This window comes from Marinobacter sp. KMM 10035 (genome assembly GCF_046537445.1).
GTDB lineage: Bacteria > Pseudomonadota > Gammaproteobacteria > Pseudomonadales > Oleiphilaceae > Marinobacter > Marinobacter sediminicola.
In genome coordinates, this window is record NZ_JBBVMG010000001.1 from 2,190,528 (window position 1) to 2,305,870 (window position 115,343).

Annotated in this window: 108 protein-coding genes and 3 tRNA genes (2 of these 111 cut by a window edge); 73 read left to right on the top strand and 38 right to left on the bottom strand. The window is 53.6% G+C overall.

Annotated features, from left to right (window positions below; all coding sequences use genetic code 11):
- Positions 1 to 26 carry the 5' end (the start) of a pyridoxal phosphate-dependent aminotransferase gene (locus AADB16_RS09790; protein WP_309043248.1) on the bottom strand. 1,189 nt of this gene lie to the left of the window's left edge, so only the first 26 of its 1,215 coding nucleotides appear in the window; the start codon lies at positions 24 to 26; its stop codon lies beyond the left edge, outside the window.
- A gap of 225 nt (positions 27 to 251) precedes the next feature.
- Between AADB16_RS09790 and AADB16_RS09795 the strand changes: the two genes are divergently transcribed.
- Positions 252 to 782 carry a glutathione peroxidase gene (locus AADB16_RS09795; protein ID WP_353962116.1) on the top strand — a complete coding sequence of 177 codons (531 nt, stop codon included), beginning with the start codon at positions 252 to 254 and terminating at the stop codon, positions 780 to 782.
- 8 nt (positions 783 to 790) lie between these two features.
- On the top strand, positions 791 to 1,258 hold the full coding sequence (locus AADB16_RS09800; protein WP_309043250.1) for a MarR family winged helix-turn-helix transcriptional regulator: 468 nt from the start codon (positions 791 to 793) through the stop codon (positions 1,256 to 1,258).
- Here AADB16_RS09800 and AADB16_RS09805 read toward each other — a convergent pair.
- Together AADB16_RS09805 and AADB16_RS09810 are read right to left on the bottom strand one after the other, a co-directional pair.
- On the bottom strand, positions 1,218 to 3,224 hold the full coding sequence (locus tag AADB16_RS09805; protein ID WP_410802954.1) for an ATP-binding protein: 2,007 nt from the start codon (positions 3,222 to 3,224) through the stop codon (positions 1,218 to 1,220). The two genes, AADB16_RS09800 and AADB16_RS09805, sit on opposite strands and share 41 nt — an antisense overlap.
- A complete protein-coding gene (locus AADB16_RS09810) occupies positions 3,217 to 3,990 on the bottom strand; it encodes a hypothetical protein (protein ID WP_410802956.1) in 774 nt (257 codons plus the stop codon). The genes AADB16_RS09805 and AADB16_RS09810 overlap by 8 nt, the downstream gene beginning before the upstream one ends.
- A 246-nt stretch (positions 3,991 to 4,236) precedes the next feature.
- On the opposite strand from AADB16_RS09810, the gene AADB16_RS09815 reads away from it, so the two are divergent.
- Positions 4,237 to 5,247: a LysR family transcriptional regulator gene (locus tag AADB16_RS09815; RefSeq protein ID WP_410802958.1), complete on the top strand. Its 1,011-nt coding sequence runs from the start codon at positions 4,237 to 4,239 to the stop codon at positions 5,245 to 5,247.
- Here AADB16_RS09815 and AADB16_RS09820 read toward each other — a convergent pair.
- The 8 genes from AADB16_RS09820 to AADB16_RS09855 form a co-directional block, all read right to left on the bottom strand.
- Complete coding sequence (locus tag AADB16_RS09820; protein WP_309043254.1) at positions 5,236 to 6,204, bottom strand: GNAT family N-acetyltransferase; 969 nt, start codon at positions 6,202 to 6,204, stop codon at positions 5,236 to 5,238. The two genes, AADB16_RS09815 and AADB16_RS09820, sit on opposite strands and share 12 nt — an antisense overlap.
- Positions 6,205 to 6,208: 4 nt before the next feature.
- Positions 6,209 to 7,360, bottom strand: a complete 1,152-nt coding sequence (locus tag AADB16_RS09825) for a JmjC domain-containing protein (RefSeq protein ID WP_410802960.1) — start codon at positions 7,358 to 7,360, stop codon at positions 6,209 to 6,211.
- A gap of 16 nt (positions 7,361 to 7,376) precedes the next feature.
- Positions 7,377 to 8,744: an adenylosuccinate lyase gene (purB, locus tag AADB16_RS09830; RefSeq protein WP_410802962.1), complete on the bottom strand. Its 1,368-nt coding sequence runs from the start codon at positions 8,742 to 8,744 to the stop codon at positions 7,377 to 7,379.
- Between the two features lie 89 nt (positions 8,745 to 8,833).
- Positions 8,834 to 9,478 carry a high frequency lysogenization protein HflD gene (hflD, locus tag AADB16_RS09835; protein ID WP_410802964.1) on the bottom strand — a complete coding sequence of 215 codons (645 nt, stop codon included), beginning with the start codon at positions 9,476 to 9,478 and terminating at the stop codon, positions 8,834 to 8,836.
- Complete coding sequence (gene mnmA / locus AADB16_RS09840; RefSeq protein ID WP_410802966.1) at positions 9,475 to 10,659, bottom strand: tRNA 2-thiouridine(34) synthase MnmA; 1,185 nt, start codon at positions 10,657 to 10,659, stop codon at positions 9,475 to 9,477. Before mnmA ends, hflD begins: the two co-directional genes overlap by 4 nt.
- Positions 10,660 to 10,710: 51 nt before the next feature.
- Positions 10,711 to 11,160, bottom strand: coding sequence for an NUDIX hydrolase (locus tag AADB16_RS09845; protein ID WP_309043258.1), 450 nt, complete (start codon positions 11,158 to 11,160; stop codon positions 10,711 to 10,713).
- Positions 11,157 to 11,795 (bottom strand): pseudouridine synthase, encoded by a 639-nt coding sequence (locus tag AADB16_RS09850; protein ID WP_410802967.1) that lies wholly within the window; start codon positions 11,793 to 11,795, stop codon positions 11,157 to 11,159. The genes AADB16_RS09845 and AADB16_RS09850 overlap by 4 nt, the downstream gene beginning before the upstream one ends.
- Positions 11,796 to 11,966: 171 nt before the next feature.
- Entirely contained in the window at positions 11,967 to 12,248 is a 282-nt protein-coding gene (locus AADB16_RS09855) for a cold shock domain-containing protein (protein WP_410802968.1), read from the bottom strand.
- Between the two features lie 322 nt (positions 12,249 to 12,570).
- Here AADB16_RS09855 and clpS point away from each other — a divergent pair, with 322 nt between their 5' ends.
- Together clpS and clpA are read left to right on the top strand one after the other, a co-directional pair.
- A complete protein-coding gene (gene clpS, locus AADB16_RS09860; RefSeq protein WP_298449510.1) occupies positions 12,571 to 12,930 on the top strand; it encodes an ATP-dependent Clp protease adapter ClpS in 360 nt (119 codons plus the stop codon).
- Positions 12,931 to 12,948: 18 nt separating this feature from the next.
- A complete protein-coding gene (gene clpA, locus AADB16_RS09865; RefSeq protein ID WP_309043261.1) occupies positions 12,949 to 15,219 on the top strand; it encodes an ATP-dependent Clp protease ATP-binding subunit ClpA in 2,271 nt (756 codons plus the stop codon).
- Between the two features lie 95 nt (positions 15,220 to 15,314).
- Here clpA and infA read toward each other — a convergent pair whose 3' ends face one another.
- The 9 genes from infA to AADB16_RS09910 all read right to left on the bottom strand — a co-directional run bounded on the left by infA (position 15,315) and on the right by AADB16_RS09910 (position 22,238).
- Positions 15,315 to 15,533 carry a translation initiation factor IF-1 gene (infA, locus tag AADB16_RS09870; protein ID WP_071263575.1) on the bottom strand — a complete coding sequence of 73 codons (219 nt, stop codon included), beginning with the start codon at positions 15,531 to 15,533 and terminating at the stop codon, positions 15,315 to 15,317.
- 151 nt (positions 15,534 to 15,684) lie between these two features.
- Positions 15,685 to 16,398, bottom strand: coding sequence for an arginyltransferase (locus AADB16_RS09875; protein ID WP_309043262.1), 714 nt, complete (start codon positions 16,396 to 16,398; stop codon positions 15,685 to 15,687).
- The gene (gene aat / locus AADB16_RS09880; protein WP_298447614.1) at positions 16,399 to 17,112 is read right to left on the bottom strand and encodes a leucyl/phenylalanyl-tRNA--protein transferase; all 714 of its coding nucleotides are present in this window, start codon (positions 17,110 to 17,112) and stop codon (positions 16,399 to 16,401) included.
- A 21-nt stretch (positions 17,113 to 17,133) separates the two neighbouring features.
- Complete coding sequence (gene trxB / locus AADB16_RS09885) at positions 17,134 to 18,087, bottom strand: thioredoxin-disulfide reductase (RefSeq protein ID WP_309043263.1); 954 nt, start codon at positions 18,085 to 18,087, stop codon at positions 17,134 to 17,136.
- Between the two features lie 139 nt (positions 18,088 to 18,226).
- Entirely contained in the window at positions 18,227 to 19,138 is a 912-nt protein-coding gene (locus AADB16_RS09890) for an AAA family ATPase (protein WP_410802971.1), read from the bottom strand.
- Positions 19,139 to 19,145: 7 nt separating this feature from the next.
- Positions 19,146 to 20,081 carry a carbon-nitrogen hydrolase gene (locus tag AADB16_RS09895; RefSeq protein ID WP_410802972.1) on the bottom strand — a complete coding sequence of 312 codons (936 nt, stop codon included), beginning with the start codon at positions 20,079 to 20,081 and terminating at the stop codon, positions 19,146 to 19,148.
- Positions 20,078 to 21,130, bottom strand: coding sequence for an agmatine/peptidylarginine deiminase (locus AADB16_RS09900; RefSeq protein WP_410802973.1), 1,053 nt, complete (start codon positions 21,128 to 21,130; stop codon positions 20,078 to 20,080). Before AADB16_RS09900 ends, AADB16_RS09895 begins: the two co-directional genes overlap by 4 nt.
- 110 nt (positions 21,131 to 21,240) lie before the next feature.
- Positions 21,241 to 21,564, bottom strand: coding sequence for a hypothetical protein (locus AADB16_RS09905; RefSeq protein WP_410802975.1), 324 nt, complete (start codon positions 21,562 to 21,564; stop codon positions 21,241 to 21,243).
- Between the two features lie 86 nt (positions 21,565 to 21,650).
- Complete coding sequence (locus AADB16_RS09910; protein WP_410802977.1) at positions 21,651 to 22,238, bottom strand: PilZ domain-containing protein; 588 nt, start codon at positions 22,236 to 22,238, stop codon at positions 21,651 to 21,653.
- A gap of 124 nt (positions 22,239 to 22,362) precedes the next feature.
- On the opposite strand from AADB16_RS09910, the gene AADB16_RS09915 reads away from it, so the two are divergent.
- Both AADB16_RS09915 and lolD read left to right on the top strand, forming a co-directional pair.
- Positions 22,363 to 23,604, top strand: a complete 1,242-nt coding sequence (locus AADB16_RS09915) for a lipoprotein-releasing ABC transporter permease subunit (RefSeq protein ID WP_298447601.1) — start codon at positions 22,363 to 22,365, stop codon at positions 23,602 to 23,604.
- Between the two features lie 13 nt (positions 23,605 to 23,617).
- On the top strand, positions 23,618 to 24,307 hold the full coding sequence (gene lolD, locus AADB16_RS09920; protein WP_309043483.1) for a lipoprotein-releasing ABC transporter ATP-binding protein LolD: 690 nt from the start codon (positions 23,618 to 23,620) through the stop codon (positions 24,305 to 24,307).
- On the opposite strand, the gene AADB16_RS09925 is transcribed toward lolD, so the two are convergent.
- Positions 24,295 to 24,840: a DUF2062 domain-containing protein gene (locus AADB16_RS09925; protein ID WP_410802978.1), complete on the bottom strand. Its 546-nt coding sequence runs from the start codon at positions 24,838 to 24,840 to the stop codon at positions 24,295 to 24,297. The genes lolD and AADB16_RS09925 overlap by 13 nt on opposite strands.
- A gap of 170 nt (positions 24,841 to 25,010) precedes the next feature.
- Here AADB16_RS09925 and AADB16_RS09930 point away from each other — a divergent pair, with 170 nt between their 5' ends.
- The 9 genes from AADB16_RS09930 (at position 25,011) to murB (ending at position 33,820) form a co-directional block, all read left to right on the top strand.
- Complete coding sequence (locus AADB16_RS09930) at positions 25,011 to 27,329, top strand: DNA internalization-related competence protein ComEC/Rec2 (protein ID WP_410802980.1); 2,319 nt, start codon at positions 25,011 to 25,013, stop codon at positions 27,327 to 27,329.
- Positions 27,330 to 27,401: 72 nt separating this feature from the next.
- Positions 27,402 to 28,028: a MotA/TolQ/ExbB proton channel family protein gene (locus tag AADB16_RS09935; protein ID WP_309043269.1), complete on the top strand. Its 627-nt coding sequence runs from the start codon at positions 27,402 to 27,404 to the stop codon at positions 28,026 to 28,028.
- Between the two features lie 5 nt (positions 28,029 to 28,033).
- Complete coding sequence (locus AADB16_RS09940; protein WP_309043270.1) at positions 28,034 to 28,459, top strand: ExbD/TolR family protein; 426 nt, start codon at positions 28,034 to 28,036, stop codon at positions 28,457 to 28,459.
- Positions 28,456 to 30,234 carry a lipid A export permease/ATP-binding protein MsbA gene (gene msbA / locus AADB16_RS09945; RefSeq protein WP_309043271.1) on the top strand — a complete coding sequence of 593 codons (1,779 nt, stop codon included), beginning with the start codon at positions 28,456 to 28,458 and terminating at the stop codon, positions 30,232 to 30,234. Before AADB16_RS09940 ends, msbA begins: the two co-directional genes overlap by 4 nt.
- Positions 30,231 to 31,268, top strand: coding sequence for a tetraacyldisaccharide 4'-kinase (gene lpxK, locus AADB16_RS09950; RefSeq protein ID WP_309043272.1), 1,038 nt, complete (start codon positions 30,231 to 30,233; stop codon positions 31,266 to 31,268). The genes msbA and lpxK overlap by 4 nt, the downstream gene beginning before the upstream one ends.
- 19 nt (positions 31,269 to 31,287) lie before the next feature.
- Positions 31,288 to 31,476, top strand: coding sequence for a Trm112 family protein (locus AADB16_RS09955; protein ID WP_309043273.1), 189 nt, complete (start codon positions 31,288 to 31,290; stop codon positions 31,474 to 31,476).
- A 27-nt stretch (positions 31,477 to 31,503) separates the two neighbouring features.
- Complete coding sequence (kdsB, locus tag AADB16_RS09960) at positions 31,504 to 32,319, top strand: 3-deoxy-manno-octulosonate cytidylyltransferase (protein WP_410802982.1); 816 nt, start codon at positions 31,504 to 31,506, stop codon at positions 32,317 to 32,319.
- Positions 32,316 to 32,795, top strand: coding sequence for a low molecular weight protein-tyrosine-phosphatase (locus AADB16_RS09965; RefSeq protein WP_410802984.1), 480 nt, complete (start codon positions 32,316 to 32,318; stop codon positions 32,793 to 32,795). The genes kdsB and AADB16_RS09965 overlap by 4 nt, the downstream gene beginning before the upstream one ends.
- Entirely contained in the window at positions 32,792 to 33,820 is a 1,029-nt protein-coding gene (murB, locus tag AADB16_RS09970; RefSeq protein WP_309043276.1) for a UDP-N-acetylmuramate dehydrogenase, read from the top strand. The genes AADB16_RS09965 and murB overlap by 4 nt, the downstream gene beginning before the upstream one ends.
- 92 nt (positions 33,821 to 33,912) lie before the next feature.
- Here the strand turns inward: murB and AADB16_RS09975 are convergent, their stop codons facing one another.
- Both AADB16_RS09975 and AADB16_RS09980 read right to left on the bottom strand, forming a co-directional pair.
- Complete coding sequence (locus tag AADB16_RS09975; protein ID WP_298447584.1) at positions 33,913 to 35,643, bottom strand: proline--tRNA ligase; 1,731 nt, start codon at positions 35,641 to 35,643, stop codon at positions 33,913 to 33,915.
- Positions 35,644 to 35,742: 99 nt separating this feature from the next.
- Positions 35,743 to 36,240, bottom strand: coding sequence for an Lrp/AsnC family transcriptional regulator (locus AADB16_RS09980; RefSeq protein ID WP_309043278.1), 498 nt, complete (start codon positions 36,238 to 36,240; stop codon positions 35,743 to 35,745).
- Positions 36,241 to 36,386: 146 nt separating this feature from the next.
- Between AADB16_RS09980 and leuA the strand changes: the two genes are divergently transcribed.
- Positions 36,387 to 38,093: a 2-isopropylmalate synthase gene (gene leuA, locus AADB16_RS09985; protein ID WP_410802987.1), complete on the top strand. Its 1,707-nt coding sequence runs from the start codon at positions 36,387 to 36,389 to the stop codon at positions 38,091 to 38,093.
- 82 nt (positions 38,094 to 38,175) lie between these two features.
- Here leuA and AADB16_RS09990 read toward each other — a convergent pair whose 3' ends face one another.
- The 3 genes from AADB16_RS09990 to xseA all read right to left on the bottom strand — a co-directional run bounded on the left by AADB16_RS09990 (position 38,176) and on the right by xseA (position 41,836).
- Positions 38,176 to 38,385 carry a cold-shock protein gene (locus AADB16_RS09990; protein ID WP_200200918.1) on the bottom strand — a complete coding sequence of 70 codons (210 nt, stop codon included), beginning with the start codon at positions 38,383 to 38,385 and terminating at the stop codon, positions 38,176 to 38,178.
- A 101-nt stretch (positions 38,386 to 38,486) separates the two neighbouring features.
- A complete protein-coding gene (locus tag AADB16_RS09995; RefSeq protein ID WP_410802988.1) occupies positions 38,487 to 40,361 on the bottom strand; it encodes a propionyl-CoA synthetase in 1,875 nt (624 codons plus the stop codon).
- A 119-nt stretch (positions 40,362 to 40,480) separates the two neighbouring features.
- On the bottom strand, positions 40,481 to 41,836 hold the full coding sequence (xseA, locus tag AADB16_RS10000) for an exodeoxyribonuclease VII large subunit (protein ID WP_410802990.1): 1,356 nt from the start codon (positions 41,834 to 41,836) through the stop codon (positions 40,481 to 40,483).
- 223 nt (positions 41,837 to 42,059) lie between these two features.
- On the opposite strand from xseA, the gene guaB reads away from it, so the two are divergent.
- The 8 genes from guaB (at position 42,060) to AADB16_RS10040 (ending at position 51,334) form a co-directional block, all read left to right on the top strand.
- Complete coding sequence (gene guaB / locus AADB16_RS10005; protein ID WP_309043281.1) at positions 42,060 to 43,523, top strand: IMP dehydrogenase; 1,464 nt, start codon at positions 42,060 to 42,062, stop codon at positions 43,521 to 43,523.
- A gap of 62 nt (positions 43,524 to 43,585) precedes the next feature.
- Positions 43,586 to 45,163 carry a glutamine-hydrolyzing GMP synthase gene (gene guaA, locus AADB16_RS10010; RefSeq protein WP_410802992.1) on the top strand — a complete coding sequence of 526 codons (1,578 nt, stop codon included), beginning with the start codon at positions 43,586 to 43,588 and terminating at the stop codon, positions 45,161 to 45,163.
- Positions 45,164 to 45,207: 44 nt separating this feature from the next.
- Entirely contained in the window at positions 45,208 to 46,788 is a 1,581-nt protein-coding gene (locus AADB16_RS10015; RefSeq protein WP_410802994.1) for a phospholipase D family protein, read from the top strand.
- A 141-nt stretch (positions 46,789 to 46,929) separates the two neighbouring features.
- On the top strand, positions 46,930 to 47,862 hold the full coding sequence (locus AADB16_RS10020) for a formate/nitrite transporter family protein (RefSeq protein WP_410802996.1): 933 nt from the start codon (positions 46,930 to 46,932) through the stop codon (positions 47,860 to 47,862).
- Positions 47,863 to 47,995: 133 nt separating this feature from the next.
- A complete protein-coding gene (tadA, locus tag AADB16_RS10025; protein WP_298447566.1) occupies positions 47,996 to 48,499 on the top strand; it encodes a tRNA adenosine(34) deaminase TadA in 504 nt (167 codons plus the stop codon).
- Positions 48,500 to 48,505: 6 nt separating this feature from the next.
- Complete coding sequence (galE, locus tag AADB16_RS10030; protein WP_309043285.1) at positions 48,506 to 49,501, top strand: UDP-glucose 4-epimerase GalE; 996 nt, start codon at positions 48,506 to 48,508, stop codon at positions 49,499 to 49,501.
- Positions 49,502 to 49,539: 38 nt separating this feature from the next.
- A complete protein-coding gene (locus AADB16_RS10035; RefSeq protein ID WP_410802998.1) occupies positions 49,540 to 50,883 on the top strand; it encodes a UDP-glucose dehydrogenase family protein in 1,344 nt (447 codons plus the stop codon).
- Between the two features lie 22 nt (positions 50,884 to 50,905).
- Positions 50,906 to 51,334 (top strand): HIT domain-containing protein, encoded by a 429-nt coding sequence (locus AADB16_RS10040; protein ID WP_410803000.1) that lies wholly within the window; start codon positions 50,906 to 50,908, stop codon positions 51,332 to 51,334.
- A 24-nt stretch (positions 51,335 to 51,358) separates the two neighbouring features.
- Here AADB16_RS10040 and fabR read toward each other — a convergent pair whose 3' ends face one another.
- On the bottom strand, positions 51,359 to 51,982 hold the full coding sequence (fabR, locus tag AADB16_RS10045) for an HTH-type transcriptional repressor FabR (RefSeq protein ID WP_410803002.1): 624 nt from the start codon (positions 51,980 to 51,982) through the stop codon (positions 51,359 to 51,361).
- Positions 51,983 to 52,193: 211 nt separating this feature from the next.
- Here fabR and aspS point away from each other — a divergent pair, with 211 nt between their 5' ends.
- From aspS to nadA, 14 genes are all read left to right on the top strand, one after another.
- On the top strand, positions 52,194 to 53,996 hold the full coding sequence (aspS, locus tag AADB16_RS10050; protein WP_309043290.1) for an aspartate--tRNA ligase: 1,803 nt from the start codon (positions 52,194 to 52,196) through the stop codon (positions 53,994 to 53,996).
- 24 nt (positions 53,997 to 54,020) lie between these two features.
- Positions 54,021 to 54,548, top strand: coding sequence for a crossover junction endodeoxyribonuclease RuvC (gene ruvC, locus AADB16_RS10055; RefSeq protein WP_309043291.1), 528 nt, complete (start codon positions 54,021 to 54,023; stop codon positions 54,546 to 54,548).
- Positions 54,549 to 54,578: 30 nt separating this feature from the next.
- Positions 54,579 to 55,208, top strand: coding sequence for a Holliday junction branch migration protein RuvA (gene ruvA, locus AADB16_RS10060; RefSeq protein WP_410803003.1), 630 nt, complete (start codon positions 54,579 to 54,581; stop codon positions 55,206 to 55,208).
- A 139-nt stretch (positions 55,209 to 55,347) separates the two neighbouring features.
- The gene (gene ruvB, locus AADB16_RS10065) at positions 55,348 to 56,385 is read left to right on the top strand and encodes a Holliday junction branch migration DNA helicase RuvB (RefSeq protein ID WP_410803005.1); all 1,038 of its coding nucleotides are present in this window, start codon (positions 55,348 to 55,350) and stop codon (positions 56,383 to 56,385) included.
- Positions 56,382 to 56,816, top strand: a complete 435-nt coding sequence (ybgC, locus tag AADB16_RS10070; RefSeq protein ID WP_298447551.1) for a tol-pal system-associated acyl-CoA thioesterase — start codon at positions 56,382 to 56,384, stop codon at positions 56,814 to 56,816. Before ruvB ends, ybgC begins: the two co-directional genes overlap by 4 nt.
- 37 nt (positions 56,817 to 56,853) lie before the next feature.
- The gene (gene tolQ / locus AADB16_RS10075; protein ID WP_200360961.1) at positions 56,854 to 57,543 is read left to right on the top strand and encodes a protein TolQ; all 690 of its coding nucleotides are present in this window, start codon (positions 56,854 to 56,856) and stop codon (positions 57,541 to 57,543) included.
- Between the two features lie 34 nt (positions 57,544 to 57,577).
- Positions 57,578 to 58,024, top strand: a complete 447-nt coding sequence (gene tolR / locus AADB16_RS10080) for a protein TolR (protein ID WP_200200898.1) — start codon at positions 57,578 to 57,580, stop codon at positions 58,022 to 58,024.
- A gap of 22 nt (positions 58,025 to 58,046) precedes the next feature.
- Complete coding sequence (tolA, locus tag AADB16_RS10085; protein WP_410803007.1) at positions 58,047 to 59,084, top strand: cell envelope integrity protein TolA; 1,038 nt, start codon at positions 58,047 to 58,049, stop codon at positions 59,082 to 59,084.
- Positions 59,085 to 59,100: 16 nt separating this feature from the next.
- Positions 59,101 to 60,414, top strand: coding sequence for a Tol-Pal system beta propeller repeat protein TolB (gene tolB / locus AADB16_RS10090; RefSeq protein ID WP_410803008.1), 1,314 nt, complete (start codon positions 59,101 to 59,103; stop codon positions 60,412 to 60,414).
- A 67-nt stretch (positions 60,415 to 60,481) separates the two neighbouring features.
- Entirely contained in the window at positions 60,482 to 61,051 is a 570-nt protein-coding gene (pal, locus tag AADB16_RS10095; RefSeq protein ID WP_410803009.1) for a peptidoglycan-associated lipoprotein Pal, read from the top strand.
- Positions 61,052 to 61,078: 27 nt separating this feature from the next.
- Entirely contained in the window at positions 61,079 to 61,840 is a 762-nt protein-coding gene (gene ybgF, locus AADB16_RS10100) for a tol-pal system protein YbgF (protein WP_410803010.1), read from the top strand.
- An 86-nt stretch (positions 61,841 to 61,926) separates the two neighbouring features.
- Positions 61,927 to 62,002 (top strand) — tRNA-Lys (locus AADB16_RS10105).
- 73 nt (positions 62,003 to 62,075) lie between these two features.
- Positions 62,076 to 62,151 (top strand) — tRNA-Lys (locus tag AADB16_RS10110).
- 286 nt (positions 62,152 to 62,437) lie between these two features.
- Positions 62,438 to 63,499, top strand: a complete 1,062-nt coding sequence (nadA, locus tag AADB16_RS10115) for a quinolinate synthase NadA (RefSeq protein WP_410803011.1) — start codon at positions 62,438 to 62,440, stop codon at positions 63,497 to 63,499.
- Between the two features lie 2 nt (positions 63,500 to 63,501).
- On the opposite strand, the gene AADB16_RS10120 is transcribed toward nadA, so the two are convergent.
- On the bottom strand, positions 63,502 to 64,977 hold the full coding sequence (locus AADB16_RS10120) for a M48 family metalloprotease (RefSeq protein WP_410803012.1): 1,476 nt from the start codon (positions 64,975 to 64,977) through the stop codon (positions 63,502 to 63,504).
- A gap of 159 nt (positions 64,978 to 65,136) precedes the next feature.
- On the opposite strand from AADB16_RS10120, the gene AADB16_RS10125 reads away from it, so the two are divergent.
- The 7 genes from AADB16_RS10125 (at position 65,137) to AADB16_RS10155 (ending at position 71,150) form a co-directional block, all read left to right on the top strand.
- Positions 65,137 to 65,364 carry a sulfurtransferase TusA family protein gene (locus tag AADB16_RS10125; protein ID WP_309043300.1) on the top strand — a complete coding sequence of 76 codons (228 nt, stop codon included), beginning with the start codon at positions 65,137 to 65,139 and terminating at the stop codon, positions 65,362 to 65,364.
- Positions 65,365 to 65,380: 16 nt separating this feature from the next.
- Positions 65,381 to 66,460 carry an AI-2E family transporter gene (locus AADB16_RS10130; protein WP_410803013.1) on the top strand — a complete coding sequence of 360 codons (1,080 nt, stop codon included), beginning with the start codon at positions 65,381 to 65,383 and terminating at the stop codon, positions 66,458 to 66,460.
- A gap of 65 nt (positions 66,461 to 66,525) precedes the next feature.
- Positions 66,526 to 67,404 carry a 4-hydroxy-tetrahydrodipicolinate synthase gene (gene dapA / locus AADB16_RS10135; RefSeq protein WP_298447532.1) on the top strand — a complete coding sequence of 293 codons (879 nt, stop codon included), beginning with the start codon at positions 66,526 to 66,528 and terminating at the stop codon, positions 67,402 to 67,404.
- Between the two features lie 47 nt (positions 67,405 to 67,451).
- Positions 67,452 to 68,579: an outer membrane protein assembly factor BamC gene (bamC, locus tag AADB16_RS10140; protein ID WP_410803014.1), complete on the top strand. Its 1,128-nt coding sequence runs from the start codon at positions 67,452 to 67,454 to the stop codon at positions 68,577 to 68,579.
- Between the two features lie 51 nt (positions 68,580 to 68,630).
- Complete coding sequence (purC, locus tag AADB16_RS10145) at positions 68,631 to 69,344, top strand: phosphoribosylaminoimidazolesuccinocarboxamide synthase (RefSeq protein WP_298447528.1); 714 nt, start codon at positions 68,631 to 68,633, stop codon at positions 69,342 to 69,344.
- Positions 69,345 to 69,390: 46 nt separating this feature from the next.
- The gene (locus AADB16_RS10150; RefSeq protein ID WP_309043304.1) at positions 69,391 to 70,116 is read left to right on the top strand and encodes a TIGR04219 family outer membrane beta-barrel protein; all 726 of its coding nucleotides are present in this window, start codon (positions 69,391 to 69,393) and stop codon (positions 70,114 to 70,116) included.
- A 26-nt stretch (positions 70,117 to 70,142) separates the two neighbouring features.
- On the top strand, positions 70,143 to 71,150 hold the full coding sequence (locus AADB16_RS10155; RefSeq protein ID WP_410803015.1) for an NAD-dependent epimerase: 1,008 nt from the start codon (positions 70,143 to 70,145) through the stop codon (positions 71,148 to 71,150).
- Between the two features lies 1 nt (position 71,151).
- Here the strand turns inward: AADB16_RS10155 and AADB16_RS10160 are convergent, their stop codons facing one another.
- Complete coding sequence (locus AADB16_RS10160) at positions 71,152 to 71,547, bottom strand: glutaredoxin family protein (RefSeq protein ID WP_410803017.1); 396 nt, start codon at positions 71,545 to 71,547, stop codon at positions 71,152 to 71,154.
- 108 nt (positions 71,548 to 71,655) lie between these two features.
- On the opposite strand from AADB16_RS10160, the gene AADB16_RS10165 reads away from it, so the two are divergent.
- The gene (locus AADB16_RS10165) at positions 71,656 to 72,339 is read left to right on the top strand and encodes a cytochrome b/b6 domain-containing protein (protein WP_410803018.1); all 684 of its coding nucleotides are present in this window, start codon (positions 71,656 to 71,658) and stop codon (positions 72,337 to 72,339) included.
- A gap of 31 nt (positions 72,340 to 72,370) precedes the next feature.
- Here AADB16_RS10165 and AADB16_RS10170 read toward each other — a convergent pair whose 3' ends face one another.
- Positions 72,371 to 72,838, bottom strand: a complete 468-nt coding sequence (locus tag AADB16_RS10170; protein WP_309043308.1) for a c-type cytochrome — start codon at positions 72,836 to 72,838, stop codon at positions 72,371 to 72,373.
- A gap of 309 nt (positions 72,839 to 73,147) precedes the next feature.
- Between AADB16_RS10170 and AADB16_RS10175 the strand changes: the two genes are divergently transcribed.
- On the top strand, positions 73,148 to 74,467 hold the full coding sequence (locus tag AADB16_RS10175) for an OmpP1/FadL family transporter (RefSeq protein WP_410803020.1): 1,320 nt from the start codon (positions 73,148 to 73,150) through the stop codon (positions 74,465 to 74,467).
- A 13-nt stretch (positions 74,468 to 74,480) separates the two neighbouring features.
- Positions 74,481 to 77,651 (top strand): Ig-like domain-containing protein, encoded by a 3,171-nt coding sequence (locus AADB16_RS10180; protein WP_410803022.1) that lies wholly within the window; start codon positions 74,481 to 74,483, stop codon positions 77,649 to 77,651.
- Between the two features lie 72 nt (positions 77,652 to 77,723).
- On the opposite strand, the gene AADB16_RS10185 is transcribed toward AADB16_RS10180, so the two are convergent.
- The 5 genes from AADB16_RS10185 to AADB16_RS10205 all read right to left on the bottom strand — a co-directional run bounded on the left by AADB16_RS10185 (position 77,724) and on the right by AADB16_RS10205 (position 82,241).
- Positions 77,724 to 77,800: transfer RNA gene (locus AADB16_RS10185), tRNA-Val, on the bottom strand.
- A 167-nt stretch (positions 77,801 to 77,967) separates the two neighbouring features.
- The gene (locus AADB16_RS10190; protein ID WP_410803024.1) at positions 77,968 to 78,801 is read right to left on the bottom strand and encodes a vWA domain-containing protein; all 834 of its coding nucleotides are present in this window, start codon (positions 78,799 to 78,801) and stop codon (positions 77,968 to 77,970) included.
- A gap of 239 nt (positions 78,802 to 79,040) precedes the next feature.
- Positions 79,041 to 79,991 (bottom strand): DMT family transporter, encoded by a 951-nt coding sequence (locus tag AADB16_RS10195; protein ID WP_410803026.1) that lies wholly within the window; start codon positions 79,989 to 79,991, stop codon positions 79,041 to 79,043.
- 118 nt (positions 79,992 to 80,109) lie between these two features.
- Positions 80,110 to 81,198: a hypothetical protein gene (locus AADB16_RS10200; protein WP_410803028.1), complete on the bottom strand. Its 1,089-nt coding sequence runs from the start codon at positions 81,196 to 81,198 to the stop codon at positions 80,110 to 80,112.
- A gap of 35 nt (positions 81,199 to 81,233) precedes the next feature.
- On the bottom strand, positions 81,234 to 82,241 hold the full coding sequence (locus tag AADB16_RS10205; RefSeq protein ID WP_410803030.1) for a hypothetical protein: 1,008 nt from the start codon (positions 82,239 to 82,241) through the stop codon (positions 81,234 to 81,236).
- A 291-nt stretch (positions 82,242 to 82,532) separates the two neighbouring features.
- On the opposite strand from AADB16_RS10205, the gene AADB16_RS10210 reads away from it, so the two are divergent.
- Positions 82,533 to 82,949, top strand: a complete 417-nt coding sequence (locus AADB16_RS10210; RefSeq protein ID WP_309043315.1) for a helix-turn-helix transcriptional regulator — start codon at positions 82,533 to 82,535, stop codon at positions 82,947 to 82,949.
- A gap of 34 nt (positions 82,950 to 82,983) precedes the next feature.
- Here the strand turns inward: AADB16_RS10210 and galU are convergent, their stop codons facing one another.
- Entirely contained in the window at positions 82,984 to 83,820 is an 837-nt protein-coding gene (gene galU / locus AADB16_RS10215; protein WP_309043316.1) for a UTP--glucose-1-phosphate uridylyltransferase GalU, read from the bottom strand.
- A gap of 317 nt (positions 83,821 to 84,137) precedes the next feature.
- Between galU and AADB16_RS10220 the strand changes: the two genes are divergently transcribed.
- From AADB16_RS10220 to prpD, 11 genes are all read left to right on the top strand, one after another.
- Complete coding sequence (locus AADB16_RS10220; protein ID WP_410803032.1) at positions 84,138 to 85,292, top strand: ShlB/FhaC/HecB family hemolysin secretion/activation protein; 1,155 nt, start codon at positions 84,138 to 84,140, stop codon at positions 85,290 to 85,292.
- An 81-nt stretch (positions 85,293 to 85,373) separates the two neighbouring features.
- Positions 85,374 to 86,927, top strand: a complete 1,554-nt coding sequence (locus AADB16_RS10225; protein ID WP_410803034.1) for a glucan biosynthesis protein G — start codon at positions 85,374 to 85,376, stop codon at positions 86,925 to 86,927.
- A 48-nt stretch (positions 86,928 to 86,975) separates the two neighbouring features.
- The gene (locus tag AADB16_RS10230; protein WP_309043319.1) at positions 86,976 to 87,290 is read left to right on the top strand and encodes a hypothetical protein; all 315 of its coding nucleotides are present in this window, start codon (positions 86,976 to 86,978) and stop codon (positions 87,288 to 87,290) included.
- Positions 87,283 to 89,388, top strand: a complete 2,106-nt coding sequence (gene mdoH, locus AADB16_RS10235) for a glucans biosynthesis glucosyltransferase MdoH (protein WP_410803036.1) — start codon at positions 87,283 to 87,285, stop codon at positions 89,386 to 89,388. The genes AADB16_RS10230 and mdoH overlap by 8 nt, the downstream gene beginning before the upstream one ends.
- A gap of 55 nt (positions 89,389 to 89,443) precedes the next feature.
- Positions 89,444 to 91,030 (top strand): glucan biosynthesis protein, encoded by a 1,587-nt coding sequence (locus AADB16_RS10240; RefSeq protein ID WP_410803038.1) that lies wholly within the window; start codon positions 89,444 to 89,446, stop codon positions 91,028 to 91,030.
- 122 nt (positions 91,031 to 91,152) lie between these two features.
- Complete coding sequence (locus tag AADB16_RS10245; RefSeq protein WP_410803040.1) at positions 91,153 to 91,833, top strand: GntR family transcriptional regulator; 681 nt, start codon at positions 91,153 to 91,155, stop codon at positions 91,831 to 91,833.
- Between the two features lie 16 nt (positions 91,834 to 91,849).
- The gene (prpB, locus tag AADB16_RS10250; RefSeq protein ID WP_410803042.1) at positions 91,850 to 92,737 is read left to right on the top strand and encodes a methylisocitrate lyase; all 888 of its coding nucleotides are present in this window, start codon (positions 91,850 to 91,852) and stop codon (positions 92,735 to 92,737) included.
- A 17-nt stretch (positions 92,738 to 92,754) separates the two neighbouring features.
- Positions 92,755 to 93,885: a 2-methylcitrate synthase gene (prpC, locus tag AADB16_RS10255; protein ID WP_410803044.1), complete on the top strand. Its 1,131-nt coding sequence runs from the start codon at positions 92,755 to 92,757 to the stop codon at positions 93,883 to 93,885.
- Between the two features lie 24 nt (positions 93,886 to 93,909).
- The gene (gene acnD, locus AADB16_RS10260) at positions 93,910 to 96,522 is read left to right on the top strand and encodes a Fe/S-dependent 2-methylisocitrate dehydratase AcnD (protein WP_309043325.1); all 2,613 of its coding nucleotides are present in this window, start codon (positions 93,910 to 93,912) and stop codon (positions 96,520 to 96,522) included.
- Between the two features lie 17 nt (positions 96,523 to 96,539).
- Entirely contained in the window at positions 96,540 to 97,718 is a 1,179-nt protein-coding gene (gene prpF, locus AADB16_RS10265) for a 2-methylaconitate cis-trans isomerase PrpF (protein WP_410803046.1), read from the top strand.
- Positions 97,719 to 97,816: 98 nt separating this feature from the next.
- Positions 97,817 to 99,301 carry a 2-methylcitrate dehydratase gene (gene prpD / locus AADB16_RS10270; protein WP_410803048.1) on the top strand — a complete coding sequence of 495 codons (1,485 nt, stop codon included), beginning with the start codon at positions 97,817 to 97,819 and terminating at the stop codon, positions 99,299 to 99,301.
- 16 nt (positions 99,302 to 99,317) lie between these two features.
- Here the strand turns inward: prpD and AADB16_RS10275 are convergent, their stop codons facing one another.
- Both AADB16_RS10275 and AADB16_RS10280 read right to left on the bottom strand, forming a co-directional pair.
- Positions 99,318 to 100,355, bottom strand: a complete 1,038-nt coding sequence (locus AADB16_RS10275; protein WP_410803050.1) for an ExeA family protein — start codon at positions 100,353 to 100,355, stop codon at positions 99,318 to 99,320.
- Positions 100,356 to 100,386: 31 nt separating this feature from the next.
- Positions 100,387 to 101,295, bottom strand: coding sequence for an XrtA system polysaccharide deacetylase (locus AADB16_RS10280; RefSeq protein WP_410803052.1), 909 nt, complete (start codon positions 101,293 to 101,295; stop codon positions 100,387 to 100,389).
- Positions 101,296 to 101,596: 301 nt separating this feature from the next.
- Here AADB16_RS10280 and AADB16_RS10285 point away from each other — a divergent pair, with 301 nt between their 5' ends.
- The 12 genes in view from AADB16_RS10285 to asnB are tightly spaced (at most 59 nt apart) and all read left to right on the top strand, a layout consistent with a single transcriptional unit that may run on beyond the window.
- Complete coding sequence (locus tag AADB16_RS10285; RefSeq protein WP_410803054.1) at positions 101,597 to 103,003, top strand: TIGR03013 family XrtA/PEP-CTERM system glycosyltransferase; 1,407 nt, start codon at positions 101,597 to 101,599, stop codon at positions 103,001 to 103,003.
- Between the two features lie 49 nt (positions 103,004 to 103,052).
- On the top strand, positions 103,053 to 103,691 hold the full coding sequence (locus AADB16_RS10290) for an XrtA/PEP-CTERM system exopolysaccharide export protein (protein ID WP_410803056.1): 639 nt from the start codon (positions 103,053 to 103,055) through the stop codon (positions 103,689 to 103,691).
- Positions 103,691 to 105,268: an XrtA system polysaccharide chain length determinant gene (locus tag AADB16_RS10295; protein WP_410803058.1), complete on the top strand. Its 1,578-nt coding sequence runs from the start codon at positions 103,691 to 103,693 to the stop codon at positions 105,266 to 105,268. The genes AADB16_RS10290 and AADB16_RS10295 overlap by 1 nt, the downstream gene beginning before the upstream one ends.
- Positions 105,268 to 106,146 (top strand): polysaccharide biosynthesis protein, encoded by an 879-nt coding sequence (locus AADB16_RS10300; protein ID WP_309043333.1) that lies wholly within the window; start codon positions 105,268 to 105,270, stop codon positions 106,144 to 106,146. The genes AADB16_RS10295 and AADB16_RS10300 overlap by 1 nt, the downstream gene beginning before the upstream one ends.
- A 4-nt stretch (positions 106,147 to 106,150) precedes the next feature.
- Positions 106,151 to 107,512 carry a hypothetical protein gene (locus AADB16_RS10305; protein WP_410803060.1) on the top strand — a complete coding sequence of 454 codons (1,362 nt, stop codon included), beginning with the start codon at positions 106,151 to 106,153 and terminating at the stop codon, positions 107,510 to 107,512.
- A gap of 59 nt (positions 107,513 to 107,571) precedes the next feature.
- A complete protein-coding gene (locus AADB16_RS10310) occupies positions 107,572 to 108,567 on the top strand; it encodes a polysaccharide deacetylase family protein (RefSeq protein WP_410803062.1) in 996 nt (331 codons plus the stop codon).
- Positions 108,564 to 110,390 carry a carbamoyltransferase gene (locus AADB16_RS10315; RefSeq protein ID WP_309043336.1) on the top strand — a complete coding sequence of 609 codons (1,827 nt, stop codon included), beginning with the start codon at positions 108,564 to 108,566 and terminating at the stop codon, positions 110,388 to 110,390. The genes AADB16_RS10310 and AADB16_RS10315 overlap by 4 nt, the downstream gene beginning before the upstream one ends.
- Before the next feature lie 21 nt (positions 110,391 to 110,411).
- The gene (locus tag AADB16_RS10320; protein ID WP_410803064.1) at positions 110,412 to 111,539 is read left to right on the top strand and encodes a GNAT family N-acetyltransferase; all 1,128 of its coding nucleotides are present in this window, start codon (positions 110,412 to 110,414) and stop codon (positions 111,537 to 111,539) included.
- A complete protein-coding gene (locus tag AADB16_RS10325; RefSeq protein WP_410803066.1) occupies positions 111,529 to 112,644 on the top strand; it encodes a FemAB family XrtA/PEP-CTERM system-associated protein in 1,116 nt (371 codons plus the stop codon). Before AADB16_RS10320 ends, AADB16_RS10325 begins: the two co-directional genes overlap by 11 nt.
- A complete protein-coding gene (locus AADB16_RS10330; RefSeq protein WP_410803068.1) occupies positions 112,641 to 113,828 on the top strand; it encodes a glycosyltransferase family 2 protein in 1,188 nt (395 codons plus the stop codon). Before AADB16_RS10325 ends, AADB16_RS10330 begins: the two co-directional genes overlap by 4 nt.
- Positions 113,825 to 114,997 (top strand): glycosyltransferase family 4 protein, encoded by a 1,173-nt coding sequence (locus AADB16_RS10335; protein ID WP_410803070.1) that lies wholly within the window; start codon positions 113,825 to 113,827, stop codon positions 114,995 to 114,997. The genes AADB16_RS10330 and AADB16_RS10335 overlap by 4 nt, the downstream gene beginning before the upstream one ends.
- Positions 114,997 to 115,343: the beginning of an asparagine synthase (glutamine-hydrolyzing) gene (gene asnB / locus AADB16_RS10340; RefSeq protein ID WP_410803072.1), read on the top strand. Its footprint extends 1,549 nt past the window's final position; the window shows 347 of its 1,896 coding nt (coding positions 1-347); its start codon is at positions 114,997 to 114,999; the stop codon falls past the right edge of the window. The genes AADB16_RS10335 and asnB overlap by 1 nt, the downstream gene beginning before the upstream one ends.

Here is a 115,343-nt window from a genome sequence, read left to right on the forward strand (position 1 = left end):
TTGGCGGATTTGTAGTAGTTCTGCATAAGACCCGGGCTTCCTCAGTCAATAAACGTAAAACAGGCATCTGCCGTAAAGGCAAACCCCTATTCTAGCGGAGGCGAGGCCAACGGCAACAGGGGAATTGTGATGAATTATGGCGGGTTAGCACTATATCGGCTTTATTTCCGCTTCGAGAATCGTTGCATGGGTAGGTTTTTCAAGGTAGTGTCAAATTAAGTTGTGTGCAATATAAATGTCTGATCGTAAAAATGCCTGCATGTGCAGGCGCTCATGATTTTGCCAGGGAGAAATTTGTGTCTACCAGCTCTATATATGACTTCACTGTTCGAGATATCAAAGGTAATGAAAAGGCGATGGCCGATTACCAGGGCCAGGTTCTGCTGATTGTGAATACCGCCAGTAAATGCGGATTAACGCCGCAGTTTGAAGGCTTGCAGACATTGCATAAGGAGCTTGGGGCGCAGGGGCTCGAGGTGCTCGGGTTTCCGTGTAACCAGTTCTTGAATCAGGACCCTGCCGATGACAAGGCTATCAGCGAGTTCTGCAGCCTGAACTACGGTGTGGATTTTCCGATGTTTTCTAAAATTGATGTAAATGGCGACAGCGCACATCCTTTGTTCCAGTTTCTGAAGTCTGAGGCAAAAGGCCTTCTCGGTTCAGAAAAAGTGAAGTGGAACTTTACGAAATTCCTGGTGGGGCGTGATGGTAAGGTTTTGCGCCGTTATCCACCCACCACCAAGCCTGAAGATATCAAAGCTGATATTGAAAAGCTCTTGTAGGCCAGGTTTTGAACGAATTATTAGCACTGGATAACCAGATCTGTTTTAGCCTGTATGCGGCCAACCGGGCAATTACCTCAAGGTATCGCCCATTGCTTGCCGAGCTCGGGCTTACCTATCCCCAATACCTCGTAATGCTAGTGCTCTGGGAGCGGGCCAGTGCTAATCAGCCAACCCGCGTTTCCGATCTTGGTACACGGTTGCGGCTGGATTCGGGCACGCTTACGCCCCTATTGAAACGCTTGGCTCTACGGGGGCTGATTCACAGGGAGCGACGTCAGGATGACGAGCGAGTGGTCACTATATCACTGACAGATGAGGGCGCAGGGTTGAGGGAACAGGCGGCGCAAGTCCCGCAAAAACTGCTATGCGGCCTGGATGTTTCGCCGGAACGGTTGCTTGCCCTGAGGCACGAGCTCAATGCGGTGCTAAAGGCTATTGAGGCTCAGGAGGTTGAGGAGGAGCCCAGCGGGTAATTGCTTCGGCTAACTGCTTACGGTTGTATGGTTTGGTGATGTAATCGTTCATGCCGCTGGCAAAGCAGTCGGCCCTGTCACCCTGCATTACGTTTGCCGTAACAGCAATCACGGGTAAGTTCTGCCAGTCCGGATTTTTTCGGATGCGCCGGGTTGTTTCGTAGCCATCCATTACAGGCATCTGGCAATCCATAAGCACAAGGTCGTACTGCTGTTGTTTCAGGGCTGTTAGCGCCAACTGTCCATTTTCTGCGATGTCGGCACGGTGCCCCATTTTCTTAAGCAGTGTAGAAGCCACCATCTGGTTTACTTCGTTATCTTCAACCAAAAGTACCCGGAGAGCGGGTTGTGGTGCTGCAGTGAGCTTGGCTAAACTGGCCGGTTTGGAAGGCTCGGGGGTGCTGGTCAGGTTGGGATTGCTGTATATCGGCAGCGGTAGAGTGACCGTAAAGCGGGTTCCATGCTGTTCTTTCGAATCGACTGATATTTCACCATGCATGCGCTCTATTAACTGGCGGCAGAGCGTCAGGCCCAGCCCAGTGCCACCATACAGGCGTGTGGTTTGCGTATCGGCTTGGGAGAAGGGTGAAAATATCCGGCGCAGACCTTCTTTGCTCATACCTATGCCGGTATCGGACACCTCGATGGTCATGATACCTGCGGAGTAAGTTGCGTCTATACGCACGCTGCCTGTCTCTGTGAACTTGATTGCGTTGCTAAGCAGGTTGTTCAGAATCTGCCTTACACGCGTTGGGTCACCCAGGAACTGATCCGGAAACTCAGGAGCTGTTTCTGCGATTAACTCAATGCCTTTTTTGCCAGCCTGCTGAGTGTGCAGGGTGGCGCACTCTTCAATCAGGCCGCGCATACTAAAGGGAATGGTTTCGAGGTTGAGTTTACCCGCTTCAACTTTGGAAATATCCAGAATGTCGTTGAGTATGCCAAGCAGGCTTTCGCCTGCCGACAAAGCAATTTCAAGGCTGTGGTGTTTTGAAGGGTCCTGCTCGGCCTCCAGGGCAAGCCCGAGCATCCCGAGCACACCATTCAGCGGTGTGCGTATTTCATGGCTCATGCTGGCCAGGAAGTTTGCTCTTGCCTTGGCCCGACGCATGGCATCTTCTTTGGCTTTTACCAGCGCCCGATTGCCACGCTGTAACGCCTGGTTCTTGTCAGATATTTCCCGTGTGCGGCTTTCAACTTCGTGTTCCAGCTCGCTGGAATAGTTTTTCATGGCACTTTCTGCCTTGCGTAGCTGCGCAAGAGTGGTGTCCATAGTGTTCAAATGTTGGTTGATAATCCCGACCATTGTGCCAATTTCATCTTGCCTGTGACCGGGTGGCACGGGCAGACGGATTTTTTCCGGTGAATCAGCTTTCACTTCGTTGAGAGCATTGATCACGCTGAGCATGGGTCGCGTCAATATGAGGTAGAAGATCAGGAGCAGTGATGCTGACAGTATGAGGCTCTTCAGAAAGCCGCTCAGAAGCGTGTAACTGGCGCGCTCCAGGAACTGCAAGCCGTAGTGGTATGTGTCAATCGTTACAGCAAGCTGACCAAGTGGGAGGTTGTTGAGCTGGGTAACGCGCAGTTGGCGGCTGAATACCTTACTGGGACCAAACAATCGGTCACTGATCCAGCGATAGGGTGAGTCGGAGCTTGTTTTGCTGGCGGCCGCCATGGTGCTGCCATCACTGTCTACGATTCGCGCATCAATGGTGGCAGGGTGCTGAAGGAGGCCGTCGAGAAGCTCCTCGGCCAAGCGCACGTCAATATTGTAAGCAATCTGGGAGGCCGGGTTGTGGCTGATTTCAATCAGCGCCTGTATGTCCTCTTCCATTGACTTGCGAGCAGAGAAGTAATCGAGGGTGATTTGTACAACGTTAAGAATAACCCCTAACACCATCGCAATCAGAACCGTGTCACGGGTGAGGCGATAGGAGAGGCGGTGTTTAAAGCCTTTAGTCATCGTAGTCGGCTTTCTTCTTCCACTCTTCATCGTGAAGAAAGTCGTCCCATTGTTTGTCGAGCTTGGAACCGGACTCTGCAGGGCTCCCGTTGCCACCCTCTGCCATCATGGCTTCCAGTTCCCTTATGCGAATCCGGAAGCTCTTGACCGCTTTCATGGCAAGCGGATTATCCTGTGATTTACCCATTTCTGTGCTGGCCAGATGATAGGCGTGAATGGCTTTGCGTATCTCGTTCTGGCGGATGAGGTCACGCGCCTGAAATACATGCAGATCTGCGTGGGTTTTGTGCACCAGAAAAAGCACATACTTAAGGTTCTTTTTAGCGGTTGCCGCATCGATGCGCCCACTTTTGTGCATGGATTCAATCAGCTTGAACAAATTTTGAAGCAGATCTTTTGCGGCATTCGACTTTTCTACTGAGTCAATTCTGATCTGACTCATCTCATCGCGGTTTTCTCGCACCAGTGTTTTTCGTTGCTCTGTGGATTCGCGCCACTGATTCACGGGCAGGCTGGATTTAAGTCCTGCCAAGTCATTGCAGATGTCCAACATGCGCTTGAGTAACAAAAGCTTCAGCTCAGATGTCAGATATTGACCGGGAATTTCAGCGAGCAGGCGTTCACATCGCTTGTAGCTGTCCCCCAGTGCTGTGATTTTGCGAGCACGCTCAATGCGGGCTTTTTCGCGCATTTGAGTGGCGACAATTACGATGATCGATATGACAACGATGGCCGCCAGGGCAAGGACAATTGTGATGGTATTCATTTGTTATGTAATGACTCCAGCTTTTGGGCAAGTCATGCCTGCGACAGAAATCTGACTCGATGTACTGAAACATCCGGCAAGTATCAGAAAGATTAGCAGAAATATTGCATCGAAACCGGAATCAAATGTGAAAGTTCGTATTGTATATCAATTCTATGAATTGATTATGTGCTGTATATTAGGCTGGTGAATGGGGCTGAAAGGTTTCGCCCGGTCAATAGTGTTTTGGATCCTCAGGAGGCGTTCATGAATCTTTCCCGTATTGATCTTAATCTTCTGGTTTATCTGGATGTCTTGCTTAGAGAGCGCAATGTAACCAAGGCCGCGAACCATCTGAGTATTACCCAGCCGGCCATGAGCAACAGCTTGCGCCGCTTACGGGATCTTTTTGGTGACCCTTTGCTGGTGCGAACCAGCGAAGGAATGACCGCTACTGAGCGCGCGCAGGAATTACAGCCTTTGGTCCGGAGTATCCTTTCAGACATTGAGCAGGCTGTGCAGGAAAAAACGCCGTTTGCGGCGCTGGAAAGCCAGCGAGTGTTTCGCATCATGGCCAGTGACTATGCAGAATCCTGCCTGATGCCACGAGTGTTACGTCGAATCCGACAGGAAGCACCTTATGTGACGCTTGATGTTCTCACTCCGAGTGATGTGAGTTTTCTCGATGTTGAGCAGGGTCGTCTGGATATGGCGATTAACCGGTTTGACAAGATTCCTCAGTCGTTTCACCAGAAAACACTTTGGATTGAGTACTTTGCCTGCCTGATGAATGCCCGAAACCCGATTCTGAAAGAGCCTTTCACCCTGGATTCATACTTGGGGGCCAGTCATATATGGGTCAGTAAAACTGGATTTGGTGTCGGTGTCGGAGTAAACCCAAAGGACGTCCAGCGGCTCGGGTGGGTTGATGAAGCCTTGTCGCGTATGGGTAGCAAGCGGCAAATTTCAGTATTCACCCGGCACTATCAGTCGGCCATGCTTCTGGCTGAGCAACACGATTTGATCGCCACGCTGCCATCCCGGGCTGCCTGGCTGCAAAAAGACAACGCCAATCTGGTGGTGAAAATTCCGCCTTTCGAGATACCACCTTTTGAACTGAAGATGGCCTGGAGCCCGTTATTGCAACACAACTCGGATCATCAGTGGCTACGAAGGTTGATTTCAGATGTTGCGGAAGAAGTAGACGAGGAGTTTGCTCCCTTTGGCGCCCGTTTTGAATCGGGAGACGCGCAGCTGAAGCCCTCGTCAGATCGGTAGCTCGCGCAGCTCAAGGGAGGTGCGCCCGGCGTTCCACATGCGTTGGAAGTTTTCAGACAGCAACCTGACACGCCCGCTATCTGCGAAGCTGGCGAACCCTGAAGGTCGGATAAAGTCGTTTCGATAAACCACGCCTTCGCGATCTGAGATAAGGAAAGGCTGGTCATCGTGAGGGTAGTCGCTGTTGATCAACCTGAGATCAATTTTACTAGGCAGTCGCCGCATGAGCTCGACCAGTTGATGCCGGCGCTTTATCAAGGGCTGGTCGTCATGAATCAACAGGCGGATTTCGCTAAGTCTGTGGCGTCGAGCAAGATCCGACACCAGTTCCCGGAACCTGCTGCGATCATATAGATCGTGATCAAGTATGCGGTCATACAGCCACAGTCGTTGGTTCGTCTGCCCTACCATTGAGTCCATAAGGCCTAGCAGGCTGCTTTCACCCTCAAAAAGCCAGGATTGAGCGTCTTTGCCCAGTTGCAGAGGTGTGAGCCTTCCAGAGTTTGCCTGTGCTTCAAGTAGAGCTGGGGCCAGGCAGCGCATATCCAGATGAGGTATGCCGGCATCGTCGTATGGTTCGGAACAGACATGGAAGCCGGCCCGTTCATAAAATGCAATGGCGTGCTGCTGGGCAGATAGCTTTAGCTCCTGGTATTGCCCGGCTGACTCAGCGATCAAGTGTTGAAGCAATGCCTCTCCGATACCTTGACCACGGAATGCTGGCAGTATGGCCATGCGCCCGATATGGCCGGTTTCGTCCATGGTTGAAAACAGCCGGGCCACGCCAACCGGGGTGTTGTCAGGAAGCACCGCAAGATAATGATCTGCAATTTCGTCGGTGTCGTCCCACTCGAGTTCTGGTGGCACGTTCTGCTCGTCAACAAACACCTTTTGGCGAATATCCCGGATATGCCTTGGGGCAAGTTGCCAGCTGTATTTCCGAATCCGAACGGTCATGGCATCACTCGAAATACACAGAGCCCTGATTATAGAGATTTGTCAGCAAGCCGAGGAGGGCAGGGTCGCCAGCGAACTGCTTCAGCCCGGTCATATCAATGCGCGATCCGGCACACAGCAAGGGTGCCAGGGGGCGCGCATCACCCTTGAGTAGAAACTGCTCGCCGTCTGCAAACAGAGCGGTTTCACCGCTTTCTTCATGGTACGCAAAGCGGGAGCCTTCGTTCCAGCGCAGTTGCTCACCCGCTCGGATAGCCTCAGCGATATCTTCATCTGAAGCAGGTTCTTCCGCAGGCACAACCACATCCGTGTTTTTGGGTGCGGTGGCGTATTGGCCAAACCATAGCGCCAGCTGACGTTTGTCATCCAGCTTTTCTCTAAGTACCGCTTGCAAGCGGTCGATGACGTCAGGCGCGATGGTGCCGGGGTTATCCTGAACCTGCAGGTCGGGGTCGTTCATGTGGGCGTCGGCCCCCGGTTGGTTACACAGAAAGTCGGTGAAGCCAGTGAGCAGGTCGTCAACGGTCGGCGCTCGAAAGCCCACTGACAGGGTGATGCAATCGTCTTCGGCTATGCCGTGATGACCTATGCCTGGTGGCAAGTACAGCATGTCGCCAGGCTCAAGTGTTACAGTTTCTTCGCCTTCCCAGCTACTAAGTATGCGCAGGGGGGTGCCTTCTACCCGGGGCGAGGTCTGATCGCAGCGGCCTCCGAAGGTCCAGCGGCGGTGCCCCTGTGCCTGCAGCAGAAATACATCATACTGATCGTAGTGAGGCCCTACGCTGCCGCCTTTGGGCGCATAGCTGGCCATGATGTCGTCCAGGCGCCAGTTAGGCACAAAACGGAAATGCTCAAGCAGATCTGCGATCTCCGGAACCCAGTGGTCCAGGCCCTGGACCAGCAGTGTCCAATCTTGTGCAGGCAGTTTGCTGAAGTGGTCTTCCTGGAAGGGGCCGTTGTGCAGCTGCCAGGGCTTGCCGTTATCGTTTTCGATAATGATGCGGGATTCTACGCCTTCCTCGCAGGCAAGGCCGGCGAGTTCGTTGGCGTCAACGGGGCATTGAAAGCCGGGAAATGCCTGGCGGATGACCAGAGGCTTTTTCTGCCAATAGTCCCTCAGAAATTCCGAAGGCGAAAGTCCGCCAAGCATATCCATGGTGTGCTTCCTCAAGTTAGATGTTGCGGGCCTGATCAACGGCGTTGCCGATGTAGTTGCCTGGGGTCAGTGCCATCAGTTCCGCTTTGGCACTGTCTGGCATCTCAAGGGTTTCCACAAAGTTCTGGATCACCTCTGGCGTCATGGCTTTTCCGCGAGTCAGTGCCTTGAGTTTTTCGTAGGGCTTCTCGATGTTGTACCGGCGCATCACCGTCTGGATCGGCTCCGCAAGCACTTCCCACGCGTTGTCGAGGTCTTCATCCAGGCGCGAAGGGTTGATCTCCAGTTTGCCCAGTCCCTTCAGGGTGGCTTCGTAGGCAATCAGGCTGTGGGCAAAACCAACGCCCAGATTGCGTAGCACGGTTGAGTCGGTCAGATCGCGCTGCCAGCGGGAAATCGGCAACTTGGCAGACAAGTGGCCAAGTACTGCGTTAGCAATCCCAAGGTTGCCTTCGGAGTTTTCGAAATCAATCGGGTTAACCTTGTGGGGCATGGTGGACGAACCCACTTCGCCTTCAATGGTTTTCTGCTTGAAGTAACCGAGTGAGATATAACCCCAGATATCCCGGTCGAGATCAATCACGATGGTGTTAAAGCGGGCAACGGCGTCGTATAGCTCAGCGATGTAGTCATGGGGTTCAATCTGTGTGGTGTACGGATTGAAGTCGAGACCAAGGTTTTCAATAAAGGTTTTGGCATTGGCTGCCCAATCGACTGCAGGATAAGCAGAGATGTGAGCGTTATAGTTGCCTACGGCACCGTTGATCTTACCCAGAATTTCAATGTTGCCGATCTGCTTGATTTGCCGGCGCAAGCGGTACACCACGTTGGCAAACTCTTTGCCGACGGTGGTTGGTGAGGCTGTCTGGCCATGGGTGCGTGACAACATGGGTTGTTCAGCATGCTCTTGGGAAAGATCGCTCAGCTTGTTGGCAACTTGGTTCATGGCAGGTAGCAGGCCCTTGGCCAGGCCTTCCCGCAGCATCAGAGCGTGCGACAGGTTGTTGATGTCTTCCGAGGTGCAGGCAAAGTGCACAAATTCGGTGACTGCGTGCAGTTCCGGAACCTCAGCAATTTGTTCCTTGATAAAATACTCAACGGCTTTTACGTCGTGGTTCGTGGTGCGCTCGATTTCCTTGATGCGCTCAGCATTTTGCAGGTTGAAGTTGCTGACCATACCGTCAAGAAAGGCGTTTGCCTCTGGGCTGAATGCTGGAACTTCGGTGATCTGCGGGTGCGCCGCCAATTGTTGCAGCCAACGGATTTCTACCGTCACGCGGTTCTTGATCAGGCCGTACTCACTGAAAATATCACGAAAAACGCTGACTCGGCTGCCATAGCGTCCATCGACCGGGGATATGGCGGTCAGGGCGTTGAGTTCCATTGAAAACCTCTCAAATAATCAAAGAATCGGTTCAGAAAAAGGGATAGACCATAATACACCAGCATGGCGGGTGAATCAGTGGCAACAGATCAGTTATCGAACGAGCGATTAGCTTTCTCGGCGAGCTCTCGCGCATGTTGAATCACCTTCCGACGGGATAAAACCAGCTGCCATCGGCGTCCGCCGGACTGTCGCCATAGCACGGCGGACCGAATGCCTGCCAGTAGAAGTGCCCGTACTTTGGCGGCATTCTCATCCCGTTGTAGTAGCGAAGGGTTGCCGCTCACCTGAATGCGCAGGCTGAAGGTGCTGATGGTGTCTGTGTAAATGGAAGCCAGGTTGCTGATCAGGTTCGAATGCACGTAGCCAAAATGGCTGGCGGTGTGCCGGGCCTGATCAATTCGGCTGCCAATCACTTCCAGCATGTCGTTGTGACGGTTGAGCTTGGATTCCAGATGAATGAGGTTCAGTACGTAGCGCAGCACCTCAATATCCTGCTGCTTCTTTTGTTCGCTCATAACCGTAGAAAGCGTAACCAGCCCTTCACGCACATCGGCGAGTTCGCCACCATAAACATCGAGGGTGCTGGCCGGGTCAGTTGCAAACAGAGAGCGCAGGCAGGTTTCCAGGCTGTATGTGTTGCAGGTGCCATTGTTCGCAATTTGCTGAACCAGATTGGCGGCTTGAAATACGCCCGCCAATGCAAGGGTCTGGTCGTGGAGCGACCGGCTCATGGGTGTGAATCCTGCGTACGCTGTGTTGTCAGGACACGATCTGGCAGGGCTTCACCATCACGCCAGGTTTCGGTTATTACGCCACCCCCAAGGCAAATGTCGCCGTCATAGAAAACCACGGATTGCCCCGGTGTCACCGCTCTTTGGGCGATATCAAAAACAACTTGAACACCACCATCAATAACCGTGACGTCACAGGCCTGATCCGGTTGGCGATAGCGAGTTTTCGCCATGCAGCGGAAACTACTGGCTGGCGGTTTACCTGCAACCCAGTCAATTGGGTCTGATAACAGGCCGCGAGAAAATAGAAGAGGGTGGTGTTTGCCTTGTACTGCAAGCAGTACATTGCGCTCAAGATCTTTCTCGGCCACATACCAAGGCTCGTCATTAAAATCGCTCAAGCCGCCAATGCCAAGGCCCTGACGCTGGCCTATGGTGTGATACATCAGGCCTTGGTGTCGGCCGATTTTTATACCATCCGGAGTTTCGATATCACCCGGCTGCGCTGGTAAATACTGCTTCAGGAAGTCGGTAAATTTGCGCTCGCCAATGAAGCAGATGCCGGTGGAGTCTTTCTTGTCATGGGTTATAAACCCCTGTTGCTCGGCGATCCGGCGAACTTCGGGTTTTTCCAGCTCACCTACCGGGAACAGGGTGCGAGCGATTCGGTCCCCTGAAACCGCATGCAGGAAGTAGCTCTGGTCTTTGTTGCCATCCAGACCTTTCAGCAGGTGTGCTTTACCTGGGTCATCCGAAAGCGGGCGCTGACGGGTGTAGTGCCCGGTAGCAATGTAGTCCGCGCCCAGGGTAACCGCATAATCCAGAAAGGCCCGGAATTTCACCTCTTTGTTGCACAGAATGTCCGGATTGGGGGTGCGGCCTGCTTTGTACTCGGAAAGGAAGTGTTCGAATACGCGGTCCCAGTATTCGGCTGCAAAGCTTGCAGTGTGAAGCTTTATGCCGATTGCATCGGCCACGGTTTGGGCGTCAGCCAGATCCGTCATGGCGGTACAGTATTCCGTCCCGTCGTCCTCGTCCCAATTCTTCATGAACAGGCCTTCGACCTGATAGCCCTGATCTTTGAGCAACCAGGCAGCAACAGATGAATCGACACCACCGGACATGCCAACGATGACGTGGGTTTTCTCGGGAGACTTTGCTTCGAATGATGGAATTGTCATGACAGCTCTGGGCACCGGTGCAAAACGCGAGAGTTTACCATTTTGTGCTGGTTACGTCTGCGAGTCTGCGATGACATCCAATGGAAAGCACCGACCCTTTCGGTAATCCTCTATGCTTTTGATGACGAGCGGGCTGCGAAGTTTGTCGCCCAGCTGCCGGATGTCCTCCAGCGATAACCAGTGGGCCGCAATAATACCGGTGTCGAGCTCATGGGTTACCTGTTTGCGTGCTCTGCCAATGAAGCAGAAGCGGTAGTAGGTCACCCCGTTAGCGGGCGCCTTGTAGGTATACAGCCCGAGAAAGTGCTCGGGCTCGATGTCCCAGCCTGTTTCTTCCAGAGCTTCCCGGCGTACCGCGTCGAGAATGGCCTCGTCTTCCTCAACATGCCCAGCCGGCTGATTAAATACAACTTTGCCGCTGCTGCGCTCTTCAACCATCAGGAAGCGACCGTGAGCATCTTCAACAACCACTGCTACGGTGGCGTGTGGGGTCCAGGTCATGAGCTTCGTCCTCTCCTTGGCGTCTTGGCAGAACGTCTTTGGAACGGTTGTTTTCCAGGGTGTGATGCCGCGGGCAGGTTGATGGCTATCTTTCGGTATTTGCCCGGCTCAAGCCCATCCAACGACCAGTCACCGATACGATAGCGGATCAGTCGCAACGTTGGAAACCCGACAGCAGCAGTCATGCGCCGTACCTGTCGGTTGCGCCCTTCGGTGATGGTCAGTTCCAGCCAACTGGTGGGTACCGTGTCGCGGCGGCGCACGGGTGGTGTCCTGGGCCAAAGCTCCGGGTCCGTGATTATGCGTGCTTTTGCAGGCTTGGTGGGGCCGTCTTTGAGTGTCACCCCTGCTGATAGCTTTTCTATGGCGCGTGCAGAAAGAGTGCCTTCAACCTGAACCAAATAGGTTTTAGGCATATTTTGCCCGGGCGATGCAATTCGATGCTGAAGAGCCCCATCACTTGTAAGTAATAGTAGCCCCTCCGAATCGTAATCCAGCCTGCCAGCAGGGTAGACGCCTGGAATGCGAATCCAGTCGGCCAGGGTGGCCCGTGACGCTCGCCCATCAGCCATAGGCTCGTCGGTAAATTGGCAGAGTACCTGGAAGGGCTTGTTAAAGAGAATAAGTTCAGCCACAGAGGTGTCTCCAAGGCGAGGAAATGAGGTTAGGAAGGGAGGTTACGGAGAAAAGGCAGAGTTTGGAAGCGCTAGGCAGGTTGAGTGCTCTGCGCACAAACAAACAAGAGCCTGCCGGATTGCTCCGGCAGGAAGGCTCACTATGTGCACGGTTAGTGTGACAAAGCCGCCTTAGCCGTTCATGGCGCGAGGAGAGTGCTCCTCGTGCTCGGCTGTATCTTGCCCAGCTGTGTTTGACGAAGCCGGATGCTCATCTGGCACTATGTTTACGGCATGCACGCCTTTGTCGCTAGGCTTCTTCTCGAAACTGACCGTCTGGCCGGCTTTGAGCGTTTTATACCCATCTATCTGCACGGATGAAAAGTGGGCAAACAGGTCGTCACTGCAGCCATCTTCAATGATGAAACCGTACCCTTTGGCATTGTTGAACCACTTTACCTTGCCTCTTGGCATGATGAACTCCCTTGTTCCTTTGCTGTCACTTGTTGTTGTTAGCTTCAAAACCAGCTTTGAGTATTTTTTTCCGGTTTTGGCTCTACGAGGCAGTTACATGAACTGCTCATATATTTACATTATTTTACACTGTAGGTTAACTGTCGGTGAAACCCGGGGTCGAGTCAATAGCTTGTATTGCGGTATTGTGTGGTTGAACGCAGTCCGGAAGCGGTATCATGTTCGTATTGTTAATTATCTCACGCTCGGGTTTGGATTTGACTTGAAAACCCGGTACCAGGCAACCACATTAATGAAGGACACCGATAACCGGTAAAGAATGATGCGGACTATCGAAAATTCTCTACTAGTATTAAATCAGGGGGAGGAAGAACTGCCAGGACGTCATGACGATCTGAGCGTTGCTCCCGAAAAGCCTGCACTGAAGCGTCCGGCACAATATAAGGTGATGCTTCTGAACGACGATTACACACCCATGGATTTTGTAGTGGATGTGTTGATGACCTTCTTCGGTATGAATGAAGAAAAGGCGACACAGGTGATGCTGCTCGTCCATACGCAGGGAAAGGCGGTATGCGGGGTGTATACCCGAGACATCGCGGAAACAAAGGCGGCACAGGTGAACCAGTATTCCTCTGAATGCGACCATCCGCTCCTTTGCGAGATTGAATGTGCAGACTGATACAAGTTGGGGTGGCCCATGCTGAGCAAAGATCTTGAAATTACGCTGAATTCGGCCTTTAAAAGTGCCCGCGACAAGCGCCATGAGTTCATGACCGTAGAGCATTTGTTGTTGGCTCTGCTGGAGAATGAATCTGCAGTGGGTGTTCTCAAAGCCTGTGGTGCAGACCTCAAGCAGCTTCATGATGAGCTGGTTGAATTTGTGGACTCCACAACACCATTGATTCCGGGTAGCGATGACGAGCGCGAGACCCAGCCAACACTAGGGTTTCAGCGAGTATTGCAGCGCGCCGTATTTCATGTGCAATCTTCTGGCAAGAAAGAGGTTACCGGTGCCAATGTTCTGGTCGCCATTTTCAGTGAGCAGGAAAGCCAGGCCGTGTATGTGCTCAAGAAACAGAGCGTTGCACGCATTGATGTCGTCAACTTCGTGTCCCATGGCATATCCCGTGTTCAAGGCGCTGAAGATCAGGATGGCACTGAGCAGGCGTCACTTGAAGATTCTGGCGAAGAAGGTGGGCAGTCCAAACCTTTGGAGACATACGCTACCAACCTGAATGAACAAGCCCGTCAAGGACGGATTGATCCGTTGATCGGTCGTGAACATGAGGTTGAACGCGTGGTGCAGATTCTTGTGCGCCGGCGCAAAAATAACCCTTTGTTGGTCGGTGAGGCTGGCGTAGGCAAGACTGCTATTGCAGAAGGACTTGCCAAGCGCATCGTCGATGGTCAGGTACCGGATATTATTTCCGACGGCGTCGTGTATTCGCTGGATCTTGGCGCACTTTTGGCAGGAACCAAGTATCGCGGTGACTTCGAGAAGCGCCTGAAGGCACTGCTGGCGGAGTTGAAAAAACAAAAGCACGCAATTCTGTTTATCGACGAGATTCACACCATTATTGGAGCGGGATCTGCATCTGGTGGCGTAATGGATGCCTCGAACCTGCTAAAACCAATGCTGAGCTCAGGTGAGATTCGTTGTATTGGATCCACGACGTATCAAGAATTCCGTGGCATTTTCGAGAAAGACAGTGCGCTGGCCCGTCGCTTTCAGAAGATCGATGTGAACGAGCCGAGCGTTGAGGATACCTACCAGATTCTCAGGGGGCTCAAGTCGAACTTCGAAAAGCACCACGATCTGAAATACACAGATCGGGCTTTGCGCGTCGCTGCAGAGCTGGCGGATCGTTACATCACTGATCGCCACCTGCCGGATAAAGCCATTGACGTAATTGATGAGGCTGGCGCAAGGCAGCGTCTGATGCCTGAGGATAAACGCCTGAAAACGGTGGATGTCCCGGAGATTGAGGATGTGGTTGCGAAGATCGCTCGTATTCCGCCGAAGAACGTGTCTACCAGCGACAAGGATCTGCTGCGCAATCTGGAGCGTGATCTCAAGATGGTGGTGTTCGGACAGGATCCCGCCATTGAATCGCTGACAATGGCAATCAAGCTGGCCCGTGCCGGTTTGAAAGCGCCAGAGAAACCCCAGGGTTCCTTCCTGTTTGCCGGGCCCACGGGCGTTGGTAAGACAGAGGTGACCAAGCAGCTTGCGAAAGCGCTTGGGGTCGAACTGGTTCGGTTCGATATGTCGGAATACATGGAGCGCCACACAGTTTCTCGTCTGATTGGTGCCCCACCGGGGTATGTAGGATACGACCAGGGCGGTTTGTTAACGGAATCTGTTAACAAACACCCGCATTGTGTTCTGCTGCTGGACGAAATCGAGAAGGCGCACCCGGAAGTGTTCAACCTGCTTCTGCAGGTTATGGACCACGGTACCTTGACCGATAACAACGGGCGCAAGGCTGACTTCCGCCACGTGATTCTCGTGATGACCACCAACGCCGGAGCTGAAAGCATGGCTCGCCGCTCGATGGGCTTTAGCGAGCAAGACCACAGCAGTGATGGTATGGAAATTATCAGCAAGACCTTCACGCCGGAGTTCCGCAACCGTCTGGATAGCATTATCCAGTTCGGGGACCTGCAGAGGGACACCATCACTCACGTTGTGGACAAGTTCCTCACCGAGTTGCAGGCGCAGCTGGATGAAAAGCACGTGGTTCTGCATGTGGATGATGCGGCCAAGTTGTGGCTTGCGGATAAGGGTTATGACGTCGCGATGGGTGCACGCCCCATGGCGCGGTTGATTCAGGACAAGATCAAGCGCCCACTTGCTGAGCAGATACTGTTTGGCAGGCTGTCCGAGAAGGGCGGGGATGTATTTATCCACCTCAAGGATGATGAGTTGGTGTTCGATTATGAGGATGAACCTGCAGAAGCCGTCTGAGGCGGCTGGCAGGCCAGCCAAGCAAAGGCACTAACAAAAAAACCGCTGCAGTGATGCAGCGGTTTTTTTATTCGTCTTCGAAGTCGGCCGTAATATTAACGGGCGCGGTACACAATTCGGCCTTTGCTCAGATCGTAAGGCGTCAATTCAACCTTGACCTTGTCGCCGGTCAGGATGCGGATGTAGTTTTTACGCATCTTGCCGGAAATGTGAGCGGTAACAACGTGCCCGTTGCTCAGCTCAACGCGAAACATGGTGTTCGGAAGGGTATCAAGAATAACCCCTTCCATTTCAATAGCATCTGTCTTCGCCATTCAGTAAAAACCTCTGTTGAAAATACTTTCCGTAATTTTAAATTGCGCAATTCTGCCTTATTTGTAGCCGTTTGGCAAAGTGAGTTCATTATTGGCGGCAAATAAAGCCGCTTATTACCGGTTTATATCGGTATTTACGTGTCATGCCGTGTTATTCGGTTGTCAGGACTCGCCACTGACCATCATGGAGCGCTTCCAGGGGCTTGAACCGCGTTTTATAACTCATTTTGTTGCACTGCTTTATCCAGTATCCAAGATAGAGGTGCGGCTGTTTGCGTCTTTGCGTCTCTTCAATTTGCCAGAGAACGGCAAAGGTGCCCAAACTACGGCCCTCTTGAGCCGGATCGAATACGGTATAGATGGCGGAGAGCCCGTCATCCAGAACGTCGACTGCGGCCAATGCTAGCAGTTCTCCGTCTTTGCGCATTTCCAGGAACCAGGAGTCGGAGTTTCCTTCCACCAGAAAGGAAATGAACTGCTCACGGGAGGGCGGGTACATGTCACCGTCTTTATGGCGCAGTTCCACATAGTTGGCATAAAGCCGATAGTAGCTCTCATTGAAGGCGGCCGGCACCAGTGTGCATTCCAGATCACTGTTCTTTTTCATGACCCGGCGTTGGTTGCGATCCGGTTGGAAGTGATTCACGTTCAGTCGCACCGGGATACAGGCGTTGCACGCTTCACAGTGCGGGCGATAATAATGTGAGCCGCTGCGCCGGAAGCCCAGTGCGGTCAGTTGGCTATAGAGTTTTTTGTCGATTTGGGCGCGCGGGTCGACAAACATAGTTGTCGCTTCGCGATCTGGAAGATAGCTGCAGTCGTGGGCTGGTGTTGCGTAGAACACCAGAGTTCTCAGACTACTCATTTACGCCTCCGGCCGGTTCCACTGCCAGTCGAATGTCCAGTTGCTCTGGTTCGGTTTTTTGTCCGCATACTCACTGATTATAGATAAGAACTCGTTTCTTGGTAGGGTGCGTGCGCCCATGCTGAGAAGGTGAGAGCTTTCTACCTGGCAGTCCATGATTCGATAGCCCCAGTCTTGCAGTTGGTGGGCAAGATGGACCATGAGCACTTTGGATGCATTGGTTTCCAGGGAAAACATGGATTCGCCAAAGAAGCATTGCCCAATGGCCAGCCCGTACATGCCGCCCGCCAACTCGCCTTTCTGGTTCCATACTTCGATGGAGTGGGCGACTCCCTGGCGGTGCAGGGCTGAGTAACTTGCGATCATGTCGTCGGTTATCCAGGTGCCTTCGCTGCGGGTGGAGGCGCACAAGCGGATGATTCGGCTGAAGGCTTGGTCTGTAGTGACGCTGAAGCGCCTCTGGTTGAGCGTTCTGCGCAGGCTTCGGGATATGTGTATGTTTTCGGGGAAGAGCACGCAACGGGGGTCTGGGGACCACCAGAGTATGGGTTGGTCGTCGCTGTACCAGGGGAAGATGCCGCTGCGGTAGGCGAGGATTAGCCGTTCTGTGGAGAGATCACCACCCAGCGCGAGGAGGCCATCGGGGTCGTCGAGGGCTTCATCGGCTGAGGGGAACCACAGCTGGTCGGGGTCTAGCCAGGGTAGTGAAGTCATCCTGTCTTTTGCCGATAACTCTTAAGCTTGCTGATCCAGAAACTTTTCGGCATCTAATGCAGCCATGCAACCGAAACCGGCGGAGGTTACGGCCTGGCGGTAAACGTGGTCGGCTACGTCGCCGGCGGCGAATACGCCCGGGATGCTGGCTTGTGTGGCCATACCTTCGAGGCCGGACTGGATCTTGATGTAGCCGTTTTCCATGTTCAGCTGGCCTTCGAACAAGCCGGTGTTGGGCTTGTGGCCGATGGCGATGAACACGCCCGCCAGGTCGAGATCCTGTTTGGAGTCGTCTTTCATGCTTCTGATACGCATGCCGGTTACGCCGGTGCCGTCGCCCAGAACTTCGTCGAGGGTGTGATCCCAAACGATGTTGATGTTGCCGTTTTCCGCTTTGTCGAAGAGTTTGTCCTGCAGGATTTTCTCTGCGCGGAGGCTGTCGCGGCGGTGTACCAGGGTGACTTCTGCGGCGATGTTCGAGAGGTACAGTGCCTCTTCAACAGCAGTGTTGCCACCACCGATCACGGCGACTTTTTGTTTTTTGTAGAAAAAACCATCGCAGGTGGCGCAGGCGGATACGCCCTGGCCTTTGAATTTTTCTTCCGACTCCAGGCCGAGGTACATGGCAGACGCACCGGTAGCGATGATGAGGGCATCGCAGGTGTATTCGCCGCTGTCGCCTTTGAGGCGGAAGGGGCGGGTCTGTAGGTCTGCTTCGTTGATGGTGTCGTATACGATGTTGGTCTCGAAGCGCTCAGCGTGTTTGAGCATGCGCTGCATGAGTTCCGGGCCTTGTACGCCGTCGTTATCGCCTGGCCAGTTGTCTACGTCGGTGGTGGTGGTGAGCTGGCCGCCGACTTCAATGCCAGTAATCAGGGTCGGGTTGAGGTTTGCCCTGGCTGCGTAGACAGCGGCGGTGTATCCGGCGGGGCCGGAGCCGAGGATGATTAGCCGGGAATGTTTGGTTTCGCTCATGGGTGTCTCTCGTTTGTTCGGTACGTGTCGGGCTCATTGGGAGCCTGTATTGCGAGGAAGGGCAAAAGGCTATCACGAAAGCAGCAAGCTTCCATTTGTTTTGCTCAATTCCTCCGATAAAGCAATGCTATCTATGCGGTTACTCCAGTACCGAAACGCTGGCCAGCAGTTGGCGTACGCGTTCAGAACTTTTTCCGGATTCGCCTTGTTCGAGGCGGTGTTCGGCAATCGACGGGAATACTGCTTGTATATCATCAGGTAGTGCGTGGCGGCGGCCTTCCATCAACGCCCAGGCTTTAGTGGCTCTGAGCAACCCAAGCCCGGCTCTGGGTGACAAACCATAGAGCAGTCCGGGCATGCGGCGGCTTTGTTCCAGCAAGCGTTGGATGTAGTCCAGCAGCGCCGGGCTGGCGGTTATGCGGGTTACCTCTTCCTGAAGTTTGGCGAGCTCGGTCTCGGAGAGCAGGGTGCCGAGCCTGTCTGTCATTACTCGGCGATCCTCGCCTTCCAGCAACTCCCGCTCTGCTCTCGGGTCGGGATAGCCAAGCCGAATACGCATCAGAAAACGATCAAGCTGGGATTCCGGCAGAGGGTATGTGCCGCCTTGTTCTGTAGGATTCTGGGTGGCAATTACAAAAAACGGATGGGGTAGTGGTCGGGTTTCGCCTTCAATGGATACTTGGCGCTCTTCCATTGCTTCCAGCAGTGCGCTCTGTGTTCGTGGCGACGCGCGGTTGATTTCGTCTGCCAGGACCACCTGGGCAAAAATAGGGCCCTGGTGGAATACCAGACTCCCTGCTTGTTTGTCGTACATGGAATAGCCCAGCACATCAGCGGGCAACAAGTCGTTGGTAAACTGAATGCGCTGGTAACTAAGCCCCATCACTTTGGCCAGTGCATGGGAGAGGGTGGTTTTGCCCATGCCTGGAATGTCTTCAATCAGCAAGTGACCACTGGCGAGCAGGCCACAGAGGGCCAAGCGAACCTGGCGCTCCTTGCCAAGCAGGATCTGGTTCAGTTCGGTAACTACGTTGTCCACCAGGTTTTTCATGCCGGGTTCAGTCCCTCACTCTTTTTAGAATGTCGCCGTAGGCGTCGATGCGGCGGTCTCTGAAGTACGGCCAGATGCGACGAATAGATTCACTGCGATGGCGATCAAGGGTGACACTCAATATGCATTCGCTGCTGTCGTCGGCCCGGGCGAGGAATTCGCCTTGGGGGCCGCAGATGAAGCTGTTTCCCCAGAAGTGTATACCGTCGGAATGCCCTGTGGGGTCCGGTTCAGTGCCTACCCTGTTGGGCGCAACCACCGGAAGGTTGTTGGCCACGGCGTGGCCCCGTTGAACGGTGACCCAGGCTTCCAGTTGACGGGCTTGCTCATCCGGAGTGTCTGTTATGTCCCAGCCGATGGCGGTGGGGTAAATCAGTATTTCGGCGCCGGCGAGCGCCATCAGGCGTGCCGCTTCCGGGTACCACTGATCCCAGCAAACGAGAACCCCAAGCTTACCTACCGAGGTTTCGATGGGGGAGAACCCGCTGCGGCCGTCGTTGAACTCGGCATCACCCGGGGTGAAGTAAAATTTCTCGTAGAACCCCGGGTCGTCCGGAATGTGCATTTTGCGATACAGGCCAGCAATGGCCCCATCGGTCTCGATGACCACAGCGGTATTATGATATACACCGTTCATGCGTCGCTCAAACACAGAGCCCACAATAACGACGTTCAGTTCCCGGGCCAGGTCTGAAAGCTTTTCGCTGGTGGGCCCAGGAATGGGTTCGGCCAGGTCAAATATGCTTGTATCTTCGATTTGGCAAAAATACTGGGTTGCGTGAAGCTCTTGCAGAATAACCAACTCAGCGCCACCGGCGGCCGCTTCGCGAATCAGCATTTCGGAGGTGGCGAGGCTGGCGGCTTTGTTTTCACTGCACGCCTGCTGAATTGCAGCGACTACAAGCTGGCTTGAATTCCGGGTTCTGCCGGGGTTATGACTCATAGCGTGACAACTCCTTCCGGGATCTGCATGGTGACGCAGTGCAGGCTGCCGTGCTGTTTGACCAAGGGACGGCAGTTAATCGGGATTATCTCCCGGTCAGGAAATATCCCGCTCATAATTCGAGTGGCTTCTTCATCCTGAGGTACATCGTATACAGGTAATAGCACCGCGCCATTAATGATCAGAAAGTTAGCGTAGGTGGCTGGCAGGCGTTCGCCTTCGTCACCGAATACGGGGTCAGGCCAGGGAAGTGCTGTGAGCTTGTAGGGCGAACCATCCCGCTGGCGGAACTCCTGAAGGTCTTCTTCCATGGCTGCGAGGGCACTGTAATGCTCATCTGCCACGTCCGGACAGGTCACGTAGCAGATATGGTCCGGGGCACAAAAGCGGGCCAGAGTATCAATATGGCTGTCAGTATCGTCGCCGGCCAGATAACCATGGTTCAGCCACAGAATCCGATCTGCCCCCAGCATTTCAGCCAGCAGCTGCTCAATGGCACTGCGGTCCATGGAGGCATTGCGTGAGGGGGTCAAAAGGCATTCGCTGGTGGCTAGTAAGGTGCCTTCACCATCCGATTCGATGGAGCCACCCTCCAGGACAAAGTCCACCGCTTGCATGGGGGTAGTACCAAACACTCCAAAATTCGCAAGATGACGGTTGAGTGCATCGTCTTTCTCCCAGGGAAATTTGCCCCCCCAGGCGTTGAAACGAAAGTCCAGCAGGGTGGGCTCGCCATCGGTTATTACGGTAATCGGGCCGTGATCGCGAGCCCAGGTGTCGTTTGCTGGCGCAGGGACAGCGCGCACCCGTCCGGGCAGGTTTTGTTGGCTGGCCCAGGTGTTTAGCTCGCGCTCAAGGTCTTGCAGTCGAACCACGTGCTCACAGCTGATTACGAGATGTTGGAAATAGAGAACCGAGCGGGCAATTTCCAGAAATACGGGCTCTACCTCATCAATAATCCCTGCCCAGTCGGTACCTGGGTGAGGCCAGGTAAGTACAACGGCGCTTTGGGGTGCCCACTCAGCGGGCAACACGCGTAGGGATGTCACTTTACAGTCACCTTAAAATTGCAAAAGCCGCCATTCTATAAAAAAGGCGGCATGTCGTCTGAATGTGTGCCCTGAACAGGTGGGCGGGAAGAACACCGTGTCGAAAAATGTCAGCGCTGAGGTGTCAGGACCGAGTGTATGACACGATCATTTTCGAAATAGACCACAAAATTACCGTAATTCCACTGGCTGATCGGCGGATGGCCGATAGGACCCTCAATGGAAGCTGGCTGGCCCCATGAGGCTTTTACCGAAGCCTGTGTGGTACCTACCCGGGGCACGTTTTGGTCGCTTCTGTCTGCTTGGCTGCCTACAGGTACACGGAGTTCTTCCGCAAGTGCGCCGGTAACCGGGGCGAAAGTCATAATAAATAGTGCCGATACCAGGGTGCCGGTCAGGACTCGCTTCATTGTCATTGATCGTTCTCCACTCATACTTGAGCCTCCGGCAAGCACTCCGGAGACATGGATAAAACGTAATATCCGAGAATTAAAGGCAAAAGTCACATGTTTTCGCCAGTCTACTCTTTTTGGCGCTGACGAATCTGCCAACGCATCACATGTCTGGCGATTTGCTGCCGATCCCCATCTTGTATCTGGATAAAGCCCGTATGAACCCTTGCTCCGCCTGTTTCGGTGGCCTGCACATCCAAAACCTGTGCCACGGCTCGGGGCTGGAATAGTTCTGGCGGCAAAGTCATGCGGACTGCAAGCTTATCGCCAGTTTGCCATGCTTGTGGGCTCCCCGAAAAGGCCAGACCACCCTCGCTCAGAGTTACGTCTTGCCAGTCCTCCGGTTGCAAGGGATTTTGCTGAAAGGCCATAATGCGCGCTAGCGTATCCAGCTTCCCATTCAAGGACTTTACCAGACCGGTAAGCAGGCGGTCTTGGTCGGCAAGACTGGCGAGCTGAGATTTGATGTCCTGATCCAGTCGTCTGAAGTCTGCTTTCAGCGTCTCGATATGGTCGTCGTTGAAAGGGTTGTCGCTAAACTCGGCTGAGTGCGACAGCTTCCGGACTTCCAGGCCAATCCGGTCTTCGATGCGGAAAAATTCCCGACGCTCAGGTAGATTGTCTGTCGGTTCGAAAGGCGTATCTTCGGTGTGCATTCAGGGCTCCGCGAGCAAGGATTTCAGCCAGTAGTAAAAGTTTAGCAGTTTCCCACCGCACTGAAAGGCTGCGAGGGGAATTCCAGACCACGACCGATCTGAAGGTAGCGACAGGCACCTCTCCATGTTCAGACCCTTATCGTTTTATATCGGCTTGCGTTACACCGCGGCCAAAAGGCGTAATCATTTTATTTCCTTTATATCCCTCACCTCCATGATCGGGCTGATGCTTGGTGTGGCCGTACTTATTATCGTGCTGTCCGTAATGAATGGTTTTGATCGTGAGCTCAAGCAGCGCATCCTGGGCATGGTACCCCATGCAATCATTCAGGGCAGTGGGCCGATTGCAGACTGGGAATCAGTGGATGCTCAGGTGCAGCGGCACCCGAGAGTTCTGGCTGCGGCTCCGTTCATTCAGGGGCAGGGCATGGTTACCGGCGGTGGTGAAGTGCGGGGCGTTATGCTCAACGGCATACTTCCGGAGGAAGAGCGTTCTGTCTCCATCATCGAAAACCACATGATTGAAGGCAAATTGGACGATCTGGTTTCCGGTGAGTTTGGCATTATTGTGGGCCGTACCATGGCGGCGAGCTTGCGTTTGCAGCTAGGCGATAAAGTGACCGTGGTGCTGCCTGAGGCTTCAGTTACCCCCGCCGGCGTGCTGCCCCGCCTCAAACGGTTTACCGTAAAAGGCGTTTTCAGTGTTGGCGCAGAACTCGATGGCAATTACACGCTGATTCACATGGATGATGCGGCGAAGCTGATGCGAACCGGAGGTAAGGCGCAGGGTGTTCGGCTATTGGTTGATGACCTTTTTGCTGCCCCCAAGGTTGCAGAAGAGGCTGCAAGAGAGCTCTCTGGCCGTTATTACATTTCAGATTGGACCCGCACCCACGGAAACCTGTTCCAGGCCATTCGCATGGAAAAAACCATGATCGGCTTACTGCTGATGTTTATTGTGGCAGTGGCGGCGTTCAACATCGTGTCCACACTCGTGATGGTGGTGACCGATAAAACCGCGGATATCGCCATTCTCCGTACCATGGGCGCAACGCCCGGGCACATCATGCGGATTTTTATCGTACAGGGGGCGGTCATCGGTGTGTTTGGCATTCTGATTGGCACCACGCTTGGCGTCTTGGGTGCCCTCAATATCAGTGCGTTTATTTCCTGGCTTGAAGGCGCCCTTGGGCAGCAGTTCCTGAGTGCGGATGTGTATTTCATCAGTTACTTGCCTTCCCAGCTGCAATGGAATGACGTAGCCATAATCAGCGGTGCAGGGCTTGCCATGAGTTTGTTGGCGACTATCTACCCGGCGTGGAGAGCGTCGAGAGTGGATCCTGCGGAGGCTCTTCGTTATGAATAAGGAACCTGAAGCCATGAAGGATACGCCTCTGGTGATCGACTGCCGGCAGGTTACCCGCACCTACACTCAGGGGCCGGAAAAGCTGACAATTTTCTCCGATATATCACTGGAAGTTACAGCGGGCGAAACTGTGGCGATTGTAGGGAGCAGTGGTGCCGGCAAGACAACGCTGCTTAATCTCCTTGGCGGGCTCGACAAGCCGTCTACCGGGCAGATTTCGATCTGTGGCAAGGATATCCATCGGCTGTCCGAATCAGGTCGGGCTCGTTTCCGTAATCGTCATCTGGGGTTTGTGTATCAGTTCCATCATCTGCTGCCAGAGTTCACTGCACTTGAGAACGTCATGATGCCCTGCGCGCTTGGCGGAATGGCCGTTAATGATGCCCGCGCCCGGGCGCAATCAATTTTGCAAAGGGTTGGGCTGGCAGAGCGTCTTGAACATAAGCCTGGGGAGCTATCTGGCGGTGAGCGTCAGCGTGTTGCTATAGCCCGGGCGCTGGTGAACGAGCCGGATTGTGTGTTGATGGATGAGCCCACGGGCAACCTTGATGAGCACACGGGTGAAGGGGTTCGGGCACTTATAGAATCTTTGAGGGATCAGTTGGGGATTGCGTTTGTCATGGTGACCCACGATATGAAAATGGCGCGGAGTCTGGGGCGGGTGCTTAGGCTTGAGCAAGGTCGGTTGGTTCAGGAGGTCTGATCGCGGGAACGCCGGAGCTCTCTGCGGACCCGGCGGCGCAGTTGCCAATCGGTGCGAATTTTCCGACGCCAGATAAACTGAATTGCCAGATACGCTATACATGCGGAAACCGTGGCGACTATCAGCGATCCCAGGTAGAGGGGGATGCCGATATCCACCAGGCGCTCACTGAGCCACGACCATGAGAGATGTAGGTCAAAACTTAGAACGGGCCGATTTAGCGCCCAGGCGCCCACCTTGTAATTGAAATAGAACAGGGGGGGCATGGTAATCGGGTTGCTGATCCAGACCAGCACCACGGATAGCGGCAGGTTGGCGTTGAACCAGATGGCAAAGAAGGCAGCGGCAATCATCTGGAAGGGCATGGGGATCAAAGCGAAAAACACACCGATCAGAAAAGCCCGGGAAACACTGTGACGGTTGATATGCCACAGGTTGGGTTCATGCAGGATATCGCCAAGAAAACCAAGCGATTGCATCGCTTGCACCTTCTCAGGTGTTGGCAGATAACGTTTCATGAACTTCTTCGGCATTGGGAATGCTCTACCTTCAAGTAGAATGAAACATCCGGCGTCAAGGAAGCCGCCGACGGATAAAGACATCGGGAGGACAAGGATTGTCCGGAAGCTCTACAGCAATAGGCGTTTTCGCTTTTTCCTGCGGCGTCATCTTACTTTATAGATTGGCGGTGTTGCCAGCTCAAGTGTGCCAGCTCCTGGCCATAGTCCCGGCTTTATTGTGGTTTTTGCCCGTTCGCAGGTTGTTGCCTGGATCGGTTTGGGCGCTTGTGATTGGCCTGGCATTGGGTATCGCCTGGGCATCCATGTGGGCCAGTGAACGCCTGGGGCACGGGCTCCCCGAGGGCCTAGAGGGCGAGCGAGCCAAGGTTTCAGGTTATATCTGCAATCTTCCATCAGCCGGCAGCTTTAACAGCATCCGCTTCAGCTTTTGCGTGACTCGTTGGTACGGGCTTTCACTAACCCAAGAGGCCTACGATTCACTCCCCACAACATTGCGTCTGGCTTGGTATGGTCAGCGTGAAGTTATGCTCCCGGATCATCGCCTGCGCCTTGAGGTAGTCCTGAAGCAGCCCCACGGTACGCTGAACCCCGAGGGGTTTCGCTACGAAGACTGGTTGTTCCGAAAGGGGTATCGCGCAACAGGCAGCGTGCGCAGCGCGATTCCGGATCCATCCGTCGTTTGCGCGCTAGAGTGCCGGTATCATCGCCTTCACGCCCAGCTGGCGGATTGGGTAGACAGGCAGTTTGCCGAGGCCCGCCACCACCCGTTGATTGCATCATTGCTGATTGGCAACCGCGGCCATTTGTCATCGGAGCACTGGGGCGTTCTAAAAGCGACAGGAACCATTCATCTGGTTGCTATATCGGGTCTTCATCTGGGGTTGGTTGCTCTGGGCGCAGGGTTCGCGACACGTCGTGTTCTATTGGCAGTGTCCTCTACCCGGTTCAGTGAGCGATCCGTCCGCGTATCAGTGTTTATTGTAGTGCTTGTTTGTAGTCTGTTGTATGCATTGGCGGCAGGGTTCACGGTGCCAACACGCAGAGCCTTGATTATGGTGGCGGTCGGTAGCTGGTTTTTGCTGAACGCCTGGCAGGTGCCTGTTTGGCAGTCGCTTGTGATCGCGCTTGGGCTTGTGCTTCTGTTCGATCCGTTTGCTCCGCTGGATCAAGGGTTCTGGCTGTCGTTTGGAGCCGTCTCTATTCTCATGTGTACGTTTGCGGGTCGCCTGGGTGGTACAGGGTGGCTGGCCGGCTTGTTTATTGCTCAGGGAGCCGTATTTGCCGGGCTTTGGCCGCTACTTGAGCTGGTAGGCCAGGGGCAGCCAGTTGCGGGATTACTCGCGAATATTGTTGCTATCCCTTGGGTTTCCCTCGTACTTATGCCGGTGCTTCTCGTAGGTGGGATTGCTGTCGCGGTGTTTCCGGCTTTGGTCGATCTGGTTATTCCGTTGATGGATGCCTTGCTTGGAGTTCTGTGGAGCTTTCTTGGCGTGGTCGCCAGCATGAGTTGGCCCGATCTTCATGGCAGCACCTTTGAAATTGTCGCGTTTGCCTTGTTGGTGTTGTTGGTTGTATTGGTGCCCATTCGGACATTCCGGGCGGTTGGGATAGTTATTTTGGCGAGCTGGGGGGTTGCCGCGAGTTTTCCGGGTAAGCCCGGCAATCCAAGCCTTGCACAGCCTGAAGTCAGAGTTTGGGATGTTGGGCAAGGCCTCTCTGCTATGTTGAGGGCGGGCGACCAGGTGTTGCTCTATGACACAGGGCCTGAAGTGAAAGGCGTGTTTTCAGCTGCGGAATCTGTGCTGATACCCAATCTCAAAGCCTTGGGAATAAAACGCATCAATACATTGGTTATAAGCCATGCCGATGGTGATCATTCCGGCGGGATCAGCCAGATCCTTGAGCAATTTGATGTTGGTCGTGTCGTAACCGGTGAGCCAGCTGCTGTTCGTGCCAAGCTGGAGCATGCCGAGGCTGTGAGTGTCCTTGGATGTGCGGGCGAGGAGGTACTGGGAGGTGAGCTGTTGATTTCATTCTGGCGTGCCGGGGGCAGGGTCGAAGGCAATGATGCATCCTGTGTTCTTTCTGCCCGGCAGGGCCACGCCGCGGAATGGCTGTTTCCGGGCGATATCAGTTCACCTATCGAGGCTCAATATTTGAAAGTGTCCAGAAACCTTCGGGCTGAAAGTCAGCCCCGTGAGCGCGTTGTTATTGCGCCGCATCATGGCAGTAAAACGTCGTCGTCCAGTGCCTGGGTTGAGGAATTGAAGCCTGACATAGTGATCTATACGGCCGGCTACCGGCATCGATATGGACATCCTCACAGGGATGTAACCGCACGCTACCGGAGCGGAGGCGCCACAGCGTTTAACACGGCATGTTCGGGCGGGCTGGTGTTGGCCGTGGATAATGGCGCTGTAAAAACGACAGAAGCCCGCCACTCAGTACCCTTCTGGATTGGCGGCCCGGGCCTTACCAGAGCCAAGTGTGAAATACCGTGACATTGCGGGTGTGGCCTCGACCTGCAGCTATGCTAAAGTAGCGCGGCTTGTTAACAATCAGGGAGATCAAGCGTGTTCGAGCTGTTGAAAGCTGGTGGCATTCTCATGGTGCCAATTATTGCCTGTTCCATTCTGGCACTCGCGATTATTCTGGAACGTTTCTGGACGCTTCGTGCGTCACGTGTTGCACCGACTCAGACCATTAATGAACTTTGGCGCTGGATCAAGAAAAAAGAGCTTAATAGTCGCAAGCTGAAGGCACTGCAAGGCTCATCACCTTTGGGTCGTATTCTTGCGGCGGGTCTCATGAATGCCAAGCATGGCCGTGAGATTATGAAGGAGAGTATTGAGCATGAGGCTACCCAGGTAATTCATGAGCTGGAACGCTTTTTGAACCCTCTGGGCACCGTTGCAACCATAACACCCTTGTTGGGCCTACTTGGCACTGTGATCGGCATGATCAAGGTGTTTGCTGAAATCCAGCTTGCCGGTGTGGGTAATGCCGGCAATCTTGCTGGCGGCATCTCCGAAGCTTTGATAACCACCGCAGCGGGACTGAGCATTGCTATTCCTGCTCTGATTTGTCACCGCTATTTTATCCGGCGAGTAGACGAGCTGGTGGTAGGTATGGAGCAAGAAGCCATCAAATTGGTTGAAGTTGTTCACGGTGATCGTGAAATCGACGTAGAAGGGGCCTGAACGCCGTGAAGTTCACACGCCAGAGAAGCCAGGAAGTTGGGGTAGACCTGACGCCGCTGATCGATGTGGTGTTCCTGCTGCTGATTTTCTTTATGGTCTCAACGACTTTCACCCGGGAAAGCCACCTTCAGGTGGTGCTGCCAGAAGCCAGCGGCGAGCCGTCTGCAGCATCCGAAGTGAAGCAGATAGATGTTGTTATCAATGCTGAAGGCCAGTATATCCTTAACGATAAAGCGCTCGTGAATAATCGCCGTGAGACGCTTGAACGGGGGGTGAGTGAGCTGGCTGAAGGCGACACCGCCTTACCATTCGTGATTACGGCAGATGCCCGGACTCCCCATGAATATGTGGTCAGAGCTATGGATGTTGCGGGGCGCCTTGGTTTTGCCAAGCTGAGTATTACGACAGAACGTGAGGCCGAAACCCAGTGAGCCAAGCCGTACCGCCACCAGAACCCCAAGCGGTTAAACCCGGCGAAAGCTGGGAGACCTACAAGCGCCTACTTGCGTATGTAAAACCGTTTTGGTTGGCGTTCTCGCTTGCAGTTGTTGGTAACATCATTTACGCGGCTGCCTCCACGGGGATGGCCGCTGCGATGGAATATGTTATCGCGGCCATCGAAAACCCCACTGAACAAAACCGGATTTTGCTGACAGCCTTGATCATAGGCATGTTTACCTTCCGTGGAATCGGGACGTTTCTAAGCCAATATTTCATCAGCTACGTCGGCCGACAGGTTATCAACTCCCTTCGCACAGATGTGTTCAACCGCCTGATGACTCTGCCATCCCGTTACTTTGACGAAAATGCTGCCGGTAGGTTGGTTTCCAAACTGACTTTTAACGTAGAGCAGGTGGCGGAAGCCACCACAAATGCCGTCACCATAACCTTGCGGGAAGGCCTTACAATTGTCGGTCTTCTTAGTTTTATGCTGTATACCAACTGGAAGTTGACTCTGATATTTCTGGCGGTTGGGCCACTGATTGGGGCAGTTGTGAGTTACGCCAGTAAGCGATTCCGCAAAATCAGCCAGCGCATTCAAGGCTCTATGGGCGACATAACCCACGTGGCCTCTGAGTCCATCACCGGGTATCGGGTTGTCCGAACGTTTGGTGGTGTGGAATACGAAAAGCAGCGTTTTCAAAAGGTTAACGATAGAAATCTGAAGCAAAGCCTGAAGATGGCCTCTACCCAGGCAATCAGCGTGCCGGTGATTCAGACGTTGGTGGCCGTGGCAATAGCTGCGTTGGTCTGGACCATGTTGTCCCCGGAAATTAGAGGTGAGATGAGCACAGGGCAGTTGGTGGCCTTCATTACTGCCGCCACCACCATGGCCAAGCCGATTCGTCAGGTGACCTCGGTTCACGCGCAAATTCAGAAGGGTGTGGCAGCGGCCTACGATGTGTTTGAAACCATCGACGAGGCCCCGGAGCAGGACCCCGGTACCTTTTCGCCTGACCGTGTGGAAGGCAACATTGAATTTGATGATCTCGCGTTTCGCTACCGTGATCAGCTCGATAATGTATTGGAAGGTATTTCCATTGATATCCCTGCGGGTCAGAGCGTGGCGCTGGTCGGGCGCTCTGGCAGCGGTAAATCAACCTTGGTGAGCCTGCTGCCCCGGTTTTATGAATATACCGGTGGCGATATCCGCATTGATGGGCGCTCCCTCAAAGACTTCTCCCTTAAAGCACTGCGAAGCCAGATTGCACTGGTGACTCAGAACGTGGTGCTGTTTAACGATACTATTGCGGCCAATATTGCCTATGGTGCGCTTCGGGACTGCAGTCGGGAAGAAATTCGTGAAGCGGCGGCCAAAGCTCATGCATTGGAGTTTATCGACCGAATGCCTGAAGGGCTCGACACCATGATTGGTGACAATGGCGTGATGCTCTCAGGTGGTCAGCGGCAAAGGCTGGCGATTGCCAGGGCCTTGTTGAAAGATGCGCCCATATTGATTCTGGATGAAGCCACCTCCGCTCTGGATACTGAGTCTGAGCGTCACATACAGAAAGCATTGGAAACCGTTATTCAGGGCCGAACCACGTTGGTTATTGCCCACAGGCTTTCAACCATTGAGAGCGCAGACCGAATATTGGTTATGGACAACGGTCGTATTGTTGAATCGGGGCGCCATGAAGAGCTACTCGCACAGAAAGGCGCTTATGCCCAGTTGCACCAAATGCAATTCAGCGAGCACTCATGACATCCCTGGTAGATCGCCTCTGGTATGGCAAAGGTCGTCCTTTGGTCTTGTTGTCACCGTTTTCATGGCTTTACCGGGCCATTGCTGAAGCGCGGCGGCGCAAAGCGATGACGGCTTATACCGAAAAGCTACCGGTTCCGGTTGTGGTGGTGGGTAACATCACAGCCGGGGGTACGGGTAAATCCCCGTTAACAGCTTGGCTGGTCAGCATTATGAAAGCTGAGGGTTGGCACCCTGTCGTTCTTAGCCGTGGGTACGGTGGCAGCGCGTCTGAGCACCCATTGTTGGTAACCCCGGACACCTTGCCGTCACTTGCCGGGGATGAGCCAGTTATGTTGTCTCAGGCAACCGGCGTACCCGTGGTTGTTGACCCGGATAGGCGCAGGGGTGCGGCGTTCGTGCTCGATAATGCGCTAGGCGATGTGTTGATCAGCGATGACGGCCTGCAGCACTACAAGCTACCACGGGATGTTGAGTTATCAGTGTTTGATGCTGCACGTGGAATAGGCAACGGTGCGTTGATACCTGTGGGTCCACTGCGTGAGCCAGTAAGTCGGCTGGATACGGTTGATTTTGTGATCGTTAACGGCGCAACCTCTGTCGACGAAGCGGGCCAGGTGTCTCCGGAAGTACTGGCGGGCCTTAAGCACCCACATATGTATGCCATGAGACTTCAGCCAACGCGCCTGGTCAACCTCAAAACCGGTGAAACCCGCTCACCCGAAAGCTTGCAGGGCCAAAAACTTCGGGCCATAGCTGGCATAGGAAACCCCACACGTTTTTTTGATACGCTCAAAGGCTTGGGGGCAAAGTTAATTGCTGTGCCTTTTCCCGATCATCATCGCTTCCGCCCGGAAGATCTTGGCTCCGAGGCGGGTCACATGCTGGTGATGACGGCCAAAGATGGCGTCAAATGCAGCAGTTTTGCACCGGATAATGCCTGGGTGCTCCATGTTGAGGCAGTGTTGCCTGAGGCGTTTAAAGCAGCTGTTCTTGAAAAATTGCGGGCGAGCTCCGGAGCGCCTGCTTCCTAACTGTCAGTGAGATAGCACTATGGACAAAAAACTCGTGGCTCTGCTTGCCTGCCCGGTATGCAAGGGCGAGCTGAAATTGAATGAAGCAAAAACCGAACTGACGTGCTTTGCGGACGCCATGGCGTTTCCTGTCCGCGAGGGTATTCCGGTTATGCTGGCCACTGAAGCGCGCACTCTAAGCACCGACGAACGTCTTCACAAAAGCTGAGCAGGCTCTCTGCAGGATCGAATCCCCATGTCTTTTACGGTAGTGATTCCGGCTCGTTATGCCTCTACCCGGTTACCTGGCAAACCGCTGCTGGATATAGCCGGCAAACCCATGATTCAGCACGTGTGTGAGCGTGCGTCGGAAAGCCGGGCAAGTCGCGTAGTTGTTGCTACGGATGATTCGCGTATTCAGGCCGCCTGTGAAGCCTTTGGCGCTGAAGTTGTCATGACTTCCCCCAACCATGTTAGTGGTACCGACCGCCTTGAAGAGGTGGTACGTAAGCTGGGCCTGGACCCAGACCACCGTGTGGTGAATGTGCAGGGAGACGAACCCCTGATCCCCGCCGAGCTGATTGATCAGGTGGCAGTCAACCTGGAGCGCTACCCTGATGCGGCAATCTCGACACTCTGCGAGCGGCTCCATGACCTCGAACAGGTGTTCAATCCCAATGTTGTGAAGGTTGTGTTTGATGCAGAGGGTATGGCCCACTACTTTAGCCGCGCCCCTATTCCCTGGGCGCGGGATCACTGGAGCGGTATAGGTAAAGACAATCTTGCGTCACCCAATGCGGCGGCGGCCCTTAAAGATGGTACCGGGTACTTTCGCCATATTGGCATCTACGGTTATCGCGCGCGGGTGTTGAGCCAGTTTGTGTCCTGGGCGCCAGCGCCAACAGAGCAGGCCGAGTCTTTGGAACAGCTAAGAGCATTGTATAACGGTGCCCGCATCCATATTGAAGTAGCCGCGGGAACACCACCAGCGGGCGTTGATACAGAGGCTGATTTACAGCGGGTAAGAGCCTGGATGGCTAAATCGGTTGAAACAGGAGAAAGTAAGGCATGAGCATGCAGGTCAGTGTCCTTTTTGTGTGTCTTGGCAATATTTGCCGATCGCCAACGGCAGAAGGACTGTTTCGGAAGCTGGTGCAGCAGGCTGGCTTGCAGGATAAGGTTTACATCGACTCCTGCGGAACCAGTAACTGGCACATAGGAAAGGGGCCAGATGCGCGCTCAATTGCAGCTGCCAACAACCGTGGCGTTGATATTAGTGCCCTTGAAGCGCGCCAGTTTACTGAAAAAGATCTGGATACCTTCGATTATATAATCGTAATGGACCGTCAGAATCTGGCCGATGTAAAGGATATATGGCACCAGAATGGCGGCACTAAGCCGACGCTTTTTCTGGAATACGGCAGCTCAGATCTCACTGAAGTTCCTGACCCTTATTATGGTGGTGAAGAGGGTTTTGAACATGTGCTTGATCTGATTCAGGATGCCGGCGAGGGCCTGCTACGGGATATTCAGGAGCGCATGTCGTGAGTTTTGGAGCGGAACTTCAGGAGAACGTGGGGCTTTTGAAGCTCAACACCCTGAGCGTGTCCGCTACCGCAAGATACTACATGGATGCTCAAAGCCTGGATGACTTGCGCAGCGCACTGGCATGGGCCCATGAAAACGACCACCAGACACTGGTCCTCGGAAGTGGCAGTAATCTGGTTTTTGCCGGAGACTTTAACGGCCTGGTGATTCGTGTACGAATAGCAGCCCGCTATTGGGAGCATGTGGACGAAACAGGCGCTACGTTGGTTCTGGGAGCTGGAGAAAACTGGCATGGGGCGGTTCTCTATGCAGCTGGATCCGGGTACAAGGGTATAGAGAACCTGGCGCTTATTCCTGGAACGGCCGGAGCGGCGCCAGTGCAGAATATAGGTGCCTACGGCGTAGAACTATGCGATACGCTGATTTCCGTAACAGCCTGGGACCGCGAATCTGACCAACTGGTTTGTCTTGATAACGCAGACTGCGGCTTTGCCTATCGGGATAGCCTGTTCAAACGCTCGCCTGGGCGTTACATCATTACCGAGATCAGGCTCCGTTTGTCCCGTATCAAACCCCTAAAGCTAGGATACCGCGATCTGGAAGAATACTTTGGGGATGCTGCCTCTAAGGATCTGGACGCACTGGCCGTGGCTGAAGCCGTGATGGCGGTGCGCCGTCGGAAATTGCCAGATCCTGAGATGATTCCTAACGTAGGCAGTTTTTTCAAAAACCCCGTGGTACCCGTCGGAAAGTTTGAAGAGCTGCAAGCCATGTATCCGAACGTGGTTGGCTATCCGCAGACTGAGGCCGTAAAGCTGGCGGCAGCATGGCTGATTGATCAATGCGGTTGGAAAGGCTATCGGAATGCTACGGTGGGTGTTCATAACCGGCAAGCACTGGTTTTGATAAATCATTCTGGCGGAACAGGGAAGGATGTACTGGAGCTGGCTTCAGATATTCGCGAGTCGGTGCAGGAACGTTTTGGTGTAGCTTTGGAGATGGAGCCAGGAATTGTAGGGGGCTGACAGCCTCAAGCAACTTCCAGCCCCACACATGCTGACAGTAGCTCAAGGCCATGTTTCAGGCCTTGAACCCAGCTTGGTCACTTCTGCTTTTATCAGCCTTTCTGTGGTGATGCCTTGGCAAGAACAGGCAGAGCTTCTTCAATCGCAATGTCCTGCTTGTCAGCGTCTCTGCGGCCCTTATATTCCAAAGTGCCGGCCGCTAACCCACGATCAGAAATAACAAAACGATGGGGAATACCCATCAGCTCCATATCGGCAAACTTCACGCCCGGGCGCTCTTTACGGTCGTCCAGTAGTACATCGTAGCCAGCCTGCTGCAATTGCTCATAGAGCTTCTCGCCAGCTTCCGCCACCGCAGGGGTTTTGTGGGCATTCAGCGTAACGATGGCCACCTGGAAGGGCGCAATCGCATCCGGCCAGATAATGCCTTTTTCATCGTGGTTTTGCTCAATAGAAGCCGCCACGATGCGGGATACGCCAATGCCATAGCAGCCCATATCCATGATCACGGTTTTGCCGTTCTCATCAAGTACCGTCGCGTTCATGGCGGTGCTGTACTTGTTGCCCAGCTTGAAAATATGGCCAACTTCAATGCCTCTGCGGATCTCCAGAGTGCCTTTGCCATCCGGGCTGACATCGCCTTCAACAACGTTACGGATATCTTCAACCCGGCCCAGGGGCAAATCACGCTCCCAGTTAACGCCTGTCAGGTGGTAGCCTTCTTTGTTGGCGCCGCACACAAAATCTGCAAGATGCGCTGCGCTGCGGTCCACAATTACTGGCACAGGCAGGTTTACCGGGCCGATGGAGCCGGCTTTGCAGCCGATAGCAGATTCAATCTCTTCATCGGTGGCCATGGTCAGGGGCTCTGCCACGCCTGCCAGGTTTTCTGCTTTGATCTCGTTCAGCGTGTGGTCGCCACGCAATATCAGGGCGATCAGGCCGGCATTGCCTTCTTCATCGGCTTGCGCTTTAACCAGCAGGGTTTTCACCGTGCGGGTGGCATCGATTTTCAAAAATTCAGAAATGGCGTCAATGGTACGCTGATCCGGCGTTGCAATTTCTTTCAGCTCTTCACCCGGAGCTGCGCGCTCGCCGGCTGGGGCCACAGCTTCCGCCTTCTCAATGTTCGCGGCGTAATCGCTGTCTGTACTGAACACAATGTCGTCTTCACCGGATGAGGCGAGTACGTGGAATTCATGGGAGGCACTGCCACCGATGGCGCCTGAATCAGCCTGTACCGGGCGATAGTTCAAGCCCAGGCGGTCAAAGATAGCGCAATAGGTGCGGTGCATTACCTGATAGGTCTCATCCAGGGATTCAGCATTCACGTGGAAGGAGTAGGCATCCTTCATGATGAACTCACGGGCGCGCATAACGCCAAATCGTGGACGGCGCTCATCACGGAACTTGGTTTGTATCTGATAGAAGTTAGCCGGCAATTCCTTGTAGCTTTTCAGCTCATTGCGGATCAGGTCAGTGATGACTTCTTCGTGGGTAGGGCCAAAGCAGAACTCACGCCCGTGACGGTCGTTCATTCGCAGTAGTTCGCCGCCGTATTCTTCCCAGCGGCCAGACTCCTGCCAAAGTTCCGCTGGCTGAACTGCGGGCATCAGAACTTCCTGGGCGCCGCTTTTGTCCATTTCTTCACGAACAATCCGTTCAACCTTGCGCAAGGTTCTCAGGCCCATGGGTAGCCAGGTGTAAAGGCCGGCTGCCAGCTTTCGAATCATACCTGCACGCAGCATTAATTGGTGGCTGATAACCTCCGCGTCAGACGGTGTCTCTTTCTGGGTTGCAATCAGATAACGGCTTGCTCGCATTGTGGTTTCCGTTCATTGATGTTTCGTAGAAGGGTGTTTCGTAAAGTGGCGTTTATTGTACGGAGCCTGCGGCACAAGGTACAGATTGCCAGCCATGTATCAGGACAAATAGCCTAAGGGCAGGGCCGTAGTGTCGATCACCCGTTTGAGAACAAAGCTTGAGTGAACGCCACTAACTCCCTGAATTCGGGTAATGCGGTTCAGCAAAAAGTGATGGTAGTGATCCATATCCGGTACCACCACCTTGAGCATATAGTCGGCATCGTGACCGGTAACCAGATAGCATTCCAGAATTTCCGGATATTCGTTTACCTGCTCTTCAAACGATGCAAATCGTTCAGGGGTGTGCCTGTCCATTCCGATGAGAAGGATCACCGTCAGGGACAGTCCCAGCTTTTTGTGATCCAGCACAGCTGCAGTTCGCACAATAATTCCGGCATCCTCAAGAGCGCGAACACGCCTCAGGCAAGGGGAGGGGGATAGACCCACCTTCTCCGCGAGTTGCTGATTAGTGAATGAGGCGTCTTTCTGTATTTGAGCCAGTATGCGTCGATCTATTTTGTCAATTTGTATGAGGGTTTGCTTGTTTTGAAGCATAAAATTGCCGTCAAATAGGTTTTGGGGGAATGATTATCTCTAAAATTACGCTTTCGGGTTTGAATTCGCAATCACCTGCTGATGGGAACAGGTTAAACTATGTGTTCTTACCGGAAACACCCGAACCGCTACGGAGTACAACAAACATGGCTTTTGATCATCGCAAATACGTGCCCTTCCAGCCGATCGCTAAAACTGACCGCCGCTGGCCTGACAAGGTTATCGAAAAAGCGCCAACCTGGTGCGCGGTGGATCTTCGCGATGGTAACCAGGCACTGGTTAAGCCCATGAATGTTGCCCAGAAGCAGCGCCTGTTCGATTTGCTGGTAAAACTCGGGTTCAAAGAGATCGAAATCGGCTTTCCGGCCGCCAGTCAGCCGGATTTTGATTTTTGCCGCAAACTGATTGACGAAAACCGGATTCCAGAGGACGTGAAAATCCAGGTTCTCACCCAGGCGCGCCCTGAGTTGATCGAGCGCACTTACGAAGCGCTTAAAGGCGCCAAGCGCGCCATCGTTCACGTTTATAACTCTACCTCAACGGTGCAGCGGGAGCAGGTGTTCGGGCTGGATCGTGCGGGCATTCGCGACATCGCAGTTAACGGCGCGCAGGTGGTTAAAGATTTGGCTGCCCAGCACCCGGAAACCGAGTGGACGTTCCAGTATTCTCCTGAGAGTTTCACTGGCACTGAGCTGGACTTTGCCGTTGAAGTTATTGATGCGGTATCTGCGGTATGGCGACCGGATGAAGGGCAGCCAGTTATCATCAACTTGCCTGCAACCGTAGAAATGTCCACGCCAAACGTGTTCGCGGATCAGATTGAATGGGTGTGCGACAACATTCGCCACCGGGAACACATCAGTATCAGCGTTCACACCCACAACGACCGAGGCTGTGGTGTAGCTGCGGCTGAGCTGGCAGTGATGGCCGGTGCCGATCGTGTCGAAGGTACACTGATGGGTAACGGTGAGCGCACAGGCAACATGGACCTGGTGACCATGGCGATGAACCTTTACTCCCAGGGCATTGACCCGATGCTGGATTTGTCGGGCATGGCGGAAATTACCGAGGTTGTAGAAGCCTGCACCGAAATCTCTACCCATCCGCGCCATCCTTACGCAGGTGAGTTGGTGTTCACAGCCTTCTCCGGTAGCCATCAGGATGCCATCCGCAAGTGCCTGGCTCTGAGAAAAGAGGGCGATGCATGGAATGTGGCCTACCTGCCTATTGATCCGTTTGATTTGGGTCGCCGGTACGAAGAGGTTGTTCGTATCAATAGCCAGTCGGGTAAGGGCGGAGTGGCTTATGTCCTTGAGCGGGACTACAACATCAGCTTGCCACGCTGGTTGCAAATCGAGTTCAGTAAGGTGGTCCAGCAAGCGGCAGAAACGAACGGTGGCGAGATTGACTCTATGGCCATCCACAACTTGTTTGATCAGCGCTACCTGAACGTTCACGATGACTGGGCGTTGCGCGGCTATGATCTGCGCAGGGATGAGCAGGGCGTGCACGCTGAGGTAACCTTTGGTCGCGAGTCTGCACCTGTGCGGCTTGAGGGGCAAGGACTAGGGGCGGTGGAAGCAGTTTCTGCCGCGCTGGAGAAACGTTTCGGGTTGGCAATAGCGGTAGAAGCTTACGATGAGTTTGCGTTGGGAGAAGGTACCCGCGCCAATGCGCTCGCCTGCATACGCCTGACAGCCGGAGATATGCATTGCAGCGCAGCTGCTTTAGCTGAAGATACAACGTCTGCAACGCTGCAAGCACTGTTTTCAGCTGTTGCCCAGGCAGTCGGAGCTGTTGGATCGATGGAAGGTAAGTCTGAGAAAAATACCGAAGGCGCTATAAGCGCTTGATCAACAACACTAAGCCGGCACAAAGGCCGGCTTAGTGTTGGGTCTCATACCCGTGAGGGGCAGAGGGAGGAAAAATAACGCCTTAAACAGGTGTTACGTTTTCCGCCTGAGGGCCTTTAGGGCCCTGTGTTACGGTGAATTGCACCTGCTGACCTTCTGTCAGTGTGCGGAAACCACTTGAGGTAATGGCGCTGTAGTGTACGAAAACGTCACTGCCACCATCCTGAGCAATAAAGCCGAAACCTTTGGCTTCGTTAAACCACTTAACCGTTCCTGTTACTGTATCTGACATTGAACTTTCCTGTATCTCTGAGATTTTCCCCCCACGGGGCACTGAAGATTTTCCACAGCAAATTGAGTATAGACCGACTTTGAAGGTCGTCAACATCAATCTCAGCGGCGGAGTTGTTCACTGATTTCCTCGAGAATTGCCGGGTCATCGATGGTGCTTGGAACCGCATATTCCTCGCCATCAGCGATCTGGCGGATAACCCGACGCAGAATCTTTCCAGAGCGGGTTTTCGGCAAGCGGTCTACCACGAGGGCTCTGCGGAAACAGGCAATTGCGCCAATTTTCTCTCGTACCATCTCAACCAGCTCTTCTTCCAGCTCGTCGTGGTCGATGGTTGCACCGTCTTTGACAAGCACCAGGCCGAGCGGGATCTGCCCCTTCATGTCGTCCTGGGCTCCTACCACGCAGCACTCTGCAATTGCCGGGTGAGAGGCAACCACTTCTTCCATTTCACCCGTAGAGAGGCGGTGGCCGGCAACGTTGATCACATCGTCAGTTCGGCCCATAACGAAGATATAGCCGTCTTCATCTACGTAACCACCGTCGCCTGAGGTGTAAAAACCAGGTATCAGGTTGAGGTAACTGCTCTGGAAACGCTGATCATCCCCCCAAACCGTAACCAGACATCCTGGTGGGAGTGGGAGTTTGACTGCGATCTGGCCTTGCTCGCCGGCGGGCACCTGGCTACCGCGAGTGTCTACAACCTGTACGTTGTAGCCAGGTGACGGAAAGGTTGCCGAGCCCGGTTTGGTGGGCATGGTTTCAATGCCAACCGGGTTGCAGCAAATAGCCCAGCCGGTTTCGGTTTGCCACCAGTGGTCCAGTATTGGGAGTTGAGTATGCTCTCTTAGCCAATCGTAGGTTGGGGGGTCCAGGCGTTCACCTGCCAGATAAATACTTCTCAGAGAGCTTATGTCGTAGCGTGAAAGCTGATCAGCCTCGGGATCTTCCTTGCGCACAGCCCGGAACGCCGTTGGAGCGGTAAACAGCAAGTTTACATTGTGCTCCTGCACAACGCGCCAGAATGCGCCGGCATCGGGGGTTCTAACCGGCTTGCCTTCGTAGAGTATGGTCGTGCAGCCAGCAAACAGCGGGGCGTACACAATATAGCTGTGGCCGACTACCCAGCCCACATCTGAGGCTGCCCAGAACACGTCGCCCGGGTTGGCGTCATAAACCAGTTTCATGCTGTATTTCAGGGCCACGGCATGGCCGCCGTTGTCTCTTACCACGCCTTTGGGCTTGCCGGTGGTACCGGAGGTGTAAAGAACGTAAAGCGGATCGGTTGCCTTTACGGGAACCGGATCGACCGGCTCAGCGCTGACCATCAAGTCGCTCCAGTCGTGGTCACGACCATCCTGCATTTTTGCCTTCACCTGAGGGCGCTGGTACACCACACAAAAATCAGGCTTGTGGGACGCCTGTTCAATGGCTTTGTCCACCAGTGGCTTGTACTCGATGACTTTCGCCACTTCTATACCGCAGGAGGCTGTAATCACTGCTTTCGGCTGTGCGTCGTCAATTCTTACTGCGAGTTCGTGGGCCGCAAATCCGCCAAATACTACTGAGTGAACCGCTCCAATACGGGCGCAGGCCAGCATCGCAATGGCGGCTTCTGGGATCATCGGCATGTAGATAATCACCACATCGCCCTTGCCGACCCCTTGAGCTGTTAGAGCGCCGGCAAAGCGTGCAACTTCATTGGTCAGTTCCGTATAGGTGTAACTGCACTTGGTGCCCGTTACCGGCGAATCGTAGATGAGGGCTTTTTGATCCCCCCGCCCAGCTCGTATGTTGGCATCCAGGGCTACGTCAGACGTATTTAGAGTTGCGTCAGGAAACCACTGGCCATGACCATTATCAGTAGCTTTCCAGATGGCTCCAGGCGGTTGTGTCCACTCAATATCGCCTGCTTTTTCACGCCAGAACTCTTCCGGTTTATCAATGGATCTCCGGAACTCTGAGTTGTAATTCATACAATTCGCCTCGTAGTACGTGTAGCGCCCGCTGGAGTTTTTGTTGTCAGTTATCCAACTTTATGCGCTTTGAGGCGGTGAACCAGTAGACCATCGGATTAGTCTGGAGAGTTTTGTGGTCAGCCGTTTTCATGGCTGGTGGATGTTACCTCGGCTGTAAGTGTGCCATTTGCAACCCTCGCGGAGATTTGATCACCAACCGCAAGGTCGGGTGCGTTGCGGATGATGCGGCCCTGATTATCGTGAACGATGGCATATCCACGCCCCAGTGTGGCGAGGGGGCTGACAACGTTGAGTGTGCCTGCCGTGTGTTCCAGTCTTTCTTGAAGTGTTACCAGTATTCGTTCCATGGCTTTGCCCAGTTGCACGGACGAACGATCAAGGGCTTCGCGGCTGTTTACAAGTTGCTTACGGGGGGACTGCATGGCAAGCCGTTGTGCCAGATGGGCGCTAGCCACTTGTGAACGATCCATGCGCTGAACTATGGCTTTACCCAGCCGCACCTCCACGTCATCCAGCCTCTGGGCCTTCTCCAGCAGCTCCCGTCTTGGGTCGCGCAAGCGTGCAGAAAGGTGTTCCAGTTTTGTGCTGAGGCGCTGGAGGGCGCGTCTGGCGGCATTAGCCAAGCGGAATTCTCGATCATTCACCTGTCGGAGCATGTCGTTTTGGTCGGGGGAAATTTTTTCTGCAGCGGCCGACGGTGTCGGAGCTCGCAGATCCGCCACAAAATCGGCAATGGTAACGTCTGTTTCGTGGCCAACGGCGCTGACCGTGGGTATGGCACAGGCTGCAATGGCTCGGGCTACGGCTTCTTCGTTAAAACACCAGAGATCTTCCAGAGAGCCACCACCGCGCCCAATAACCAGAACATCGGCCACACCGTGAGCTTGCGCCATCTCTATCGCTCGAACAATTTCCGCTGTGGCCGGCTTTCCTTGCACGGTTGTGGGGTAGAGGGTGACTGGTATGGCGGGACAACGCCTTGCCAGAACGGTGAGAATATCGTGTATGGCGGCGCCGGTAGGGGAGGTGACAACACCGATATGGGCAGGCAAGGTCGGGATCGGTTTTTTACGGCCCACCTCGAACAAGCCTTCTGACTGCAGTTTATGCTTTAGCTCTTCAAACGCCTGTTGCAGTGCGCCAAGGCCGGCGGGTTCCAAATGTTCAACAATAATCTGAAAGTCGCCCCGGTTTTCGTACAGGGTAACTTTGCCGCGAATACGAACCTGGTCGCCTTCCTTTGGTAGGGGGCGAATGCGCTGATTCAGCCCCCGAAACATGGCGCAGCGAATCTGGCACTTTTGGTCCTTCAGGGAAAAATACCAATGCCCGGAGGAAGGCCGGGAAAAGCCTGACAGTTCACCCTCAACCCACACCTGCATGAAGCTGGATTCCAGTAGGTGTCTGGCCTGATGGTTCAGCTCGCTGACGGAGAGCGCCCGGGGCCGGGTGTCCGGAAACACGTTTTTCACCAAAAACTCCTAACCGGCTTATACGCAATAGCCGAAAAATATGAGTGTAAATTACTGGAATTTCAAAAGCATGCGGTAAATGACAGGAAATTGTGCAGTTTACTGACCTGCTACACCTCTTTATAATAGGCCGATTACGCATTTTACTTTGCGACTGCACCCTGTTTATTCATCGGTGCTGTTCGTAGGGTTTAAATTTAGCACGTTCAAAAGGCCGATCCCAATGCTGCGAATTGTCGAAGAAGCTCTCACATTTGATGATGTTCTATTGGTGCCCGGTTATTCCGAGGTTTTGCCACACCAAGTCGATCTGCGCACCAAACTTACTCGGGATATTACGCTGAACATCCCTCTGATATCTGCGGCCATGGATACGGTAACCGATGCAGAGCTGGCAATTGCCATGGCCCAGGAAGGTGGCATAGGCATCATGCACAAAAACATGAGCCCGGACTATCAGGCTGCCGAAGTACGCCGAGTGAAGAAGTTTGAAAGTGGCGTAGTAAAAGATCCGATTACTGTTAGCCCGCAAAACACAGTGCGCGAGTTGGTGGAAATCACCATGGCCAACAACATTTCCGGTTTGCCTGTGGTTGATGGCACTGAGCTGGTTGGCATAGTGACCGGTCGCGATATTCGTTTTGAAAGCAGCATGGATACGCCTGTACACCAGATCATGACACCGAAAGACAAACTGGTGACGGTGCAAGAAGGCGCAAGCCTGGACGAAGTCAAAGAACTATTGCATCGCCACCGCATTGAAAAAGTGTTGGTGGTTAATGCGGAATTCCAGCTTCGTGGCCTGATTACCGCTAAAGATATTCAAAAGTCGAAAGACTACCCGATGGCGTGCAAAGACAGCCAGGGGCGTTTGCGAGTGGGCGCTGCGGTTGGCACCGGCGGCGACACCGAAGCACGCATTATTGCTCTGGCTGATGCCGGCGTGGATGTGATTGTTGTAGACACAGCTCACGGCCACTCAAAAGGCGTAATCGAGCGCGTTCGCTGGGTTAAAAAGCATTATCCGGATCTTCAGGTGATCGGCGGTAACATTGCCACTGGGGAAGCGGCTATCGCCTTGGCCGACGCGGGAGTGGATGCTGTTAAAGTAGGCATAGGCCCGGGTTCCATTTGTACTACCCGTATTGTTGCCGGCGTGGGTGTACCGCAGATTTCTGCTGTATCCAGCGTTGCCGAAGCGCTGAAAGACCGTGATATCCCTATCATTGCTGATGGTGGTGTACGCTTCTCCGGTGATATCTCCAAAGCTATTGTTGCCGGAGCACACTGCGTGATGATCGGCAGCTTGTTGGCGGGCACCGATGAAGCGCCTGGCGAAATCGAACTTTATCAAGGTCGAAGCTACAAAGCCTATCGTGGTATGGGTTCATTGGGAGCCATGGGACAGGGTTCAAGTGACCGTTACTTCCAGGATGCCAGCAAAGGTATTGAAAAACTTGTACCGGAAGGTATCGAAGGCCGTGTTGCCTGCAAAGGCCCCATGCGCAACATCATTCATCAGCTGATTGGAGGTCTGCGGGCATCCATGGGCTACACGGGAAGCGCCAACATGCCTGAAATGCGCACCAAGCCCAAGTTTGTTCGCATTACCGGTGCTGGCATGCGTGAGAGCCACGTGCACGATGTCACCATCACCAAAGAAGCGCCAAACTACCGCGTTAGCTGAGAACAGACTGCCTGAGTGCGGCTCAGATCTGGGCCGCACAGCTTATTTTTTTCGAGGACTCTATGGCCAATAACATTCACGACCACCGTATCCTGATTCTGGATTTTGGTTCTCAGTACACTCAGCTAATTGCACGCCGTGTGCGCGAAATAGGTGTTTACTGCGAAGTTCGCGCATTTGATATTACTGATGAAGAACTGAAAGAGTTCAACCCGAAGGGTATTTTGCTGGCCGGTGGTCCTGAATCGGTGACAGAGCTGGATTGCCCGCGCGCCCCGGACGGGCTGTTTGATCGCGGCATTCCGGTACTGGGCATCTGTTACGGCATGCAGACCATGGCCGAGCAAATGGGTGGCCGGGTTGCCAGTTCCGAAAAGCGTGAGTTTGGCTATGCTCAGGTAAAAGTGCGCGCCAAAGGCCCACTGTTGCAAGACATTACTGACCACCTGACAGCAACGGGCGATTCCCTGCTCGACGTGTGGATGAGCCATGGCGACAAGGTTGTGGCTATGCCGGAAGGCTTTGAACTGCTGGCTTCAACCGAAAGCGCGCCGATTGCGGCCATGCAAGACGTGTCTCGCAACCTTTACGGGCTGCAGTTCCACCCGGAAGTGACCCACACCCTGCAAGGCAAACGCATTCTTGAGCACTTTGTGCTGTCCATTTGCGGCTGCGAAGCTTTGTGGACCCCTGCCAAGATTGTTGACGATGCGGTAGCGAAAATTCGTGAACAGGTGGGTACGGACAAGGTTCTGCTCGGCTTGTCGGGTGGCGTCGACTCCTCGGTGACTGCGGCACTGCTGCACAAGGCCATTGGCGATCAGCTTACCTGTGTGTTTGTCGATAACGGCCTGCTACGCCTGAACGAAGGCGATCAGGTAATGGATATGTTCGGCAACAGCATGGGTGTAAAAGTCATTCGCGCTGATGCGGAAGATCTTTTCCTTGCCAACCTCAAGGGCGTCAGCGACCCGGAGAAAAAGCGCAAGGTGATTGGTAATACCTTCATTGATGTGTTCGATGAAGAAGCCACGCGCATTAAAGATGTGAACTGGTTGGCCCAGGGCACCATCTACCCGGACGTAATCGAGTCGGCCGCCTCTAAAACCGGCAAGGCCCATGTGATCAAGTCCCACCACAACGTGGGTGGACTGCCTGAAACCATGAAGCTGAAGCTGGTCGAGCCCCTGCGCGAACTGTTTAAAGATGAAGTTCGCCGCATTGGTCTCGAACTAGGCCTGCCATACGATATGGTCTATCGTCATCCGTTCCCGGGGCCAGGCTTGGGCGTGCGCATACTGGGTGAGGTGAAAAAAGAATACGCTGAAATTCTTCGCCGCGCCGATGCCATCTTCCTTGAAGAGCTGCACCGTGCAGATTTTTACCACAAGACCAGTCAGGCGTTTGCCGTATTCCTTCCGGTGAAATCGGTGGGTGTTGTGGGCGATGCCCGTCGCTACGAGTGGGTGATTGCGCTACGTGCCGTTGAAACCGTTGATTTCATGACAGCTCGCTGGGCGCACCTGCCGTACGATCTTCTGGAGACTGTGTCTAACCGCATTATCAACGAGATCAGCGGTGTGTCACGGGTGACTTATGATGTGTCTTCCAAGCCGCCTGCGACGATTGAGTGGGAATGAATCTGGAGCCCGCAAGGGCAAATGCATAAACCAGGGTAGAGGCTTTGCCTGACAGGATGGCGACCGTTTCAAGGCACGCGCTGCGTGCCAGACGTATTTATATCCTGCTCGTTATCCTGTTTGTGCAGGGGTGCGCTCAGCTGCCCCCTCAAAATGCACCGTCGCCGTCATACGCCTTTGATCGCCCAAGTGAAACGCGCTTGGGTCGTCAGATTCAGCCCCACCTGCAGGACCGATCAGGTTATTCCGGGTTTCTCATTCAGGATACTGGTCGCCAGGCTTTTCTACAGCGAGCTGCGCTGATAGAGACTGCCGAACAAAGTATTGATGCCCAGTACTACATCTGGAATAAAGACGTGTCAGGGACTTATCTGGCACAACGTCTATTGGTGGCAGCTGACCGCGGTGTGCATGTGCGGCTGTTGCTCGACGATGTGAACCTGGACGGTCGCGACACCATGCTCGCCGCGCTGGACCACCACCCCAATATCGAGATTTCCATTTACAATCCCTTTGCGGTTCGCTCAGGCATTGGTAAATGGCTGAGCTTCGTAGTCGACTTTCAGCGCCTCAATCAGCGTATGCACAACAAGACCTTCGTGGTCGACGGTGCCTTGGGGATCATGGGCGGGCGTAATATCGGGGATGAGTACTTCGATCTACACCCACAGATGAATTTTCGTGACCGGGATGTTCTGGTTGCAGGGCCGATTGTTGCTGACCTTTCGGAAAATTTCGATGCGTTCTGGAACAGCGCATCAAGCTACCCCATTCGCCAGTTGGAGCCTGATGCTGAGCAGGAACTGAGTTTAAGCTCACAGCTGGACCAGCTGCGCGCGAGCGCTTCCGGTACAAGTAGGCTCACCCAGGTGCCGCCGCAAAATGCAGCTAAAGCGCTTGAGTATATGGCCCGAGTGTTGTCCGAAGTAACTTGGGCGGAAGCGGAGCTGGTGTTCGATTCGCCGGTGGTAGATGGTGACACGGATACGGACCACCCCCAACGCGCTGCCGAGACGCTGCTCCAACTCGTTGAGCAGACCGATGAGGAAGTTCTGGTGGAATCCGCGTACCTCATTCTGGGCGATGAGCAGCTCGATATACTGGAACAGATCAGCGAGCGCGGTGTTCGTGTCATGGCCCTGACCAACTCCCTGGCCTCTAACGACCTCACCACGAACCATGCGGGCTACGCACGCCGTCGCGGCGCGATGCTCGATAATGGGCTGGAACTGTATGAACTGCGGCCGGATGCAGCCGCCTGTTCGAGCTGGATAGAGCTGCCGGATTTCTGCACTGAAGGAATGGTGGGTTTGCATGCCAAATCCGCGGTATTCGATCGTAAAATCGTGTACATCGGTTCGCTCAATATCAATCTTCGTTCGATCTACCTGAATTCTGAAACCGTGCTAGTAATCCACAGCCCCCAGCTGGCAGCGCAACTTGCGCACGACATTGAAGCCGCGATGGCGCCGGAGAACAGCTGGCAGGTGACTCGGGAAGAAGGTGGGCAGCTCCTCTGGAAAGCTGGTGAGGAGCAATTCTGGACTCACGAGCCAGCTACAGGATTCTGGCGGCGATTCAAGTCCGGCTTCTTCAGTTTGTTGCCCATCGAGAAATATCTGTAGCTCCGGCTATTAGCTTGCCTCGCTGTGGGGTACGGCACGCATTACTCTGGCGCACTGCTACTATAGTTACTTGAGGCAAGTTCCCAGGCGACTGAATCTTGCAATGGCAGGAGGAGTTTCGCATGTCCAAAGGACAGTTCGATGAGTGACGCCAAAGCCGATCAGGATACAGCATCCGGAAAGAAAGCCGGAAAATCTTCAGATGATCAAGAGGCGAGTGCCAAGGCGCAGGATCGAGAGTCTCGCGAACAAACGCCAACGCCTAGTGAAAAGTCGCTGACGCCAAAGGAGCGCGATTCTGTTGCTGAGCGTGGCAACTTATCACCTCTGACGGTCTACTCCATTGTTTTGCGGGAGGGCGACGATGAGCTGCAACGGCCAAAAATGTCACTCTGGTGGTCGGGTGTGGCGGCGGGTGTCGGAATTTCCACCTCGGTTCTCGTTGAGGGAATAATTCGCTCCAATCTTGGTTCGGATCACCCCTACCTTACGTTGATTGAAAGCTTGGGTTATTCGTTCGGGTTTGTACTGGTTATCCTGTGCCGGCTTCAGCTGTTTACTGAAAATACCATTACGGTCGTCTTGCCGGTTTTGGCTAAACCGACGCGGAACCTTCTTGCATGTAGCGCTCGCCTTTGGGGGATTGTGCTCACAGCCAACTTATTCGGTACATTCCTCACCGCAGCCATGGGTGTTCACAGCGGGATTATTTCCACCGAAACCCTCGCAGCGATTCTTGAGATATCCCATCACTTGGCAACGCTGACCCCGGTCGAGACGTTCCTGCGCGGCATTCCATCCGGATTCTTTATTGCGGCAATGGTGTGGATGCTGCCTTCAGCGAAGGGGTCTGAGGTGTTTGTGATCGTCATGTTTACCTGGTTGATTGCAGCAGGCGGCTTTACCCATGTGATTGCCGGATCAAACGAGATTTTCACTCTGGTACTCAATGGAGATATGAATATGTTTACCGCACTGGGCTATCATATTTTCCCGGTACTGATTGGCAACATCCTGGGAGGCACAGGTTTATTTGCCATGCTGGCCTATGGTCAGGTGCATGAAGAAATGTAATGCGGCTCCGCGTACTGGGAGAAGGCCTTTCCATTAGTACACTCATGGTTATAATGTTTCGCCTCTACCTGGGCTATCCCTAGGTCATCCGAGTACCAGCGTACCTCCCGAACCTTCGTGAGCAGATTTATCTATGCCCGCTTCAGAAAACAGTGATGAGTACTGGATGGCCCGAGCGCTTACATTGGCAAACCGGGGGGCGTCGTTAGGAGAGGTGCCTGTTGGTGCGGTTGTTGTTCTCGACGGCAAGGAGTTAGGTTCCGGCTTTAATGTACCCATTTCAGGTTGCGACCCTACTGCCCACGCAGAGATTTGCGCTTTGCGTGATGCGGCCGCAAGGATAGGGAACTACCGCCTTGCCGGGGCAACCCTTTACGTCACCCTGGAACCCTGCACCATGTGTGTTGGCGCCATTGTGCATAGTCGCATAAGTCGTCTTGTATATGGAGCTCTCGAGCCCAAGGCCGGCGCGGTTGAATCTGCACGGCGCACATTGGACGAGCCACAGTTAAACTGGCAAGTGGAAACGCTGGGCGGCATCCTGCAGAATGAATGCAGCCAAGTGATCAGCGACTTTTTCAGCCGTAGGCGGGCCGAAATCCGGCAACGGCGCAAACAGAATTCAGGGAAGGAGTAGTTCTGCATGAAAGTACTAGTAACCGGCGGCGCCGGGTATATCGGCAGCCATGTGGTGCGTCAACTGGCCGAGGCCGGTCATGATATTGTCGTTTTTGATAATCTCTCAACGGGTTACCGCTGGGCTGTCACTGCTGGCGAGTTGGTTGTGGGTGATCTGGCCAACGAAGCCGAGATTGACGATGTGTTCTCCAGCCACCAGTTTGAGGCCGTTCTGCACTTCGCGGCCAACATTGTGGTGCCGGAGTCTATGACCAACCCACTCAAGTACTACAGCAACAACACCCGTAACACTCTGAACCTGCTGAAGGCTGTTGATAAGTACAAAGTACCGTACATGGTTTTTTCTTCAACGGCCGCGGTGTACGGAATGCCCGAACAGACGGTTCTTACGGAAGATTTACCCCTTGCCCCCATTAATCCGTATGGCGCATCCAAGATGATGAGCGAGCGGATGATTATGGATTTGGCTGCCGCGTCCGGCCTTAACTACGTTGTGCTGCGCTACTTCAACGTGGCTGGCGCTAATCCGGACGGATTACTCGGCCAGGCAACACCGGAAGCCACTCACCTGATAAAAGTGGCCTGTGAATGCGTGACCGGACAGCGGGATGGCATGAGCATCTTTGGCACCGACTATGACACCAGTGATGGCACCTGCGTGCGGGATTACATTCACGTGGAAGATCTCGCAAGCGCCCATGTTATGGCGCTGGATTATATGGCCCGTGGTGGCGAGTCGAAAGTCATGAACTGCGGTTATGGCCGTGGGTTTACGGTGCGTGAAGTGATTGATGTGGTTCGCAAGCAATCCGGTGTTGATTTCCCGGTAGCTGAAACGGGCCGCAGGGCGGGTGACCCCGGTGCGCTGATGGCAGATAATGCACTGATTAAGAAGACCCTCGGTTGGCAACCTGCCTACGATAATCTGGAAACGATTGTTGGCACTGCGTTGGCATGGGAAGCGATCTGGCAGAAGAAGAAAGAAGCGGCTGGCCAGTAATAGACTGTTTTTTAACTTAAAATATCGGGATTTAACGGATGAAAATAACGATTTTTGGTACCGGATATGTCGGGCTTGTGACCGGTGCGTGCTTGGCGGATGTTGGCCATGAAGTACTTTGCATGGACGTTGATCAGGCTAAGATCGATAAGCTAAAGAATGGCCAGATTCCCATTTTTGAGCCTGGGCTGGATAATATTGTAAAGCATACCGTAGAAGCCGGTCGCCTGGCGTTCACAACGGATGTTCAGGAAGCTGTGAAGCACGGTACGCTGCAGTTTATCGCAGTGGGTACACCGCCGGATGAAGATGGCTCTGCGGATATGCAGTACGTGACAGCGGTCGCTAAGTCTATTGGCCAGTACATGGATGACTATAAAGTTATCGTGGATAAATCCACGGTGCCGGTTGGTACTGGCGATAAGGTAGCCGCTGCAGTAAAAGCGCAGCTTGATAGCCGTGGCCTGGACCTCAAGTTTGATGTGGTTTCGAACCCCGAGTTCCTCAAGGAAGGTGCGGCGATCAACGATTTCATGAAGCCCGACCGCATCATCATCGGAACGGACAGCGAAAAGGCATCGGACCTGCTTCGGGAAGTCTATTACCCGTTCAACCGAAGCCACGACCGCATGATTTTCATGGACATTCGCTCTGCAGAGCTGACCAAGTACGCCGCCAACTCCATGCTGGCGACCAAAATCAGTTTCATGAACGAGATAGCCAACCTGGCTGAGCGTTTGGGTGCCGATATTGAAGCGGTTCGTCGTGGCATAGGCTCAGACCCCCGGATCGGCTACCACTTCATCTATCCGGGTTGTGGTTACGGTGGTTCGTGTTTCCCCAAAGATGTTCAGGCGCTGGCTCGGACCGCTGCAAACTCCGGGTACGATGCCCGTTTGCTCAATGCTGTAGAAGCAGTGAACTACGCTCAGAAACACGTGCTGTTTGACAAGATCAGCCATTATTTCGATGGCGACTTGAAAGGGAAGGTCGTCGCAATCTGGGGTTTGGCATTCAAGCCAAATACCGACGACATGCGCGAAGCTTCAGCACGCACGTTGATGGAAGATCTCTGGAAAGCGGGTGCAACTGTTCAGGCGTTTGATCCGGAATCCATGGAAGAAACCCAGCGCATCTACGGTGATCACGAAGGTTTGACGCTTTGCGGTACGAAAGAGCAGACACTTCGCGGTGCAGACGTACTGGCGATTTGTACGGAGTGGAAAGAATTCCGTTCTCCGGATTTCGACGCCATCAAATCTGCACTGCGCGAGCCTGTCATATTTGACGGCCGAAATCTTTACGAGCCGGAAATACTGGATCGCCACGGATTGATTTACTACGCCATCGGTCGCGGACGCAATCAATTCCAGGTGAAGTGAACCGGCAGGCAGGAGCGAGGTGATGCAGGATCAGGAATTTCGTCTTCATGAGCGGCTGGCAGCCGACACCGTCAGTCTTGGCCGTACCAGCCTATGCGAAATCCGGCTGATGAATGATAAAACCTGGCCCTGGGTTTTGCTGGTGCCGGCGTTGGTCGGCATTCGTGAGATCTACGAGTTAAGCCCGGATCAGCAGCATCGGCTAATGCGCGAATCCTCAGCGCTCAGTCGTGGCATGATGGTAGCCTTTGGTGGTGACAAAATGAACGTGGCCGCGCTCGGGAATATGGTTCCCCAGCTACACCTGCATCACATCGTCCGTTTTGAGGGTGATCCGGCCTGGCCGGGGCCTGTGTGGGGTAAGCAGCCACCGGTTCCTTACGAAGAGCATGAACTGGCGGAAGTCAGGCTTTCTTTGGCGACTGTGTTGTCTGAAATTGCCGCTTGCTGAGCATTTTTTGCTCGCCAGCGGGCTTTATCGAATGGACGCGTGTCGGGCCATCATTTGCGAGCCGATCAGAATCATCCTGAGTTCGGTTTTTAGTTTGATCGTCAGCTCCTCCCGCTCTTTCGGCGTCGCATCCAGCGCGTCGGCTCCCTGGTTGAATACCAGTGTTACCATCGCCTCAGCGACCACTCGTGCATCAGACAAAGGCTTGTTTTGCTCTTCCGCAAATCGCCGCAAGTCGTCGGCCAACTCGGTTACGAAATGATCAATCTCGGCTTTGATGGCCGTTCGAAAGGGTTTGGAGCCACCTGTGCGCTCCCGGAGCATTAGCCGGAACAGGTTGGCGTTCTTGCCAAGATACTCCATGAAGGTTTCAACAGAGGTTGAGATAGCACTGCCATCCCTCGCAATGCGTTTGCGGGCCTGGCGCATTAACTGCCGCAAAGCCACGCCGCCTTCGTCTACAAGCACCAGCCCCAGTTCATCCAGATCGACAAAGTGGCGATAGAAAGACGTTGGCGCAATGCCGGCCTGCCTTGCGACTTCACGCAGGCTAAGGCTTCCAAATCCTCGATCCGGGCTCAACTGGGCGAGGGCCGCATCCATAAGGGAACGCCGGGTGAGAAGTTTCTGCTCGGCTCTGGTTGACAAGGTTGCGGCTCCAATCATGCGTGAGAGCAGTAGTCTAGCGGTCTGTTCACCGCGAGGGAACCTTTGAACAAAGACTGCGTCGGGGTATTTTGCTGTTTTTTGTTCGGGGCTAAACAGGCCTGATTTTCACTGCCATTATGTTTATAATGGGCGGCTTTCGGACTTTATTCTCAAGCACCAAACACTTACACCAGACACTACGGGAACCGGTATGCGCAGTCATTATTGCGGTGGGATCAACGAATCTCACATTGATCAGGAAGTTACACTTTGCGGATGGGTACACCGCCGCCGCGACCATGGTGGGGTTATCTTCCTTGATCTGCGCGACCGGGACGGTATTGCGCAAGTTGTGGTAGACCCGGACACTGAGGAAAGCTTCGCGCTCGCCGAAAAGGTGCGCAGTGAATACGTGGTGAAGGTTACCGGGTTGGTTCGTCGGCGGCCCTCCGGCACTGAGAACAGCAATATGTCCACAGGCCAGGTTGAGCTGCTTGGCAAAGAAGTGACCATCCTGAACGCTGCAGCAACACCGCCGTTCCCATTGGATGAGCACGTAGACGTAGGCGAAGACGTTCGCCTGCGCTACCGCTTTGTGGACCTGCGCCGCCCGGAAATGCTGAACCGTCTGCGCTTCCGTTCACGGGTTACCAGTTATATCCGTAACTACCTCGACAGTAACGGCTTCATGGATGTGGAAACCCCCATTCTAACCCGTGCAACGCCGGAAGGTGCCCGCGACTATCTGGTGCCCAGCCGCACCCACGAAGGTTCATTCTTTGCGCTTCCGCAATCGCCTCAGTTATTCAAGCAGATGCTGATGGTGTCGGGTGTGGATCGCTATTATCAGATTGCCAAGTGTTTCCGCGATGAAGATTTGCGTGCCGATCGCCAGCCTGAATTTACCCAGGTGGATATCGAGGCATCATTCATCAACGAAGAAGATTTGATGAGCTTGAACGAGGGCATGATTCGCGCTCTGTTCAAAGATGTTATGGATGTTGAATTGCCGGCGTTCCCGCGGATGCCTTACGCAGAAGCAATGGATCGTTTCGGCAGTGACAAGCCGGATCTGCGTATTCCTCTTGAGCTTCAGGATGTCGGCGACCTGGTTGCTGGTGTTGATTTCAAGGTGTTTGCCGGCCCGGCAAATGATCCAAAAGGCCGTGTTGCAGCCCTGCGCGTGCCCAAGGGCGGCGAGTTGAGCCGTAAGCAGATCGACGAATACACCAAGTTTGTTGGTATATACGGTGCAAAGGGCTTGGCGTACATCAAGGTGAACGAGCTGGCCAAAGGCGTGGAAGGCTTGCAGTCGCCCATCGTTAAGTTCCTTGGTGACGAAGTTGCCATGGCCGTGATTGAGCGTACGGGTGCTGAAGACGGCGATATCGTGTTCTTCGGCGCAGACAAAACTACGGTTGTTAACGAAGCGCTCGGCGCGCTGCGCATCCGTGTTGGCCATGACCTGAAATTGCTTACCTGCGAGTGGGCACCTATGTGGGTAGTGGACTTCCCGATGTTTGAAGTTCTGCCGGACGGCGGACTGACTGCCATTCACCACCCGTTCACGGCGCCAAGCTGCAGCCCGGAAGAGTTGGCTAAAAATCCGGAAACTGCCTTGTCACGCGCCTACGACATGGTTCTTAACGGAACCGAGTTGGGTGGTGGTTCTATTCGTATTCACAATGACACAATGCAGAAAGAAGTGTTCCGCATTCTGGGCATTAGTGAAGAAGAATCTCGTGCCAAGTTCGGGTTCCTGCTGGACGCACTCAAGTACGGTTGCCCGCCCCATGGTGGCTTGGCGTTCGGTCTGGATCGTCTGATCATGTTGATGACAGGTTCCAGCTCGATTCGGGACGTGATTGCCTTCCCGAAAACCCAGAGTGCAACCTGCCTGATGACACAGGCACCGGGCGAGGTAGATGAAAAGCAGCTGCGTGAGCTGCACATCCGCTTGCGTAAGCCGGTAAAGACCGTTGAAGGCAAAGCGCCAACCACTGGCGAAGAGTAAATAAGGCAATAACAGGGCTCTGATGTGGCAATTATTCTGGGTGTCGATCCCGGCTCAAGGATCACCGGTTACGGTATTATCCGTGCCGAGGGCCGGCACATAGAATATATCGACAGTGGTTGCATCCGCATGGGTGAAAAACCCATGCCGGAGCGCCTGAAAATCATCTTTCAGAGCTTGGTGAGTCTGATTGCCGAATACCAGCCACAGGAATTTGCCATTGAGCAGGTTTTTATGGCTCGAAACCCGGATTCAGCTCTCAAGCTTGGGCAGGCCCGTGGTGCGGCTATTGTTGGTGCCGCAACCAGTGGTCTCGCTGTTCACGAATACTCAGCCCGACAGGTCAAGCAGGCGGTGGTTGGCAAGGGCGGTGCCGAAAAGTCCCAAGTCCAGCACATGGTTCAGGTGTTGCTGTCACTCTCCCGTAAACCCCAAGCAGACGCTGCCGATGCGTTAGCTATCGCGTTGTGTCATGCGCACATGAATCAAAGCATACTGAGAGTGGCAGGTGGTGCGGGTAAGGCGCGCAGTGGGCGCGTGCGACAACAATAAACTGCTCTGCGGAGCGGCAGGAGGCAATCCTTGATAGGTCGTATCCGAGGTATTCTGGTCGAAAAGACACCCGGGCAAGCGTTGGTCGAATGTGGCGGTCTGGGTTACGAAGTTGATATTCCTTTCACTGCTTACTATCACCTGCCAGAACCCGGGCAGGAAGTTACCCTTCATACACATTTCGTCGTTCGAGAAGACGTTCAAAGCCTGTATGGATTTGCTTCAAGGCTTGATCGGGATCTATTTCGGTTGCTGATCAAAGTGAACGGTGTAGGCCCTAAGATGGCTGCCGGTATTCTTTCAGGGTTGGAGGCGCAGCAGTTTATTCACTGCGTGGAGGCTCGTGACATCAAGTCATTGGTAAAGCTGCCGGGGGTCGGCAAGAAGACAGCAGAGCGCCTGCTGATTGAGATGCCAGACCGCATCAAGCAGCTTGAAGGGCAGTTTATACCTGCATCTGCAGATACAGAGACGGGTGCAGCAGACTCAGCCCAGCATGCAATGTCCTCACACAATCCTGCCGACGAAGCAGAGGCGGCGCTCATAGCTCTTGGGTATAAGCCTCAGGAAGCTGCGCGGGCAATTAGCAAGGTGGCAAAAGAGGGGGTGACCAGTGAGGCCCTGATTCGTCTGGCCCTGCGCAATATGATACCTGTTTGATGACGTGACTTTAATATGTAGCCTGTATGGCGCCAAACCTGTAGAGAGCGTAACGTGACACGCAGGTGGCTGTTTGTACAATTGGGTCACTTTTGGTTTTAAGTGGCAGTCTATTGATTCCCGATAAGCGGATAAGTTCATGATTGAATCCGACCGACTGATCTCAGCCAGGGCCGGTGACAACGAAGAGGTTCAGGATCGCGCTATCCGGCCAACGTTGCTTGCGGAGTATGTTGGGCAGCCCGCGGTGCGGGAACAGATGGATATCTTTATCTCGGCGGCTCGCGGTCGTCGGGAAGCCTTGGACCATGTGCTGATCTTCGGGCCTCCAGGGCTGGGGAAAACAACCTTAGCCAATATCATTGCCAACGAGATGGGCGTGTCGATAAAGACAACGTCCGGGCCGGTGCTTGAAAAGGCCGGAGATCTCGCGGCCATGCTGACTAATCTGGAAGAGGGCGATGTTCTCTTCATTGATGAGATCCACCGCCTTAGCGCTGTGGTAGAAGAAATACTGTACCCGGCGATGGAAGACTATCAGCTGGATATCATGATTGGTGAGGGGCCTGCAGCGCGTTCGATCAAGCTGGATTTACCGCCTTTTACACTGGTGGGCGCAACCACTCGGGCTGGCCTGTTGACATCTCCGTTGAGGGATCGATTCGGAATCGTTCAACGTCTGGAATTTTATAATACGGCGGATCTCACGCACATTGTTGGTCGCTCAGCGCGGCTTTCAGGTGTTGATATGGATGAAGAGGGCGCCTACGAAATAGCGCACCGCTCCAGAGGCACGCCCCGGATAGCCAATCGGCTGTTGCGGCGGGTGAGAGATTACGCGGAAGTACGAGCGGATGGCCACATCAATGCGGCGATAGCCGATCAGGCCTTGAACATGCTGAAGGTAGATAGTCAGGGCTTTGATCACATGGACCGCCGACTGCTACTAGCGATGATCGAAAAGTTTGATGGCGGACCAGTGGGCGTAGAAAGCCTGGCGGCAGCAATCAGTGAAGAGCGCGGAACGATCGAGGATGTTCTTGAACCGTTTCTGATTCAGCAGGGCTTTATGGTGCGTACACCCAGAGGTCGCATGGTGACATCCCACGCGTACCAGCATTTTGGCATTGTGCCGCAAGCACCGGATGCCCCTGCTTCTGAAGGGGGTGCTCTTTGAGCGAGGGCGAAGCAGCTGCAACTTTTGCGCTGCCAATCCGGGTATATATTGAAGATACAGACGCCGGCGGCATTGTTTATCATGCGCGCTACCTGCATTACATGGAGCGAGCACGCACGGAGTGGGTGCGAAGTTGCGGAGTAGGACTTCGGGCGGGGTTGGCTGAAAACATAAGCTATGTAGTACAGCGCTTGTCGATTCACTACGCCATTCCAGCCATGCTGGATGATGAGCTTACCGTTACCGCAGAGCCCGTGGCCTTTGGGCGCGTCTGGATGGATTTCCGTCAACAGGTAGTGCGGGTAAAAGATGGCAAGAAATTGTGTGAGGCAAGCGTAAGAGTTGCCTGTATAGCACTTGATAGTGGGCGCCCAAGGCGCTTACCTGAAAACATGCTGGAGCTTTTGGGGCATAACTGCCCAAAGCTTTAAAATCGAAACAAAACACGAAATAACCCAGGAGTAAGTGGTGGATTCGGAACTGTCAGTCTGGAGTCTGATTGCAAATGCCGGTGTGTTGGTTCAGCTGGTAATGTTGTTACTTGCCGCTGCATCGGTAATGTCCTGGGCGCTTATTTTTCAGCGCTTGCAGGTATTTCGCAAAGCCCGACAGGCGCAGTTGGCGTTTGAAGAGCGCTTCTGGTCTGGCATGGATCTGGGGCAACTCTACCGTGAGGTAAATGCCGAGCCCACGCCTTTCTCGGGCATGGAAGCCTTGTTCCGTGCCGGCTTCAAAGAGTTCTCCAGGCTTCGCCAGCAAAGCCGCGATGCCGATGCCGTTATGGAGGGCACGCAGCGCGCTATGCGGGTGGCATTCTCCCGTGAGCAAGAGCGACTGGAAACCCACTTGCCTTTTTTGGCAACGGTAGGCTCAACAAGCCCTTATGTAGGTCTGTTTGGTACGGTGTGGGGCATTATGAACTCGTTTCGGGGGTTGGCCCAGGTTCAGCAAGCCACGCTAGCAACGGTTGCGCCGGGCATCTCGGAAGCCCTGATTGCAACGGCCATGGGTTTGTTCGCAGCGATTCCAGCGGTTATCGCGTACAACCGGTTTTCCGCTAAATCAGATGCTCTGCTCAAAAACTATGAAACCTTCGCCGAAGAATTTTCCAGCATTCTGCATCGCCGTGTCCACAGCGCCGAGAAGGGCGCAGCCTGATGACATTTACGGTTAACCCACGGAGCACAGCGCTATGAAAGGCATGGGGATGATGCCCGAAAACCGCAAGAAGCCGATGTCGGAAATCAACGTTGTTCCGTACATCGACGTGATGCTGGTGCTGCTGATTATCTTTATGGTCACGGCACCTATGCTTACCCAGGGCGTTAAGGTTGATCTTCCGGAGACATCTTCAGCGCCAATTACCGCCGACAAAAACGTCGAATCCATCATAGTGTCGGTGGATTCAAACGGCGCCTATTACGTGGAAGTGGGAGATAAGGGGAGTGATCCGATGCCCTTGGCTGAAGTTCGAGCGCAGGTGGCGAAAATTCTGTCCCAAAGAACGTCCAGTGAAATTCTTGTGCGCGGCGATGAAAACGTTGATTACGGAACCGTTGTACGCTTGATGGCCGCTTTGCAGGGTGCAGGTGCAACCAGCATAGGGTTGATTACTGATTCAGCCCCGGACGAAACGTGACATCAGCGCAGGCGGAATGGTTGTGACAGGTCAGGAACGGGAATACACCAGCACTGGAGTGCCGCCCTGGAAATCACCAGTCGCGCTATCAGTGGCTTTGCATCTACTCATTGCCGGCGTGGCCCTGGCGGGTTGGTCGTGGTCGAATCCTATTAAGGAGCCGCCGCCCAGTAGTATTTCGGCGCGCCTGATCACGCAGCAGAAGCCCGAACCAAGCCCGGTTGTTGAGCCGGTAGATCAGCCCGACAAGGAGCTGGAGCGGAAAGAGCTGGAAAAGCAGAAGCAGGCGGAATTGCAGAAGCGCCAGAAAGAAGAAGAGGCGCGTAAAGCAGCCGAGAAGAAAAAGCGCGAAGAAGCCAAGCGAAAAGCTAAAGAGCAGGAACGCAAGCGCGAGCAAGCCAAGGCTGAAGAGTTAAAGGTTCAAAAGCAGAGAGAGGCTGCGCGCCAGAAAGCCGAAGCAGAGGCAAAAGAACGAGAGCGCCGCAAGGCAGAAGCAGACGCTGAGAAAAAGCGACAGGAAGAGGCCAAGCGCAAGGCGGAAGAGGAACGACAGCGCAAGGAAGAGCAGCGTAAGCGCGAAGAAGCTGAGCGTAAGAAGCAGGAAGAGCTTGCCCGCAAAGAAGCAGAGCGCAAACGGTTGGAAGCAGAACGCAAGTTGCAAGAGCAGCAGTTGGAAGCTCAGGCAGAACAGGCTCGCAAGGCCCGTGCAGATGAAGCGCGTCGCCAGGAGCAAGCAGCAGCGGCGAAAGCCCGCGAGAGCCAAATGTTGTCTGAAAGCCAGAAATATCAGGCGTTGATCCGTGAAAAGCTTAGCCAGGCGTGGTATCCGCCTTCATCGGCGACCGAAGACATGACTGCGCGTTTGCAGATCACCTTGCTGCCAACCGGCGAGCTGGCAAGCGTTAAACTCGTGGCCAGTAGTGGAAATACTGCGTTCGATAACTCCGCTCTGGGTGCGGTAAAGTCACTGAACCGATACCCGGTGCCATCTGAGCGAGACACGTTTGAAACCTATTTTCGCCAGTTTACGATCGAATTCAATCCTAAACGATTGAGATAAGGATACGGGTAACACCATGAAGCAGAAAATCTCATTCAGGCTACCGATAACGATTATCGCAGCGTTTTTCCTGATGCTGACAGCCGCTGGAAGTGCTCAAGCTGAACTGTTGATTCGTATCACTGAGGGTGCAGACTCCGCTATTCCGGTATCTGTGGTTCCGTTTGCTGAAAATGGCAGCATGCCTGTAGGGGATAAACTAAGCAGCATTGTGCAGGCCGACCTGGCGATGAGTGGCGAGTTTCGCCCCCTGCCACCGGAGAAAATGCTAAGCCTTCCATCAAAACGATCGGATGTGTATTTCCGGGATTGGCGCTTGCTTGGCCAGCGCTATGTTTTGGTGGGTGAGCTCACACGCACGGGTGACAGGGTAGAGGCTCGTTATGAGCTGTTTGATGTTAACCGGGAAGAGCGAATACTGGGCGAGACCGCGGGAGCGCCAGCATCCAACATTCGTTCTCTGGCTCACCACGTTAGCGACAAAGTATATGAGGCGATCACGGGCGTTCCTGGTGCTTTTTCTACCAAGCTGGCGTACGTAACGCTTGAGCGGGAAAATGGGAAATCCCGGTATCGGCTACAAGTCAGCGACATAGACGGTAAGCGAGCCGGAATTCGCCTTGAAAGCAAAGAGCCGATTCTTTCCCCGGCCTGGTCGCCGGATGGCAGAAAGTTGGCGTATGTGTCTTTTGAAACCGGCAAACCCGCTATATTTGTTCATGAACTCAGTTCGGGGCAGCGTACCAAGGTGGCCGATTTCCCTGGGTTGAACTCGGCGCCAGCATGGTCACAGGATGGTCAGTCGCTGCTGATGACCTTGTCTAAAGACGGCAATGCCGAGATCTATCAGATGAATCTTCAGTCCCGTAAGGTGACGAAACTCAGTAACCACTGGGCGATTGATACTGAAGCCGCATGGGACAGTGCGGGTAAGGGCATTTTCTTTACATCGGACCGTTCAGGTGGGCCGCAGATCTACTACATGGCAAAGCCGGGAGCTGAGCCGCGGCGGATAACCTTCGGCAGCCGCTACAACGCTCGCCCGCGTCCCGATAACACAGGTAAATATGTGTATTACGTGCACCAGCGCGATCGGGCATTCACGATTGCTCGCACGAATCTTGAGACCGATGAGGAAACCGTCCTCACTCGCACAGAATCCGATGAGTCTCCCAGCGTGTCGCCAAACGGCCGCATGCTGATATACGCCACCAAGCAGAGCGGTGAAAGCGTGCTGACTGTTATCTCAGCAGATGGCGGTGCCGCATATAGCCTTCCCGCTTCGGAAGGGGATGTCCGCGACCCGGCCTGGGGGCCTATTGTTCGGTAGTAGATGGGTGCAACGGCATCCATCTGAAGAGTCGAAGTTCAAATCAACCAACGGAAAGGAATAAATCATGAAGTTGTCAGCCCAAGCCAAAGTAGTTGCACTGCTGTTTTCCGCAGGCCTCTTCGCCGGTTGTAGTACGACAGGCGAAAATATGGACGACGGAGCATACGGCTCTGACGTTCAGCCTATTGATCAGGACGGCGGATCTACCGTTTATGGCGGTGGCGATCAGGGCGGCATTTCTTCGTCGTCAATGACCGAAGACGAGCGCATGGAAATTGAAAAGCAGGCAGAGCAGGCTGCTCTGCGGGATATTACAACCTTCTATTTCGATTTCGATACCTCTGAAATCAAGCCCGAAGCCCGTGATGTACTCATGGCGCACGCACGCTATCTGTCCAGCAATCCTGGCCAGAAGGTTCGTCTGGAAGGTCACGGTGATGAACGCGGCTCAAAGGAATATAACCTGGCACTGGGTGAGCGCCGTGCGAATGCCGTTCAGCGTTTCCTGATTGTGAATGGAGCTTCACGGGGCCAGATGGAAACCGTAAGCTATGGTGAAGAGAAGCCAGCGGTTATGGGTTCGACAGAGAGCGCATGGGCACAAAATCGCCGTGTGGAACTCGTATTCGAGTAAACGCATATACAACATCAGGTTAAACCCATGAGAAAACAGCTCATGGCGGCAGTGATTTTCCCGCTTGCCTTAGGGCAGGCGGGGACAGCGCTGGCGCAATCATCTACCCCCGCATTCCAGAGCAACGCCTCTGAGGCTCAGCGCAAGGCCAATGCCAGTCAGGCTACGTCTGAGTTGTTTTACATGATTCAGCAGCTTCAGGGTGAAGTCAGGCGGCTACAGGGTGAATCGGAAGAGCAGAGACATCTGATAAAGCGTCTGCAAGATCAGGGGAGGGATCGTTACATTGATCTCGATCAGCGCATACTCGATCTTTCAGAGAAGGTATCTGCTCAACCCCAGGCAGCAGCTAGCGGGGGTTCCGGAAAGAGCAAGCCTGCAGCTATACGTGAGTATCGTCAGCCCGAAGCAGAAGAGCGAAAAGCGTACACTGCCATTCAGGCGCTCATCCATAGCCAGAAAAAATACGACGAAGCCATTAGCCGTATTTATGAATTTATAGATAAGTACCCCGAAGGAGATCTTACGGTCAATGCGTATTATTGGCTGGGTGAGGTGTATCTGGTCAAACCGCAACTTGAGCAAGCGCGTCAGGCCTTCTCCATTGTTGCAACCCGTTATGCGGACCATCGTAAGGCGCCTGATGCCGTCTATAAGCTGGGAGTAACCCTTGATCGGCTTGATAAGAAGGCCGAAGCCCGTCGACAAATGGAGCAGGTTGTAAACGACTATCCCGAGAGTGATGCTGCGGGGCTTGCCAGAAAATATCTGGGGTCTGCGCAGGGTTAATAACACGGTAATCGGAAAAATATTAGAAAACATGGCGAGAGGGGGTTGATCGTCAGGGAAAAATCATTACTATATGCGCCTCGCTTGGGTCGTTAGCTCAGTTGGTAGAGCAGTTGGCTTTTAACCAATTGGTCGATGGTTCGAATCCATCACGACCCACCAATTCGAATTCCGGAGCAATTGCTGAGCCGCTCCGGGATCGATCAGGGTCACCAGGCACTGATCACCTGTTTTAGGGTCGTTAGCTCAGTTGGTAGAGCAGTTGGCTTTTAACCAATTGGTCGATGGTTCGAATCCATCACGACCCACCATTATCAGCAGTAAGAAGAATCAAGGTTTGTTAGTTTACAAAGTTTGATTTGGAAGGATCGAAAGCATTGCGAGTTAAAGCTTAAGGGCTGCAGAAATGCAGTCCTTTTTTTTTACTTGCCGGTTTTTCAGCAGGCAAAACGGAATTTGCGGGCTCGGTATAGTCCCTACAGCGCTATCGGTATCTGAAATGATATACTCAGGCGCAGAATGTAGCTGGCGGAAAGTATCTGGTGCCACGTAATTGGTTTCACGTGATTGCTTCCTGTTGATTGAGAGTGACCGTACATGACTATAGCTGAAGACCGAATTCTTGTTCAGGAACACCTGGCCCATGCAGCGGAGCCCAAGCCGCTCAGCGCTGATGAGAAGGCGCGGCTTGAATCCCGCATCAAGGAAGTCCTCAAGGAAAAGGACGCCGTACTCGTGGCGCATTATTACACCGACCCCGACATCCAGCGTCTCGCTGAAGAAACCGGCGGTTGCGTTGCAGACTCACTTGAAATGGCTCGCTTCGGAAATCAACATCCGGCCTCTACAGTGGTCGTGGCGGGCGTCCGATTCATGGGTGAAACTGCCAAAATACTGAACCCGGAAAAACGCGTTTTAATGCCCACCCTTGAAGCAACCTGCTCACTCGATATCGGGTGTCCTGCGGATGAGTTTCAGGCCTTCTGCGATGAGCACAGTGACCGTACCGTTGTGGTTTATGCGAACACGTCCGCCGCTGTCAAAGCCCGTGCGGACTGGGTTGTAACCTCCAGCTGTGCCCAGGCTATCGTTGAAGATCTTGATTCGAGGGGAGAGAAGATACTATGGGCCCCTGACAAGCATCTCGGGCACTACGTGCAGAAAACGACCGGGGCCGACATGCTGCTGTGGGATGGTTCCTGCATAGTGCACGAAGAATTCAAGCACCGTGGCCTGGAAGACCTCAAGGCTCTATACCCGAATGCGGCCATACTGGTTCACCCTGAATCTCCCAATGCTGTTGTGGAAATGGCGGATGTTGTTGGCTCAACCTCTCAGTTGATTCACGCTGTGCAGAACCTGCCAAATCAGGAATTCATCGTTGCTACCGATAATGGCATTTTCTATAAAATGCAGCAGTTGGCACCGAATAAGACGCTGATAGAGGCGCCTACAGCTGGCAACGGGGCTACCTGTCGCAGCTGTGCCCAGTGCCCGTGGATGGCCATGAATGGCCTGGAGAACCTTCTTGCTGTGATTGAAAAGGGCGATCAGGAAGTGCTTGTGGATGCACAAACCCGGGAGGCTGCACTTAAACCCTTGCGGCGTATGCTCGATTTCACTGCGGGGATGAACCTGAAAGCGGCGGGTAACGCCTGATTTCAATTGTTTCTGCGGGCTTGGTGGCGGCTGGTGATCTCGGCTAGCCGCTCACTTACCACTTGTCGTTGAGCTGAGCCGGCAGGCAGTTTTTCCTGAGCCTGCCTGAGCTGCCTCTGGGCAGACTCCAGATCCCCCATAAGAGCGTCATATTCCGCCCTGGCGCGGTGAACTCCCACGATGTTCCTGGCCATGCCTTCGGCTTCTGCCAGGCGTAGCCATAGATATTCCTGTTGCGGCATTTTGCGGGTTAGTTGCGTCAAATGCTCGGCCGCCTTAGTGCCGTTGCCTGCCGCTATTTCCACATCGGCGAGTGTTGATGTAATTGGGTAGTTGCCCGGGTTCCTGCTCAAAGCATCTTTTAGAACAGATCGAGCCTCATCCAGCTTGTTTTCCTGAATATATATCTCTGCCAGGGTTACCTGCAAAGTTATCCGCCCCGGGTTGTTCTTCAATAGCTCGTTGATGACTTTTGCTGCTTTTTCAGCCTGGTTGTTGCTCAGGTAGGCGACTGCCAGTCCATAACGAATGACTTCGTTCGTTTCCGCATCCGGTTTTTTCAGGTAATTTTCGAAGGTGTCCACCGCTATTTCGGGAGACGCCGCGTAGTGAACTTGTAGGCGGCTGCGCATCAGGTGGTATTCCTGGCCATCCCGGATGGTTTTCTCGGGGTATTGTTCCGCACGGTTACGGGTATCGGCCACCCGGCTTTGGGTCAGAGGGTGAGTTGAAAGGTACTCAGGCATGTTGTTGCCCTGCAGCCTGTTCTGCCGCATCATTATTTCGAACATTTCAGGCATTCCCCGTGGGTCCATTCCCGCAGCAGCGAGAATATCCAGCCCCACTCTGTCTGCTTCCTGCTCGTGGGAGCGGCTGTAGGCCAGCATGTTTTGTATGGCCAGTGCTTGTGTGCCGGCAATCGCCGCAATGCCTATATCGGATTGAGTGACCGCAGAGAGCACGATGCCGGCAATCATACCCGCAAGCGTTAAGGGTGCGCTGGTCTCCTGCTGCTCAAGACGACGGGCGAAGTGCCGCTGGCTAAGGTGGGCAAGTTCGTGAGCGAGCACCGATGCAAACTGTTGTTCTGTGGCGGCGTTGAGAAACAGCCCGCCGTTTACACCGACAATGCCCCCAGGCACTGCGAAAGCATTGAGGGCCGGGCTATCAATAAGCGCGAGCGTAATATCGCGATTTTCCAGGGGAGCTGAGGGCACCAGCCGGTAAACAATGGCACTGAGGTAGTCGTAAATAAGTGGGTCGGTGATACGCGGAGCGGATCGGCGGATCGACACCATAACCTGTTGCCCAATGTCACTCTCCTGATGCCCGGAAATAAGCCCGCCGCCTGTTCCACCAATATTCGGCAGCCGGGTATCCTGAGCGTGCGATACAGAGCTCAAGGCCAGTAAGAAAGCCAGAATGGTTGCTGTTGAAATCTTCCGGTACCCACGAAACTCCGATAGAACGTCATTCATGTAATGCAGTGTGCTCCTGGTTCTGGCTGCTGTTGAGACAGCGTATCCCGTCAAAAAATCCGGATCTGCTGATTAACAGGTATTGTGATGCAATACAGTATCACTGGAGGCATAATGCCGGCTTGCGAATTTCATGTCTTGTGATGGTGCACCTTCTTTATGGCTGATCGTACACTGGATACGTCCGGGCTTCGCTGCCCAATGCCCTTGCTGAAAACAAAATTGGAGCTCAACGGTATGTCTCCGGGCGATATGCTTGAGGTGATTGCCACAGATGCGGGCTCCGCTCGCGATATTCCGGCCTTTCTGGAGTTGTCTCGCCACCATTTGGTGAACTCTACGCAAACTGATGGCCATTTCCGCTTTGTGATAGAGTGCGGCGGTTAATTTTCCGGAGTCATTGATGTTCAGAATTTTACGCGGTCTTGCGCACAAATACTTTTCAGATGAAGAAGCTGTCATTCTTTTTCTGATTTTGGTGGCAGGCACATTTTTCATTATTTTTTTTGGTGCCATGCTCGCACCCGCAATCGCCTCGCTTATTGTGGCGTTTATTCTGCAGGGGCTGGTTACTCGGTTGAGTGCCTATGGTGTTCCGGAAGGTTTAGCGATACTCGGTGTGTTTCTGGTGTTTCTCGGTGTATTGGTAGGGTTTATCTTTGGCCTTTTACCGCTGATATGGACTCAGGTCAGCACGCTTGCAGGCGAGGCTCCCCGAATCATTGGTGAGTTGCAGTCATACCTTGAGCTTTTGCCTGAAGAGTACCCACATTTGATCTCGGCTGAGGCGGTGCGCAGTCTTTACCAACAAGTGAATACTGAGGTGGGCCACATGACTCAGTGGCTGGTGTCCTTCTCGCTGTCGAGCATCCCTGATCTTGTCGCACTGCTCATTTACATGGTATTGGTTCCTATACTTGTGTTCTTCTTCCTGAAAGACCGGGAAGTCCTGCTAGGGGCCATTTCCAGACTGCTTCCACCTCAACGTCCGATGATGGTGCAAATCTGGCATGAGGTTAACCTTCAATGTGCAAATTACGTGCGCGGGAAAGCGGTTGAAATTCTGATCGTTGGTGGCGCGACCTATATTGCGTTCAAACTCCTTGGCGTACCTTATGCTGCCTTGCTATCGCTTCTGGTGGGCTTGAGTGTTGTAATCCCATACATTGGTGCGGCAGTGGTCACGATTCCGGTTGCGGTGATCGCACTCTTCGCCTTTGGGTGGGGTAGCCATTTTATCTGGGTAATGGTGATATACGGCATAATTCAGGCATTAGACGGTAACGTGCTGGTTCCCGTGCTGTTCTCAGAAGTGAACAGTCTGCACCCGGTTGTTATTATTATTTCGGTATTGTTCTTTGGCGGTATTTGGGGCTTGTGGGGTGTGTTCTTTGCCATTCCGTTGGCCACCATGTTGAAAGCTGTATTCTTTGCCTGGCCGGTAAAGGGGCCTGCTTTCTCAACCAGTTCGGACGAAGTGTAATTTAATTTCCTTGTGTCACTTCGTGCCCAACATTACCATATTCGTTTTATTCGGATGGAGCTTTTATGATTACGGGTAGCCTTGTCGCACTGGTCACGCCCATGCATCCAAACGGTGACATTCACTGGGAGCATCTGGACAAACTGGTCGACTTTCATCTGGACAACGGCACCAACGGTATCGTTGCGGTAGGAACCACCGGCGAATCCGCAACGCTCGATCAGCAAGAGCACTGTCGGGTAATTGGTTACATCATCAAGCGCGTAAATGGGCGGATTCCCGTTATCGCCGGTACCGGTGGCAACAGCACGCGTGAAGCCATCTATCTGACAACGGAAGCTCATAAACTGGGCGCGGACGCCTGCCTCCTGGTTGTGCCTTACTACAATAAGCCAACTCAGGAAGGCCTTTACCAGCACTTTAAAGCCATCGCTGAAGCTGTACCCGGTATGAGCCAGATGCTCTACAACGTACCCGGGCGCACGGCCTGCGACATGCTAAACGAAACCGTTTTGCGCTTGGCCGACATCCCGAACATTGTTGCCATCAAAGATGCGACGGGCAATATTCCCCGGGGAGCAGAACTGATTGAAGCTCTCAATGGTCGCCTTGCCGTTTATTCCGGTGACGATGCTACTGCAGCAGAACTGATGCTCGCTGGTGCAAAGGGCAACGTTTCGGTTACTGCAAACGTGGCGCCCCAAGGTATGTCTGATCTTTGTGCCGCAGCGATTGCGGGCAATCGGGAAGAAACAGAACGCCTGAACGAGCTTCTTATGCCTTTGAACCGGAAGCTGTTCCTGGAAGCAAATCCCATCCCTGTTAAGTGGGCGCTTCAACGTATGGGTATGATTGGTGAGGGTATACGGCTTCCACTGACCCAGTTCAGTGAGAAATTCCACGGAGAACTGGAAGAAGCAATGAACGCTTCGGGTGTTCTCTGAGTTTGCCGATACCAGCCCTGAAACAGACCCATACAGAGAGAAGGCCAATGCAGGTTCTTTCAAGAACCCGTAAGTTTTTTGCAGTCCGACGCTTGGCTGGTGCCTCCGGGCTCTTGCTTATTATGGCAACAGCCGGATGTGGCGTGCTTGATGATCGTTCTGAAAGCTATGTGTACGAGAAAGAAGGCGATGAACTGGCTCTGCCAGAATCAGCGGATTCTTCCCGTTTTTCCCAGGTGATGCCTATCCGGAAAATAACTCCGGCTGATGGCAGCAAAATGTATCCATCTGACATCCCTCGTCCTCCGGACATGACCTCGGAAATTCTCGAAGAGAATTACCTGGTTGAAGAGCTTGATGGTCGCGCCTGGTTGTTGGTGAATGATGTGCCGGGGCGTATTTGGCCAGCGGTCACGACTTATATGAACGATCAAGGCCTTGGTGTAGCCCACGACAGCCCTCAGCTGGGGCTGCTACAGAGTGAGCTGGCCAACTTCAATATGCGTGCTCGCGACCTTCTTGAGCTTTCCAGCGCTCCTGTCGATGCAACCGCAGCTGAACCGAAAGTCATTCTTCAAGTTCGTATAGCGCCAGGTGTTCGGCGGAAAACCACGGAAATCCAGGTGCGCAAGCTTACTTCAGTGCACGGGCCAGACGAAGGCTCGGCCTGGCCGGGAGAGCTACTTTCCTGGAGCGGAGTTCCCGAGTTTTCCGCCGAGCAACTTGCGTTACAGAAACGGCTGCTTGCCGACATGGGTGAGTTCCTGAAAGCCCGTGAAGAGAGCAAGTCCTTCTCGCGCGCAGCATCGGGCATGGATACAAAACCATTGGTTAAGCTGATATCTGAAAACGACACGGCACAAGCCATTGGCATGGATCTCGACTACGGTCGCTCTTGGGCCGAGGTGAACCGCGCGCTGAGCGAATCGGATATTGTCGTGCTTGACCTCAATCGGAGCGAAGGTTGGATTTTCGTCGATTTCCGCAGCGCCGATGAGCGCGACCCGGGATGGTTTAGCTGGTTTAGTGATAAAGAGAAGCCCCGCCATACTCATACAGTGAATCTGGTCGAGCGTGATGAGCAGGTCAGGGTTACCGCTGACGTTGTAGATGGATACAGCGGCGACAAGCGGGCAGAGGGTTTGCTCAAGCAGCTATTCGATTACCTATACTGATCTAGAAGGGGTGCCTGCAGTGCGTGCGGGCCTCCATTTCGGAGACTTAAGATGGAAAAACGCGAAGAACTATACGCAGGCAAAGCCAAATCTGTATTCCGCACCGACGATCCAGAGCGCTTTGTTCTTGTCTTCCGTGATGATACCTCGGCATTTGACGGCGAAAAGAAAGAACAGCTCAATCGTAAAGGAATGGTGAATAACCGTTTCAACGCGTTCATTATGGATAAGCTGGAAGCCGCCGGTGTGCCAACGCACCACGAGGGCCTGTTGTCTGCGACGGAATCACTGGTTAAAAAGCTCGATATGATTCCTGTGGAGTGCGTTGTTCGAAACGTATCTGCAGGTAGTCTGTGCCGTCGCTTGGGTGTCGAAGAAGGGCTGGAGCTTACCCCGCCAACCTACGAGTTATTTTTGAAAAATGACGCGCTGCACGACCCTATGGTTAATGAGTCGTTGGCCATTAGTTTTAATTGGGCGACCGAGGCCGAACTCGCGCGCATGAAAGAGTTAACCTACAAGGTAAACGGCGTTCTTAAAAACCTGTTTGATGAAGCTGGAATGTTGCTGGTGGATTACAAACTGGAGTTCGGCCGTAGTGGCGGTGACATTGTGTTGGGTGATGAGTTCAGCCCCGACGGCTGCCGCATTTGGGATAAGGAAACCCGCAAAAAGATGGACAAGGATCGTTTCCGCCAAGGCTTGGGCAGCGTTATTGAAACTTATGAAGAAGTTGGTCGGCGCATCGGTATTAACTTCGACTGATTTCATCGCCAGATAATCAAACAGACAATAAAGATACAGGTGCACCATGCGAAAACTCACACTTGCATTAGGCAGTTCATTAATTCTGGCCACCCCTTTTGCCCAAGCCGACATTGCGGGCCTTGGCGCTAGCGTAAGTTATTGGGACTCGAGCGCCTCGGGTACAGCGTCATCCGGCAATAGCACAGTCGATATGAATGACGAACTAGGCTTGAAGGATGACGGTAACGTCAATGCCAGTATTTATCTGGAGCACCCGGTTCCCGTGTTGCCTAATGTGCGTCTGTCGTACACGCTGATTCAACAAAGTGGGCAAGGTGAGCTCACCAGCAACTACGGTATTTTTACTGCAGGTACTCAGGTCTATTCAGAGCTCGATCTTGAGCAACTGGATTTAACACTGTATTACGAAATTCTCGATAACTGGGTCAATCTTGATCTCGGACTTACAGTGCGAGATTTTTCCGGCGAGCTGCTTGTGCAGAAAAGTGCTGTTGTAGACCGTACTGAAGCGGATGCTGTTTTACCTATGGGGTACATTTCCGCTCGCTTTGACCTCCCGCTTACCGGAGTTGCGGTTGGTGCTGAGGGCAACTTCATCAGCTTTGATGGTGATTCGATGCGTGATTTCAGTGTTTACGGGCAGTACAGCCTCTCACTGCTGCAGCTGCAAGCGGGTTATCGCCAGTATGCAGTGGATTATAAAGATGGCGATGATGCCTTTGACGTTAAAGTTGACGGGCCCTTTATAAGTGCAGGATTAACCTTTTAAGGCGCTTTAAGAGGAGCGAAAAAATTGTGAAGATTCTGGTAACGGGCACCGCGGGATTCATCGGCGCGCAGCTAGCGCATCGATTGCTTGAGCGGGGAGATGAAGTAATTGGCGTTGACTGCGTTAACGACTATTACGATGTTAATCTCAAAGAAGCCCGGCTTGCACGCCTGACCGGACACCCTGGATTCACAGAAGTACGCGAGGACATTTCCGACCGCACTGTGATGGCAGACATCTTCGCAAAGCATCGCCCTGAGCGAGTCGTGCACCTGGCTGCCCAAGCAGGTGTGCGTTACTCAATCGAAAATCCAAACGCCTATGTGGATGCCAACCTTGTTGGTTTTATGAATATCCTTGAAGGCTGCCGCCATAATGATGTGAAACACCTGGTTTACGCATCCAGCAGTTCTGTTTATGGCGCCAACGAGGCTATGCCTTTTGCTGTCCGCGATAATGTGGACCACCCGTTAAGTCTGTACGCCGCCTCAAAAAAGGCCAATGAGCTGATGGCCCACACATACAGCCATCTGTACCGGCTGCCAACTACGGGTCTCCGATTCTTCACGGTATATGGCCCCTGGGGCCGGCCGGATATGGCGTTGTTTATCTTCACCAGGAAAATACTCGCGGGTGAGCCGATTGATGTATTCAATCACGGCAACCATAAGCGCGATTTCACGTATATAAACGATATTGTAGAAGGCGTTATTCGCACTCTCGATCAGGTGGCAGAGCCTAATGAGAAGTGGAGTGGGGCAGCGCCAGATCCGAGCACCAGCAAGGCGCCTTATCGTATTTACAATATTGGCAGTAACAATCCCGTTGAGCTGTCTCGCTTCATCGAAATTATCGAAGAGAGAACGGGTAAGAAAGCGATAAAGAATCTCCTGCCCATGCAGCCAGGTGATGTGCCTGCCACCTACGCCAATGTCGATGACTTGATCAGTGACGTAGGGTACAAGCCAGAAACCCCGGTGGAAGAGGGCATCGCAAAGTTTGTGGACTGGTATCGCGACTTCTACCAGGTGTGATTCAGGCTGGATTTCCGAAACGCTGCTCTAGCCAGGTGTTAATGTCAGAGGATTCGTACATCCACTGCTCACTGCCATCCTCATTCTGAATCCGCAAACAGGGCACTTTTATATTGCCCCCACCTTGCTCCAACTCAGTCCGATGGGTTTCGTTGTGCTGTGCATCCCGCTTTTCAATATTGAGATTCAATCTCGCAATTTGCTTTCTTACTTTCACACAGAAAGGGCAGGTCTTGAACTGATACAGCGCAAGGTTCTCGCAGGCGGCATCAACTTCCTTCTGGTCCTCTGGGCTACGCTCCATGGGCTTTCCACCACCAAGCTTTTCGCTCAACAGAACAAACGGCGTGAGAAAAAGACGCAACGTCCGGAAAAAATAACGGATGACCACTCGCATTGTATAAACCTTTAATTTGATACGTGAAATTCAGTGGGCAGTATAAAGCAAAACCGGTATGGTTTCGGGTATTCAGCCTGTCTATGTCAGTTTTATAAGGAACCGAAAATGAAGTCGATCGCTTTGTGGGATCTGCCTACACGACTCTTTCACTGGCTTCTGGTGGTTGCCGTTACAGGCTCGCTGGTGACAGTCAGTCTTGGCGGTGCCTGGATGCTGTGGCATGAACGCTTTGGTATCGCCATTGTGGGCCTGATTAGCTTTCGATTGGCGTGGGGTGTGCTAGGCTCGACTTACTCTCGCTTTTTGCACTTTATTCCGAAGCCATCTGCTATTCGCGTGTATCTGAAAGGTGACTGGCAAGGACTAGGGCATAACCCTTTGGGTGCCCTTTCAGTTCTGGCCATGCTCGTATTATTGGGCTTTCAGGCGGTTACAGGGCTGTTTGCTACAGACGCCATAGCGTTCAATGGGCCACTTTACCGTGCAGTGTCCTCGGATTGGAACGACACCATTACTTCCTGGCATAAGTTCACTGAATGGTTTATCTACGGCCTGATAGGCCTGCATATTGCCAGCGTACTTTTTTATACGCTGGTTAAAAAAGATAATCTCATCACACCAATGGTCAGCGGGCGTAAAAAAGTCGAAGAAACGCAAGCCGAGGAGAGGGCAGGCGGTGGGCCGTTGGCTTTCGTTGTCGCATTGGCGGTGGCAGCGTTCGCAGTATGGGTAGCGACTGGAGGGCTTTTGTCGCCCCCTCCACCGCCGCCACCCGATCTTGGTTGGTGAACAGCATTAAGCAAGGCTCTAGTGGTAAGGCTTACTCGGCACGGAACTCGTCGTGGCAAGCCTTGCAGGACTTACCTACTTCACTGAACTGAGCCGCTAGGGCGCCCTTACCGCCGCCGTTAGCTGCAACTTCCTGAAGCTTGGTCGCAGCTTGGGCAAAGCCAATAGCAACTTCTCGAGCTTTTTCTGGCTTATCAAAAAACACAGGCAATAGCCTTGTGTTCTCATTTTTGTCGTTGGCAGTACCTGGCCCAAAGAGGCCACCCAAACCAGAGTTTGCCACCGCCGCAATGGCATTGGCTGCAGCCAGCATCTGCTGTTCGTTATAGGCAACGCTGCCATCTATTGCCTGAGCCTTAATCTTTCCCATGTTCCAGGCTGCAAACGTAAACGCACTCTGGCGTGTTTCAATCTGATCTTCTACATCCAATTGGGCAACAGCCGGTGCTGATACGGCGGCGCTCATTGCCAAGGCTAGAATAAATGGTGACTTACGCATGCTTCACTCTCTCATTGTGTAAGGTGCTGTGGCTTGACCGTTGTAATGATTCCATAGATACAGCCCGATTTATACCCTAATAATCTAACCTCTGGACGCGGATCCAAGCCGGTCAGCCCGTCCGTTGTAGGTTCAACCCGCCTGCTTTCGTCCCCCCGGCATACAGAAAGCACATCAAAAAGACAGTGGCAGAATTGGCCAGTGCTCGGGTAACAATATGCCCTTGTAGTCCCCCAGCTTGGTTGCAAGAATGCCGGATTGTAGAACAACATCTACGCAAAAATTCTAATAAAACAAGGAATGGTGGACATGGCAAGAAGTGCGGTGTGGCTAATATGCACCACGATAGTGTGTGGACTTGCCTTGCCATCGGCGCAGGCCGGTATGGGCAACCTGGGCACCAGCTATGGGCTTATGCCCCAGGACATAGCAACTGCGCAGGGGCTTTCGATGTTTACCGAGGAAGTGTCTGCAACCTACTACAACCCCTCCTACATTACCGCCGATGAGCGTGGAGAGTTGACGGCGGGCATTCTCCACGCAGAGCAGGAGCTTCGAACCACCCGGTCGGATGCCCGTGGAAATGTGCTTGCAAACGCACCAACACAGCATGTTCTGTTAGGGTTTAAATCGAATCTCGCCTCGCTCACCCGTGACAGGCACCCTCTACACGTGGGTATTATTCTTGGCCTGGAAAAGTACGGCAAGGAAATGATGGCGTTTCGGTCGGAGACGTCTGACACCGGGCAGTACTTACAGTTCGGAAAGCAGCCCATGTTTCTGAATGCTGGCGTCGGAACCCATGTTGCTAAGGGTATCTCCGTCGGTGCTTCGTTCAGGTTGACCCTGAAAGCATCCGCCGAACTGGAAACCCAAACAACGCTCACGGGTGATATGCGCCAGGAGCGCTTGAACGTCAACGCGCAGCCGTCGCTGAAGGCGATTCTGGGTACAACCATAAAGCCTGCTGAGCTGTTTTGTGACGGCGATTGTTTTTGGGATGGCTGGGAATTAGCCCTCGTTTACAGAACCAAGTCGTCGTCGTCCACGTCGGTCGAAGCCAATGTAGTGGTCAATAACACAGTTCCCGATCCGGGGCTATCGGTGGCCGTAACGACGATAGAAGCGTTTCAGCCGGAAACTTACTCCGCTGGATTGCAGTATTCAGGTGAACGCTGGCGAGCAGCGGTGTCGATTGAACAGCAGCGTTGGTCTGAACTTGTTGATGAATTTGCCGGGGATACCATTAAGGACCAAGCCGAGCTTTCCCCCTCTGAACGCATTCATTTCGACGATGTGTTGATTCCGCGAGTAGGGGCCGAATACCAGCTAAACGGAACCTATCTGGTCAGTGCGGGCCTTGCTTACGAAACCTCCCCGCTTCGCACTGAACGCAACCCGGGTCTCAATTACTACGATACAGACAGGGCTGTTATCGGGCTCGGGTTTGCAGCCGTGTATGACCGCACGCCCGTTTTCAGCTACCCCGTACGTCTCGATTTTGCGTATCAGTATCAGCAGTTGATTGATCGGGATTTCCTGATTGTTGATGGAAGTGGCAACGAAACATCTGTCACAGCCGACGGCAATATTCATGTCGTCAGCACTTCAATTACGCTCAAATTTTAAGGTGGGCTTCGCTGTGAAACATAGACTTCTGACGTTGCCTCTTCTGGCTTCGCTTATCGTTGCCTGCAGCGATAGTGACACTCTTGAGCTTACGCCTAAGCTCGCCAACCCTGATCTCGTTTACTCATACCCTACGGATGGGCAACGCAATGTTAGCCCGGCCACCGACGTAGTTCTCAGGTTCTCTGAACCCGTCGACTCTGACTCGTTGCAGCGCAGCGCGAGATTGCGCTCTGAGGTAGGCGATGTCGATTATGTCATCACAAGCATTGATGATGGGTACAGTGTGCTATTAACGCCTGCTGAGCCTCTGGTGACGGGCACCAACTATGAAGTGGTTTTCAATAATCCGGTTCTGGCTCAGGATGGTCGGGAAATACGGAACCTGAATGACAATCTCGCCAATGATGCGCCAGGCATTCAGTTTATAACCCGCGGAGGCTTCACCGGATTCAAAAATGTTGATTCCGCAGGGCAGAACTTTGCAGTGGCCACTATAAATCCTGCACCGAACACCCTGTTCGAACCCTCTGATTTCGCCTCATTTCGTATAGAGCTAACTCATCCTGCGCATCCTGATTGGCAGGTGCTGGGAGGCACCATTGAGCTTCTGGACGCGCAAGGGGATAAAGTTCCCGCAAACGTGTTTGTTCAGGATCGTCGTATCACATTAGACCCCTGCATCGCTGAAGGCGCAGATAACTGTGGTTTGCCGGGTGATAATTTAACGGGCGGCGAACGCTATAAACTTTCAGTTAAAGATTTCCCGGCAATAACCGGGGAGCGCCTAACCTATGCCAGTCAGTTCCTCGCCAAATCAACCAAGCCGACCGTTGTCCAGTTTCAGAATGTGACCGATCCGGGTATCACTGAGGGCAATGCAGAACTGGTGTTGTCCAAGCTGAACGGGCAACCGGTCAACGGCGTTATATTGAACTCGGTTTTGCTGGGTAACACTGACGTATCCGAAAGCAGTGGCGGCCTGTACAGCGAACTTGCGTTCGCGCCAGCATTTGGCGCAGATGAAGCCTTGCCGATCCGTGTGCCAAGGGGCACGCGCCTTACGGGCAGCTCCGTTGGTGTAAGGGCTAATGGAACCGTGCCTGTTCTGGATGAGCGCACGGGGCAGGCCCAGACCACCGGTGCACTTGTCATAACGATGATCACAGATGCAACGGGTTATCTGATTCCCAATCCATACACAGATGATATACATGCGCCTAGCCACGTGCGGCTGTTTATCGATGTCTCCATGAGCACCGAGATGGCGAGCCCAAACGCGGCGTTAACGCAGAACCTGCTGCATGCGGAGCTTGTTGGAATTGCACAGGTTGAAGACGGTCTACTCAAGATTGATGTACTCGGTGTACTTGAACCAGCCCTTTTGGGCAGGGAAGTTGCGGACTCCACGATCGCTTTTCAGATTACGGGTGATACCTCAGTTGATGCGCAACTGGCGGCGTTTGATGACCGGGAATCTGATCGGGAACCGCCTGGATTGTTGAGTTGGTCTCCCGGCACCCTTGGAGAGAAAGACTTCGCGCCTGACATGGGCAAACTCCACAGGCCTGGCGACCCCGTGACATTGTTTTTCGATGAGCCGATTCTGGAATCTTCTGTGGCAACTGGTGTCATCCTGAAAGCTGGAGCAAGTGAAGTACCGGTCAACTACCGTGTTGATGGCTCATCGGTGAGCCTCAATCCGGAGGGCGGGCTGAAGCACGGTGTGACCTACTTTGTAGAGCTTAATTCCAACCTGACCGACCTGGCAGGTAACGGGTTCCCCCAGCAGGTTCTCGAGTTTGAATTGCCCGATTTGGGAACGGGTGTTGCAAAGGTCTCACCACTTCCTCTAACCACCTACCCGGGTTATCCCTGCGTGACAGTGGGTTTGGATCTGGCAAGTAACAAGCATGGCCAGTGTGTAGATGGCGCAATTGACGGGCCTTTGGGAGAAGTGATCCCGCTAAGCAGGTTGCCTGCAAATCGCCCGATATCGGTGCTGTTTTCCCAGTCCCTGGATGAAAGCACGGTGCGGTTAGGGGAGACGTTCAAGGTGGACTCGGTTAACGAAGATGGCACCACGCGTGTTGAAAACGTGCCCGGTCGACTGGAGTTCAGCAACCAGCGCATTCGTTTCTTCCCGGCCGAGCCATGGCAGCGGGATGCGTTGTATCGATATACATTGGCGTCTAGCCAGGGCGGGGGGTGCGATAACGCAATCTGTTCCGAGACAGACCAGAACGGACTTGGGCTCCCTCTTCAAACAGACCTGCTTGTCAATTCAGAAGACATTGGCGGCCCGGATCTGGAAATATATTTCCGCGGTGCACCTCAGACCGACCATGTATTTGTACCACTACGCAGTGTGCCTGTGCGGGATGCGAACTCCAATTACGTCATTGATTGCAACTCCGCATCTGACTGCCTGGAGCCCTTCGACCATGAACCTTACCCTGCGGGGCAGAGCGCACCAACGGTGTACAAACCCAGTAAAAATGCGACCACAATTTTGTCGGGCGGCCCTGCGAAGGTCGTGGGGTTGGAGTTACTGCCGGCAAGAATTGGGTGTAAGCCATCGCAAAGCGGGGATTGCCCGGAGAACAAGTTTTTGTATAAAACCTACGGGCTGAACATTGATTTGGCAGGGCCGATTGACCCGAGTGTTTTTGGAGACGAAGGAATTGAAGTCAAAGTCTACCCTACGGTAATTGCTACCACCCCGATCAGTGTGTTTTTGGAAGTGTTCGGGGAGCAGGTAACAGGGCCGGCCATTGTCAGGATGCGTCACGTTGTGACTGAGGATAATCCGGAAGGCCATATAGTAGGCATGATTGATCAGGGGGCGGACGGCAGGCTTCGATTCAGAACCACGGCACCAGCCTACCTGGACGCCCCGAATCTCAAGTTGTTTGGGCAAACCGACAGCCTGTTGAAGCATGATATCTACAGCACAGAGTTTGAACTGGAGCTTTCAGGGCCTGTCCGGCTCATCGATGATGGGCGCTTGCTGGTGACACTGGAGACCTTGAATGTGGTCAATTTAAAGGCAAACGTGGGGTTTGAAAAAGTGCTCAAGGGCTTGGTAGAGCTATCACTAACCATCCCGGCAGGTGGCGCAAACTTGAATTTAATATCGCTGCCGGTCAAGCAGATGCCAGAGGGGTTTCAGGTGGCGCCGTAAAAGGCGCCCCAAAACCAAAAAAGTCACTTGGCTTGCGCCTAAGTGACTTTTTTCATGTCTGCTTGCAGGAATTGGTAGGACCACCCAGATTCGAACTGGGGACCTCTACCATGTCAAGGTAGCGCTCTAACCAACTGAGCTATGGTCCTATGTTCTGCAACGGGGCGAAATATACTGATTCTAAGCTTTGTGGTCAACCTCTTTAGGAAAGATGGCCAATTCGTTGTGCAGGTAGAATGTGGGGCGATAGGTTTGGGAGGTAATCAGAGGTGTAAAATAAGCCGACGGGATCAGGCGACCCCATCGGCTAAAGGTATCAAGAAGTAGCTGTGAACTTGCTCAGGCGCCTTCTGAATACTAGTCCACCAAGTGCCAAACTCAACAGACCAAGAGTGCCAGGCTCAGGAACATCTTGAGTCGGCAGGCATGCGGGATCAGTCGGGTTCAGGTCACAGAAATCTAGCGTTTCCTGCAACTTCTTGTTGGCGAAATCAGTAACAAAAGCCGTCACAACGCTGGCGTCGTTAGTGTTAAACAGATTCAGGTCGAATACGGTACCACCATGACCAGTTATCAAGCTGCTGTACGAGTTGATGGTGCTCGTTCCTCGCAAAACGCCATTATAAAGCGCGTTGTTGTCGGTGAGGATGCTGTCGAGAACAGAGCTATCTACGTTCGCACCGCCGACAGTTCCATAAAATGAGGAATTGTTCGGGTTGTTCGGCTCATCTGTCAAAATGATGATGTTTTTTACGGCATTAGAACGGAAGGAAAAGAGGTCTGATTGACCGTCGAGCGCGTTTAAAGCGAAGGCTGTCGCCAGATAGCCAGGCTCAGTGCCTCCATTGGTACGCAATCCATTTGCTGCGGTTGAAAAGTCGCCAGCGTTTGCGAAGTCGGTCAGCATGCGTGGCGACACGCCGCGGTCACCATAACCTACCAAACCATACTGGGCATCAACCTGGCCTGTTCCGGTCAGGATACTGGCAAACAATCCAATGTTATTTCTAAGGTTGGTTTGAACATTTCCCATAGACCCCGACTCGTCCACAACGAATACGATGTCACTGAGGATGGGCGCAGCATGAACAGGCGCTGCGACAATTGCGGCTCCGAAGACTAGTCCGGACAGTAATTTTTTTAGTTTCATGATCGTCATCTCTTCCAGATTGAGTGCATAGCAGGCTTCCGGCCGTACATCATGAGATCGGGAAAGCTTGCGTTTGGCTGGATCTCAGCTCAATCAGAACCCTGCATGTTTTGTGCCTACTTTATTGGTTGTCTGTAAAGGGTAATAAAAACAGCAAGTTGGCGTCCTTTCGGGTATCGTTAGGAGATGATTTCGACGAAAAGTGTATGATTTCCTGACGTTGCTTAGACTATGACGGATCAGTAGGTTTTACCCTTTCTAAGTGATGCCCTAAGCGCTTTGCTCAAAGCACTCCACCGGTTAACAATCAGCGCCGCGAAGATTAATCCGCAACCGGCGAGTTGCATCGGCGCCATGGTTTCGCCAAACCAGCCAGCCGCAAACAGCGATACCCATACAGGCTCCAATACCAGAATAACGGCACCATGACTGTGAGTAGACAGGCTTTGGGCATAGGTTTGTACAAGGAAGCGCCCGGCTGTTCCTACAATTGCGCTGGCGAGCACCCACCAGATCAGAAGAGGGGGTGGGTCACTAAAGGTTGGCTGCCAAGGCTCCATCAGCAACGATTCAAGCAGAGTTAGTGCTCCGACGGTTAGCAGTGCGATGGCTGTTAAAGGCAGGGCTGGGATGCGATGCTTTTCGACCGACTCGCCCTTGCGGTTTATAGTCGAGCGCTGATTCGCCGCCCGGGTGTTGAGAGTGAAATACAGAGCGAAAATCGTTGCGGCCACTACAAAGAAAATCTGGCCGGGCTCCGGCTTAAATCCGTTTTGAAGGGACAGCAGAGCGAGCCCCGCGATGGCTACAGGAATGGCCAGCCAGGTACTCGCGGGCTGAACCTCTTTGAAAACCAGCCGCGCAATAATGGGTACGATCACAACGCCAAGGCTCGTTAAAAAGGCCCCTTCACCCATGCTGGTACCGTGAAACAGGCCCATGACCCAAAAGCTCATGGCGATGCCAAACACAAGGCCGACGCCAATTGCACGTTTGAGTTGGTCGGCGCTGAGGTGGGCGAGGGCACGCCATGCGAAGAAAGACAGAAAGCCACCGGCAACCAGAAAGCGCAGTGCCATAAACAGCAGTGGCGGCATGAGGAGAATGGCTTCTTTGGAAAAAATCCAGCTTACGGCGGCAAGCAGGGTGACGGCTACGAGGAGCAAATCAGATTTGTGCGAGTCGGACATGGTGTAGGGAAGCACCAGAGTTTTGGAAGTGGTATTGCCCCACAATGTATAGTTTGCGAAGTAAAAAGGAAAGCGGGCTCGTCCTTGAACCCTGAGGACTATTTAGAGTCGGTGGCTGTTAATTGTTAAGTGTCGTGTAAACAAGTGCAGACATATCGATCTGATCCGAGCCTGGCACCTCTATATATTGGTCTTTGGATCCCCACAGTTTCCACCAGGGGCGCTTATCATAAGTTCTGCTGGCAAAATCAACCTGTAAGCCGTTTAGAGTAGTGTTGTTCACAACCGGTACCGAGATGTTTCCGGTTTCAGAGCCCAGTACGCCGCTATGGCTCACTCTCTCATTCATAAGCACCGGGTAGTGGTTGTAATAGAGGCCGGAAGGGCCATTCTGGGAGCTTACTTTGCCTGCGAGGCTGAGATTGCCAGAGCAGGAATCGATACCCTGCGCAGAGGTGGCGCCGCACGCTGAATGGGTTGGGACAACCCCATCGTCGGTGCCTGAAATAAATGGTTTGGTGATGCCGCCGTAGGAAGAGCCGCCTGCGACGAACCTGAGCCTTGGGATAGAGTTGGGGCTTAGCGCAAGATTTCTTGCGGTGTTGGTCTGCAGATCATTGACTACACCGAGTTTGCCAGGCTCTGGATCTATTCCCGTGAACGCCTGAACCGCGGCGCGCAAAGGCCAGTTATACCAGGTGGGGTTATACGCGAGATTTACGGCCAGGTTAGCTAACTCGGTACCACCCCCTGCGCCAGAGTAATCTATGGAGGCCAGAATTTTCAGCGGAGGCAAACCTTCGTTCTGTAGCCAGCGTGCCTGGTTCTCCAGTAAATAACGTGTAACCAGGTCGCCGGTTGAGTGCGACACGATTATGCAAAAATTGTTGCACAAACCCTGCTGGCTGATTTCACGCATTTGGTCGTAGGCTCTTTGCGCAATGCTGCCTTCTACACGGCCATCGCTGGGCCAGTCAATGCGCGCTTCAGACCGTGACAGCCAAAATGTTCGCCAGTAATCCTCTCCCGCGTCTCTGATCGCCTGTAGATCGGCGGGAGGCGTCGCGAGATCTTCCATCTGGAATCCGTGGACCAGTATAACGTTGTGCCCGGCGATTTGGGCCTGGGCAGTTCCGGCCATCATGCTGCTGGTGAGAGCCGCAGCAAGCGCAATTTTACAGGCATTTCGGTTCTTTTTTATTGTCATGATTGCTCCGTTTGCTTGGTTATTATTTTGCTAACTCAGAACTTGTCAGCCAACTGTTTCAGTAAGGCTGCACGCTGTTCTGATTCGGGATTTACCGCTGGAGTGTCACGAAGATCATCAAGACTCGGCGGCTCAAAGTCATATCCTTCATCGGGACCGTAGGCGTAGTGAGTGCGGTCACCAGGTTTTGCCGGCAGTTGCCTTATCTGCAAGTTGCGCAGTTGGAGTTTTCCATTGAGTGGTTTGTTGGCAAGCACGGTGCCGTGAGCTTTTAGTGAAATGGTGTCTGAAGTGCGGTCAAGCCGTTTCTCGGCTTGAAGCTGGGCGACAGGCTGCTGGCCGTTATAGAGCTGGGCAGACAATGCAAAGAAACCGGGATCTTGCGGCGAAAAGGTAACCGGAATTACAAGGTTGTTGTTACTCAGATAAGAATCCTCAAGCCCTTCAAAGTCTCCTAAGTAAGGCTCAATAGTAAGACTGGAGACGTGCCGGACAGGTTTGCCATCCACCGTCGCCTCTACGAGGAGCCGGTAGTCTCCAGGCTCTTGGTCGGAGCTCAAGCTGCCTTGGTAGTACCCGGTTTGGTCATCCTGCTCCAGAGTTGTGCTGCCTGCAGAATCTCTGGAGTCTGAGTGTTCGAGGCTTGCATCAAGCGAGTAACCCATTACTTGTGGCCCCTGCAGCGATGCGACAACAAGTATGTCCTCGCCTCGAGTAAAACGGAACTTGTCGAGCGTCACAGTAAACTGGCCGCTATTTTCAAGCGGCAGCACCACGGGTTCGTAATGGTTGCCACGATAACCTTTTGCCTGGGCTTCGGTTAAGGGCACCGACCAAGGTGGATAACGAACAGACTGAGCATATTCATCTGATACTTTTGCCAACATAAACTCGACAGGATTGCTTGAGGGTGGCTTTTTCTGAGAGGCGGCCAGTGATGCTAAAGCAGACTTGGCGGAGACAGAGCCCGGGGTTTCGTGTTTGCCTTTGTTTTCTTGAGTCTTTGAGTCCCAGCTAAAAGCAAAGCGGTTTTCCTCCGACAATAGATACCCGGCGCCTATCACTGTGGAGGCAACAGCTAATAAACTTATTGTGAGTGCCTTCGGGAGCATCCATTTGACCTTAAAGGTTGTTGTGTTGTCCGACAGGTCTAGTGCCGGTTAGTCCGTACTGGCTAAAATATAGTCAAGAAGTGCAGGTTCGCCGAGAATTCATGTGACATGCTCCACAAAAGCGTCAAAACCACCGGGACTCATTAATTTCCTATAAAGTTGTATGTAGGTTACATTTCCCTATTAATTTATTTTCCGAACAAACGTGCAGAGGCGAATACCATGCGTTACCTGCAGACATTCAACAGTCGGTTGCGTCAGTTGCGTGAGGCAGAGCGTTTGTCTTCCCGGGATGTGGCCGAGATCTGCGGCGTTGAAGAAGCGCAAGTTTTAAGTTGGGAGGCGTCAGACGCAAGGCAACGCACCTACCCCGACGTATCAGCGTTACTGGATTTCTGTATAAAAACCGAAACGCCCCTGGAGAACATGCTGGATCTCACTGAGCCGGGCGGAGGCGGGCAGCTTGAATTGCCGGGGTTGGCTTTCAGCCACAGCGATGATCTCTCAACAGCATTGAAAGAACTGGAGCGGGAATTAGACCGGGTTCAGATATCTGAGGAAGAGGGTGAACTGCTGCGCCGCTTCCGCAAAACAAGTGCAGAGAACCGGCGCATGATATTGCAGATTCTGGGCGCCTGAGCGCCCTGGAATAATGTGTGGGTTCTGATCCCCATTACTGCTTTTTGTAGATGTTCTCGTAAACGTAGTTTGTCGCTTCTACAAACCCGTCAATGCTTCCGCAATCAAAGCGCTTGCCTTTGAATTTGTAGGCCAGCACGCAGCCATTCTTCGCTTGCTCAAGCAGAGCATCGGTTATCTGGATCTCTCCGTTTTTACCTGCGGGTGTACGCTCAAGAATATCGAAGATGTCTGGAGTGAGGATGTAGCGGCCAATGATCGCCAAATTGCTTGGGGCATCTTCCGGAGCCGGCTTTTCAACCATGTCTGTCACGCGATACAGGCCGTCTTTCATAGACTCGCCAGCAATAACACCGTACTTGTGAGTTTCATCTTCCGGTACTTCCTCAATGGCGACAATGGAGCAGCGGAACTGGTTATAGAGTTTAACCATCTGCGCCAGGACGCCATCTTCGCCTTCATCCGGCCCCACACAAAAGTCATCTGCCAGTACCACAGCAAATGGATTGTCACCGATCAGATTTCGACCACTCAGGATTGCGTGCCCCAGCCCTTTCATCTCAATCTGACGGGTAAATGCGAAGGTATTGTTGTCGATCAACTCGCGAATGGATGACAGCAGATCTTCTTTTCCTGAGCCAGCAATCTGGTGTTCCAACTCATAGCTGATGTCGAAATGGTCCTCAATCGCGCGCTTGCCGCGGCCGGTGACAAAACCGAACTCATGAATGCCGGCTTCTGAGGCTTCTTCAACCCCATACTGCACCAAAGGCTTGTTAACAATTGGCAGAATTTCTTTTGGCATAGCCTTAGTGGCCGGCAGAAAGCGGGTACCGTAACCGGCTACGGGGAAGAGGCACTTTTTGATCATTTGATTCATCCTTTGGTCGGGATTTGCAGCATATCCATAAATTTTGGTGAGTTTACCAAGTTATTTGCATTAGTGGAGAGCGCAGGCGGGATTCATTACATTTTGTAATCGGCGGGTAAGACCGGGATTTTCGATGAGCATGGCGCCGATATCTAACGCAAAGCTTTTAAATGTCGCTATAACCTACTGATTTTGCGTTCATTAAAATTGTAATTTTTGGAAAGCGCCGCTGGATTATCCTGTCCCTTTTTTTTAAAGTAACTCGCCGGATCTTATAAGGATCGTCATTCTCATTTTTCATTGTACTGAGGCTTTTCGTGAGACCCATTCTGCTGACATCCCTGATTTTTGGCCTTGCTGCCGGCCAGGCTTCAGCTGCCAGCGTGAAACCCCAGGCTGAATCCCCCTTGTGGGATCTGTACCCCGCCGACCTTCTGCAATCTGTTACCCAGTATGTTGCCTCGCATGTTGAGTTTTCTGGCGACTCGAACCAAAGCAACGACAGATCCGATGGTCGCCTGAACCTGACCAGCAACAGCCTGATCTGGTCCCAGCACGTGCTTGGCCTTAATTTTAGTGATTCAGTGGCAAGGGAAGGAAGCGCAGAATCTACGACACTGGCGCTGCGCTATTCGTTTCCATTAGCGGGCAGTGATTTTCGGATTGACCTTGAAAACCGAGACTACGCGGGCGCAGTAAATGGTTCCGGGCAACGTTACGACTCGTTCGGAGCGCAACGTAATCTCCGGGTGACCGGCAAGCGAGGCCTCTGGTCCTGGCAAGGGATTGAGGTCGGCAGCTTGTTTTCCCACTCCAGCAGCAAACGCAGTGCCTTTGAAGATGAAGTTTGGATTGAGGACGCCGCTCACAGTCTTTCCAGTGTTGGGCTTCAAGGCCGTGCCTCTCGAAAGTTGATTGGCGGGTTTTATGCAACTACTTCGTTAACCGCCATTGGCGGGTTGGACTCAGAAGAGACGATAGGTGCGTCGGGTTACAGTAGCGATTCCGATGGCTTTCACAAATTAGCGGTGGCGGCATCGCTCAGCAGGGAAGTGTTGAGCTGGAACCTGGGGCTTAACGGGCGATATCAGTTCGCACCTGGAGATTTGCCGTCCTCCGAGTACATGGTCGTGGCAGGCCCCAGCCTCATGAGGGGGTTTAACGGCCAGAGCGTGCGGGTTATTGAAGGAGGTTTGCTGCGGATGAATGCGCGCAGTCCTGGCTACCACTGGCCGTTTGCATCCGAACTTAACTCCTCCATCACGTTTTCCCTGTTACAAGGCTGGGCGCCCTATTCAGAGGCGCAATCAGACCGGTTTGGCAGCACCAGCACGGGCGAAATCTCGCTCCAGCTTTATTCCAGAGATTTCCGTGCAGACTTGAGTGTTGGGCAGATGCTCAATGCCTCCAATACTGCTCTCCTTATGCCTACGAGCCCGGATCTCTCGTTTTCCATTTCAGTCGGTATTTAATTACCCCTTACCAAGATGTCACTTGAAGCCTTCCGTGTAACTGATGCTACATTAATAAGCTGGCTTACAAGGAGTTCTGGTATGACTGGATCACGGCGAACCGGGTTTCTATCTGCACTTGCGATTTTCATGGTGCTATCTGGCAACGCTCAGGCGTTCGGTTTCAAAGATGTCGCAGATAAAGCGCAAGCCTTGGCCCGCGAAAAATATGAGCAGCCAGCTCAAGCACCAGACTTCCTCGTAAATCTTGGCTATTCAGACTACCAGTCTATTCGATTCAAGCCTGACCAAAGCCTTTGGCGATCAGGCAAGTCGCGCTTTCAGGTGATGATGATCCCTCAAGGCAGCTTCTATTCCCATGCGGTCAAACTGAACGTTATCGATAGTGAGGGCGTGCAACCCGTTGGGTTTGATAAAACCCGGTTTGATTATCCCAACGCTGAAATGGCGAAACGCATTCCCGCCGATCTTGGTTACGCCGGGTTCAAACTGACCTACCCGTTGTCGGAGAGCGGCGCACAAAACCAGTTTCTAGTGTTTGGTGGTGCGAGCTACTTCCGTGGCGTGGGGGCAAATCAGAATTTCGGACTTTCAGGGCGTGGAATCGCCATTGACACGGGCCTGCCGTCCGGCGAGCAATTCCCCGCGTTCACTGAATTCTGGATGGAGCGCCCCAAGGCAGATAGCGATGTAATGGTGGTGTATGGCCTGCTTGACGGTGCCAGCCTCACCGGTGCATACCGTTTTGAAATTCATCCAGGGCAGAGCACCCGGATGGACGTTACCGCACAATTGTTTTTCCGGAATGATATTGACCAGCTGGGTCAGGCACCTCTCACATCTATGTTTTTCTATGGAGACAATACGTTGCGTCCGAGGGGAGAGTGGCGCCCACAGGTTCATGATTCGGATGGTTTGCTGATCAATGATGGCGAAACCGGCGAGTGGCTCTGGCGCCCGTTAGTAAACCCGGCAGATCTGCAATTGAGCTATCACCATGTAGAAAAGGTTAACGGCTTTGGCTTGATCCAGCGTGACCGTGAGTTCGACGATTTTCAGGACAACGAAGCCCGTTACGATCGCAGGCCAAGCATGTGGATAAAGCCTGGCGTTGAGAACAGGGAGAGTTGGGGGAAGGGCGAGGTTGTACTTGTCGAAATTCCTTCTGGAGCAGAGTCTAACGATAATATTGTCGCTTTCTTCAAGCCTGCCGAGAAGGTGAAAGCGGGTGAAAGTCGGCGCCTGCAATATTCCGTAACCTTTGGCGATCCAGGCATCACCGGGCAGCCAAATGCGCGCGCTGTGCGCACATTTGTTGGTACAGGCAATACGGATGGGGAATCTGGAGAGGCCTTACGCCTGATTGTTGATTTCGAGGGTGGTGACCTTGCCGAATTGCGACCGGGAGCTGCCGTTGTCAGCCAGGTTAGTGGTGGGGAAGGTGTGGAAGTTCTGGAGCATTTTGTTGAATATGTGGAAGCAACAGATTCATGGCGCCTGTCGGTTCTTGCAAAACCAACCGCAGGAAAACCTCTCACGCTGAGAGGGGGCCTGACTAAGGATGGCAATGCCATTACCGAAACATGGACATACTTACTGGGCCCTAAAACAGATCTTCGGAGCAACGCGCAATAGCTATCGGATAGGCAGAACAGACAGCCATTAACAGGCAAGGAGACAAACATGGAGGATATTTCCTTCCAGCATGTATTCAGCCGTGTGTATAACTATCTGTGCGAGGCCGGTGTTGAAATGACCAGCGAGCGATGCCGCCAGCTACTTCAGCTCATTGACGACGCTGTAGCCGAAGTTGGTTCGGGTGCTAATCAAGCGGTTAAAATCGAGTCATCCCCGGATTCCCGAACTCTCGACGGCCATTGTTTATTGGCAAATGCCATGGACAGGCTGCCCGACTACTTTACTCTTCCTGACGCAAACATCCCCACACCGGTGCCTTCCCTGTGCAGAGGCAGTATCGGGTATCGCAGCCGTGGATGAAACCGCAACGCTAACTCCCCGCAAACACCCATGGCGATTGGTAGCCAATCTTCGCCGCGCCGTTTTGATGCTCTTTGTATTCGGCCAAACAGGTATCGCAAGCTACTACCTGCTTTGGGTTCTGCCCTATCATGGCGGAACGGCACTGGAAATCGGCATGCTGGCATTGTTCGCCATTCTCTATGCATGGATCGCTGTGGGTTTTTGGACGGCCGTGTTCGGGTTTGTAGTCCGGCTGATGGGTGGGGATAGACACTCCATACTCAAGCGCCACACGGATGCCGAATTGGAGCAAACAGCGCTGGCGAAAACCGCCGTGTTGCTTCCGATTTACCATGAGCCTGTGCACTGGACCCTGAGCGGTTTGAAGGCTGTGTACCGGGATATTGAGCGCACGGGCCAGATAGAACATTTCGAGTTTTTTATACTCTCCGATAGCCGTGATCCCGACGTGTGGCTTGAGGAGCAGGTGGCATGGAACAAGCTTGCAAAAGAGCTGGGAGGTGAGGGTCGAATCTTCTATCGCCGGCGACCCGTGAATCTCAACTACAAAAGCGGAAACGTAGCAGATTTTCTTCGTCGCTGGGGTAAGCGATGCAAGTACATGGTAGTGCTGGATGCAGACAGCCTGATGACCGGCAGCACCATCGTTCGCATGGTACAGCTTATGCAGAGAGAACCCGGCGTAGGCATCCTGCAAACCAACCCGAATATCATAAACGGTCAGTCATTGTTCGCTCGCATTCAGCAATTCGCGAACCGCTTTTACTCCACACTGTTTGCCACCGGCCTGGCGGCTATCCAGATGGGAGACGCCGCATTCTGGGGTCATAACGCCATCCTGCGCATAGAACCCTTCATGAAGCATTGCGGCCTGCGCAAGTTGCCAGGCATTGGTATTTTTGGCGGCCCCATCATGAGCCACGATTTTGTTGAAGCGGCCTATATGGGGCGTGCCGGTTACGAAGTCTGGTTGGAGCCGGGATTGAGTGGCAGCTATGAAGAGTCGCCTCCAACGCTAGCAGACGAACTCGCCCGCGATAGCCGATGGGCCAAAGGAAATCTGCAGCACCTTTGGGTCATGCTGCGGGAGCCAGGGTTACGTTTTGCCCACCGAATGGCGTTTCTCAATGGCATCATGGCCTATGTGGCATCACCTTTATGGCTTGGTTTTCTGATTCTTACCACTATCGCTGCCGCTAACATGACCTTGTCGCCCATCGAATACTTTCCAGATGGGCACCAGGGATTGTTTCCGTTGTGGCCGGAATGGCGGCCAGAGTGGGCCCTCGGATTGGCTCTGAGTACCTTGGCTCTGCTGTTTTTTCCAAAATTTCTGGCCATTATTGACGCCGTAGTGCATCGGTTTACCAAGGATTTTGGCGGGTTGTGGCGCCTGTTCTGCAGCGTGATGTTGGAAATCGTTATTTCGGTGCTGTTGGCGCCGCTGCGAATGTGGGCCCACAGCCGTTATGTGGTTTCAGCCTTATTGAATGTGTCCTTGCAGTGGGCGGGGCAGAACCGCACCGAGGAAACCACCTGGAAAGAGGCGTTGATTACCCAGCTCCCGGGCATGGTGCTGGGCGCTGGTTGGTCCGCCTTCGCTTGGAGCTTGGACACTATGTTTTTCCTGTGGTCTTTGCCTGTGGCCTTGCCCTTGATTCTTGCAGCACCTACCGCCGTGTTCCTTAGCCGGAACTCATTAGGGCAGGCTTTGAAGAAACGCCGATTACTGCTTATACCGGAAGAAAACACTGCCATGGCGTTGCTTGAAGACGCCGTTTGGTATCGGGCGCAAGAGCCAGAAAATTCCCCCCTCACACCTCTGGAGCAAGCTGTACTGAGGCTTGATCACAACCGTTTGCATCAGGCGCTGGCATGGAATCACCGGCGAGGTTCCCGTAAGGCGGAGCTGGAATCCTGTGTCGCACGGTGCCTTGAACTGGGCCCTGATGCGCTGTCACGTTCCGAAATGAGTCAGATTGTTCGAGATCGAGAGTCTTTAAAGGTTCTCCATGAGGGTGCCTGGCGAGCATTGCCCGGGAGTTTTTGGGGGCACTCTATCGCTCGGCTGAGCGCTCAAGCGAAAGGCCCGTAACTTCGGCCAGTGCTGGTTGCCCGCGCCCACTCGCAGTTACAGAAGGAGAAACGCTATGGATCGACGCACGCTAATGAAAACCCTGATAGCAGGGCTTGGCGCCAGTGCGCTGCCGCTGACCCCTTTGGTATTTGCGCGGGAGCAAAAGCTGGAAGGCGGTAGCAGTGACAAACCATTCAGCTATGCATGGTTGAAAGGCCACGCCCGTGAGCTTGCCAGCCAGCCCTATGTCTCTCATGAAGGCGAACTGCCCCAGAGCCTTAAGCAGATATCCTGGGACGATTATCAAGCCATCCGGTTTCGTAAAGATCATGCCCTTTGGGCTGACAGTGACTCTGCGTTTCAAGCGCAACTCTTCCATTTGGGGCTGTATTTTCAATCCCCTGTGAAAATCCATGAAGTAATCAACGAAAAGGCCAGGCTACTGCAATACAACCCGGAATATTTTGCCTACGAAGGTAAAGAGCCCCTTGGGGACCTGCCGAGTAATCTGGGTTATGCAGGTTTTCGCCTCCATTATCAAACCGACTTTTCCCGAGATCTTGCCGCTTTTCTTGGCGCCAGTTACTTTCGTGCAGTGGGGTCTGAAATGCAGTACGGCATGTCGGCCCGTGGGTTGGCCATTGATACCGCTATGAACGGTGAAGAAGAGTTTCCCCGGTTCAGTGCCTACTGGCTGGAAAAGCCACAACCAGGCAGCCAGATACTACGAGTGTGGGGTCTACTGGATTCGCCCAGCACCACGGGGGCATACGCCTTTGTTCTTGACCCCGGTCGGAACATGGTGATGGATGTAGACATTGCCCTTTACCCTCGTACCGAAATGAAAAGAGCCGGCATTGCGCCACTGACCAGCATGTATCAGGTGGGTGAAAACAACAGGCGCATGGATTACGACTGGCGCCCGGAAATTCACGATTCAGATGGCTTGGCCATGCTTTCGGGGAGCGGCGAATGGCTCTGGCGGCCCCTCGAAAACCCCGCCCATCTGCGTTTTAACAGCTTCAGCGATAACGACCCCCAAGGCTTTGGCTTGTTGCAGCGGGATCGGAACTTTGATCACTATCAGGATGATGGTGTGTTCTACGAGCGCCGCCCCAGTGTATGGGTGCAGCCGAAAGGCCAGTGGGGCAAGGGAAGTATCGACCTGGTGGAAATTCCCACGGTAGATGAAACCTTCGACAACATCGTGGCGTTTTGGCACCCGGATAAGCCACTAAGACCGAATCAGGAGTACTTGTACGCCTATCGCTTGCATTGGGGTGAGCAGGCTCCTGTTACCCCGAATGAACTTGCAACGGTGCAGGCAACCCGCACGGGCCTTGGCGGTGTGATTGGCCAGAAGCGTGAGTATTTTTCCTGGCGCTTTGCGGTGGATTTTGCTGGCGGCGTGCTGAGTATGCTGGCGGATAACTCAGAGGTAGAGCCGGTTATCACGGTAAGTCGGGGCGAGGTTGAAATTACCTCGGCGCGGCCATTGTCTGCAATCGACGGGTATCGGGCCATGTTCGATCTGGTTCCGGGCGAGTCGGAAGAGCCCGTTAATATACGAATGTATCTACGCTTGGGCGATGAGCCGCTCACGGAAACCTGGGTCTACCAATACACGCCGCCACCGCCTTCAGAGCGAAAGCTGTACTGATAGCTCGGAAATCACAAGTCCACATTACGACGGATTGTTTACAATAGATGTCTTGGATTGTTGACAATCTTTCTTGGTCGGCGTAGATTTCGACACTATCAAGCCCATATTGTCGACAAACTATGCTGGACACTACACCTCAAACCTATACGCGAGCCGATGAAGCCTTTGATTGTCTGCAAACAGCAATCGTAAAAGGAGATCTTGCACCGGGTGACAAAATCGGCGAACTGGATCTTTGCTCCCGCTTCGATCTGACCCGTGGCCCGCTCCGGGAGGCTCTGGGCCGGCTGGAGTCCCGCGGGCTGCTAGTTCGACGCCCCCATGCGGGTGTGCGTGTGGTCTCGTTAAGCGCGACGGAACTGGTGGAGTTGTACCGCATACGGGAAATCATGGAAGGTCTCGCCGCACGTCAGGCTGCGGAACGCATGACCGATCAGGAGATTGCCGATCTACAAGCCACGCTCGACGCTCACGAAACCATGATCGATGAAGCCCACGGGCAGGCGTATTATCAGGCAGAAGGGGATTACGACTTCCATCACCGTATTGCCACTGGCAGCCGGAATGTCAAGCTGGCTCAGATGCTGCTGGGCGATCTTTATTACATGGTGCGAATGTACCGCTACCGCTTAAGCACCTCCGCGGGCCGTCCCCACCGCGCTCTCGGCGAACACCGCCGTATAGTTGAAGCCATTGCCCAGCGCGATGGAGAACTCGCAGAATTTCTGATGAAAAGACATATCAACGCCGCTCGTAAAAATATCGAGAAAAAGATTAAAGAAGGCGTTTTAACTATCTGATAAGAGAGGAATAAGCATGTCGAGCAAACTATCCCCGGGCGCGCGTTTTCGCAAAGCCCTGAACGAGAACAAGCCCCTGCAAATCGTAGGCACCATTAACGCATACGCTGCCATGATGGCTGAACGCGTAGGGCACCAGGCTATCTACTTGTCGGGTGGCGGCGTGGCGAACGCCTCCTACGGCTTGCCGGATTTGGGCATGACCAGCCTGAACGATGTGATAGAAGATGTACGTCGCATCACCGCAGCAACCGATCTGCCGTTGCTGGTGGATATTGATACCGGATGGGGTGGGGCGTTCAATATTGCCCGTACTATCCAGCAGATGGAGCGCGCCGGAGCTGCTGCAGTTCACATTGAAGACCAGGTCGCTCAAAAGCGTTGCGGACACCGCCCGAACAAGGAAATCGTTTCCAAAGAGGAAATGGTTGACCGCATCAAAGCAGCGGCCGATGCCCGTGTTGATAAAGACTTCTTCATCATGGCCCGCACAGATGCCTTCCAGAAAGAAGGCCTGGAAGCCGCCATCGATCGCGCCAAAGCCTGCATTGAAGCCGGTGCGGATGGCATTTTTGCAGAAGCCGTTACCGAACTGGAACACTATAAGGCGTTCTCTGAAGCACTGGGCGACGTGCCCTTGCTGGCGAATATCACTGAATTTGGCGCAACGCCCCTGTACAACCGCAAAGAGCTGGGCGAATCCGGTGCTGCCATGGTTCTGTACCCCCTGAGCGCCTTCCGCGCCATGAACAAAGCGGCGGTTACCGTTTATGAGAACATTCTCGAGAAGGGCGATCAGAAAGACGTAGTTGATCTGATGCAGACCCGTATGGAACTCTACGATTACCTGAACTATCACGACTTTGAACAGAAGCTTGACCAACTGTTCCAGCAGTCAAAATAATTAGAGGAGAGACATCCATGACAGAAGCAAAGAAACTAGGTGGAGCAGGCCTCCGCGGGCAAGTAGCTGGTGAAACCGCATTGTGTACCGTTGGTAAAACCGGAACTGGCCTCACCTATCGTGGTTACGACGTAAGCGATCTGGCAGACAACGCCCAGTTTGAAGAAGTGGCTTATCTGCTGCTGCGCGGCAAGCTGCCGAACCAGCAAGAGCTGGATGCCTATAAGCAGAAGCTCCAAAGCCTGCGTGGATTGCCTGCAGCACTGAAGACCGTTCTGGAGCAAATCCCGAAAGACGCTCACCCCATGGACGTCATGCGTACCGGCGCCTCCATGCTGGGCAACCTGGAAACTGAGAAAGACTTCAGCGAGCAGGACGACAAAATCGACCGCATGCTGGCTCTGTTCCCGGGCATCATCACTTACTGGTACCGCTTCGCCCATGAAGGCGTGCGCATTGAAACCGACAGTGATGTGGATTCCATCGGCGGCCATTTCCTCGAACTGCTCCACGGCAAAAAGCCCAGCGAGCTGCACGAACGTGTGATGAACGTATCCCTGATTCTCTACGCCGAACACGAGTTCAATGCCTCTACCTTCACGGCTCGCGTGTGTGCGTCTACTTTGTCTGATATCCACAGCTGTGTAACCGGCGCCATTGGTACCTTGCGTGGCCCGCTGCACGGTGGCGCTAACGAAGCCGCCATGGAACTTATTCAGCGATTCCAGACGCCAGAGGAAGCCGAAGAAGGCCTGATGGGCATGTTGGCCCGCAAGGAAAAGATCATGGGCTTCGGCCACGCAATCTACAGCGTGTCTGACCCCCGTAACGTGATCATCAAGAAGTGGTCTGAAAAGCTGGCCAAAGAAGTGGGCGATACGGTTCTGTACCCGGTATCCGTGCGCTGTGAAGAAGTAATGTGGCGCGAGAAGAAATTGTTCTGTAACGCCGACTTCTTCCATGCATCGACGTACCACTTCATGGGCATTCCTACAGAGCTGTTCACGCCGATTTTTGTTATGTCCCGCGTATCCGGCTGGACGGCACACGTGAAAGAGCAGCGTGAAAATAACCGGATCATTCGCCCAAGTGCGGATTACACCGGGCCGGAGCATGCTGAGTGGGTGCCGATTGAGAAGCGGGCTTAAACACTGAACACAAGAGTACTCTTAATGAACACCAACTACCGTAAACCCCTACCAGGTACCGACCTGGATTATTTCGATACCCGCCAGGCCGTTGAAGACATTCAAGCCGGCGCGTACGACAAGCTCCCGTACACCTCCAGAATTCTGGCGGAACAGCTGGTGCGTCGCTGCGATCCCGATGCGCTGACTGATTCCCTTAAGCAGTTCATCGAGCGCAAACGTGATCTCGACTTCCCCTGGTACCCGGCTCGCGTGGTTTGCCACGACATCCTGGGCCAGACAGCTCTGGTGGATCTCGCAGGCCTGCGCGACGCCATTGCAGAGAAGGGTGGTGATCCCGCTAAAGTGAATCCTGTTGTGCCAACCCAGTTGATTGTGGATCACTCTCTGGCGGTTGAGCACGCCGGTTTCGAGGAAGACGCGTTCGAGAAGAACCGTGAAATTGAAGACCGCCGCAACGACGACCGCTTTCATTTCATCAACTGGACCAAAAAAGCGTTCAAGAATGTGGATGTTATCCCGCCGGGTAACGGAATCATGCACCAGATCAACCTGGAGAAAATGTCTCCGGTAGTTCAGGCCCGCGCAGATGGCGAAGGCAAGAAGGTAGCTTTTCCAGACACCTGTGTAGGTACAGACAGCCACACGCCAATGGTGGATGCCTTGGGTGTTATATCCGTAGGTGTTGGTGGTCTGGAAGCCGAGAGCGTGATGCTGGGCCGTGCCTCCATGATGCGCCTACCGGATATTGTGGGTGTTGAGCTCACCGGCAAACTGCAGCCAGGCATTACCAGTACCGATATGGTGCTGGCCCTGACTGAATTCCTGCGTACAGAGCGCGTAGTCGGTGCTTATCTCGAATTCTACGGCGAAGGCGCAGACAGCCTGACCATCGGTGACCGTGCAACGATTTCCAACATGACACCGGAATACGGCGCGACGGCTGCCATGTTCTACATCGATGGCCAAACCATCGATTATTTGAAACTGACCGGCCGTGAAGACGAGCAGGTCGCTTTGGTAGAGAAGTTCGCCAAGCACACAGGCCTGTGGGCAGATGCCCTGAAGACAGCCGAGTACGAGCGGGTTCTGAAATTCGATCTTTCTACCGTTGTGCGCACACTGGCAGGCCCCTCCAACCCTCACGCGCACCTTCCAACCTCTGAGCTTGCTGCACGTGGCATTGCCAGTGAGTGGGAGCAGGAAGAAGGCAAAATGCCGGATGGCGCTGTAATCATCGCTGCTATCACCAGCTGCACAAACACCAGTAACCCTCGCAACATGGTTGCTGCCGGCCTGATTGCCCGTAATGCCAATAAATTAGGCCTTACCCGCAAGCCTTGGGTGAAGTCCTCTCTGGCACCGGGTTCTAAAACCGTTGAAATGTACCTCAACGATGCCGGGTTGTTACCTGAGCTGGAAGATCTCGGCTTCGGCGTGGTGGGCTTCGCATGCACCACCTGTAACGGCATGAGCGGCGCGCTGGATCCGGTTATCCAGAAAGAAGTGGTTGATCGCGATTTGTACGCGACGGCAGTGCTCTCCGGTAACCGTAACTTCGATGGCCGGATTCACCCCTACGCCAAGCAGGCATTCCTGGCTTCACCACCTTTGGTGGTTGCTTACGCCATCGCCGGAACCATCCGCTTCGACATCGAGAAAGATGTGCTTGGCTACGATAAGGACGGCAATGCTGTCACCCTGAAAGACATCTGGCCGGATGATGCAGAAATCGACGCCATCGTAAAAGAATCGGTGAAGCCCGAGCAGTTCCGCAGCACCTACATTCCGATGTTCGATGTAACCCAGGAAGCCCACGCCAACATTAGTCCACTGTACGATTGGCGCCCGATGAGTACCTATATTCGTCGCCCGCCATATTGGGAAGGTGGCATGGTTGGTGAGAAGCAGCTGAAAGGTATGCGCCCGCTGGCGGTTCTGCCAGACAACATCACAACGGATCACCTGTCGCCTTCAAACGCGATCATGATGGACAGCGCAGCCGGTGAATACCTGCACAAAATGGGTGTGCCGGAAGTGGACTTCAACTCCTATGCAACCCACCGTGGCGATCACCTGACAGCTCAGCGCGCTACCTTTGCCAACCCGAAACTGTTCAACGAAATGGTGTTGGACGAAAACGGCAAGGTGAAGCAGGGCTCTCTGGCGCGGATCGAACCGGAAGGTAAAGTCACCCGCATGTGGGAAGCCATTGAAACCTACATGGAGCGCAAGCAGCCGCTGATCATCATTGCCGGTGCCGACTATGGTCAGGGCTCCTCCCGTGACTGGGCCGCGAAAGGCGTTGCGCTGGCGGGTGTTGAAGCTATCGCAGCTGAAGGCTTTGAGCGTATTCACCGTACCAACCTGGTGGGTATGGGCGTGATGCCCCTGCAGTTCGAGGAAGGCACTACGCGCAAAACGCTGAAAATTGACGGCACTGAAACCTTTGATGTGGAAGGCAAGCCAGCACCTGGCGGCAAGCTAACGCTGATTATCACCCGCAAAGATGGTAGCTCTGAGAAGGTGCCCGTTCTTTGCAGATTGGATACCGCAGAGGAGTTGCACATCTATTCTGCAGGTGGCGTGTTACAGCGGTTTGCTGAGGACTTTTTGCAGTCTGAAGGTGCGGTTTGAACAATGAGGACAATGAAATGAGTCACGCACCGCAAATCAAAGTCCCCGCCACTTACATCCGTGGCGGCACCAGTAAAGGTGTGTTTTTCCGTTTGGACGATCTCCCCGAGAGGGCCCGTACACCGGGTCCGGCGCGGGATAACCTGTTGCTGCGTGTAATCGGCAGTCCAGACCCCTACCAGAAGCAAACCGACGGTATGGGCGGCGCTACATCCAGCACCAGTAAGACGGTCATCCTGAGCAAAAGCACTCAGCCAGACCACGATGTGGATTACCTGTTCGGCCAGGTAAGCATCGACAAGCCCTTTGTGGATTGGAGCGGCAATTGCGGCAACCTGACTGCTGCTGTCGGCGCTTTTGCGATTAACAGTGGTTTTGTCGCAAAAGACCGCATTCCGGAAAATGGCACGGCGGTGGTGCGCATCTGGCAGGCCAATATCCGCAAGACCATCATTGCCAACGTGCCCATCACCAACGGTGAAGTGCAGGAAACCGGTGATTTCGAGCTGGATGGAGTAACCTTTCCCGCAGCCGAAGTGCAGGTGGAATTCATGGATCCAGCCGATGGCGAAGGCTCCATGTTCCCCACCGGAAACCTGGTGGACGAACTGGAGGTTCCCGGTGTTGGCACCTTGCAAGCCACCATGATCAATGCCGGTATCCCCACGGTGTTTATCAACGCCGACGCTGTCGGCTACAACGGCACGGAACTGCAGGACGACATCAACAGCGATCCCAAAGCCCTGGCGATGTTTGAAAGCATTCGTGCCCATGGCGCTGTGAAGATGGGGCTGATTCAGAATATCGAAGAAGCTGCCGCCCGACAGCACACGCCAAAAGTGGCTTTCGTAGCGCCGCCTGCGGAGTACACGTCGTCCAGTGGCAAGAAGATTGCTGCAGGTGATATCGACGTACTAGTGCGCGCTCTCTCCATGGGCAAGCTACACCACGCCATGATGGGCACAGCCGCAGTGGCTATCGCAACCGCAGCGGCCATTCCCGGAACACTGGTGAACCTGGCCGCAGGCGGCGGTGACCGCACCTCAGTCACCTTTGGTCATCCGTCAGGCACCCTGCAAGTTGGCGCAGAAGCCAAAGAAATAGACGGCCAGTGGACAGCCACCAAGGCCATCATGAGCCGAAGTGCCCGCATCCTGATGGAAGGATGGGTGAGGGTGCCCGGAGATAGCTTCTAACAGTAAGTGAAAAACGGGTAACCGGCTCCTTTCGGTCATTGAGCGCTAAGTTTGCTAGGCTGTAGTAAGCAGACACTCAAATCGAAGGAGCCGGTGCTATGTCAGCCACATTCGATCTCAACGAACGCCCCGATTACGACGAAGCCCTCCAGAAGATCGCCGATTACGTCCTCACCTATGAAGTAACGAGCAAGGAAGCCTGGAACACGGCGCGCCACTGTCTTATGGACACCCTTGGCTGTGGCCTGCTGGCTTTACGCTTTCCGGATTGCACCAAACACCTTGGGCCGATTGTGGAGGGCACGGTTGTTCCCCACGGCGCCCGGGTTCCCGGTACCTCATTCAGGCTCGATCCTGTAAAAGCAGCCTGGGATATCGGCTGTATCGTGCGCTGGCTCGACTATAACGACACCTGGCTGGCGGCGGAATGGGGGCATCCTTCGGATAACCTCGGTGGCATACTGGCTGTAGCGGATCACCTGTCGCAAAAGCGCGTTGCGGAAGGGAAGGCACCGCTCACCATGCGCGACGTTCTCGAAGCCATGGTTATGGCCCACGAAATCCAGGGCGTGCTCGCCTTGGAAAACTCCTTCAATCGCGTGGGTCTGGATCACGTTATATTGGTGAAAGTGGCTTCAACAGCCGTCACCGCGAAGCTCATGGGCGCCACTCGTGAGCAAATGCTGTCTGCGCTCTCCCATGCCTGGGTTGATGGTCAGGCCCTGCGAACATACCGCCACGCACCCAATGCCGGTTCGAGGAAATCCTGGGCTGCCGGTGATGCCACGTCCCGTGCCGTTCGACTTGCAGACATCGCCATGCGCGGGGAAATGGGTATCCCAAGCGCACTGACCGCGCCTCAGTGGGGTTTTTACGATGTGCTATTTAGCAAAACCAACAAAGACCAGGCTTTGAAACCGGAAGACAAGCGCCAGTTTTCGTTACCTCAGGAGTTTGGTTCCTATGTGATGGAAAACATACTTTTCAAAGTATCTTTCCCCGCAGAGTTCCATGCCCAGACGGCAGCCGAAGCCGCGGTAACGCTTCATCCACAGGTTAAAGATCGTCTCGAAGAGATTGACCGAATCGTAATAACCACACACGAATCTGCCATTCGCATCATTTCCAAGGTCGGTAAACTGGCGAATGCTGCAGACAGAGATCACTGCCTGCAATACATGGCAACTGTGCCGCTCATTTTTGGTGATCTGGTGGCTGAGCATTACGAAGACAGCTTCCACGAAGCCAACCCACTCATCGATGAGCTCAGAGACAAGATGGAAATCGTTGAGGATGAGCGCTATACCCGTGAGTATCTTGAGGCAGATAAGCGCTCTATAGCGAATGCCATCCAGGTGTTCTTCAAGGATGGCTCCAGCACGGAAAAAGTGGCTGTGGAATACCCGATAGGTCACCGCAGGCGCAGAGAGGAGAGCATTCCACTTCTATCTGACAAGTTCCGGGCTAATCTGGCAACCCGCTTTCCGGCGCAAAGATGCGAGCAGATCTTCGGCGCCTGCAAAAACCAGAAGAGCCTGGAAAACATCCCGGTTCACGAGTTTGTGGGCATGTTCGTTATCTGATCGGGTCGAACAGCGTCTACTTTCTGCCCGGAGATAGGGGTTTTACATTATCCGGCACTCCAAGGTTTTCCCTGCGGGCAGATTGCTCGTCGGGGAAAATGTTGGCTAGCCTGCTGTCGATGCGCTCCAGTGCTTCCGCCATGCGGACGAGCGCCTGGCCCACACTCGCCAAATCGCCAGAGGTCCCGGTTTGTTCTGGGGTCGCGTGCTCCCGCTTCTTCAGGCCAGTCAACTTCGGCGTGTTCGCAGGCAGATCATCACCCAGCAAATCCTTACGAATGGATTTCAAGTCATGGGGGTCAATAAACGGCCGGTCTTCCGAGTAAGCACACATCATCATGCCGTCACACAGCTTGTTAATCAGACGTGGGATACCCTTGCTCAGCTTGTGAATCTCGCGAACCGTGTCCCCATCAAACAGTTTGTTGCCGCCATGGCCGGAAACCAGAAGCCGGTAATCAATATATTCAGCGGTTTCTTTTGGAGAGAGGCCTTCCAGGTGGAAGAACAGCTTTACCCGCTGGGCCAGCTGCGGGATATCCAGTACGGCCTGTTTGAGTTCTGGCTGGCCCAGGAGAATTACCCGCATTGAGGGCCCGCCCATGCTTTCCATACCGGCCAGCATACGAATATCTTCAAGGTTTTCCCGAGTGAGGTTCTGGGCTTCATCAATGGTCAATACCACCGGTGTACCCGCTTTTGCCATCTGCTCAAGGTAGTCCGAGATCTGGAAAAGCATGGCTACTTTGCTCTCGTCCTCCACCTTCATCCCCGCCTTGCGAAGAATGAGGCCAAACAGATCCTTGGATTCAAGGTTGGTGTAAGAGATGTTGAGCAGCTTCAGATTACCTTCAAGGTTGCGGATGGTCTTTTTCAAAAGGGTTGTCTTGCCAGACCCAATCTCACCGCTGATAACCACAAAGCCCTCAGAACTCCAGATCGCTGAAGACATGTATACATAAGCCCGTGAATGTTGCTGGCTCATGTAAATGAAATCGTCTTCCGGCGTAATACGGAAGGGATGCCTGTGGAGACCGAAAAATTCCAGATACATAGTCAATTCCTGTTCAGCTCATTGCCCTGAATCAGGCGAGGCGGATCATCTGATCGCTGCGCAGCAGGGTTTTGTCTGGTTCGTAGGCATTATAGCTTTCACTCACAGTTCCGAATCGGAAATCCCCAAGCAAGCGCTCAAGGCGACCGTAACACTGGTCCAGATTAGTATAATGTCGGAAGCGGGAAAACCAGCTTGCGTTATCGTAACGTGGCTGGTCCGGGTCTATTTCCCAAGGGTGCAGGTAAAACATTTGCGGTCGCGCCCCAAAACCGGACGCATTGCGAAACAGATACCGGAATACCGGGTAAGGGAACTGGCGAAAATAACCGCCCCCCGCCGCGGGAATGGAAAGCCCCATGATGTGCGCCGTGGTTAACGGGAACTCACGGATGATCGCCCCGCTGGCGGTTTGGATAGAGTAGGGTGCGGTTGGAGAATCGGGGATGCCGTAATTATCATGCCGAATCGGGAAAATACTCGAATCCCAGGTAAATCCTGCTTCGCTTAATATATCCAGCGCCCAGAGAGACTCACGGGTAATGGAATAGCTTGCAGCGCGGTAACCGTCAACAGATTTGCCAGTGATGTCTTCCAAGAGTGCTTTGGAGCGAACCGTTTCTTCCCGGAACACATCTTGAGTCTGGTTGTAGATGAGTTGGTGGCTGTACCCGTGGGAGGCGATTTCGTGGCCATGGTCGGACAATGTTCGAATCAGGCCAGGAAATCGTTCGGCAACCCAGCCAAGCACAAAAAAGGTCGCCTTCACATCGTGCTTTTCAAACAGCGCCAGCAGCCGTTCGGTGTTCTGCTCCACCCGGGAGGGTAGCGAGCCCCATTGCTCTGGGCGGATCACACCAGAAAGAGCCGCAACGTGGAAGTAATCTTCTACGTCTATGCTCATGGCGTGCAAAGGTTGGGGTCTATCCTGACTTGGCATGGGTGCTCCTTTCCAGTGGTACCAATAAAAAACAGTACCTAGGCCTTAATTTTCACTCACTGCCCGCGCAAATACAATTCTTGATGCAAGTAAAGTCTGCTTGCAACGAAAAACAATGTAAAACTGTGTAACCAAAAGATACAATGTGTTGAGATTACTTGCTGGCCAGCGCAAAATGGGCCACTAAATTAAAAAGGAACCAGTGGAAAGGGTGTCGCTCAAAGCTAAGTGAGCGTGATCTGCTGGAGAATTTGATGTTGGTCTGGCGCAGGTTGTTGTGCAGACGACAAGGAAGTTCGGCGTGACGTATATACGGTTCAGAAAACACTATCTTCATATTCCCTATCTCGCGCTTGCTGCGCTGGAATTTATCGTTCTTTATGCGATTTTTTCCTCTCTGGGATTGCTGCTCTCCATTGCGGGGGTCGGTTACCCATCGGTTGACACAAATATCCTTTCAGCGAGCCTGTTCGCTCTGATCCTGAGTTGCGGAACCCTTGCCATGGGCGGCTACCTTGCCATGGTTCATGAAAGCTTTTCAGCCCTGTTTTTTCGCACCCTGGTTGCCTATTGCTTTGTCGGCGGAATCGGCCTGAAAGTGCTTTACCTAATCGTACCAACGGCAAACCCCGGCAGCACAAATCTGTTTTGGGCGGTTATTTGCGCATCATTGGTTGTCATTATTTTGCGGCTGACGTTTTTACGAGTGGTGGATTCGGAGACGCTGGTGCGCCGTGTAGTGATCTTCGGGGCTGGTGATTTTGCAGCCAATCTTCTTGATGAGTACGAGCGCAATATGCGCGCATTGGGCGTGCGAATCATCGGCTGTATTTCGGATAATCCGAACGGAGCGGTCGATGCCGACAAATTATTGCCTACGCCTTACGATTTCTACCAGTTCTGTCGGCAAAACAAAGTGTCGGAAATAGTTATCGCGCAACAAGAGCGCCGCCGTAATGAGGGCGGATGGCTTCCTGTTCCGGATCTGATGGAGTGCAAACTTCGCGGTATTGCCATTACCAACGGCATAGATTTTTACGAGCGGGAGCTGAAGAAAGCCAAGCTCGATATGGTTCACCCATCATGGATTGTGTTTTCCGAAGGGTTTAAGGCATCAAAGTCACGTGCTTTTGCAAAACGATCTTTGGATCTGTTGATCAGCCTCACGCTTCTCGCCGTCATGATACCGTTTATTATTCTTACCGCGATTGCCGTATTTTTGGAAACCGGCCGGCCTATCCTCTACAGCCAGAACCGTGTAGGTATGCTGGGTAAGGAATTTCGAATCTACAAGTTTCGGAGCATGCGGCAAGATGCCGAGAAAGATGGCAAAGCCCAGTGGGCGTCAGCGAATGATAACCGAGTTACCCGGGTAGGTGCGTTCATACGCAACACGCGCCTGGATGAATTGCCGCAGATCTATAACGTGATCAAAGGTGAAATGAGCATCGTTGGGCCACGCCCGGAAAGGCCAGAGTTTGTCTCTGAACTGAAAGAGAAAATTCCGTTTTACGATACCCGACATTATGTAAAGCCTGGCCTGATGGGCTGGGCGCAACTTAAATATCCCTATGGTGCATCCGTTGAAGACGCCCGGGGTAAGCTGGAGTACGATCTTTACTACTCCAAAAATCATAGCCTTTTGATGGATTTTCTGATCATGATCCAAACAGTGGAAGTGATCCTCCTGGGTAAAGGCGTACGGTAACGGTTCTGCCATACTGAACTACAGAACAATAAGGGATTGGAGGGCATTTATGACTAGCTTCACGTTTATGCGGATGGGTTTGATTGCAATTCTGGGTCTGTTTATTACGGCCTGCGCAGGTTTGCCGTCTTCCGCCGACATGCCTCCGGCATCCGAGTTGGAGGCCGAGCCCTATGAGATTGGGGTGGGCGACACCATCTCTATTCACGTATGGCGTAACCCCGAGCTGGGGCAATCCATTGTGGTTCGCCCGGACGGGTATATCTCCATGCCCCTGATGGGCGATGTGAAAGCTGAAGGTAAAAAGCCCGAGCAGCTGGCGGCTGAAATCAGTGACAACCTGGGCGAGTTTATTCGCACGCCCGAAGTAACCGTGATGGTTACCAATCCGCTCAGTAAAGAGTTCCGTAACCGGGTTCGCGTGACCGGACAGGTGGGAACGCCACAATCGGTGGCCTTTCAGCCAGGCATGACCGTGCTCGACGTTGTACTGATGGCAGGTGGTGTTACTGATTTTGCAGCCGATAGCCGTGCTGTTCTGCATCGCCAGATCAACGGCGAATATCAAAGTTTTGGGCTGGATCTTGAGGCCATTCTGACCGATGGCGACATGCGCACAAACCATAGCTTGCAGCCTGGGGATGTCATCAGCGTGCCCCGGAAACAGCTGTTCCGAGGCGAGCTCTAATGGACATACAGTTCATTCTCGACACCCTTCGTGCGGTAAAGCTTGAGCTCTACCGGCACAGATTGGCTGCGGTCATCATTTTTATGGCCGTGACTGCAGGAGTGTTGACGCTGGGCTATGTAACACCTAAAAGCTATACCTCCCATGCAGTTTTGTACGCCGACCAATCCAATATTCTGCAGCCCTTGTTACGGGGCCAGGCAGAAGTGACTCAGCTTGATCGTATTAACGAAGCTCGCGAGATGATGCAGAGCCGGACATTTCTTGAGCAGGTTGCTCTGGATACCGGGCTGATCAGGGGCGGTGAAACGGACGCAATTCGGAACGGAAAAATCAGCGATTTGCGAAAGCAGGTCGGCATTCGGGTATCCAACCGAAATTTCCTTGAGTTGAGCTATACCAGTAGAAGCCCAGACGAATCCTTCCAGGTTCTCAGCGCGGTATTGAACCGTTTTATCGAGCGCACCGTGCGAAAGAAGCGTTCCGAAAGTCAGGGGGCGTTTGAGTTTATTGATTCCCAGGTTAAGTCCTACCAGCGCCAGCTTGAAGAAGCCGAGCAGCGGTTGAAGGAATTCAAATCCGGTAACCAGGATGGCACTGAGAGTAGCGTTCTCGCACGAATAGAAAATCTGCGCAGGGATATTGAAAACCTTAAGCTGGAAATCCAGCAAACCGAATCTGAGGTAAAGCTTACCCGCAGTCAGCTGGCGAACGAGCAGCCGGTACGCCGCATCACTGTAGACCCAGGCAAGTCCTCTGCCGAGAGGCGGTTAGTCGCTATGCGGCAGGAATTGGACTCGCTGTTGTTGCGTTATCATGAACGTCACCCCGATGTGGTCAGCGTTCAGGATCAGATTGCCGATCTCGAGAAGCGCGTATCCACGCAAACCGATGATGATCGGGATGGTGGTGTTACCGAGGTGATGGAAAATCCGGTATACGAAAACCTTAAAATTCAACTCTCCGATAGCACAACCCGGTTGGCCGTTCAGAAAAACCGCCTTGCATCCCTGGAGCGACTTCTCGAAGAATCGTTTGTTCGCTCGCAACGCGTGGCAGAGAACCAAGCACAGCTTTCAGAATTAACCCGGGATTACGACGTGACCCGTGGTGTTTACGAAGACATGCTGCAGCGCCGGGAAAAAGCCCGGTTGTCGATGACGTTGGACGTTCAGGGTGAAGGCGTAAGCTACAAGATTCAGGAGCCAGCCACATATCCTACTCACTGGGATGGCCTGCAATTGTATCAGGTCGGTCTTGCGGGCCCGTTCCTAGGTAGTGCCATGGTTTTGGGTCTGCTGGTAATGCTCGTGATGTTTGATCAGCGTGTTCGCTCGCCCCGCGCACTGCAATTGGCCCTGCCGGAATCCATTCCCGTGCTGACCAGCATTCCCCATTACAGAAGTACCTGGAAAGATCGCTTGCTGCGCAAAGATGTGTTGTCGATTCTGCTGATGCTGGCGGTGTTTATGACAGCGTATCTGGCTGTGCTTGTGTTCAGCGTGATGGGCATTACCCCCGAACAATTGATCAACAAAGCGGGCGAGTTAACCGGGCTGGGGGGAGGTCGCATCTAATGGAAGACAACAAACTCTATAATGCCCTGCTTAAAAGCCAGGAAGAACAACGCCAACTCAAGCATGGTCGTGGTGAAGCAAATGCGGACGACAACTTCCGCACAGAGCGCCCCTACGCAGGCTCCGACAGAGAAAAGCCAAACTGGACCCGGGTGGATACCAATCGGAATGATCACCCTCCCACGGTTTACGATGCATCGGTCTCTTTGTCATTGATTGGTAATCCGCGGCCCTGGAGTCGTGAGCAGTTACGCGAGCGAAAAATAATCTTCTCGGGTATGGCCGATAAAGAAGTCATGGATGCATACCGGGAGTTGCGTATACAACTGCGCAACCGGGCGGGTGAGGGGAAAAGCTTCACGGTTATGTTCAGCAGTTTAGGCAGCGGCCCCGGTGGCCTGCTGACGGCTTACAACCTGGCAGCCGCGTTTGCTCTGGACTCACAAACCTCTGCTTTGCTTGTGGATTGTGATCCTTACAGTAATGAATTGGCAGGATTGGTTTCCAGCCCTATGGATGCGGGTGTGACGGATTTCGTTGCCGATCGCTCCATGGCCATCAAATCCATCCTATATTCCAGCGGTGTAGAGCGGCTCACAGTGATTCCGGCAGGTACCCAGGCCTCTTCTGCGGTTGAGTTGTTCTCCGCCGTTCGTATGCGGGAACTGATTACTGAATTGAAGGCTCGTTATCCTGATCGCTGCATTGTCCTCAATGCGCCGCCTTTCAGAGAAAATACCGAGGCGCGGATTCTTGAGCGTTTCGCAGACCAGATAGTATTCGGCGTTCCATTTGGTGAAGTCACAGGGGAAATCATTGAAGATTCCGTGGATGCGCTTGGATCTGACAAATTCTCCGGCCTGATTTTTCAGGAGTAGCACAGTGGAGCGAAGAGCAGGGACAGGGATTGCAAACAACTACCGCCTCGCCAGTATATTGGTTGGCGCTTGCGGTGTTGTCTGGTCATTCGCAGCAACGGCGCAGGACCCCAGTGACGACATTTCAGTGCTCTCCGGTTCTGCCTCTGTGTTCACCGCTGTTACTCACACCCGCACAGATCAAGGCACGTATACGGATACCAATACGGAGCCGGGAGTGGGTGTATCCGGGGTTATAGGAGGCTCTCTGGAGAAAGGCGCCAATGCGCTGGTGCTTCAGTATGGCGGTACGGTTGATACCAGTTGGCAATCGGCGGATTCGGATCAGTCCGACAACAGCACTATTAATGGCGCAGCCCGATACACCCATCAAGACCCCAGTAGCCGGTTAGACTTTAACCTCGGCCATACAGTCAACTCAGTGCGTAACGACACAGGGTTTGTAATCAACCCGTCGAGTTACGACGTGCAGAACAGCCTCAGTGCAGGCGCAGGACTGCGGTTTTACCCGGGCGAACTCACAACACTAAGATTCTCCGGCCAGGCTGGCCGCACGTTTGGCGAAGACACCCTGAACGACCAGAAATCGGTAACCGCCAGTAGCCAATTATCACGTAGGCTCACTGAGCGCTCCACTGGCAGTCTCAACGCCAGTCGAAGCTGGTCTGAGGAGCAGCGTACCGATATCACCATCGACACAGTGCAGTTGGTATACAGCTACGATGCGGAAGGTGGCTTTTTCAGTATTGGAGGCGGCGGTAGCAAAGCAAATTCGGAATACCCAGACGGTACACTCAGCGAAAATGAAGCGATAACCGGCTTTTTGGAACGCTCCTGGGTTACGTCCGATTGGCGTACAGCCATCAAATACGACCGCAGCATGTCTGACAGCGCCACAGATCTTTCTACAGGCTTCCCACCGGAGTTTTCATTCCTGCCCGAGACCATTCGGTTGCGAGAACTGGTTGTTACCGACGCACTGCTATTTACCCACAACAACCAACGGGTTTGCGATGTATGTGATCTTGGCATCTATGCAGAGGGTTCAATTTTGGAATCCCAGGTTTCCGGTGCTACCACCCATGAATACCGCGCCGGTACCACGCTTGGTTTTCAGCTGACGGCGCTTCAAAGGCTAACCCTGGGATACAGCTGGAACGCCGAAGCAGATGAAGACGCCAACATAATTATTGAGCAAATTCATCGTTTTACTACTAGCTGGAGTAGGCAGCTGGCTGAAAATACAACCTTTGGTGTGGAGTTGAACCAATCGTACTTGCGAACGCGCCTGGCCCGAAGCGATGAAGAACAATTTGAACTGCGCTTTGTGCTGACTCACGGTTTTGCACTGAGCAGGCAGCGTTGATAGCTGGCCAATAGAGCTATGCACAGTAGCGCGGCGATACGACAGTCAGGAATGGAATCATGTTTGAACAAAAGAAGGAAATACGGCTCCCACCGGAGACACCACCACAACTTATCGTGGTGATTGATACCGAAGAAGAGTTTGATTGGAGCGCCGAGCCAGACGCCAAGGCAAATCGGGTGACCGCCATGGCCCACATCGACCGTGCTCAAAGCATCTTTAATGAGTATGGCATTCGCCCGTGTTACGTCATTGATTATCCGGTCGCCAGCCAGCCGCGTGGTTATGGGTTGCTCAAACAGTTTGCCGAGAAAAACCAGTGTGAAATTGGGGCACATCTCCACCCCTGGGTGAACCCGCCCCAGGAAGAAATACTGTCCCGCTCGAACATGTACCCGGGTAATTTGCCGGAAGGTCTTGAACGGGAAAAACTTCGCGTGTTACGCGACACGATCGAGAAGAACTTCGGCAAGGCCCCTGTTGCCTACAAAGCCGGGCGTTACGGTTTTGGGCCTAATACCACGGGCATTCTTCAGGAACTGGGGTTCACTATTGATTTATCTGTTTGCCCACCCCTGGATTCCCGTGAGGATGGCGGGCCGGACTATCGCAGGTACAACGCACACACGTTCTGGTTTGGTGGGTCCGATAAACCCATTTTGGAGATTCCCTGCACCGGTGGCTTTATCGGCTGGGCCCAACCTGTGGCTGTCCCGCTGTACGAGGCGGCGCAACGGCTGCGTAAGTTTAAGGCTCCGGGCATTCTCGCTCGGGCCGGCGCGGTAGATAGGCTAATGCTTTCTCCGGAAGGGTTCACACCGGCCGAACACATCAAGCTTACAAGGGCACTCTACAATCAGGGCGTACGCACGTTCACTTGGAGCTTCCATAGCCCCAGCGTAGTGCCGGGTAACACGACTTATGTACAGAACGAGGCCCAATTAAAGGCGTTTCTGGACAGCTTTCGACAGTTTTTCGATTTCTTTTTCAACGAATTAGGCGGTCAGGCTTCATCGCCCACCCGCGTTCGCCAGTATATGGAGAGTAAGGCATGAAGGTGCTAGGGATATCCCCGCTAGACAAAGACTCAACAGTTTCAATTGTTGAAGATGGCAACATCCTCTTCGCCGCGGGTGAAGAACGGTTTACCAGAACCAAGCAGCAATCCGGTTTCCCGCGCTTGGCACTGGAGAAAGCACTTGCGTACACCGGCCTCTCCATGAGCGACTTCGACCTGGTGTGCTATCCGTTCCTCACCTGGGAGAACGAACAGAAGCTGTTCACAAAAAACCTGGAAGATGAGAAGACCTTTATCAAAGGTTTTCAACCCAAGGATCTAAGCCCACAGATCAAAGATGCATTGGGCAGAGTGCCAGATCGCAATCAGCCGATTCACGGCCTTCAGCACCCCAACGCCATTATGGAAAAAGGGTTTCTGCATAACTCTTATTACAACATGGCTGGTGTGCAGAAGCTGGCGTCTAACAACGCGGCTCTGAAATCCTCCCGGCAGTGGGGTGAGGGTGCAACCGAATCGTTCCAACAGTGGGAAAACGAACTCGTTCAAGGCTTGAGTGAAATGGGCTGGACCAAGCCAGTCAAGCGCATGGATCACCACCTGTCTCACGCTGCCAACAGTTTTCTGTGCAGTGGCTATGAGCGTGCACTGTGCGTGACTCTGGATGGCTACGGCTCCGGATTGGCCGGTTCGGTAAGTGAAGCGCGCGATGGCAAAATCCACCGTTTGCATGGACTGCCATTCCCGAACTCGCTCGGTACCCTCTACGAGCACGTGACATCCAGCCTTGGTTTCAAGCCAAGCCGTCACGAAGGTAAAATTGTGGGATTAGCCTCTTACGGCGACCCAGAAATCCTGGGCGAAATTCTTCTCTCCCGCATTGAGCAGAAGCCGGGTGACTTCCGGATTTACGAAGCAAATAACGTATTTTTCTCCCGTTATCTCGCCTCCAAATTCCCGAAAATCGATGTGGCAGCCGCTTACCAGTATGTGCTGGAGAAGGTAGCGACCAACTACATTCGCTACTGGGTGGAAAAAACCGGTATCGATACCATCGTGCTGTCTGGCGGTGTAACGGCAAACGTAAAGCTGAACCAGCGTATTTTTGAAATCGAGGGTGTTAACCACATCTTCGTGTACCCGAACATGGGCGATGGTGGCTGTGGCACAGGCGCTGCGCTCTATCACAGCTGGCCAGGTGGGGTTAAACCCTCCATCGTGAATGCCTACATGGGCCCGGATTATTCCGAAGCCGAAATGGAAAAGGCGCTCAAGGCGGAAAACCTGCAGTATCGCCGGCCTGAGAATCTGGCGGCTGAAGTCGCCGCGTTGATTCACGGCGGCGAAGTGGTCGCAAGGTTCGATGGCCGCATGGAATATGGCCCAAGGTCCCTGGGTAACCGCTCCATTTTGTACCACGCCCGCGAACCGGAAGTGAACCAGTGGCTGAACAAGCGCCTTGGTCGCACCGAGTTCATGCCGTTCGCGCCGGTTACGCTCTACGAAGCCCGCGAGAAGTGCTACCTCAATATCAAAGGCGCTGAGCATGCAGCTGAATTCATGACGGTCACATTTGACTGCACCGACTTCATGAAAGAAAACTGCCCGGCGGCCGTGCACGTAGATGGCACAGCCAGACCGCAGCTTATCCAGCGTGAAGCCAACCCCGGCTATTACGACATATTGAGTGAATACGAAAAGCTCAGCGGCATCCCAAGCCTGATCAACACCAGTTTCAATATGCACGAAGAGCCCATCGTCAACTCTCCGGAAGACGGGGTAAGAGCCTTCATTCAGGGTGCTCTGGACTATCTCGCTATAGGCCCATTCCTGGTAAAACACCCGAACCCCGGGCACTGAACAGGCAACGGACGTAGCACCATGACAGCAGGACGGCTGACCGTGACAACAGAACCAGCCAGCCAATGCGCAACCTTGCGCAGCGACTGGCTGGATCTGGAACACCGTGCACAACCCACGGTGTTTCTATCCTGGCAATGGCTGGGGCATTGGCTGAACGTTTATAAGCCAAGTGCCTTGGTACTTCGCGTAATGGAAGGCGAGCGCTTGGTTGGCTTGGGATTGGTAGTAGAGAGCGATGAGCGCCGACATGGCCTGCTGAAATCCCGCTGCCTGCGCCTGCATCAAACCGGCCACAAGCTGCTTGATCAAATCTGGATCGAGTACAACGGTTTTCTGGCTGAACGCGGTAAAGAAGACGCCGTTGCGAAAGCCTGCTTGGAGCACCTGTGCCGTACCATGCCTGGCTGGGACGAGTTTATTCTGGGGGCCATTGACGCCGACGAAGCCGACCGCTATGCGAAAATCACCGGCTTGTACAAGCATCTGCGTTGGGAAGCACCTTGTTTTGGGGTCGATCTTGATGGCTTGCGCCAAAGCGGAGGAAACTATCTCGCTACCCTTTCGCGCAACACTCGCCACCAGATAAATCGTGCGCACCGGCTTTACAGCGAGCGAGGTGAAGTCACCCTGGTTCGCCCTGAATCCGTAGACCAAGCGTTGGCCGTATTCGATGCCATCGGCCCCAGGCACCTCGAACGTTGGGGCAAAGGGCCGGACCAGAGCGGGTTTGCCAACCCGGATTTCGTGCGATTCCACCGGGAGCTTATCCGTGAACAGTGGGCGGAGGGAGGCGTTGATCTGATTTCCGTGATGGCAGGCGATGAGGAAATTGCTTTTTTCTACAACCTGCTCCACAACAAGGTGGTGTATTTTTACTTGGGCGGTATGGCCGTTGAGACTGATAACCGCCTCAAGCCTGGTTTACTGGGCCACGCGCTGTGTATTGAAGATTACCGCGATCAAGGGTTCGACTATTACGATTTCATGGGCGGCGATGAGCGTTACAAGTCCAATCTTGGCCATTTTCATCGCAACCTGGTGCAGATTGCTTTACAGCGGCCCCGCTTCAAACTGAAGCTTGAGGATGTTGCAAGGCGAGCAAGAAACCGCTGGCTTGGGGAGGCAGGTGCCGACAATGAGCGCTGAACTTCATATCCGGGCTTCCAGATTTAACGCATTCCCGGTAAGCGAATACAACCAGTACGTTGCAGAGCATTCTGCAGCAACGCCCTATCACCGTAGTGCCTGGTTGCAAGCAACTGAACAAGCCTATGGCCATACAGGCTGGCTGATAAGCGCGCACCAGAACGAAATACTGTGCGGTGTACTGCCCTTGGTGGAAGTAAAGCCACCCATCGGCACCAGCAGCCTGGTGACACTGCCATTCTGCGATCTTGGCGGTGCACTGGCAGACAGCGCAGAAATCCGGGAACGATTGATTGCCGAAGCCGGAGCCCTGACTAAAACAAACCGCATTAAAATCCTCGAAATGCGTGAGGGTGGTGAAGCGTTGAACGCTGACAAAGACGCCTCTGGCGAACAAAAAAAACAGAGCGTTGATGCTCTGCCCGGAAGCACAAAAGTACGAATGCTGTGTGACTTACCGGAAAACAGCGAAGCCCTGTTCAAAAGCTACAAACCCAAGCTGCGGAGCCAGATTCGCAAGGCTGAGAAAAATGGGCTGAGAGCTGAATTGCGCACAGAAGCGGATGCGGTCGATCTGTTTTATGAGGTATTCGCCCAGAACATGCGCAGGCTGGGCTCACCAGTGCATAGCCTGCAGTGGTTTCAGGAATTGAAAGCCGCCTACGGCGAGCACATGCTGATTGGTATTGTTTTCCAGGCCGATAAGCCCGTGGGCGCGGGCATCGTATTGCTGGGGGGTAAAGAAGCCTGCATTCCCTGGGCATCCACCCTGGAGGAGTTCAACCGGCTTGCGCCCAACATGCTGCTGTATTGGACCTTGTTAAGCCATGTGTGCGATCTGGGATACACCCGGTTCGACTTTGGCCGCTCAACACTGAATGAAGGCACCTACCGATTCAAGAAACAGTGGGGCGCTCAGCCCTATGAGCTGATCTGGACAGAATACCGCAGCGGCATGGTAAATCTGCCGGGCAACGAATCTTATAGCACCGGGGCATCCGTTGCCTCCCAGCTGCGGCCCCTCATAGAAAATATCTGGCGACGCCTACCGCTGTCGTTTGCCAACTGGCTTGGCCCAAAATTGAGACGATACATTACCTTATGACGTTAGTACTGCTGTTAACTCTGCTTTGCCTTGCCGTGCCCGTGTACGTGTATTTCGGGTACCCGGCCATATTGTGGTTGCTCACCCGGGGCCTGCCGGATACCACCCACCGCCGGGGCGAGCACAAACCTTCAGTGGCGCTGATTATTTCCTGCTACAACGAATCAGACGTAATTCGGGAGAAGCTTCTAAACGCACTGGAGCTGGACTACCCGCAAGAGCTGCTCCAGATCATAGTGGTGTCAGACGGTTCAGACGATGGCACCGATGAGGCCGTAAACGAGTTTGAAGACGATCGAATCCTGTTGATCCGCCAGGAAGGCCGGCTGGGCAAAACCATGGGCATCAACCTTGCCATGGAACAGGTGAAAGCCGACATCACCGTGTTCAGCGATGCCAACGCCATGTATGCCAACGATGCCATCAGCAAACTGGTACGCAATTTTGCAGATCTCGATGTAGGTTATGTGGTGGGCGCAGCGCTATACACAGACGGCAACGAGGGCGCCAGCGCCCGCAACGAAAACCTCTACTGGCGCTACGAGCTGGCCATCAAAGCCATGGAATCCCGCCTGCATTCCGTAGTGGGCGGAGATGGCGCCATCTACGCCATTCGCACCAAACTGTGGGAGCCGCTGCAGCAGCAAGACATCAACGATTTTGTGAACCCCCTGCAAATCATCGCCAAAGGCTACCGTGGCGTGTTCGATGCAGATGCAAAGTGCTTTGAAGAAACCGCCGGCGATTTTGATCGGGAAGTGGCTCGCAAAGAACGCATCGTAAACCGCAGTATTCGTGGGTTGATGCGAGTAGGGCGGGTAATGAACCCAGGAAAATCAGGCGTGTTTGCCTTTGAGGTTATCTCTCACAAATTACTGCGCTGGCTGATTCCCTTGTTTCTGCTAGTAGGTGTCGCAGGCAGTGTACTTCTCGCGTTTTCAGGGCTGGGCTTATTCAAGCTCATTACGGCAGGCACGGTACTTATGTTAGTGCTCACGCTCGTGGGGCATCTTTCGCAAAATCGCAACGAATTGCCAACCTGGATTGCTACGCCGTATTACTTCGTAATGGTTAACGGCTATGCAGTTCGCGGCATTGTTAAGGCGCTACAGGGGCAGACTCAAGTAACCTGGAGTAGCGCCAGAAACAACGAAACAAGGAATTCCGGAGTGTCAGACCAGTGAGTAAGCTACGAGTACTTCAGTTCATTACCCCAGCGGGTTTTTACGGGGCAGAACGTTGGGTTCTCGCGCTGGCCAACAACATCAACCACGATGATGTGATCTGCGATCTTGCTGTCACCCGGGAATCTCCGGATCAGGATCTTTCCGTTGCCGAATACTACCCGCGCACGGATGGCCAGCAGGTTTACTACCTGGAGATGAACGGCCGTTTCGACTTTCGGGTAGTTAGCAAACTGTGCGAAGTGATCCGCAACAACAAGATCGACGTTATCCATACTCACGGATACAAATCCGACATATTAGGGCTGCTGGCTGCCAAGCGGGCGGGCATTGCTTGTGTCAGCACACCACACGGATTCTCCGGTAACGTTGGCTTCAAGCTCGCCACATTCATTCGCATCGGCACCTACATGCTTCGCTACTTCGACCGGGTTGTCCCGCTGTCGGAGGAACTGATGGACGACATGAAGCGATTCAAAGTGCCCGAAGCCAGAACATCGTTTATCCGCAACGGCGTGGATCTAAAGGAAATCGATGCGGCTTTGGCAAGCCTGCCTCAGGGAAATACTATGGATAAAGATTTCCCCGTCATTGGCTTTATCGGCCAGATGATTCCCCGCAAGGGAATACCGGATCTGATAGAGGTTTTTGACAGGATTTACCAAACGCAGCCAAACCTTCGATTGCAACTGCTGGGCGATGGCAGTCAACGATCAGAATTGGAACAGCAGGCAGCTCAACTTAAGAGTGTTAATGCCATAGAGTTTTTGGGCTTTCGCAGTGATCGTCTGGAACTGCTTTCCAAATTCAGCTTGTTCGTTATGACATCCTCACTGGAGGGTATTCCCCGGTGCATGATGGAAGCCATGGCTGTGGGAATTCCTGTAGTTGCCTATGATATTCCCGGAGTTGATCAGCTAGTAGAGCATGGCAAAACAGGCTTACTGGCGCCCTTTGGTGACAAGGCTGCACTGGCTGGATGCTGCAAACAGGTTCTGGAAGATCCCGCGCTGGCGGCCACCCTTAGTCAAAATGCCAGGGAAATGGTGCATGTGCGCTACTCCGCTGCCCGTATGGCCGATGAATATGAAGCCTTGTTCCGAGAGCTGACTGGCAAAGCCAAACCCGTAGCCGCGACACAGTCCCCAGAAAAGCGAGAGGTGGGCTAATGTGCGGGTTCGCCGGCTTCCTTCGCACTGCTTCAACACCTGGTAGAGAAGCCCATCAGGGCTGGCTCGACACCATGGGGCAGGCAATCCTTCACCGGGGCCCAGATGCGGGCTCAACGTGGCTCGACGACGCAGTAGGCCTGGTACATCGCAGGCTGAGTATTCTTGATCTCAGCGATGCCGGCACCCAGCCCATGGTATCCACCTCCGGGCGTTACGTGATTGCCTACAACGGCGAGATTTATAACTTTCAGGAACTGCGCGACGACCTGGTTAGCCAGGGCCATAGCTTCCGCACGCGCACGGATACCGAAGTTCTACTCGCGCTCTACGAGATTCATGGCCC

Excerpts from the sequence above, each read along its gene's own strand:
- AADB16_RS09990 (WP_200200918.1), bottom strand. The coding sequence starts at position 38,385 with ATGTCAGATACAGTAACAGGAACGGTTAAGTGGTTTAACGAAGCCAAA.
- lolD (WP_309043483.1), top strand. The coding sequence starts at position 23,618 with ATGAAGGATACGCCTCTGGTGATCGACTGCCGGCAGGTTACCCGCACC.
- AADB16_RS09995 (WP_410802988.1), bottom strand. The coding sequence starts at position 40,361 with ATGAATTACAACTCAGAGTTCCGGAGATCCATTGATAAACCGGAAGAG.
- prpB (WP_410803042.1), top strand. The coding sequence starts at position 91,850 with ATGTCGAGCAAACTATCCCCGGGCGCGCGTTTTCGCAAAGCCCTGAAC.
- galE (WP_309043285.1), top strand. The coding sequence starts at position 48,506 with ATGAAAGTACTAGTAACCGGCGGCGCCGGGTATATCGGCAGCCATGTG.
- leuA (WP_410802987.1), top strand. The coding sequence starts at position 36,387 with ATGGCTTTTGATCATCGCAAATACGTGCCCTTCCAGCCGATCGCTAAA.
- AADB16_RS09980 (WP_309043278.1), bottom strand. The coding sequence starts at position 36,240 with ATGCTTCAAAACAAGCAAACCCTCATACAAATTGACAAAATAGATCGA.
- galU (WP_309043316.1), bottom strand. The coding sequence starts at position 83,820 with ATGATCAAAAAGTGCCTCTTCCCCGTAGCCGGTTACGGTACCCGCTTT.
- purC (WP_298447528.1), top strand. The coding sequence starts at position 68,631 with ATGGAAAAACGCGAAGAACTATACGCAGGCAAAGCCAAATCTGTATTC.
- prpC (WP_410803044.1), top strand. The coding sequence starts at position 92,755 with ATGACAGAAGCAAAGAAACTAGGTGGAGCAGGCCTCCGCGGGCAAGTA.
- AADB16_RS10300 (WP_309043333.1), top strand. The coding sequence starts at position 105,268 with ATGGAAGACAACAAACTCTATAATGCCCTGCTTAAAAGCCAGGAAGAA.
- AADB16_RS10320 (WP_410803064.1), top strand. The coding sequence starts at position 110,412 with ATGACAGCAGGACGGCTGACCGTGACAACAGAACCAGCCAGCCAATGC.
- AADB16_RS10170 (WP_309043308.1), bottom strand. The coding sequence starts at position 72,838 with ATGCGTAAGTCACCATTTATTCTAGCCTTGGCAATGAGCGCCGCCGTA.
- nadA (WP_410803011.1), top strand. The coding sequence starts at position 62,438 with ATGACTATAGCTGAAGACCGAATTCTTGTTCAGGAACACCTGGCCCAT.
- AADB16_RS09820 (WP_309043254.1), bottom strand. The coding sequence starts at position 6,204 with ATGACCGTTCGGATTCGGAAATACAGCTGGCAACTTGCCCCAAGGCAT.
- AADB16_RS09955 (WP_309043273.1), top strand. The coding sequence starts at position 31,288 with ATGGACAAAAAACTCGTGGCTCTGCTTGCCTGCCCGGTATGCAAGGGC.
- AADB16_RS09895 (WP_410802972.1), bottom strand. The coding sequence starts at position 20,081 with ATGAGTCATAACCCCGGCAGAACCCGGAATTCAAGCCAGCTTGTAGTC.
- AADB16_RS09925 (WP_410802978.1), bottom strand. The coding sequence starts at position 24,840 with ATGCCGAAGAAGTTCATGAAACGTTATCTGCCAACACCTGAGAAGGTG.
- AADB16_RS10210 (WP_309043315.1), top strand. The coding sequence starts at position 82,533 with ATGCGTTACCTGCAGACATTCAACAGTCGGTTGCGTCAGTTGCGTGAG.
- AADB16_RS09825 (WP_410802960.1), bottom strand. The coding sequence starts at position 7,360 with ATGGATATGCTTGGCGGACTTTCGCCTTCGGAATTTCTGAGGGACTAT.
- AADB16_RS09810 (WP_410802956.1), bottom strand. The coding sequence starts at position 3,990 with ATGAATACCATCACAATTGTCCTTGCCCTGGCGGCCATCGTTGTCATA.
- mnmA (WP_410802966.1), bottom strand. The coding sequence starts at position 10,659 with ATGACAATTCCATCATTCGAAGCAAAGTCTCCCGAGAAAACCCACGTC.
- tolR (WP_200200898.1), top strand. The coding sequence starts at position 57,578 with ATGAAAGGCATGGGGATGATGCCCGAAAACCGCAAGAAGCCGATGTCG.
- AADB16_RS10120 (WP_410803012.1), bottom strand. The coding sequence starts at position 64,977 with ATGAATGACGTTCTATCGGAGTTTCGTGGGTACCGGAAGATTTCAACA.
- AADB16_RS10165 (WP_410803018.1), top strand. The coding sequence starts at position 71,656 with ATGAAGTCGATCGCTTTGTGGGATCTGCCTACACGACTCTTTCACTGG.
- purB (WP_410802962.1), bottom strand. The coding sequence starts at position 8,744 with ATGGAACTCAACGCCCTGACCGCCATATCCCCGGTCGATGGACGCTAT.
- AADB16_RS10290 (WP_410803056.1), top strand. The coding sequence starts at position 103,053 with ATGACTAGCTTCACGTTTATGCGGATGGGTTTGATTGCAATTCTGGGT.
- pal (WP_410803009.1), top strand. The coding sequence starts at position 60,482 with ATGAAGTTGTCAGCCCAAGCCAAAGTAGTTGCACTGCTGTTTTCCGCA.
- kdsB (WP_410802982.1), top strand. The coding sequence starts at position 31,504 with ATGTCTTTTACGGTAGTGATTCCGGCTCGTTATGCCTCTACCCGGTTA.
- aat (WP_298447614.1), bottom strand. The coding sequence starts at position 17,112 with ATGACTTCACTACCCTGGCTAGACCCCGACCAGCTGTGGTTCCCCTCA.
- AADB16_RS09915 (WP_298447601.1), top strand. The coding sequence starts at position 22,363 with ATGTTCAGACCCTTATCGTTTTATATCGGCTTGCGTTACACCGCGGCC.
- ruvB (WP_410803005.1), top strand. The coding sequence starts at position 55,348 with ATGATTGAATCCGACCGACTGATCTCAGCCAGGGCCGGTGACAACGAA.
- AADB16_RS10175 (WP_410803020.1), top strand. The coding sequence starts at position 73,148 with ATGGCAAGAAGTGCGGTGTGGCTAATATGCACCACGATAGTGTGTGGA.
- aspS (WP_309043290.1), top strand. The coding sequence starts at position 52,194 with ATGCGCAGTCATTATTGCGGTGGGATCAACGAATCTCACATTGATCAG.
- tadA (WP_298447566.1), top strand. The coding sequence starts at position 47,996 with ATGCCCGCTTCAGAAAACAGTGATGAGTACTGGATGGCCCGAGCGCTT.
- AADB16_RS09815 (WP_410802958.1), top strand. The coding sequence starts at position 4,237 with ATGAATCTTTCCCGTATTGATCTTAATCTTCTGGTTTATCTGGATGTC.
- ybgF (WP_410803010.1), top strand. The coding sequence starts at position 61,079 with ATGAGAAAACAGCTCATGGCGGCAGTGATTTTCCCGCTTGCCTTAGGG.
- trxB (WP_309043263.1), bottom strand. The coding sequence starts at position 18,087 with ATGAGCGAAACCAAACATTCCCGGCTAATCATCCTCGGCTCCGGCCCC.
- AADB16_RS10130 (WP_410803013.1), top strand. The coding sequence starts at position 65,381 with ATGTTCAGAATTTTACGCGGTCTTGCGCACAAATACTTTTCAGATGAA.
- prpF (WP_410803046.1), top strand. The coding sequence starts at position 96,540 with ATGAGTCACGCACCGCAAATCAAAGTCCCCGCCACTTACATCCGTGGC.
- AADB16_RS09905 (WP_410802975.1), bottom strand. The coding sequence starts at position 21,564 with ATGAGTGGAGAACGATCAATGACAATGAAGCGAGTCCTGACCGGCACC.
- AADB16_RS09875 (WP_309043262.1), bottom strand. The coding sequence starts at position 16,398 with ATGAGTAGTCTGAGAACTCTGGTGTTCTACGCAACACCAGCCCACGAC.
- acnD (WP_309043325.1), top strand. The coding sequence starts at position 93,910 with ATGAACACCAACTACCGTAAACCCCTACCAGGTACCGACCTGGATTAT.
- AADB16_RS09855 (WP_410802968.1), bottom strand. The coding sequence starts at position 12,248 with ATGCCAAGAGGCAAGGTAAAGTGGTTCAACAATGCCAAAGGGTACGGT.
- lpxK (WP_309043272.1), top strand. The coding sequence starts at position 30,231 with ATGACATCCCTGGTAGATCGCCTCTGGTATGGCAAAGGTCGTCCTTTG.
- AADB16_RS10195 (WP_410803026.1), bottom strand. The coding sequence starts at position 79,991 with ATGTCCGACTCGCACAAATCTGATTTGCTCCTCGTAGCCGTCACCCTG.
- guaB (WP_309043281.1), top strand. The coding sequence starts at position 42,060 with ATGCTGCGAATTGTCGAAGAAGCTCTCACATTTGATGATGTTCTATTG.
- prpD (WP_410803048.1), top strand. The coding sequence starts at position 97,817 with ATGTCAGCCACATTCGATCTCAACGAACGCCCCGATTACGACGAAGCC.
- AADB16_RS09805 (WP_410802954.1), bottom strand. The coding sequence starts at position 3,224 with ATGACTAAAGGCTTTAAACACCGCCTCTCCTATCGCCTCACCCGTGAC.
- clpS (WP_298449510.1), top strand. The coding sequence starts at position 12,571 with ATGCGGACTATCGAAAATTCTCTACTAGTATTAAATCAGGGGGAGGAA.
- AADB16_RS09965 (WP_410802984.1), top strand. The coding sequence starts at position 32,316 with ATGAGCATGCAGGTCAGTGTCCTTTTTGTGTGTCTTGGCAATATTTGC.
- infA (WP_071263575.1), bottom strand. The coding sequence starts at position 15,533 with ATGGCGAAGACAGATGCTATTGAAATGGAAGGGGTTATTCTTGATACC.
- AADB16_RS10240 (WP_410803038.1), top strand. The coding sequence starts at position 89,444 with ATGGATCGACGCACGCTAATGAAAACCCTGATAGCAGGGCTTGGCGCC.
- AADB16_RS10150 (WP_309043304.1), top strand. The coding sequence starts at position 69,391 with ATGCGAAAACTCACACTTGCATTAGGCAGTTCATTAATTCTGGCCACC.
- AADB16_RS10280 (WP_410803052.1), bottom strand. The coding sequence starts at position 101,295 with ATGCCAAGTCAGGATAGACCCCAACCTTTGCACGCCATGAGCATAGAC.
- tolB (WP_410803008.1), top strand. The coding sequence starts at position 59,101 with ATGAAGCAGAAAATCTCATTCAGGCTACCGATAACGATTATCGCAGCG.
- AADB16_RS09845 (WP_309043258.1), bottom strand. The coding sequence starts at position 11,160 with ATGACCTGGACCCCACACGCCACCGTAGCAGTGGTTGTTGAAGATGCT.
- AADB16_RS10315 (WP_309043336.1), top strand. The coding sequence starts at position 108,564 with ATGAAGGTGCTAGGGATATCCCCGCTAGACAAAGACTCAACAGTTTCA.
- AADB16_RS10040 (WP_410803000.1), top strand. The coding sequence starts at position 50,906 with ATGCAGGATCAGGAATTTCGTCTTCATGAGCGGCTGGCAGCCGACACC.
- AADB16_RS10230 (WP_309043319.1), top strand. The coding sequence starts at position 86,976 with ATGGAGGATATTTCCTTCCAGCATGTATTCAGCCGTGTGTATAACTAT.
- AADB16_RS10295 (WP_410803058.1), top strand. The coding sequence starts at position 103,691 with ATGGACATACAGTTCATTCTCGACACCCTTCGTGCGGTAAAGCTTGAG.
- AADB16_RS10020 (WP_410802996.1), top strand. The coding sequence starts at position 46,930 with ATGAGTGACGCCAAAGCCGATCAGGATACAGCATCCGGAAAGAAAGCC.
- AADB16_RS10200 (WP_410803028.1), bottom strand. The coding sequence starts at position 81,198 with ATGACAATAAAAAAGAACCGAAATGCCTGTAAAATTGCGCTTGCTGCG.
- AADB16_RS10325 (WP_410803066.1), top strand. The coding sequence starts at position 111,529 with ATGAGCGCTGAACTTCATATCCGGGCTTCCAGATTTAACGCATTCCCG.
- AADB16_RS09890 (WP_410802971.1), bottom strand. The coding sequence starts at position 19,138 with ATGAAAAACCTGGTGGACAACGTAGTTACCGAACTGAACCAGATCCTG.
- dapA (WP_298447532.1), top strand. The coding sequence starts at position 66,526 with ATGATTACGGGTAGCCTTGTCGCACTGGTCACGCCCATGCATCCAAAC.
- clpA (WP_309043261.1), top strand. The coding sequence starts at position 12,949 with ATGCTGAGCAAAGATCTTGAAATTACGCTGAATTCGGCCTTTAAAAGT.
- hflD (WP_410802964.1), bottom strand. The coding sequence starts at position 9,478 with ATGAGCCGGTCGCTCCACGACCAGACCCTTGCATTGGCGGGCGTATTT.
- AADB16_RS10190 (WP_410803024.1), bottom strand. The coding sequence starts at position 78,801 with ATGAAACTAAAAAAATTACTGTCCGGACTAGTCTTCGGAGCCGCAATT.
- guaA (WP_410802992.1), top strand. The coding sequence starts at position 43,586 with ATGGCCAATAACATTCACGACCACCGTATCCTGATTCTGGATTTTGGT.
- bamC (WP_410803014.1), top strand. The coding sequence starts at position 67,452 with ATGCAGGTTCTTTCAAGAACCCGTAAGTTTTTTGCAGTCCGACGCTTG.
- AADB16_RS10330 (WP_410803068.1), top strand. The coding sequence starts at position 112,641 with ATGACGTTAGTACTGCTGTTAACTCTGCTTTGCCTTGCCGTGCCCGTG.
- AADB16_RS10245 (WP_410803040.1), top strand. The coding sequence starts at position 91,153 with ATGCTGGACACTACACCTCAAACCTATACGCGAGCCGATGAAGCCTTT.
- AADB16_RS10160 (WP_410803017.1), bottom strand. The coding sequence starts at position 71,547 with ATGCGAGTGGTCATCCGTTATTTTTTCCGGACGTTGCGTCTTTTTCTC.
- AADB16_RS09975 (WP_298447584.1), bottom strand. The coding sequence starts at position 35,643 with ATGCGAGCAAGCCGTTATCTGATTGCAACCCAGAAAGAGACACCGTCT.
- AADB16_RS09795 (WP_353962116.1), top strand. The coding sequence starts at position 252 with ATGCCTGCATGTGCAGGCGCTCATGATTTTGCCAGGGAGAAATTTGTG.
- AADB16_RS10035 (WP_410802998.1), top strand. The coding sequence starts at position 49,540 with ATGAAAATAACGATTTTTGGTACCGGATATGTCGGGCTTGTGACCGGT.
- AADB16_RS10225 (WP_410803034.1), top strand. The coding sequence starts at position 85,374 with ATGACTGGATCACGGCGAACCGGGTTTCTATCTGCACTTGCGATTTTC.
- AADB16_RS10125 (WP_309043300.1), top strand. The coding sequence starts at position 65,137 with ATGGCTGATCGTACACTGGATACGTCCGGGCTTCGCTGCCCAATGCCC.
- AADB16_RS10275 (WP_410803050.1), bottom strand. The coding sequence starts at position 100,355 with ATGTATCTGGAATTTTTCGGTCTCCACAGGCATCCCTTCCGTATTACG.
- AADB16_RS09910 (WP_410802977.1), bottom strand. The coding sequence starts at position 22,238 with ATGCACACCGAAGATACGCCTTTCGAACCGACAGACAATCTACCTGAG.
- AADB16_RS10310 (WP_410803062.1), top strand. The coding sequence starts at position 107,572 with ATGTTTGAACAAAAGAAGGAAATACGGCTCCCACCGGAGACACCACCA.